At 30.8% G+C, this 115,343-nt stretch carries 100 protein-coding genes, 1 tRNA gene, 1 pseudogene and 1 riboswitch (1 of these 103 running past the window's edge); of the genes and pseudogenes, 56 read left to right on the forward strand and 46 right to left on the reverse strand.

All coding sequences use genetic code 11. The features are described from left to right. Positions 1 to 743: carboxy terminal-processing peptidase (locus KA468_RS00005; RefSeq protein ID WP_291240899.1), on the forward strand; the 743-nt coding region annotated here is incomplete at its 5' end. 65 nt (positions 744 to 808) lie between these two features. Here the strand turns inward: KA468_RS00005 and rodA are convergent. The 6 genes from rodA to purH form a co-directional block, all read right to left on the reverse strand. Further along, a complete protein-coding gene (gene rodA / locus KA468_RS00010; RefSeq protein WP_291240900.1) occupies positions 809 to 2,065 on the reverse strand; it encodes a rod shape-determining protein RodA in 1,257 nt (418 codons plus the stop codon). A gap of 52 nt (positions 2,066 to 2,117) precedes the next feature. Then, positions 2,118 to 4,061 (reverse strand): penicillin-binding protein 2, encoded by a 1,944-nt coding sequence (locus KA468_RS00015; protein WP_291240901.1) that lies wholly within the window; start codon positions 4,059 to 4,061, stop codon positions 2,118 to 2,120. Then, positions 4,058 to 4,564: a rod shape-determining protein MreD gene (locus tag KA468_RS00020; RefSeq protein ID WP_291240902.1), complete on the reverse strand. Its 507-nt coding sequence runs from the start codon at positions 4,562 to 4,564 to the stop codon at positions 4,058 to 4,060. Before KA468_RS00020 ends, KA468_RS00015 begins: the two co-directional genes overlap by 4 nt. Next, positions 4,564 to 5,400, reverse strand: coding sequence for a rod shape-determining protein MreC (gene mreC / locus KA468_RS00025; RefSeq protein ID WP_291240903.1), 837 nt, complete (start codon positions 5,398 to 5,400; stop codon positions 4,564 to 4,566). The genes KA468_RS00020 and mreC overlap by 1 nt, the downstream gene beginning before the upstream one ends. A gap of 11 nt (positions 5,401 to 5,411) precedes the next feature. Next, positions 5,412 to 6,440, reverse strand: a complete 1,029-nt coding sequence (locus KA468_RS00030; RefSeq protein WP_291240904.1) for a rod shape-determining protein — start codon at positions 6,438 to 6,440, stop codon at positions 5,412 to 5,414. A 142-nt stretch (positions 6,441 to 6,582) separates the two neighbouring features. Then, on the reverse strand, positions 6,583 to 8,109 hold the full coding sequence (gene purH, locus KA468_RS00035) for a bifunctional phosphoribosylaminoimidazolecarboxamide formyltransferase/IMP cyclohydrolase (protein WP_291240905.1): 1,527 nt from the start codon (positions 8,107 to 8,109) through the stop codon (positions 6,583 to 6,585). A gap of 155 nt (positions 8,110 to 8,264) precedes the next feature. Here purH and KA468_RS00040 point away from each other — a divergent pair, with 155 nt between their 5' ends. Then, positions 8,265 to 9,515 (forward strand): ABC transporter permease, encoded by a 1,251-nt coding sequence (locus KA468_RS00040; protein WP_291240906.1) that lies wholly within the window; start codon positions 8,265 to 8,267, stop codon positions 9,513 to 9,515. Between the two features lie 73 nt (positions 9,516 to 9,588). Here KA468_RS00040 and KA468_RS00045 read toward each other — a convergent pair whose 3' ends face one another. From KA468_RS00045 to KA468_RS00055, 3 genes are all read right to left on the reverse strand, one after another. Then, positions 9,589 to 12,300 (reverse strand): TonB-dependent receptor, encoded by a 2,712-nt coding sequence (locus KA468_RS00045; RefSeq protein WP_291240907.1) that lies wholly within the window; start codon positions 12,298 to 12,300, stop codon positions 9,589 to 9,591. 13 nt (positions 12,301 to 12,313) lie between these two features. Continuing rightward, positions 12,314 to 13,180 (reverse strand): GLPGLI family protein, encoded by an 867-nt coding sequence (locus tag KA468_RS00050; protein WP_291240908.1) that lies wholly within the window; start codon positions 13,178 to 13,180, stop codon positions 12,314 to 12,316. Positions 13,181 to 13,257: 77 nt separating this feature from the next. Further along, on the reverse strand, positions 13,258 to 14,094 hold the full coding sequence (locus KA468_RS00055) for a GLPGLI family protein (RefSeq protein ID WP_291240909.1): 837 nt from the start codon (positions 14,092 to 14,094) through the stop codon (positions 13,258 to 13,260). A gap of 117 nt (positions 14,095 to 14,211) precedes the next feature. Here KA468_RS00055 and KA468_RS00060 point away from each other — a divergent pair, with 117 nt between their 5' ends. Both KA468_RS00060 and KA468_RS00065 read left to right on the forward strand, forming a co-directional pair. Continuing rightward, positions 14,212 to 15,891, forward strand: coding sequence for a HAMP domain-containing sensor histidine kinase (locus tag KA468_RS00060; protein ID WP_291240910.1), 1,680 nt, complete (start codon positions 14,212 to 14,214; stop codon positions 15,889 to 15,891). Further along, positions 15,884 to 16,561 carry a response regulator transcription factor gene (locus tag KA468_RS00065; protein ID WP_291240911.1) on the forward strand — a complete coding sequence of 226 codons (678 nt, stop codon included), beginning with the start codon at positions 15,884 to 15,886 and terminating at the stop codon, positions 16,559 to 16,561. Before KA468_RS00060 ends, KA468_RS00065 begins: the two co-directional genes overlap by 8 nt. A 4-nt stretch (positions 16,562 to 16,565) precedes the next feature. Here KA468_RS00065 and KA468_RS00070 read toward each other — a convergent pair whose 3' ends face one another. Next, complete coding sequence (locus KA468_RS00070) at positions 16,566 to 17,483, reverse strand: GLPGLI family protein (protein ID WP_291240912.1); 918 nt, start codon at positions 17,481 to 17,483, stop codon at positions 16,566 to 16,568. A gap of 87 nt (positions 17,484 to 17,570) precedes the next feature. Here KA468_RS00070 and KA468_RS00075 point away from each other — a divergent pair, with 87 nt between their 5' ends. After that, positions 17,571 to 18,332, forward strand: coding sequence for a hypothetical protein (locus tag KA468_RS00075; protein WP_291240913.1), 762 nt, complete (start codon positions 17,571 to 17,573; stop codon positions 18,330 to 18,332). A 3-nt stretch (positions 18,333 to 18,335) separates the two neighbouring features. Then, positions 18,336 to 18,950 (forward strand): deoxynucleoside kinase, encoded by a 615-nt coding sequence (locus KA468_RS00080; RefSeq protein WP_291240914.1) that lies wholly within the window; start codon positions 18,336 to 18,338, stop codon positions 18,948 to 18,950. 67 nt (positions 18,951 to 19,017) lie between these two features. On the opposite strand, the gene KA468_RS00085 is transcribed toward KA468_RS00080, so the two are convergent. From KA468_RS00085 to KA468_RS00100, 4 genes are all read right to left on the reverse strand, one after another. Next, a complete protein-coding gene (locus tag KA468_RS00085; protein ID WP_291240915.1) occupies positions 19,018 to 21,597 on the reverse strand; it encodes a sodium-translocating pyrophosphatase in 2,580 nt (859 codons plus the stop codon). A 112-nt stretch (positions 21,598 to 21,709) separates the two neighbouring features. Next, positions 21,710 to 22,240: an inorganic diphosphatase gene (locus KA468_RS00090; protein WP_291240916.1), complete on the reverse strand. Its 531-nt coding sequence runs from the start codon at positions 22,238 to 22,240 to the stop codon at positions 21,710 to 21,712. A gap of 177 nt (positions 22,241 to 22,417) precedes the next feature. Further along, entirely contained in the window at positions 22,418 to 24,898 is a 2,481-nt protein-coding gene (locus tag KA468_RS00095) for a DUF5686 and carboxypeptidase-like regulatory domain-containing protein (RefSeq protein WP_291240917.1), read from the reverse strand. 115 nt (positions 24,899 to 25,013) lie between these two features. Continuing rightward, positions 25,014 to 25,994, reverse strand: a complete 981-nt coding sequence (locus KA468_RS00100) for a pyruvate dehydrogenase complex E1 component subunit beta (RefSeq protein ID WP_291240918.1) — start codon at positions 25,992 to 25,994, stop codon at positions 25,014 to 25,016. A 253-nt stretch (positions 25,995 to 26,247) separates the two neighbouring features. Here KA468_RS00100 and KA468_RS00105 point away from each other — a divergent pair, with 253 nt between their 5' ends. From KA468_RS00105 to KA468_RS00135, 7 genes are all read left to right on the forward strand, one after another. Beyond that, positions 26,248 to 26,994, forward strand: a complete 747-nt coding sequence (locus tag KA468_RS00105; RefSeq protein ID WP_291240919.1) for an electron transfer flavoprotein subunit beta/FixA family protein — start codon at positions 26,248 to 26,250, stop codon at positions 26,992 to 26,994. A 37-nt stretch (positions 26,995 to 27,031) separates the two neighbouring features. After that, the gene (locus KA468_RS00110) at positions 27,032 to 28,000 is read left to right on the forward strand and encodes an electron transfer flavoprotein subunit alpha/FixB family protein (RefSeq protein WP_291240920.1); all 969 of its coding nucleotides are present in this window, start codon (positions 27,032 to 27,034) and stop codon (positions 27,998 to 28,000) included. 123 nt (positions 28,001 to 28,123) lie between these two features. Beyond that, entirely contained in the window at positions 28,124 to 28,738 is a 615-nt protein-coding gene (locus tag KA468_RS00115) for a bifunctional nuclease domain-containing protein (RefSeq protein ID WP_291240921.1), read from the forward strand. Between the two features lie 22 nt (positions 28,739 to 28,760). Beyond that, positions 28,761 to 30,077, forward strand: a complete 1,317-nt coding sequence (locus KA468_RS00120; protein WP_291240922.1) for a nucleoside permease — start codon at positions 28,761 to 28,763, stop codon at positions 30,075 to 30,077. Positions 30,078 to 30,137: 60 nt separating this feature from the next. After that, a complete protein-coding gene (locus tag KA468_RS00125; protein WP_291240923.1) occupies positions 30,138 to 30,545 on the forward strand; it encodes a four helix bundle protein in 408 nt (135 codons plus the stop codon). Continuing rightward, the gene (locus tag KA468_RS00130) at positions 30,542 to 31,366 is read left to right on the forward strand and encodes a thymidylate synthase (RefSeq protein WP_291240924.1); all 825 of its coding nucleotides are present in this window, start codon (positions 30,542 to 30,544) and stop codon (positions 31,364 to 31,366) included. Before KA468_RS00125 ends, KA468_RS00130 begins: the two co-directional genes overlap by 4 nt. Positions 31,367 to 31,522: 156 nt before the next feature. Further along, positions 31,523 to 31,774 (forward strand): hypothetical protein, encoded by a 252-nt coding sequence (locus KA468_RS00135; RefSeq protein ID WP_291240925.1) that lies wholly within the window; start codon positions 31,523 to 31,525, stop codon positions 31,772 to 31,774. On the opposite strand, the gene KA468_RS00140 is transcribed toward KA468_RS00135, so the two are convergent. Together KA468_RS00140 and KA468_RS00145 are read right to left on the reverse strand one after the other, a co-directional pair. Continuing rightward, the gene (locus KA468_RS00140) at positions 31,757 to 31,975 is read right to left on the reverse strand and encodes a hypothetical protein (RefSeq protein WP_291240926.1); all 219 of its coding nucleotides are present in this window, start codon (positions 31,973 to 31,975) and stop codon (positions 31,757 to 31,759) included. The two genes, KA468_RS00135 and KA468_RS00140, sit on opposite strands and share 18 nt — an antisense overlap. Before the next feature lie 2 nt (positions 31,976 to 31,977). After that, positions 31,978 to 32,196 carry a hypothetical protein gene (locus tag KA468_RS00145; RefSeq protein WP_291240927.1) on the reverse strand — a complete coding sequence of 73 codons (219 nt, stop codon included), beginning with the start codon at positions 32,194 to 32,196 and terminating at the stop codon, positions 31,978 to 31,980. A gap of 739 nt (positions 32,197 to 32,935) precedes the next feature. Between KA468_RS00145 and KA468_RS00150 the strand changes: the two genes are divergently transcribed. The 6 genes from KA468_RS00150 (at position 32,936) to KA468_RS00175 (ending at position 36,567) form a co-directional block, all read left to right on the forward strand. Then, entirely contained in the window at positions 32,936 to 33,070 is a 135-nt protein-coding gene (locus KA468_RS00150; protein ID WP_291240928.1) for a hypothetical protein, read from the forward strand. A 167-nt stretch (positions 33,071 to 33,237) separates the two neighbouring features. After that, positions 33,238 to 33,651, forward strand: coding sequence for a hypothetical protein (locus tag KA468_RS00155; RefSeq protein WP_291240929.1), 414 nt, complete (start codon positions 33,238 to 33,240; stop codon positions 33,649 to 33,651). Beyond that, positions 33,648 to 34,424, forward strand: a complete 777-nt coding sequence (locus KA468_RS00160) for an FISUMP domain-containing protein (protein WP_291240930.1) — start codon at positions 33,648 to 33,650, stop codon at positions 34,422 to 34,424. Before KA468_RS00155 ends, KA468_RS00160 begins: the two co-directional genes overlap by 4 nt. A gap of 163 nt (positions 34,425 to 34,587) precedes the next feature. After that, positions 34,588 to 35,085, forward strand: coding sequence for a dihydrofolate reductase (locus tag KA468_RS00165; RefSeq protein WP_291240931.1), 498 nt, complete (start codon positions 34,588 to 34,590; stop codon positions 35,083 to 35,085). A gap of 48 nt (positions 35,086 to 35,133) precedes the next feature. Beyond that, on the forward strand, positions 35,134 to 35,865 hold the full coding sequence (gene ubiE / locus KA468_RS00170) for a bifunctional demethylmenaquinone methyltransferase/2-methoxy-6-polyprenyl-1,4-benzoquinol methylase UbiE (RefSeq protein ID WP_291240932.1): 732 nt from the start codon (positions 35,134 to 35,136) through the stop codon (positions 35,863 to 35,865). Positions 35,866 to 35,868: 3 nt separating this feature from the next. Next, the gene (locus tag KA468_RS00175; RefSeq protein ID WP_291240933.1) at positions 35,869 to 36,567 is read left to right on the forward strand and encodes a porin family protein; all 699 of its coding nucleotides are present in this window, start codon (positions 35,869 to 35,871) and stop codon (positions 36,565 to 36,567) included. Positions 36,568 to 36,606: 39 nt separating this feature from the next. Here the strand turns inward: KA468_RS00175 and KA468_RS00180 are convergent, their stop codons facing one another. After that, positions 36,607 to 37,332, reverse strand: coding sequence for an RNA methyltransferase (locus KA468_RS00180; protein WP_291240934.1), 726 nt, complete (start codon positions 37,330 to 37,332; stop codon positions 36,607 to 36,609). 101 nt (positions 37,333 to 37,433) lie between these two features. Here KA468_RS00180 and KA468_RS00185 point away from each other — a divergent pair, with 101 nt between their 5' ends. From KA468_RS00185 to accD, 3 genes are all read left to right on the forward strand, one after another. Beyond that, positions 37,434 to 39,926: a BamA/TamA family outer membrane protein gene (locus tag KA468_RS00185; protein ID WP_291240935.1), complete on the forward strand. Its 2,493-nt coding sequence runs from the start codon at positions 37,434 to 37,436 to the stop codon at positions 39,924 to 39,926. Between the two features lie 66 nt (positions 39,927 to 39,992). After that, positions 39,993 to 41,060 (forward strand): class II fructose-bisphosphate aldolase, encoded by a 1,068-nt coding sequence (gene fbaA / locus KA468_RS00190; protein ID WP_291240936.1) that lies wholly within the window; start codon positions 39,993 to 39,995, stop codon positions 41,058 to 41,060. An 86-nt stretch (positions 41,061 to 41,146) separates the two neighbouring features. Further along, positions 41,147 to 42,001 (forward strand): acetyl-CoA carboxylase, carboxyltransferase subunit beta, encoded by an 855-nt coding sequence (accD, locus tag KA468_RS00195; RefSeq protein WP_291240937.1) that lies wholly within the window; start codon positions 41,147 to 41,149, stop codon positions 41,999 to 42,001. Positions 42,002 to 42,097: 96 nt separating this feature from the next. Here the strand turns inward: accD and metK are convergent, their stop codons facing one another. Continuing rightward, positions 42,098 to 43,369, reverse strand: a complete 1,272-nt coding sequence (gene metK, locus KA468_RS00200; protein ID WP_291240938.1) for a methionine adenosyltransferase — start codon at positions 43,367 to 43,369, stop codon at positions 42,098 to 42,100. Positions 43,370 to 43,705: 336 nt separating this feature from the next. Then, positions 43,706 to 43,812: riboswitch (SAM riboswitch) on the forward strand. A gap of 101 nt (positions 43,813 to 43,913) precedes the next feature. Here metK and KA468_RS00205 point away from each other — a divergent pair. From KA468_RS00205 to KA468_RS00225, 5 genes are all read left to right on the forward strand, one after another. Then, positions 43,914 to 44,924 (forward strand): homocysteine S-methyltransferase family protein, encoded by a 1,011-nt coding sequence (locus KA468_RS00205; protein ID WP_291240939.1) that lies wholly within the window; start codon positions 43,914 to 43,916, stop codon positions 44,922 to 44,924. Positions 44,925 to 45,103: 179 nt separating this feature from the next. Continuing rightward, positions 45,104 to 48,205, forward strand: coding sequence for a vitamin B12 dependent-methionine synthase activation domain-containing protein (locus tag KA468_RS00210; protein ID WP_291240940.1), 3,102 nt, complete (start codon positions 45,104 to 45,106; stop codon positions 48,203 to 48,205). A gap of 70 nt (positions 48,206 to 48,275) precedes the next feature. Continuing rightward, positions 48,276 to 49,232, forward strand: coding sequence for a methylenetetrahydrofolate reductase [NAD(P)H] (gene metF / locus KA468_RS00215; RefSeq protein WP_291240941.1), 957 nt, complete (start codon positions 48,276 to 48,278; stop codon positions 49,230 to 49,232). 55 nt (positions 49,233 to 49,287) lie between these two features. Then, the gene (locus tag KA468_RS00220; RefSeq protein ID WP_291240942.1) at positions 49,288 to 50,376 is read left to right on the forward strand and encodes an acyloxyacyl hydrolase; all 1,089 of its coding nucleotides are present in this window, start codon (positions 49,288 to 49,290) and stop codon (positions 50,374 to 50,376) included. Further along, entirely contained in the window at positions 50,373 to 51,107 is a 735-nt protein-coding gene (locus tag KA468_RS00225; protein WP_291240943.1) for a head GIN domain-containing protein, read from the forward strand. Before KA468_RS00220 ends, KA468_RS00225 begins: the two co-directional genes overlap by 4 nt. Positions 51,108 to 51,172: 65 nt before the next feature. Here KA468_RS00225 and KA468_RS00230 read toward each other — a convergent pair. Beyond that, a pseudogene (locus tag KA468_RS00230) lies at positions 51,173 to 51,793 on the reverse strand (ATP-binding cassette domain-containing protein); the annotation flags it as partial. 117 nt (positions 51,794 to 51,910) lie between these two features. Between KA468_RS00230 and KA468_RS00235 the strand changes: the two are divergent. The 11 genes from KA468_RS00235 (at position 51,911) to aroA (ending at position 64,751) form a co-directional block, all read left to right on the forward strand. Further along, positions 51,911 to 52,588, forward strand: coding sequence for a TetR family transcriptional regulator C-terminal domain-containing protein (locus KA468_RS00235; RefSeq protein WP_291240944.1), 678 nt, complete (start codon positions 51,911 to 51,913; stop codon positions 52,586 to 52,588). Positions 52,589 to 52,603: 15 nt separating this feature from the next. Next, positions 52,604 to 53,911 carry an AarF/UbiB family protein gene (locus KA468_RS00240; RefSeq protein WP_291240945.1) on the forward strand — a complete coding sequence of 436 codons (1,308 nt, stop codon included), beginning with the start codon at positions 52,604 to 52,606 and terminating at the stop codon, positions 53,909 to 53,911. Positions 53,912 to 53,921: 10 nt separating this feature from the next. Continuing rightward, on the forward strand, positions 53,922 to 54,605 hold the full coding sequence (locus tag KA468_RS00245; protein ID WP_291240946.1) for an SDR family oxidoreductase: 684 nt from the start codon (positions 53,922 to 53,924) through the stop codon (positions 54,603 to 54,605). 117 nt (positions 54,606 to 54,722) lie between these two features. Then, on the forward strand, positions 54,723 to 55,805 hold the full coding sequence (locus KA468_RS00250) for a bifunctional 3-deoxy-7-phosphoheptulonate synthase/chorismate mutase type II (protein ID WP_291240947.1): 1,083 nt from the start codon (positions 54,723 to 54,725) through the stop codon (positions 55,803 to 55,805). 61 nt (positions 55,806 to 55,866) lie between these two features. Beyond that, positions 55,867 to 57,516: a hypothetical protein gene (locus tag KA468_RS00255; protein ID WP_291240948.1), complete on the forward strand. Its 1,650-nt coding sequence runs from the start codon at positions 55,867 to 55,869 to the stop codon at positions 57,514 to 57,516. A gap of 119 nt (positions 57,517 to 57,635) precedes the next feature. After that, positions 57,636 to 58,613, forward strand: a complete 978-nt coding sequence (rsgA, locus tag KA468_RS00260) for a ribosome small subunit-dependent GTPase A (protein WP_291240949.1) — start codon at positions 57,636 to 57,638, stop codon at positions 58,611 to 58,613. A 19-nt stretch (positions 58,614 to 58,632) separates the two neighbouring features. Then, positions 58,633 to 59,085, forward strand: coding sequence for a D-aminoacyl-tRNA deacylase (gene dtd / locus KA468_RS00265; RefSeq protein WP_291240950.1), 453 nt, complete (start codon positions 58,633 to 58,635; stop codon positions 59,083 to 59,085). A gap of 1 nt (position 59,086) precedes the next feature. Further along, a complete protein-coding gene (locus KA468_RS00270; RefSeq protein WP_291240951.1) occupies positions 59,087 to 60,973 on the forward strand; it encodes a DUF3857 domain-containing protein in 1,887 nt (628 codons plus the stop codon). Positions 60,974 to 60,984: 11 nt separating this feature from the next. Beyond that, positions 60,985 to 62,979 (forward strand): DUF3857 domain-containing protein, encoded by a 1,995-nt coding sequence (locus KA468_RS00275; RefSeq protein WP_291240952.1) that lies wholly within the window; start codon positions 60,985 to 60,987, stop codon positions 62,977 to 62,979. 186 nt (positions 62,980 to 63,165) lie between these two features. After that, positions 63,166 to 63,492, forward strand: a complete 327-nt coding sequence (locus KA468_RS00280; RefSeq protein WP_291240953.1) for a nucleotide pyrophosphohydrolase — start codon at positions 63,166 to 63,168, stop codon at positions 63,490 to 63,492. 2 nt (positions 63,493 to 63,494) lie between these two features. Further along, positions 63,495 to 64,751 (forward strand): 3-phosphoshikimate 1-carboxyvinyltransferase, encoded by a 1,257-nt coding sequence (gene aroA / locus KA468_RS00285; RefSeq protein ID WP_291240954.1) that lies wholly within the window; start codon positions 63,495 to 63,497, stop codon positions 64,749 to 64,751. On the opposite strand, the gene KA468_RS00290 is transcribed toward aroA, so the two are convergent. The 7 genes from KA468_RS00290 to gcvP all read right to left on the reverse strand — a co-directional run bounded on the left by KA468_RS00290 (position 64,748) and on the right by gcvP (position 72,467). Further along, positions 64,748 to 65,515, reverse strand: a complete 768-nt coding sequence (locus KA468_RS00290; protein ID WP_291240955.1) for an ATP-binding cassette domain-containing protein — start codon at positions 65,513 to 65,515, stop codon at positions 64,748 to 64,750. The genes aroA and KA468_RS00290 overlap by 4 nt on opposite strands. Then, positions 65,515 to 66,261 (reverse strand): ABC transporter permease, encoded by a 747-nt coding sequence (locus KA468_RS00295; protein WP_291240956.1) that lies wholly within the window; start codon positions 66,259 to 66,261, stop codon positions 65,515 to 65,517. The genes KA468_RS00290 and KA468_RS00295 overlap by 1 nt, the downstream gene beginning before the upstream one ends. Before the next feature lie 67 nt (positions 66,262 to 66,328). Then, complete coding sequence (locus KA468_RS00300; protein WP_291240957.1) at positions 66,329 to 67,177, reverse strand: glycosyltransferase family 2 protein; 849 nt, start codon at positions 67,175 to 67,177, stop codon at positions 66,329 to 66,331. A 68-nt stretch (positions 67,178 to 67,245) separates the two neighbouring features. Next, a complete protein-coding gene (locus KA468_RS00305; RefSeq protein ID WP_291240958.1) occupies positions 67,246 to 67,776 on the reverse strand; it encodes a methyltransferase in 531 nt (176 codons plus the stop codon). A gap of 78 nt (positions 67,777 to 67,854) precedes the next feature. After that, entirely contained in the window at positions 67,855 to 68,913 is a 1,059-nt protein-coding gene (locus KA468_RS00310; protein ID WP_291240959.1) for a 3-oxoacyl-ACP synthase III family protein, read from the reverse strand. 172 nt (positions 68,914 to 69,085) lie between these two features. Next, a complete protein-coding gene (locus KA468_RS00315) occupies positions 69,086 to 69,457 on the reverse strand; it encodes a group III truncated hemoglobin (protein WP_291240960.1) in 372 nt (123 codons plus the stop codon). Positions 69,458 to 69,623: 166 nt separating this feature from the next. Next, positions 69,624 to 72,467 carry an aminomethyl-transferring glycine dehydrogenase gene (gcvP, locus tag KA468_RS00320; RefSeq protein ID WP_291240961.1) on the reverse strand — a complete coding sequence of 948 codons (2,844 nt, stop codon included), beginning with the start codon at positions 72,465 to 72,467 and terminating at the stop codon, positions 69,624 to 69,626. Positions 72,468 to 72,608: 141 nt separating this feature from the next. On the opposite strand from gcvP, the gene KA468_RS00325 reads away from it, so the two are divergent. Then, on the forward strand, positions 72,609 to 73,379 hold the full coding sequence (locus KA468_RS00325) for a hypothetical protein (protein WP_291240962.1): 771 nt from the start codon (positions 72,609 to 72,611) through the stop codon (positions 73,377 to 73,379). 225 nt (positions 73,380 to 73,604) lie between these two features. Continuing rightward, positions 73,605 to 73,922 (forward strand): hypothetical protein, encoded by a 318-nt coding sequence (locus KA468_RS00330; RefSeq protein WP_291240963.1) that lies wholly within the window; start codon positions 73,605 to 73,607, stop codon positions 73,920 to 73,922. A gap of 271 nt (positions 73,923 to 74,193) precedes the next feature. On the opposite strand, the gene KA468_RS00335 is transcribed toward KA468_RS00330, so the two are convergent. From KA468_RS00335 to KA468_RS00355, 5 genes are all read right to left on the reverse strand, one after another. Further along, the gene (locus tag KA468_RS00335) at positions 74,194 to 76,506 is read right to left on the reverse strand and encodes a WG repeat-containing protein (RefSeq protein WP_291240964.1); all 2,313 of its coding nucleotides are present in this window, start codon (positions 76,504 to 76,506) and stop codon (positions 74,194 to 74,196) included. A gap of 16 nt (positions 76,507 to 76,522) precedes the next feature. Continuing rightward, positions 76,523 to 78,547: a M3 family metallopeptidase gene (locus tag KA468_RS00340; protein WP_291240965.1), complete on the reverse strand. Its 2,025-nt coding sequence runs from the start codon at positions 78,545 to 78,547 to the stop codon at positions 76,523 to 76,525. A gap of 106 nt (positions 78,548 to 78,653) precedes the next feature. Beyond that, entirely contained in the window at positions 78,654 to 79,139 is a 486-nt protein-coding gene (purE, locus tag KA468_RS00345) for a 5-(carboxyamino)imidazole ribonucleotide mutase (RefSeq protein ID WP_291240966.1), read from the reverse strand. A gap of 74 nt (positions 79,140 to 79,213) precedes the next feature. After that, entirely contained in the window at positions 79,214 to 80,374 is a 1,161-nt protein-coding gene (locus KA468_RS00350; RefSeq protein ID WP_291240967.1) for a 5-(carboxyamino)imidazole ribonucleotide synthase, read from the reverse strand. Positions 80,375 to 80,449: 75 nt separating this feature from the next. Continuing rightward, positions 80,450 to 81,001 (reverse strand): hypothetical protein, encoded by a 552-nt coding sequence (locus KA468_RS00355; RefSeq protein ID WP_291240968.1) that lies wholly within the window; start codon positions 80,999 to 81,001, stop codon positions 80,450 to 80,452. Positions 81,002 to 81,081: 80 nt separating this feature from the next. On the opposite strand from KA468_RS00355, the gene KA468_RS00360 reads away from it, so the two are divergent. The 4 genes from KA468_RS00360 to KA468_RS00375 all read left to right on the forward strand — a co-directional run bounded on the left by KA468_RS00360 (position 81,082) and on the right by KA468_RS00375 (position 86,396). After that, positions 81,082 to 81,654 (forward strand): adenylate kinase, encoded by a 573-nt coding sequence (locus KA468_RS00360; protein WP_291240969.1) that lies wholly within the window; start codon positions 81,082 to 81,084, stop codon positions 81,652 to 81,654. Between the two features lie 31 nt (positions 81,655 to 81,685). Beyond that, positions 81,686 to 82,960 carry a hemolysin family protein gene (locus KA468_RS00365; protein ID WP_291240970.1) on the forward strand — a complete coding sequence of 425 codons (1,275 nt, stop codon included), beginning with the start codon at positions 81,686 to 81,688 and terminating at the stop codon, positions 82,958 to 82,960. A 99-nt stretch (positions 82,961 to 83,059) separates the two neighbouring features. Next, positions 83,060 to 84,067, forward strand: coding sequence for a GTPase ObgE (gene obgE / locus KA468_RS00370; protein ID WP_291240971.1), 1,008 nt, complete (start codon positions 83,060 to 83,062; stop codon positions 84,065 to 84,067). A 181-nt stretch (positions 84,068 to 84,248) separates the two neighbouring features. After that, positions 84,249 to 86,396 carry a S46 family peptidase gene (locus KA468_RS00375; protein ID WP_291240972.1) on the forward strand — a complete coding sequence of 716 codons (2,148 nt, stop codon included), beginning with the start codon at positions 84,249 to 84,251 and terminating at the stop codon, positions 86,394 to 86,396. Between the two features lie 377 nt (positions 86,397 to 86,773). On the opposite strand, the gene KA468_RS00380 is transcribed toward KA468_RS00375, so the two are convergent. After that, positions 86,774 to 88,687 carry an ATP-binding cassette domain-containing protein gene (locus KA468_RS00380; protein ID WP_291240973.1) on the reverse strand — a complete coding sequence of 638 codons (1,914 nt, stop codon included), beginning with the start codon at positions 88,685 to 88,687 and terminating at the stop codon, positions 86,774 to 86,776. Between the two features lie 63 nt (positions 88,688 to 88,750). On the opposite strand from KA468_RS00380, the gene KA468_RS00385 reads away from it, so the two are divergent. Beyond that, positions 88,751 to 89,143 (forward strand): DUF983 domain-containing protein, encoded by a 393-nt coding sequence (locus KA468_RS00385; RefSeq protein ID WP_291240974.1) that lies wholly within the window; start codon positions 88,751 to 88,753, stop codon positions 89,141 to 89,143. Here the strand turns inward: KA468_RS00385 and KA468_RS00390 are convergent. The 7 genes from KA468_RS00390 to topA form a co-directional block, all read right to left on the reverse strand. Beyond that, positions 89,132 to 90,187, reverse strand: coding sequence for an FAD-dependent oxidoreductase (locus KA468_RS00390; protein WP_291240975.1), 1,056 nt, complete (start codon positions 90,185 to 90,187; stop codon positions 89,132 to 89,134). The genes KA468_RS00385 and KA468_RS00390 overlap by 12 nt on opposite strands. A 114-nt stretch (positions 90,188 to 90,301) precedes the next feature. Next, positions 90,302 to 91,201: a gliding motility protein GldN gene (gene gldN, locus KA468_RS00395; RefSeq protein WP_291240976.1), complete on the reverse strand. Its 900-nt coding sequence runs from the start codon at positions 91,199 to 91,201 to the stop codon at positions 90,302 to 90,304. A gap of 20 nt (positions 91,202 to 91,221) precedes the next feature. Then, positions 91,222 to 92,760 (reverse strand): gliding motility protein GldM, encoded by a 1,539-nt coding sequence (gene gldM / locus KA468_RS00400; protein ID WP_291240977.1) that lies wholly within the window; start codon positions 92,758 to 92,760, stop codon positions 91,222 to 91,224. 52 nt (positions 92,761 to 92,812) lie between these two features. Continuing rightward, positions 92,813 to 93,460, reverse strand: a complete 648-nt coding sequence (gene gldL, locus KA468_RS00405) for a gliding motility protein GldL (RefSeq protein WP_291240978.1) — start codon at positions 93,458 to 93,460, stop codon at positions 92,813 to 92,815. Between the two features lie 58 nt (positions 93,461 to 93,518). Continuing rightward, positions 93,519 to 94,901 (reverse strand): gliding motility lipoprotein GldK, encoded by a 1,383-nt coding sequence (gene gldK, locus KA468_RS00410; RefSeq protein WP_291240979.1) that lies wholly within the window; start codon positions 94,899 to 94,901, stop codon positions 93,519 to 93,521. A gap of 137 nt (positions 94,902 to 95,038) precedes the next feature. Further along, on the reverse strand, positions 95,039 to 96,181 hold the full coding sequence (locus KA468_RS00415) for a formimidoylglutamase (protein ID WP_291240980.1): 1,143 nt from the start codon (positions 96,179 to 96,181) through the stop codon (positions 95,039 to 95,041). 4 nt (positions 96,182 to 96,185) lie between these two features. Continuing rightward, complete coding sequence (gene topA, locus KA468_RS00420; protein WP_291240981.1) at positions 96,186 to 98,687, reverse strand: type I DNA topoisomerase; 2,502 nt, start codon at positions 98,685 to 98,687, stop codon at positions 96,186 to 96,188. A gap of 348 nt (positions 98,688 to 99,035) precedes the next feature. On the opposite strand from topA, the gene KA468_RS00425 reads away from it, so the two are divergent. The 9 genes from KA468_RS00425 (at position 99,036) to KA468_RS00465 (ending at position 108,490) form a co-directional block, all read left to right on the forward strand. Continuing rightward, positions 99,036 to 101,339 (forward strand): T9SS type A sorting domain-containing protein, encoded by a 2,304-nt coding sequence (locus KA468_RS00425; protein ID WP_291240982.1) that lies wholly within the window; start codon positions 99,036 to 99,038, stop codon positions 101,337 to 101,339. Between the two features lie 149 nt (positions 101,340 to 101,488). Beyond that, entirely contained in the window at positions 101,489 to 102,943 is a 1,455-nt protein-coding gene (miaB, locus tag KA468_RS00430) for a tRNA (N6-isopentenyl adenosine(37)-C2)-methylthiotransferase MiaB (protein ID WP_291240983.1), read from the forward strand. Between the two features lie 58 nt (positions 102,944 to 103,001). Beyond that, positions 103,002 to 104,270, forward strand: coding sequence for a sigma-54 dependent transcriptional regulator (locus KA468_RS00435; protein WP_291240984.1), 1,269 nt, complete (start codon positions 103,002 to 103,004; stop codon positions 104,268 to 104,270). A 15-nt stretch (positions 104,271 to 104,285) separates the two neighbouring features. Next, positions 104,286 to 104,789 (forward strand): LptE family protein, encoded by a 504-nt coding sequence (locus KA468_RS00440; RefSeq protein ID WP_291240985.1) that lies wholly within the window; start codon positions 104,286 to 104,288, stop codon positions 104,787 to 104,789. Positions 104,790 to 104,871: 82 nt separating this feature from the next. Continuing rightward, complete coding sequence (locus tag KA468_RS00445; RefSeq protein ID WP_291240986.1) at positions 104,872 to 105,702, forward strand: tetratricopeptide repeat protein; 831 nt, start codon at positions 104,872 to 104,874, stop codon at positions 105,700 to 105,702. A 10-nt stretch (positions 105,703 to 105,712) separates the two neighbouring features. Next, on the forward strand, positions 105,713 to 106,051 hold the full coding sequence (secG, locus tag KA468_RS00450) for a preprotein translocase subunit SecG (RefSeq protein ID WP_291240987.1): 339 nt from the start codon (positions 105,713 to 105,715) through the stop codon (positions 106,049 to 106,051). 137 nt (positions 106,052 to 106,188) lie between these two features. Next, entirely contained in the window at positions 106,189 to 106,464 is a 276-nt protein-coding gene (locus KA468_RS00455) for a co-chaperone GroES (RefSeq protein ID WP_291240988.1), read from the forward strand. Positions 106,465 to 106,562: 98 nt separating this feature from the next. Beyond that, positions 106,563 to 108,188 carry a chaperonin GroEL gene (groL, locus tag KA468_RS00460; protein WP_291240989.1) on the forward strand — a complete coding sequence of 542 codons (1,626 nt, stop codon included), beginning with the start codon at positions 106,563 to 106,565 and terminating at the stop codon, positions 108,186 to 108,188. 229 nt (positions 108,189 to 108,417) lie between these two features. Then, positions 108,418 to 108,490, forward strand: a tRNA-Met gene (locus tag KA468_RS00465). Here KA468_RS00465 and KA468_RS11090 read toward each other — a convergent pair. From KA468_RS11090 to KA468_RS00475, 3 genes are all read right to left on the reverse strand, one after another. Continuing rightward, positions 108,450 to 110,087, reverse strand: a complete 1,638-nt coding sequence (locus KA468_RS11090) for a recombinase family protein (RefSeq protein WP_366933109.1) — start codon at positions 110,085 to 110,087, stop codon at positions 108,450 to 108,452. The two genes, KA468_RS00465 and KA468_RS11090, sit on opposite strands and share 41 nt — an antisense overlap. Next, complete coding sequence (locus tag KA468_RS00470) at positions 110,059 to 110,253, reverse strand: hypothetical protein (protein WP_291240990.1); 195 nt, start codon at positions 110,251 to 110,253, stop codon at positions 110,059 to 110,061. The genes KA468_RS11090 and KA468_RS00470 overlap by 29 nt, the downstream gene beginning before the upstream one ends. A gap of 62 nt (positions 110,254 to 110,315) precedes the next feature. Further along, positions 110,316 to 111,170, reverse strand: coding sequence for a hypothetical protein (locus tag KA468_RS00475; RefSeq protein ID WP_291240991.1), 855 nt, complete (start codon positions 111,168 to 111,170; stop codon positions 110,316 to 110,318). A 180-nt stretch (positions 111,171 to 111,350) separates the two neighbouring features. Here KA468_RS00475 and KA468_RS00480 point away from each other — a divergent pair, with 180 nt between their 5' ends. Continuing rightward, on the forward strand, positions 111,351 to 111,707 hold the full coding sequence (locus tag KA468_RS00480) for a hypothetical protein (protein ID WP_291240992.1): 357 nt from the start codon (positions 111,351 to 111,353) through the stop codon (positions 111,705 to 111,707). Beyond that, positions 111,697 to 112,023, forward strand: a complete 327-nt coding sequence (locus KA468_RS00485) for a hypothetical protein (protein WP_291240993.1) — start codon at positions 111,697 to 111,699, stop codon at positions 112,021 to 112,023. The genes KA468_RS00480 and KA468_RS00485 overlap by 11 nt, the downstream gene beginning before the upstream one ends. Before the next feature lie 102 nt (positions 112,024 to 112,125). Here KA468_RS00485 and KA468_RS00490 read toward each other — a convergent pair whose 3' ends face one another. From KA468_RS00490 to KA468_RS00505, 4 genes are all read right to left on the reverse strand, one after another. After that, the gene (locus KA468_RS00490) at positions 112,126 to 112,692 is read right to left on the reverse strand and encodes a hypothetical protein (RefSeq protein WP_291240994.1); all 567 of its coding nucleotides are present in this window, start codon (positions 112,690 to 112,692) and stop codon (positions 112,126 to 112,128) included. A gap of 22 nt (positions 112,693 to 112,714) precedes the next feature. Next, entirely contained in the window at positions 112,715 to 113,932 is a 1,218-nt protein-coding gene (locus KA468_RS00495; RefSeq protein WP_291240995.1) for a DUF2130 domain-containing protein, read from the reverse strand. 21 nt (positions 113,933 to 113,953) lie between these two features. Beyond that, the gene (locus tag KA468_RS00500; protein ID WP_291240996.1) at positions 113,954 to 114,376 is read right to left on the reverse strand and encodes a hypothetical protein; all 423 of its coding nucleotides are present in this window, start codon (positions 114,374 to 114,376) and stop codon (positions 113,954 to 113,956) included. Positions 114,377 to 114,703: 327 nt separating this feature from the next. After that, on the reverse strand, positions 114,704 to 115,343 hold the 3' portion of the coding sequence (locus tag KA468_RS00505) for an AAA family ATPase (RefSeq protein WP_291240997.1). Its footprint extends 1,013 nt past the window's final position; the window shows 640 of its 1,653 coding nt (coding positions 1,014-1,653); the start codon falls outside the window, past its right edge; it ends in the stop codon at positions 114,704 to 114,706.

Below are 115,343 nucleotides of genomic sequence, written 5' to 3' on the forward strand. Positions count from 1 at the left end.
CAGAAATATTTGCAGCTGCAATTCAGGATTATAATAGAGGAATTATTATTGGAAGTAAACAATCATACGGAAAAGGAACAGTTCAGAATGTATTTGAATTAAACGAATTTGTTCGTGGTAATCAATATGGTGATTTAGGAGCTTTAAAAACTACTACTCAAAAATTTTATAGAGTTAGTGGTGGTTCTACACAATTAGAAGGTGTGAAAAGTGATATTGTAATGCCAGATCGTTTTAGCTATATGCAAACAGGTGAAAAAGATGAAAAAAGTGCATTACCTTGGGATAAAATCGAACCTGCAAATTACACGCCTTTACAGGTAAGTTTTGATAAAGTAATTGCTAACAGTAAAAAAAGAATTGCAACGAATGATAACTTTAATTTAATTTCTGAAAATGCAAAATGGATTAATGATAGAAAAGAAGACAATTCTATAAGTTTAAATTATGCTGCGTATAAAAAAGAAATTGCCGATATTGAATCGCAAACTAAAAAATTTAAGAGTCTTGATAAATTTAAAAACAACCTAAATTTTAATTCGTTACCCTACGAATTAGAATTGATGGCGAGTGACGAATTACTGAAAGAAAAGCGTGAAAGATGGCATGCTGAATTAGTTAAAGATATTTACATGACTGAGACCTTAAATGTACTTACTGATTTAACCGTTTTAGATACTAACAAACCTGTTGTTAAAACTAAAAAGGAGAAAAAAGTAAAAGAAAAATTAGCTTCAAAATAGTTTAAAGATTTATAATAAGAAGCTATTCAATTTGAATGGCTTTTTTATTATGTTATAAACGAATGTTACCACTCATTAACTTTATTCGCATCTAATTTTATAAAAATAAATAGCATAATGGTAAACGCCCATAAACTGGAACCACCATATGAGAAAAAGGGTAGTGGTACTCCAATAGTTGGGAACAATCGTATAAGCATAGCGATATTTACAAAAAAGTGGGTAAATAAATACGTGGCAACACAATAGCCATACACTCTACTAAATCTTGTTTTTTGTCGTTCTGCAAGGAATAATATTCGTAAAAATAAACTTACAAATAATCCAATAACTAATACATTGCCAACAAAACCCCATTCTTCGCCTACAGTTGTAAAAATATAGTCGGTATGTTGCTCGGGTACAAATCCACCTTTTGTTTGTGTGCCTTCTAAATAGCCTTTACCAAAAAATCCACCTGAACCAATGGCAATCATAGATTGATTTAAATTGTATCCTTCGGCTTTCATATTTACATCTTTTCCTAAAAGCACATTAATACGATCTTTTTGGTGGGGTTCTAAAACTTTATCATATACATAACTAACCGAAAAGGAAAAAAGTGAAATTGCAATAAAAATTAATCCGTAAACAATAGGATTTCGAGAAATTAGTCGATTAAAAATAAAATGAATCACCATAAATATTCCAATAAATGAAATTAAATATATGGGTTTAATGATAAGTGCTAAAAGGAAAGTAGCGATTGAAATGGCTCCAGTCCATAAATACCAACCTGGTAATCCTTCTCTAAATAAGACAAAAATTAAGGATAAAAAAATCATTGCACTTCCTGTATCTGGTTGTAATAAGATGAGTATTACGGGAAGCCCAATAATTGCAAACGCTATATATTGAAAGTTCTTTTTAGCTAAATTTACTTGTGCATCACTCAAATATTTAGATAAAAGCAAGGCTACGGCGGTTTTTACAAATTCTGAAGGTTGAAATCCAAATCCTCCGAATTGGTACCAGTTAGTTTGTCCTTTTTTGCTTACTCCAAATACGAATAGACCTAAAAGTAGTGCAATTCCAATTCCATAAAATACAGGAGAAAATCGTTCAAATACTTTAGAATCTATAAATAATATGGAAAATATTATTGGAATTGTAATTAACATGAAAATTAATTGTCGACCATAATGCTGGCTAAAATCGAATGTATATTCTTGATTAGCAGGAACGGTAACAGAATATATAGTCATCCATCCAAAAACTACTAGGATGAAGTATAACAAAATGGTTATCCAATCGATGGAATTACTTATATCTTGGTTTTTCATTTGTGTTTATTTTCCGCTTGTATTGGAATTTTTTAGATATAATATTAAATGATTACTTTTTGTTCTCCGCCACTTTTTTCTTTTCTACTTCTTTCTTAGATTTTAATTTCATTCTAAGTGAATCTGCTTTATCTATCTTTGGTTTGTGAATGGAATCTTTACTTTGATATAATTTTCGATATTGATAATTTAAATTTCCTTCTAACATTCGTTTTTCTAAATCTTTTCGAGTAATTTTCTTATTTAAATACTTTTCAATCATCAAAGTAGCTATAGGTCCAGCCCAAGTGTTTCCAAAATGCCCATTTTCTACAATCACTGCAATGGCAATTTTCGGGCGAATTCTTGGCGCAAAAGCTACAAACTCTGAGTGGTCTTCAAGCTGAACGCGTTTTCCATTTATTTTGGCAAAATTTTCAGCAGTACCTGTTTTTCCACAGATTTCTAAACCGTCAACTCCTAAACCAAACGCAGTTCCTTTATTGTATACATCAAATAAACCATTTACTACAGGGTCAAAATGTCTTCTATCAATAGTTGTAATATGTTTTGTGGTATATTTTGAATCAATTTTTTTTCCTTTGATGTTTTTTATAATATGAGGGGTGTAATAATAGCCTCTATTTGCAATAGTTGCCATCATATTTGCCAATTGAATAGGCGTCATAGAAACTTCCCCTTGACCAATTGAATTTGAAATAATAGTTGTAGAACGCCATCCACCATTTGGATAAAAATGTTCATAGAATTTTGAAGTTGGAATATGTCCTTTTCTACCAGGAGGTAAATCATAACCCATAAAGTTTCCTAAACCAAAACTTTTTAAGTGATTAGCCCAAGCATCAACTCCGTCTTTAGGTCTTTTGTACTTTTCAATGGTACGTTTATATACATTTGCGAAATAGGTGTTACAAGATTTGTAAATACCAAAATTTAATTGCACTACACCACCTGGACAGTGACATCGCATAAATGCACCACGCCCATAAGAAAACCCATGGCTACACGTAAATGACGTTTGGGTGTCAATTACACCTTCTTGTAATCCTACTAAACCTGTAAGAATTTTAAAAGGAGATCCTGGAGGGAATTCACCCAATAATCCTCTGTCAAATAATGGTTTAGCAATGGAATCATTGTATAATTTTGTGTAGTTTTTTGAACGTTGTCTACCAACTAATAAAGCTGGATCGTATGAGGGGGCAGTAACTAAAGCTAAAATTTCACCCGTACTTGGTTCAATTGCTACAATTCCACCGCGCTTATTTATCATTAATTCTTCGCCATATTTTTGTAGTTCTCCATCTATAGATAAAGTTACATCGCTACCTTGTTTGGCAATGGTATCAAATTTACCTTCTTTGTATGAGCCAATTTCTCTATTGTGTTTGTCTTTTAGTATATATTTCACCCCTTTTACCCCACGTAACATTTCTTCGTATGCTTCTTCAACACCTTGTCTACCAATTAAATCGCCACTTTTATAATAGGGATTATCTTTTATAATTGCATCGTTAACTTGCGTGATAAATCCAAAAATATTGGCGCCATGTTTTGTTTGATATTCTCTTAAAGATCGTTTTTGAATATAAAAGCCCGTGTATTTTCTTATTTTTTCTTGAAACCCAGCGAATTCCATTTTATTTAATTGCGGTAGAAAAAGCGAAGGCAATCTTGGACTATAAATTTTAGCTTTTCCTATTTTTTCTAAAAATTCTTCTTTTGTAATTTGAAGGATTCTACAAAATTCAAGTGTGTCAATTTCTTTTACTTCATTTGGAACAACCATAATGTCATATGATGGCTGATTGGCTACTAATAGCTTTCCGTTTCTGTCATAAATATAACCTCTTTCAGGAAAATCGAATTTTATTTTAATGGCATTATTTTCCGATTTTATTTTTAAAGTATCATCAATAATCTGTAAATAAAAAAGACGAACCAATAACAGGATAGCGGATATAATGATAAGGGTTGGTAATAAAGTCTTTCTCATCGTTTATTAGGTTTAATCAAGTAAATACTAATAATACAAATTGCAAATGTGAAAATAGTGCTCAGAATAGTCCGTGTGATAATTTCAAAAAACAAATCGAATCGGTATAATTCTAAACTAAAAAGTATCAAATGATGAAAAACGATTGCAGACATAATAAAGGTAAATCGGTCTACAGATAATTTATCGGCTATTCTGATGGTTTGGTATTCGTAACTTAAACCGAATGCAAACTTTAAGAAGAAAGGTCTAAAGTATGCTAAAAGTAACGAGGCAGTTGCATGTACTCCGCCACTGTCACAAAATAAATCCATAAGTAGACCCAAACAAAAACTTGCGGCAATAAAACCAGATTTGTTGGAGTTAATTGGGTATAAAACAATAAAAAGCACATACAAATAAGGATTAATCCAACCGCCTAATTTTACTTGTTCAAGCACAACAATTTGTATTGTTAGTAAAACAATAAAACGTATGAAATTTAAAATGAAGTTATTATTCATTATTGCTTTGTTGGATCTTTTTCTGTTTCTGCTTCCAGTGTTTCTTTTTCTTTTTTCTTTTTATTTTCAATAACATATACATAACCAAGTGATGTCATATCGTTGAAAAGTCTTACATTGATAACAAATTTGTTACTGGTTTTTTCGGCAAATATTTGTTCAATTTTTCCAATTGGAATGTTTTCAGGAAATATCGCAGATTGTGCACCAGTTACAATAGTATCGCCTTTTTTTAATGTGGCTAATTTTGGTACATCAATAAGTTGCACATAGCCTACATTTTTACCGTCCCAAGTTATTGAACCAAAATGATCAGAATTTTTTATCTTTCCGTTTAATGGGTTTTTGGTATGAAGAATACTGATAACTGTTGCGAAGTTTTTAGATGTTTTTTCAATTATTCCAACTACGCCTTTATCGCTAATTACAGCCATGTCGGTTTTCAGACCTTCAAATGAACCTTTACTTAACGTTAAAAAGTTTTCTTGTTTGGTGTAAGAATTTTTTATCACTTTAGCTTGTCTCACAACAAAATCCGATAAAATATTTGGTACTACAATTTTACTTTCTAAAATTGTGTCTTTTTTGTTGAATAAAATTTCTTTTAATCGTGCATTTTCTCTTGCTAAATCTTCATTTTTTTGTTGCAATCCAAAATATTCTTTCACATTATTTATTTTGCCATAAGTATAACCTGAAAATGCGTTAGAAGAATTAATATACTGACTTCTATGATAAGAATGTGATTTAATTGTAAGCGTTAATGAAATACCCAAAAGCAGCAAAAACAGCAATTTATAGCTGTTTTTTATAAGAAAAATTATAATTTGCTGCATGTATTACGTGCTTATTTAATTAAAATATTTTTGTACTTCGCTAAGTTTTTAAGTGTCATTCCAGTTCCTCTTACAACCGCTCTTAAAGGGTCTTCAGCGATATAAACAGGTAAATCTGTTTTCAATGAAATTCGTTTATCTAAACCTCTTAACATAGAACCTCCACCAGCTAAATAAATACCTGTATTGTAAATATCTGCGGCTAATTCTGGTGGTGTTTGAGATAACGTTTCCATAATAGCATCTTCAATTCTTTGAATAGATTTATCTAATGCTTTAGCAATTTCTCTGTAAGAAACATCAACTTGTTTTGGTTTTCCAGTTAATAAATCACGTCCTTGAACCGACATATCTTCTGGTGGACTTTCTAAGTCTTCGATTGCGGCACCAATTTGTATTTTAATTTTTTCCGCTGTAGTTTCTCCCACAAATAAATTGTGTTGCGTTCTCATGTAGTAAATAATGTCGTTGGTAAACACGTCACCAGCAATTTTTACAGATTTATCACAAACAATTCCTGCTAATGCTATTACTGCAATTTCTGTAGTTCCACCACCTATATCGACAATCATATTTCCTTTCGGTTGCATAATATCAATTCCAATACCAATTGCAGCTGCCATCGGTTCGTGAATTAAATATACTTCTTTTCCGTTAACACGTTCTGCAGATTCTTTTACAGCTCGCATTTCCACTTCTGTAATTCCTGAAGGAATACAAATTACTAAACGAAGTGCTGGCGTAAAAAGTTTTTTCTTTAATGCAGGAATGCTTTTAATTAACATTTGAAGCATTTTTTCAGACGCATCAAAATCGGCAATTACTCCATCTTTTAGTGGACGAATTGTTTTTATATTTTCGTGGGTTTTTCCTTGCATCATGTTGGCTTCTTTACCAACAGCAATTATTTTTCCAGTTATTCTATCTCTCGCAACAATTGAAGGACAGTCTATAACAACTTTATCGTTGTGAATTATTAGTGTATTTGCGGTACCAAGGTCAATTGCAATGTCCTCGGTCATAAAGTCAAAAAATCCCATATTTATTTGAAGGGTTTAGTATTTTGTGTAAATCTATTCAACTAACAAAAGTATAAAAATAAATTGGAATTATTTAAAATAAAAACGCATTAAAAAAATATTTTTTAATGCGTTTTAAAATAGCGGTATTTTTTAGCGTTTTTTAGTGTTTAAAATGACGTATTCCAGTCATCACCATCGCCACATTATTAGCGTTACAATAGTCAATACTTAATTCATCTTTTATAGATCCTCCTGGTTGAATAATTGCAGTAATTCCTGCTTTATTTGCAATTTCTACACAATCAGGAAATGGGAAAAAAGCATCACTTGCCATAACGGCACCAGTTAAATCGAAGTCAAACGTTTTGGCTTTTTCAATAGCTTGATTTAAGGCGTCAACTCTTGAGGTTTGTCCAGTACCAGAAGCACAAAGTTGGCGATTTTTTGCAAAAACAATTGTGTTTGATTTGGTATGCTTACAAATTTTTGAAGCGAATAATAAATCTTCAATTTCTTCTGCTGTAGGAGCTGTTTTTGTAGCTGTTTTTAATATTTCAGCTGAATCGGTAATATTGTCTTTATCTTGAACCAAAACACCATTTAAGCACGTACGAATGTTTTTGGCAGGTAAAGCCACATCGTTAATGACTAAAATGATTCGGTTCTTTTTTTCTTCTAAAATATCAATAGCTTCTTGGTCGTATGATGGTGCGATAACTACTTCGCAAAATAGTTTATTTATTTCTTCAGCTGTTGCTACATCAATATTTCCATTCGCAATAAGTACGCCACCAAATGCTGAAGTAGGATCACCTGCTAAGGCATCTAAATAGGCTTCTTTCATTGTAGCTCTTGTAGCTAAACCACACGCATTATTATGTTTTAAAATAGCAAAAGTTGGATCATTATGTTTAAACTCATTGATTAAATTTACAGAAGCATCAACATCTAATAAATTATTATAAGACAATTCTTTTCCGTGTAGTTTGGTAAACATTTTATCAAAATCTCCAAAGAAAAATCCTTTTTGATGTGGGTTTTCACCATAACGTAAAATTTGCCCTTTTTCTTCGCTAATTTTTAAATACGTATCTTCAGTATTGAAATAATTAAAAATGGCAGTATCGTAATTTGATGAAGTATGAAACGCTTTAGTAGCTAATAATTTTCTTTGTTCAATAGAAGTAGCACCTTGATTTTCAGAGTAAAAATTTAAGAAAGTAGTATATTCATCTACAGATGCCACAATCACAGTATCTTTAAAGTTTTTCGCTGCAGCGCGAATTAATGAAATCCCACCAATATCAATTTTTTCGATACTATCAGCTTCGCTTGCTCCTGAAGCTACTGTTTTTTCAAACGGATATAAATCTACAATTACCAAATCAATTTGAGGAATATCAAATTCTGTCATTTGGGCTACATCACCTTCGTGATCTTGACGGTTTAAAATTCCACCAAAAATCTTTGGATGTAAGGTTTTTACTCTACCGCCTAAAATAGAAGGATAAGAAGTTACATCTTCTACAGCTACAACAGGAACTTGTAAATTTTTAATAAAATCTTCGGTACCACCTGTAGAATAAATTGTTACATTATTTTGATGAAGTGCTTTAATGATTGGTTCTAAACCAGTTTTGTCAAATACAGAAATTAATGCCGATTTGATTTGTTTTGTGTGAGTCATTATGTTGTTGTTTGTTTTGAACTGCAAAAGTAACAATTTGATTAAGAAAATCCAATAGTTATAAACTGTAAATGAGAAACATTTCTAAATAATTTTCCTCTAAAAATTGTAACAAATATTCCTTTTCGACTACAAATATTTAAGATATACATTTTATGATACTATATATTCGTTTACTTAAAGAAAGTTTTGCTTTTGCTTTTAATGCTCTGATAAGTAATAAATTACGAACGTTTCTTTCTTTACTTGGAGTTACTGTTGGTATTTTTTCTATTATTGCGGTTTTAGCAGCAGTGGATTCATTGAAGAAAAATATTGTTGACAGTTTAGACGGAATGGATAAAAACACCATTTATTTATTCAAATATTCTTTTGGACCAACAGAAGTTGAAAAATGGAAGCGGGACCAATTTCCACATGTAAAATATGACGAATTTCAATATTTACAAAAAAGCATGGCGGATATTGATAAAATTTCATTTAATTTTTTTACGAATAATCAAAGTATAAAATATGACGACAATACGGTAAATTCTATTCGAGTGAAACCATCTACAAATGATTTTTTTGAAATTGAACCGTTTAAAGTAGATAAAGGTAGGTTGTTTAATGAAGCTGAATCCAATTCTGGAACTTCCGTAATTGTAATTGGAAGTGAAGTAGCAGAAGGTTTATTTAAAGGTAGTGAACCTATTGGAAAGCAAATCCGGTTATACGGGCAACGATATACTGTTATCGGCGTATTAAAAAAAATGGGTCAAAACGCCTTTGAGGATTCTAATGATGTGGCGGTTTTTTTACCTGTAAATAATATAAGAAAATTGTATGGTGACAACAGTGCAAATTTTACACCAGCCATTTTAATAAAACCAAAATCTGGTGTCGATATTGAAGAATTTAAAGCGGAATTAACCAATAAGATGCGAAGTATTAGAGGTATAAGAGCTGGAGAGATCAATAGTTTTTTTGTTAATATTTTGTCTGGTTTTACCAATTTTATTGATGATATTATTGGAAATATGAATCTTGCAGGATGGGGAATAAGTATTTTTTCTCTTTTAGTTGGAGGTTTTGGAATTGCAAATATTATGTTTGTTTCGGTAAAAGAGCGCACCAATTTAATTGGAATTCAGAAAGCTTTAGGTGCAAAAAACCGATTTATCTTGTTTCAATTTTTATTTGAAGCGGTAATTCTGGCTATGTTTGGTGGATTAATTGGAATCGTTTTGGTTTGGTTAATTGCCATAGTTTTAACTAACGTTTTAGATTTTGAGTTTGTATTGAGTTCTTTTAATATTTTATTAGGCTCAAGTTTGTCAATAATTATCGGATTAATTTCAGGGATTTTACCCGCTATTTCAGCTTCAAGATTAGATCCTGTAGAGGCCATTCGAACAGGAATGTAATTCTTTTATTCAATAAAAAAACCCGATTTGTTTTTGATGCAAATCGGGTTTTTTGGTTTTATACTTGTATTAATTATAACACGTATTTTAAGCTAAACACCACAAAACGAGGTTGAACATAAAAACTTGAAAAGTTTGTAGAACCACCTAAGGCATTAAAACTATTGTCGTTTAATGCAGTTGTATTTAATAAGTTGGTTGCACTAACTTTATATTCAAATTTACTATCCTTCTTTTGATAAGATAATGATGCGGTTAAGAAATCATATTCAGTATCAAAAGTTTTCGCTTTATCTCTATTGTGATAAAAATTGTATTCAGACGTAAAAGAAAAGGCATCTAAAAAGAAATATTCTAATGTAACCGATGGATTATCTACATAATTTATCTGGTTTTGAAAATCGTTAACTGTATAATCGTATGCCAATTCTATATTAGGGATTTTTTTAAAATTTGTTGAAAACCCAATTTTATAATTTTGTGTAAATGATTTGGTGTTCTGAATAAATTCAGAATTATCTGGATTTACACGGATATTGTTATTTGTACTTCTACTTATGCTTGCGCCTCCATTTGCTTTAAAATAACGGGCAAAAGATCGTCCATAATTAAAATTTCCAGAAAGTGATTCATTAGGAAAATTAGAATTGATATTTACCGAACTTGAAACCTGATTAATACCTGTTAATAATGCACGATTGGTAATGATTTCGGTTTGTTTTGTATAGGTTATATTAGCAAAAATATTTTCCATATTAAACATACTGAATTTAAAGAAACGTAAAGAGTGTACTTGTGAAATTGAATTTTCTAAGAATCTATTTCCGCTATATAAACTGTTATAATTTGAAAACACATACCCTTGTGCTAATTTAACTACATCTGTAAAATTGTTAGATAATGTAAAATTATATGTCAAAGTTTGTGATTTTTTCATTTGCCATAAAGCGTAAAAATCAGGTAAAACTCTATTGAAACTCATATTATTTACGCTGTTCAATTGGGTGTCACTGGTGTTAAATTGATGTATCGTAACTCCTGGATTGAAAGTAAATTTTCCCACTAACATTTTATAATGTAAGCCAACAAAAGCATCGTTAAAGGCATAATTTACTTTATTGGTGTTTTGGCTGTCAGATAAATTATTTTGTGTGCCATTATCTAATGTTTGAAACATATTTGAGTTAAAGTTTTGATACGAATACGTGTTTCCAATGGTAACGTTAATGTTACTTTTTGGTGTTACCATATAGTAGTAATCAAATTTTGCATCCGTTTTATTTGTTTTAATAAATCGGTTTTGATTGATGTTGTTTCTTGATTGAGTACTATTGTATCCTGATAAAATAAATGGTTGTATTTGTAAATTGGCATTATAAAACGGATCTTCTTGCTGAAATAAATTTTGCATTTCAAAAGCAAATACATTTTTGTCGTTTAGTGTATAATAGTAGTTTAAGTTTTGATTTAATGAAATGGGTTGTTGGTTTTTTTCGGTTAAAATATTCCCTTGTAAACTTGATACTACATTTTGTCTTTCCAATTGATCAGATGTTTTTAGTAACGCATCATAATCCAAGTGCATTTTAGTAGAAGGCACGTAACTACTACTTAATTTAAACAATCCTAAATTAGTTCTTTGTCTGGAATTATCTTGACGTGTTTCTGTAATATTTACGGTAGACCCATTCGGCAATTTATCGACACGATTGTATACATTGTCGGTTTGTAAATCGGTTTTGTTGTACGAATAAATACCAAATCCACTAATTGTCCATACTTTCGATGGATTGTAAGAGAAGTTCGCTGCGCCAAATTTCGCATCAATATTTTTAGCACGATTGTTTCTCATTCCTACAATTCCCAAATCATTTGAAGAAACATTGAAACTGGAACCTCCTTTTCGCATCATATTTTTAAATCCACCAGTAAATTTAAAATAGTCTTGCGTGGTAAGCGGTAACTCACCAATATTATTTAAATTTCCAATCAAATTGACACTGTATTTTGGATTATAATAAAACAGTTTTGGGTTAACAATTCCTCTGTTTTTTGAGTCGATAATTCCTTCACCAGCTAAAACATCACCAAACCAAAAGTTAGTTTTTCCTTGTTTTAGTTTAATATTAATAGCAATATTGTCTTCATTGTTTTCTAATCCTTTTAAATTAGAAACTTCATTATAATTTCTTAAAACTTGTACTTTGTCAATAGCATCTGCAGGTATATTTTTAACACCTAATTTCGTATCTCCATCAAAAAAATCTTTTCCATTCACCATTAATTTTTGTGCTGTTTTACCTTCAACGGAAATTTCACCGTCTTTATTAACAGATACGCCTGGTAGTTTTTTAAGCACATCTTCTAACTTTTTTTCGGTTCCATTAGTAAACGAATCAGAATTATAAATAATAGTATCACCGCTAATTCTTACAGGCATTTCTCGAACAATTTCAACCGTTTCAATGGTGTTTGAACTTGATAATACAATATTAAAATTTTGATTTTCTTTTGTTGTCGTAATTTTTTGTTCAAAAGGCGCATACCCAATATAACCGGCTTTGATAATATATTCTGTATTGGCTTTTAAGTTTAATGAAAATTCCCCTTTTTCACTGGTAATATTATACGCATCCATCGCTTTTGTAACTTGGTTAATGGCCATTACATTGGCGGTCTCTATAACCAAATTGTCGCTATCTTTTAGTATTCCTGAAACCTTTACCGATTGCGCATAACTTATTCCAGTAAGAAACAAGCTTAGTACTAAAATTATTTTTTTCATTTAGGTGTGTTTGTTAGTTTTTTATTTCACGAATCATAAATTCACCGTCATTATCTTCCATTTGTTTCTGCATTTTTTTTTCGTATTTTTCGTATTCTTTTTTGGAAATGACTTTACCAGAATTCGGAATTTTTATTTTAACTTTTTCGTTGTTTTTTAAGCTTACTTTGGTGCAAAAGTAAATATAGTTTTCATTTTCCAATTGTAATATTAATCCCGGCAGGCCCCAAACGCCATTAGGTCCAAAGCTAACAGGTATTTCACTAGCGTACCATGCTGTAATGGTTTGTGGTTCTGGTTTTTTCATTTGAAATAAAGTAGTTTTCCCGTTCTTTATTTTTTCCTGTTGACGTTCATATGCCTCTAAATCATTTTTAGAGACAGGTTCAATGTAAGTTGCTTTTACGCAATTATAATCACCAATTATTTTTGTTTCGTTGGTTATTTGCCAATCAATTTTTGGTAACGAATCTTTTATCACAAATTCATCACCAAAAATATCTTCTTCTGTATATGAAATTTTTTCTTTTGTATTCATATATTTATCTCCATCACCAGACATACTTATAGAAACCGATACCCCACCTTGTCCTGGTTTTGGCTTTTCCAATTCTACAATTTCCTCAAAAAGCGCTTCGTTTTTATTGAATGTTAAAAGATAGTTTTTTTGAAATGCTTTTTTCATAGCTTCTTCAAACGCTTCTTTATCTATTCCTGCTAAAGCATCTTTCGCCGATTCTTTTTCAGATTCTTTTGAAATAGAAACAGCTTCTTTTTTAGATTTATTTTGAATGGTTTGATATTCTACTTTTCCATAAAAATCTTGCCCAAAAAGGGTTGCAGAGAAAAGTAGTAAACAGAATTTAGATATATTTTTCATAATTTGAATTTTTTATATTATAAATAATTATTAGACTATTTTTTTTTTATTTGTTACAAATTTTAAAAATTTTATTTTTAGAATTTAGATTTAAGTTCTATAAATCCATTTTCATTTGTCATACTTTTTATTTTTTCTTCTTTTAATTCCTCAAATTCTTTCTGAGTTACTTTTTTGCCTGTTTTAGGTTTAATTATTTCCGTTTTTTCTTTTGGGTTTAAAATAATTTTAGAACATAAAATGGTTGTGTTTCCATTATGTAATTCTAGAATTAATCCTGGAAGTCCCCAAAATTTATCTGGTCCATTGGAAATTGGAATATCTAAAGTATACCAGGCTTCAATAATTTTTTCCTTAGGCTCAATTAATGTAATAAAATTTGTTTGTCCACTTTCTATTCTTTTTTTAGATTCTTCGTATTTCTTCCAATCTTTTTCTGTTACTGGAACTATAATTTGTGCTTTATAGCAATTGTAACTTCCTATTTGCTTTTGTTCATCTTTAATGATCCAATTCATTTTTTCAAGTGAATCGCAAACTAAAAATTCTTTCCCAAATATATCTCCTTCGTTTATAAAATTATTTGTTTTTAAATTTTTGTAATACTTTGATCCATTACCTGAAAAATTAGATCGAACTTGAAATTCTCCACCATTTGGTTGTGGCGAATCTAATTTTTTTTCCGTTTGATAAATTGATTCTTGCTCGTTAAATGTTAGGGTATAGTTTTTTTCTATTCCTTTTTTTAAACTTTCTAATATTTTTTCTTGCATTCCAGGATCTAAAGTTGAACTTGAGATTTGAGTATCACTCATATTTCTAATTGAAGTATAATAAGCTATTCCTTGGAAATTTTGTGAGAAGCTATGTGTACAGATTAGTGTAAATAGCGTAATTAAAACATTTTTTTTCATTTTTTCATTTTTTAGTTATTATGCAAAGAAAAGTTGTTTTGTTTTAACCAAGCGTTAATGATTGTTAACGATTGTTAACGTTCATATTTATTATAAAATTGTATATATCTTTGAAGAATGAAGTTAAATACTAAGAAAATAGTCGCTTTTATTACCGGGATAATTTTATTTACAATTTGTTTGCAAGTCTATTGGAATTATAAGAATTATCAATCTAACGAAGTTAGACTTAAAAATGAGATTCAAATTGCTTTCGATAAATCTTTAGAGCTTTATTTTGATGAAGCTTCAAAAGATAAATTCATAACAGTCTTTAGTTCTGATTCTACAATTCAAATTGAAGATTTTATGAATAAAATTAAAACCGACTCAATATTTGGTAAAAAACTTAAAAGAGAAAAGAAAACGCCTAAGGCTAATAACCATTTTACTCATTTATCATTTAATTATAATGACATAAAGAATAAGAAGACTAGAATAGCCTCTGTTGTTTCTCCAAAAATAGATACCCTTTTTTTGTCAAAAAAAACAAGTCCAAAATACAATTTAGATTCATTTAGTATCAATACTCCTAGTATAAAATTAAGTGCTGTACAAATTGAACGTGATTCTTCAAAAAACTATAGTTTTACTAAAAATGCTAAAGCCATAAAACAATCTGATTCTCTTATTGTTTCAGATAAATTTATAATAGCTAAAAAAGACAAAAAGGACAATATTACTGTTTTGAAAGGGAAAAAAGCTATGGATTCCATTCATAAAAACAAAAAGTATCGCAATAAAATTAGTATGACATTTGTTAATGACACCATTAAATATAAAACTTTAGACTCTATTTTTCAATCCGATTTAAAAAGAAAAAGTATTGTTTTAACTTATGAATTTAGTCATTTTAAAAACGACGCTCTTTTTTTTACTTACTTAAAAAGTAAAAATAAATTACCATTTCAAATCAAACCGAATTCCACTTACTTCAAACCTAAAGAGACAGTTTATCTTAATTATAATTACTCAAAAAGCATTATTATTAATCGTATGGGTGTAGAATTGATTTTGTCTTTATTGTTTTCTTTAGCGGTAGTAAGTTGTTTGTTTTTTCTTCTTATTATCATTAAAAAGCAAAAAAAGATTGACGAAATTAAAAATGATTTTATCAATAATATCACACACGAATTTAAAACGCCAATTACAACTATTGGTTCTGCCTTAGAAGGAATGAGTAATTTTAATCCAGATAATGACCTAGTTAAAAACAAAAAATATATTGATATATCATTTATACAGTTGCAAAAACTAGAAAAAATGGTTGAAAAAATATTGGAAACGGCTATATTAAATGTCAAAGAAATTAAATTAAATAAGGAACAAATAAATATGGTTTCTTTTATTAAGTCAATTACAGAAAAACATTTAATGACTTCAAATAAATCGATTTCATTTCATTTTCAAGATAATGTTATGTTATACAATGCAGATCCATTTTACTTAGAAAATGCCATATCAAATTTAATAGATAATGCCATAAAATATGGTGGTGATATTATAGATATTAGTTGTTTTAATTCAGAAAAATTATTGATTATTGAAATTAAAGATAATGGTAATTCCATTACAAAGGCAGATGAAAATCAAATTTTTGAAAAATTTTATAGAATTCCAAAAGGAAATTTACACGATGTTAAAGGATACGGTATTGGATTATATTATACAAAAACGATCCTCGAAATGCATAAAGGTAAAATTGATTTAATTCGAACAAATGAGACTAATTTTAGGATAGCGCTGCCAAATGAATAAAAAAATTAAAATATTGCTTGCCGAAGATGAAGCATCTTTGGGTATTATAATTAAAGAAAGTTTAGAAAGCAGAAATTTTGAGGTAATTTTATGTGAAGATGGTGAGCTTGCTCTGAAGCACTTTAAAAAATCAAATTTTGATGCGCTTGTTTTAGATGTAATGATGCCCAAAAGAGATGGTTTTACTTTAGCACAAGAAATTAGACAAACAAACAAAAACGTTCCAATATTATTTTTAACAGCTAAATCGCAAACAGAAGATGTAGTAAAAGGTTTTAAAATTGGCTGTAATGATTATATAAAAAAACCGTTTAGCATCGAAGAGTTAATTGTACGAATAATTGCACTAACCAATAAAATTCAGAATACTAATTCTACAAAATTTCCTATCGGACTTTATACATTTGAAACAGAATCACAGCAGTTAATATTTAACGATAAAATATATAAACTTACCAACAGAGAATCTGTATTATTAGAGTTTTTTGTAAATAATAAAGGGCAAGTACTTGAAAGAGCTTTAATCCTTAACGCTGTTTGGGGAAATGATGACTTTTTTAGTGGTAGAAGTATGGATGTCTTTATAACTAAATTGAGAAAAAAGTTAAGCCTCGATACTACAATTGAAATTATTAATTGTAGAGGACGAGGCTATAAATTGATATTTTAATATCTTATCTAGAAAATCTCATTTGCATACCACCTCTTGATCCAGGTCCGCCGCCCATTTCACTCATTTCTTTCATTTTTTTAATCATAATATCGTCATATTCTTTTTGAGTGACTTTATCACCACCAGTTGGCGCTTTAATTTCGATTTTTTCTTTTACATTCAGTACTAATTTCGAACACATAATTACGGTTTTTCCGTCGTTTACTTCCATAATTAAACCTGGTAAACCCCAATATTCATCAGGACCTTGATTTACAGGAATTTCTGGACAATACCAAGCAGTTACAGTAACTTCTTTTGGCATATCTATTTCAGCAAAAAAGTTGGTTTTCTTTTCTTCTTTTTTCTCAGAAGTGGCTTTTTCGTCAACTTTTCCTTCCTCTGTTTCTTTTTTAGGTTCTTCTTTTTTTCTTCTAAAATTTCTAAAATCCGTTTTACTCGCTTCTTTAACTGCTGTCGCTTTAAAACAAGTATAATCGCCTATTTTTTTTGATTCGTCACTTAGTACCCATTTTAAATTTGGTAACGAGTCTTTAATTAAAAATTCTTTTCCAAATACTTCTTTATCAACTGTGTATTGTTTTTCTTTAACGTTTTTAAAATACGTTCCGCCACCGCCCATAAAAGACGCCATCATTCTACCGCCACCTCCTTGACCAGGCGCATCAAGTTTTTCTTCTTCTTTGTAAATTGACGAAGATTTATCGAAATTTAGAACGAATGTTTTTTCAAACATTTTTTTCATTCTTTCCATAATTTGAGTTTTCATTTCTGGAGTCATGTCTTTGTTTCCGTCAAAATTTTTAGCAAATTCCGCTGTAGACGTTTTAGATTCGTAAACGGCCATTCCTTGGAAATCTTTCTGTGCAGTGGCCATAAAACTAGATAAACCTAGTACGGCTAAAAATATTTTTTTCATGTTTTAGTTAATTTTAATCAATATTAGACACTAAAAATAACTAATAGTTACACTATAATTTGTTATTTTTGTGTTAATATTCATTATATGCGAATTTTACTATTTTTTTTATTAACTACATTTTATACTTCAGCTCAAAATATTGAGTCTGTTAAGATAACATCTAAACCTTTTCGTTTCGAAGTGTTTTGGGGAAATGACCTGTCAGAAAAACTTTATTTTTCAAATAGGAATACGTTATATAAAGTTAGTAAATCTGATACATTAAACTACGCAAATAATAACTTTGGTAAAATTTCAAGTGTAGAAACGTTTAATATGTTGCAAACGCTTGTTTTTTATAAAGAAAATAATGCTTTTGTATTGTTAGACGCTCAACTTAACGAAATTAAAACTACTATTTTTTCGGAAATTAATTGCGAATTTTTAAAGCCTGCTTCTCAAAACGAATTGTGGTTTTATGATAGTTTAAGTCAGCAAATAGGATTGTACAATTTAAATTCTAAAAAAATAAAATTTCTTTCAAATCCTATAAAAAATATCTCGTATTCGCAATCAGATTATAATTATTTGTATTGGATTGACACTGAAAGAAATTGCTTTTCGATATCAAAATTTGGTAAAATAGCCACATTAGGAAAAGTAAATCCGTGTCTGAAAACAGTATTTTTAAATCAAAACGAATTGTTTTATCTGTTTGACAATAAAATATATTATTATACTTTTGAAAATCAATTATCACAACAGGTAAATATAAATGAAAAATTGATTGAAAATTTTTGTTATACAGATGGATTTTTTTCTATTTTTACAAACTATCAATTAAGTACCTATCAAATAAAAAAATAACATATGCATATAGCTATTGCAGGAAATATTGGGGCTGGAAAAACTACATTAACAAAGCTATTATCCAAACATTTTAAATGGGAAGCACATTTTGAAGATGTAGATGACAATCCGTATTTGGATGATTTTTATCATTCAATGGAGCGTTGGAGTTTTAATCTGCAAATTTATTTTTTAAATAGTCGTTTCAGACAAATTTTAGAGATAAGAAAATCAGGTAAAAAAACCATACAAGATAGAACCATTTATGAAGATGCTTTTATTTTCGCACCAAATTTACATGCAATGGGTTTAATGTCTAATAGAGATTATACCAATTATAAATTACTTTTTGATTTGATGGAAGGTTTGGTTGGAGCGCCAGATTTACTTATTTATTTAAGAAGTTCAATACCAAATTTAGTAGGGCAAATTCATAAACGCGGAAGGGATTATGAAAATTCAATTTCAATCGATTATTTAAGTAGATTGAATGAGCGTTACGAAGCTTGGGTTACTACATACACAAAAGGGAAATTATTAATTATTGATGTGGATGATATAGATTTTGTAAACAATCCAGAAGATTTAGGAAATATTATAAATAGAATAGATGCCGAAATAAACGGTTTATTTTAAAAATTTAAAAGATAAAAAAATGCCTCAACTATTGTTGAGGCATTTTTGTTTTATGGTATAAAGTAAACTATTTCAATCCTTCTACTTTTGCTTTTACTTCTTCTAATGAACCTTCAAAAGTTTGAACATTTACACTCTTGTTTATAGAAGTTGTAACTGTAGCTTTTGCTTTTCCATTATTATTTGTAATTTCTACTTTAACGTTTTTATCAGCGTCTTTAGAACAGCAAGATTTTTCTCCTTCTTTTCCAATGAATTTTCCATTAGCATCATAATGAGACATACACATTTCTTTTTCTTCTGCTGTACAACCTAAAGAATCACACATTTTCGCACATTCATCTTTTGACATGGTTGCGCATTTTGTCATGTCGCATTTACCCATATTTACATCTCCAGTTCCGTGCATTTCAATGATAGTGCATTTCATTTCTTTTTTAGTTCCTTCAGAATGACCTCCTAAAATAGGCGCGATAACCAATCCAATTAAACACGTTAATTTAATTAAGATGTTCATTGAAGGACCAGAAGTATCTTTAAATGGATCTCCAACAGTATCTCCAGTTACAGCTGCTTTGTGCGCATCCGAACCTTTGTATGTCATTTCTCCATTGATTTCAACTCCAGCTTCAAAAGATTTTTTAGCATTATCCCAAGCACCACCAGCGTTATTTTGGAATACTGCCCAAAGTACACCTGAAACGGTAACTCCTGCCATATAACCACCTAACATTTCAGCAATTAATTGATTATCATCTGGGTAAACTAATTTTCCTAAAAGTACAATTGCAATTGGGAAACCTATTGTTAAAATACCTGGTAACATCATTTCGCGTAAAGCCGCTTTTGTTGAAATTTCCACACATTTACCATATTCTGGTTTACCTGTTCCTTCCATAATTCCTGGAATTTCTTTGAACTGACGACGTACTTCGTACACCATATCCATTGCAGCTTTTCCAACAGAATTCATTGCTAATGCAGAGAATACAACAGGAATCATTCCACCAATAAATAACATCGCTAATACTGGCGCTTTGAAAATATTAATACCATCAATCTCTGTAAATTCAACATAAGCTGCAAATAATGCTAATGATGTTAAAGCGGCTGAAGCGATTGCGAATCCTTTTCCTGTTGCAGCAGTTGTATTACCTACTGAATCTAAAATATCGGTACGAGTACGAACTTCTTTTGGTAATTCACTCATTTCTGCAATACCACCAGCGTTATCGGCGATTGGTCCGAAAGCATCAATTGCTAATTGCATAGCTGTTGTAGCCATCATAGCAGAAGCCGCTAACGCCACGCCATAAAAGCCTGCAAAAGCATACGAAGACCAAATTGCTGCAGCAAATAAAATTACAGTCGGGAAAGTTGAAATCATACCTGTAGCTAAACCAGCAATTACATTTGTTCCAGCTCCAGTTGACGATTTTTGTACAATTGCCAAAACGGGCTTTGTACCTAATCCTGTATAATATTCTGTAACTGATGAAATGGCTCCGCCAACTACTAATCCAATTAAAGTTGCGTAAAAAACTCTTATTGATTCTATTGGTAAAATACCTTCACCAAAGAATTTCATTTCTAATGTTTTTGGCAACATAATATCAACAAGAAAATAACATGCAATAGCTGTTAATATAATAGAAACCCAATTTCCGATGTTCAATGCTTTTTGAACTTGAGCTTCTTTAGCATTATCACTTGAAATTTTAACTAACATCGTTCCGATGATAGAAAATAAAATTCCAAAACCAGCAATTGCCATTGGCAATAGAATTGGACCTATTCCACCAAAACTTGGTAAACCATTATAAGCTTCAATAATATTTCCTCCCATATCTCTAATCAAATAGTTACCTAATACCATAGCAGCTAAAACCGTTGCTACATAAGAACCAAATAAATCGGCACCCATCCCTGCAACGTCTCCTACATTATCACCTACGTTATCAGCAATTGTAGCTGGATTACGTGGATCATCTTCTGGAATACCTGCTTCTACTTTTCCAACTAAATCAGCACCTACGTCTGCAGCTTTGGTATAAATACCACCACCCACACGTGCAAATAATGCAATAGATTCAGCTCCTAAAGAGAAACCTGCTAATGTTTCTAAAACTACGGTCATATCTTCCGTATTTGTCCAAACACCACCTGGCATAAAATATCTAAATAATACTATAAAAAAACCTGTTAATCCTAATACGGCTAAACCTGCTACACCTAATCCCATTACCGTTCCTCCACTAAATGAAACTTTTAATGCTTGTGGTAAACTTGTACGAGCAGCTTGAGTTGTTCTTACGTTAGTTTTTGTAGCAATTTTCATACCCATATTTCCTGCTAATGCTGAGAAAAAGGCACCAAAAATAAATGCTACAACAATAAATAAATGTGTTTTAACTCCAGGAATGAAAGTTATTCCAGCTAAAACAATACTTGCAAGAATTACAAATACGGTTAATAATCTGTATTCTGCTTTTAAGAAAGCCAATGCTCCTTCATAAATGTAATCTGAAATTTCTTTCATTTTACCGTCTCCGGCATCTTGTTTTAATACCCATGCGCGTTTCATTGCCATAAAAAGCAATCCAATAATTGCCATAACAATTGGCAAGTAAATCATAAAATTATTCATAGTTTTTTGTAAATAGTTAATGGTTAATTTTAATTCGTTTTAACAAAAATAAACAAAAAAGGCAATTATCGTTAGAATAATTGCCTTTTTTAATAAAAATAATGAAATTTTTTTATTTTATGCTGAATAAACCTTCTGGTTTGTTTTCAATTGCTTCAAAACGTTCAGTGCATTCTTTTATGATGGCACGAGCTTCATTTACATCTCCCCAGCCTTCTACATCAACTATTTTATTTTCCAAATCTTTATATACTTGAAAAAAGTGTTCAATTTCTTTTACCAAGTGTGGATTTACATCACTTAAATCGTTTAAAGAATTCCAAATTGGATCTGAAACTGGAACACAAATTACTTTTTCATCTGGACCTTTGTCATCTGCCATATGGAAAACACCAATTGGTTTTACTTCAATAACACACCCTGGAAATGTTGGTTTGGTTACTAAAACTAATACATCGAGTGGGTCGCCATCTAATGCTAATGTTTCAGGGATAAATCCGTAATCTGCTGGATACATCATTGAAGAAAATAACATTCTGTCAAAACGCATTCTTTTTAAATCAAAATCATATTCATATTTGTTTCGGCTTCCTCTAGGAATTTCTACCAAAACGTCAAATGTAGTTATTTTATCTGCTGTCATTTTTTGTATTTATTTTTCGACGTCAAAGGTAGAAAAAAGATAGAAGTTAGGGTTGAGTGCGTATTCGATTTTTTAAATTATAGATTTTGACGGTAAAAAAATACATTAACTATAAAAATAACTATAAAAATTTATGAAAAATTAATTTTTATTAAAAAATAATCGAAGTTTTGTCTTTTAAAAATAAAAACCAAAACCTACTCGGATTGTGAATTTTCGAGCTTCAGGAATATCAAAATAACTTCCACGCCATGAGGCATCCACTCGCATCACTTTAAATATATTCCCAATTCCTGCAGAATATTCGTAATACCCATCTACTGGTGCTTGATAAATTTGCCCAGAGGCATTAAGCGCTTTGTTTTCGTTTGAAACTGAACCGTAAACGGCTTTTACGCCAATGATTTCTCTCCAGTTTAGTTTTCTAAGCAAAGGCACTCTTGAAAATAATTTTCCATTGAAATTGTGTTCCAAATGAAGTGAGGTATATTGGTCGGCAACAAAATCGTAATAGTTTAATAAATTATAGGTATTATCGATAATAAAAAACGATTGATTACCAGGTATTATTCCCATTAAAGATAAAGGAACTTTTCCGAAAGTTTTTCCTACTTCTAAAGTCGTAAATAATCGTCCAAACCCACCAATTAATAATGGTTGACGATAAAAAAGTTGTAATTTTGAATAGTTGAAATCGCTATTTAAAACCCCTTTTAATCCTTGAGAATAACTTACAAAAATTCTTGGATAATTTAAATCTACTTCCATTCGATCCACGCCATAGCCAATCATTTTTCTATTTGGCGTATAGTTGATTAAGAAATTGACTTCAGATTGAGTTATTTTGTTTGATGTTTGACTAAAAGTGTCATCTATAAAATAGTCCAATTTAAATTCTGGTGAAGCAGAAGATAGCGTTCTGTAAGAGAAACTACTTTCGAAAACCAAATTTTTAACGGGCTCTATTTCGAAACCTAAATTGGTTAAATTTACATTGGTTAATTTATTGTTTGTACCACTTGAGAAAAAAGAAGAAGAAGCAAAACTTCTACCCAATATATCATTTGAAGTAGTTAAGCTTACGCCAATTTGCTCAACATCTCTTCGGTTTCCAAAAGAGGCAATAAAGCGATTTTTCTTATCCAACATTACTCGAGCATTGATTCCGTATTTTATTTTTTGGTCTTTAAAACCATAAGCAGTGTATCCTTGAATGCGCCACGGGTCGTTAGGACCAAAGTACGTTCTTCCTCCTAATCTAATACGTTGCCCTTCTACATCATTGTATCCGAAAGTAGAGAAAATAGGTCCGATGTCAAATTTTCCAACTTGAATGTAACCACTTCCTAAAATAGATACTAAATTGTAAAACCTTTTAATTTTCGGAACTGTTTTTAAGGTGTCGAGCATTTCGTAAATTCCTTTTTCATTAGAATTTAGACTTTCAAATCGATTTTCTTCCCAATATTCCTCAGTTTTGGTAAACGCTTCTTTATTAAAAGTATTGACTTCTTCCCGGTAAAATTTATCGTCTTTTTCGTTATTGAATTGATGATTTTTGAACATAGTTGTTCGTTTTCCGTACATACCATTTGAACCTTCTTTTTTGGTTAGCGCAAAATCCGTCATCATATGATCTCGTTTCAATAAAAAAACCGAATCGTTTAGTACATCAAATTCTTGCTCAATATAAATATCTCGCACCCAGTTGATATTGGCACTTTTACTCGCTTCCATATTGATACTCTTAATGGCATAAGTAGAATCGTTTACCCAAAAATCACCTTTAAAAGTCAATTCGTTTTTTCTTCGTGGATAGTATACAATATTATAACACCATTTTTTATCAATAAATGTACTGTCTGCTAAAACGTAATTATATACTTGAATTCCAGTTCTTGATAAAGGACTTACAAAATCTTTATCGAAAAATTTAAGGTAGTTGTTATAAATATCATAATCGGCATATAAATCTTTTAAAAAGGCATTTACACCATCATTATTTGCATTTCCAAATCCAGAATATTTATTGGCTTCTAAAACGTCTTTTGTTTTGTTTTTTAAATTGTCGCCATATACTTTGCTTTTGGTTTCGTTAATGAAAATAGGCAAGAAATTTTTACCAGTAATGACTGAAGTGTCCACGTGTTGAAAAATAAATTCTACATTTTTGAAGATTTTATTTTTCATAAATGTGCTGTCTATAGAATTGATATCAAATTCGATTTTTTCATACTTATCGTATTCGTATTGATTAAATTGTCGTAATCCATTTTTCTTTTTTCTTTCCCAAATTTTTCTAAGAATGTCTATAGCAGGATTGTTTTTCTTTGAAGTTTTTCCGCCATACACTTTTACTTCGGCAATTTCGTTTGCGTTTTCTAAACTAATTTTTAAATCGTAATTATGTTCACCAGAAAGCGATATTTCTTTGTCTTTATATCCAACAAAGGAAATCACTAATGTAGTATATGTTTTTTTTGATTCTAAGTAAAATTTTCCGTTTTCGTCTGCAATTACGCCTTCTGCGGAATTTTTAAAAGCCACCGTTGCATAAGAAACAGGCTGTTTGGCGTCATCTAAAATGATACCACTAACTTTAGTTTGGGAAAAAGCAAGTGATGAAATTAGAACAATAAGTGTTAGTAGGTTTTTCATTTGGGTAATAGTTATAAAAAAATCCCGATAAAATCGGGATTCAAATATACTTTATTTTAGAGTAGTAGACAAATTGAAAAATTTATTATAATAAATATTTTCTAATTATCTGTTTTTATTTTTTATACATAACTTTTTTAACTGCCTTCACTACATCGTTACTATTTGGCAACCATTCTTTTAATAAAGTTGGTGCGTATGGCGCAGGTGTATCAGCAGTTGTGATACGTTGGATAGGTGCGTCTAAATAATCAAATGCACGTTCTTGAACCATATAAGTAATTTCTGAAGCAACAGAGGCAAACGGCCACGCTTCTTCTAAAACGACTAATCTGTTTGTTTTTTTAACCGAATTAATAATACAGTCGTAATCCATTGGACGAACGGTTCTTAAATCGATAATTTCACAAGAGATTCCTTCTTTGGCTAATTCTTCAGCAGCGATATGCGCTTCTTTAATAATTTTACCAAATGAAACGATAGTCACATCAGTACCTTCGCGTTTGATATCAGCTACTCCAAGTGGAATAATGTAATCACCTTCTGGAACTTCACCTTTATCACCATACATTTGTTCAGATTCCATAAAAATTACAGGGTCGTTATCACGAATGGCAGCTTTTAACAAACCTTTTGCATCATAAACTGTACTTGGAACAACCACTTTTAATCCTGGAGTATTGGCAAACCAGTTTTCAAAAGCTTGCGAGTGTGTGGCTCCTAATTGTCCTGCAGATGCTGTTGGTCCACGAAAAACCATTGGCATTGGAAATTGTCCTGCCGACATTTGACGCATTTTAGCAGCATTATTTATTATTTGGTCAATTCCTACTAAAGAGAAGTTGAACGTCATATATTCTACGATTGGTCGGCATCCATTCATTGCGGAACCTACTGCGATACCTGCAAAACCTAATTCTGCAATTGGTGTATCGATAACACGTTTTGGTCCAAATTCATCAAGCATACCTTTTGAAGCTTTATAGGCTCCATTATATTCTGCAACTTCTTCTCCCATTAAGTACACCGTTTCATCACGACGCATTTCTTCGCTCATTGCTTCACAAATAGCTTCTCTAAACTGTATTGTTCTCATAAAATTAATTCTAAAACTTAGTGAATGGCAAAAATAATAAATTTTAATGAGTACGCTCATTATTATTTAATATTTTTACTCAATCGATTTCTTTAATAATATCTTATCAAATTCTTATTTTTACTTACTTAAATTCAACAATTCATAAAATTTATTTAATTTTTGTGAAAAAACAATATTTTATATGCGTGCATAATATTTTTTTAAAACATTTTTTGTAATTTCGTGGCATCAATATAAAATCAGTATAAAAATGAAAATATTAGTTTGCATCAGTCACGTTCCTGATACTACTTCAAAAATTAATTTTGTTAATAACGATACCGAGTTTGATACAAATGGGGTTCAATATGTTATTAATCCAAATGACGAGTTTGGTTTAACCAAAGCAATTGTGTTAAAAGAGCAAAATGGTGCCCACGTAACTGTTGTTAATGTAGGTGGTGCAGATGCCGAAGCTACTTTAAGAAAAGCATTGGCCATTGGTGCGGATGAAGCCATTCGTATAAATACCAATCCGACAGACGGTTTATTTGTTGCAAAACAATTGGCTAACGTGGTGAAGCAAGGTGGCTACGATTTAATTATTGCAGGTACAGAATCTATTGATTATAATGGAGGAATGGTACCTGGAATGTTAGCGGGATTATTAGGTTTTAATTTTGTAAATGCTTGTATTGGAATTGAAATTTTTGGCACTGAAGCTACAACGATTAGAGAAATTGATGGCGGTAAAGAAACGGCTACATCAAGTTTACCTTTAATTATTGCAGGTAAAAAAGGATTGGTTGAAGAAAAAGATTTAAGAATTCCAAATATGCGTGGTATTATGACCGCCAGAACGAAAGCATTAAATATTGTTGAACCAACTTCAGACGCTAATGCCACTTCTTCAGTGAAATTTGAAAAACCAGCAGCAAAATCAGCAGTAAAATTAATCAGCGCAGATAATATAGATGAATTAATTAATTTATTACACAACGAAGCTAAAGTAATTTAATTGTAAATCGCAAAACGTAAATCGTAAATAAAAAGATATGTCAGTTTTAATATATACAGAATCAAACGAAGGTAAATTCAAAAAAGTAGCTTTTGAGATTGCTTCATACGCTAAAAAAGTAGCCGATATGCTTGGAACAACAGTAACTGCTGTTTCAATTAATGCTACAGAAAATAATGCTTTATCTGCTTATGGAGTGAGTAAAGTGTTAAATGTAACAAATGATAAATTAACGTCATTTAATGCAAAAGCTTACGCAGATGTAATAAAGCAAGCTGCAGAAAAAGAGGGAGCTAAAGTGGTAATTTTAGCATCAACTACAGATAGTTTACACATCGCTCCATTAGTTGCTGTACATTTAAATGCAGGTTTTGCATCAAATGTAATTGAAGCGCCTTTAAGTGTAACTCCATTTCAAGTTAAAAGAAGTGCTTTTTCTAACAAAGCATTTAATTTAACAGAAATTGCTACAGATGTAAAAGTTTTAGGAATTTCTAAAAATTCATTCGGATTGATTGAAAATGCAACTTCATTAACGGAAGAAGATTTTTCACCAGCCTTATCGGATTCAGATTTTGGCGTGAAAGTAACCAATTCAGAAAAAACAACAGGTAAAGTAACCATTGCTGATGCTGAAATCGTAGTTTCTGCAGGTCGTGGATTAAAAGGACCAGAAAATTGGGGAATGATTGAAGAATTAGCCACTGTACTTGGTGCAGCAACCGCTTGTTCGAAACCCGTTTCAGATATTGGATGGCGTCCTCACGGGGAACACGTGGGGCAAACAGGAAAACCCGTTGCAGCTAATTTATACATAGCTATCGGAATTTCTGGAGCTATACAGCATATTGCAGGAATCAACTCTTCTAAAGTAAAAGTGGTAATTAATACCGATGCCGAAGCGCCTTTCTTTAAAGTAGCCGATTATGGTATTGTAGGCGATGCTTTTGATGTTGTTCCTAAATTGATTGAAAAATTAAAAGCTTTTAAAGCGGCAAACGCATAAATTTTTTATATATTGTGCCTCCTAAAAAGGCTATCTAAATACGATAGAAATATCCAATTTAGATAGCCTTTTATTTTATAGAAAATATTTTTATAGTACATTTGAATAAAGTTTAAGTACAAAATGAGTTTAGTTAAATTAACCATTAAAGGAATATCGTATAGTCAAACACAAAATGGAGCCTATGCTTTAATTTTGAATGAAGTAGATGGCGACAGACAATTACCAATAGTTATTGGTGCTTTTGAGGCACAATCTATTGCTATTGCTTTAGAAAAAGAAATTACGCCACCGCGTCCTTTAACACACGATTTATTCAAAACCATCGCAGATAAATATGAAATTGTTATTACTCAAGTGATTATTCATAAATTAGTAGACGGTGTTTTTTATTCAAGTATTGTTTGCGAAAAAGAGGCAAAAGAAGAAGTAATCGATGCGAGAACGTCTGATGCAATTGCGTTAGCCTTACGATTTAATGCACCTATATTTACCTACAAAAACATATTAGATAAAGCTGGAATTTTCTTAAATAAAAACAAACAAGAATTGCATTCAGACGAAGAAATAGATGACGACGATATACTTTCTGAACCTGAAGTTTATGGCGAAGAAGAACCGCAAAACATATATTCAAAATTTTCCATTCAAGAATTACATAATTTATTAGAAGAAGCCATTCAAAATGAAGATTACGAAAAAGCAGCCCTAATAAAAGCAGAAATCGATAGAAAATAATCACCAATCAAAATACTACAAAATGAACATAAAATTAAAATTAACCATTGTGAGTTTTTTACAATTATTTGTATGGGGTGCCTGGTTAACTACTTTGGCAAGTTATGGATTCGGTTTTAAACAATGGTCTGGTGCCGAGTTTGGAATTGTGTTTTCAACTTTAGGTTTAGGTTCCATCATTATGCCACCTATATCTGGAATTATCGCAGATAAATATTTAAATTTAGAAAAATTATACGGAATTCATCATATTTTATATGGAATAATTTTACTTTTTTTACCTGCTATTGATAGCCCTTCTACTTTCTTTTGGGTGTTGCTTGTAGGTATGATTTTTTATATGCCAACGTTATCTTTGTCAAGCTCACTATCTTTTGCAGTTTTGAAAAAATTTAACTTTAATATCATTAAAGATTATCCGCCCATCAGAGTTTGGGGAACTATCGGTTTTATAGCGGCTATGTGGTGTACCAATTTATTTAGTAATGTAAATCCGCCTTTTTCTTTTGGGATTGGAGTAGGAAAAGCGATTGCTTCTATAACCAATATGCCAGTAGAATGTAATCAGTTTTATATGGCGTCTTTTTTCGCAATTCTATTAGGATTTTTTTCTTTCACTTTGCCAAAAATTGAACCAATAAAAGATGAAAGAACAAACAAAACATTTTCTCAAATTTTTGGTTTAGATGCGTTTAAATTGTTTAAAGAATCTAAAATGGCTATGTTTTTTATCTTTAGTATGTTTTTAGGTGCCGCTTTACAATTAACCAATATGTATGGCGAAACCTATATTAAAGATTTTGAAAACGTACCCAAATATGCAGAAACTTTTGTAGTAAAATCGGCAAATATTGTGTTGTCTATTTCTCAAATTTCTGAAACCATATTTATTTTAGCCATTCCGTTTTTCTTACGACGATATGGAATCAAAAAAGTAATGCTTTTCAGTTTAATAGCTTGGGTATTGCGTTTTGGATTTTTCGCTTATGGCGATCCAATTGGAAGTTTATGGATGATTATTATGTCGAATATCGTGTACGGATTGGCATTCGATTTCTTCAATATTTCAGGTTCACTTTTCGTTGAAACCACAACCGATTCTAAAATTCGTTCCTCTGCGCAAGGATTATTTATGATGATGACCAACGGTTTCGGAGCGATTTTAGGAAGTTTAGGAAGTGGATTTTTAATTGACACTTATTTTACAACTGCAAACGGAAAAGACTGGCATAACATTTGGCTAACATTTGCAGTTTATGCTTTAATAATTACTGTTGCATTTGCGGTATTATTTAAGCACGAACACAATCCAAAAGACGTAGAGGCTTTTAATCATTAATTGGGTAAAAGGTTAAGGGTTTTTGGTAAAAGGTTTTAAAAGATTATTTTTTATTTCAGAATGAGAAATTTTAGAGAATTAGATATTTGGAAAGACAGTAGATTGCTTGTGGCTGCTACTTATATGATTATGAAGCAAATGCCAGACGATGAAAAGTTTGGATTGACTTCACAAATAAAACGTTCTGTAATATCTATTCCATCTAATATTGCTGAAGGATGTGCTAAAAGTTCAGATAAAGATTTATGCAGATTTTTAGAAATTAGTTTAGGTTCTTGTTTTGAATTAGAAACCCAATTCATGTTGTGTTCAGATATAAATTATTTAGATGAAAATATAGTTTCAAAACAAATTGAATCCATTCAAATACTTGAAAAAAGAATAGCCTCTTTTTTATCTTATTTAAAAATTAACCGAATACCAAAAACCCTTAACCCAATACCCAACACCTTAAACCCATATAAATGAAACAATATCACGATTTAGTAAAACACGTTTTAGCGAACGGAACTCAAAAAGGCGACCGAACAGGAACAGGAACCATTAGTGTTTTTGGTTACCAAATGCGTTTTGATTTAAGCGAAGGTTTTCCAATGGTAACCACTAAAAAGTTACATTTAAAATCGATTATTCACGAATTGCTTTGGTTTTTAAAAGGCGAAACCAATATTGCCTATTTGCAAGAAAATGGCGTAAAAATTTGGGATGCTTGGGCAGATGAAAATGGTAATTTAGGACCCGTATATGGGCACCAATGGAGAAATTGGAACAGCGAAGAAATCGATCAAATTACCGAATTAATCGAAACCTTAAAAACAAATCCGAATAGCCGTAGAATGTTAATTTCGGCTTGGAATCCTTCTGTTTTACCAGATACTACCGTTTCTTTTTCGGAAAATGTGGCGAATGGAAAAGCCGCTTTACCGCCTTGTCACGCGTTTTTTCAGTTTTATGTATCCGATGGGAAATTATCGTGTCAGTTGTACCAACGTAGTGCCGATATTTTCTTAGGTGTACCGTTTAACATTGCTTCGTATGCCTTATTTACGATGATGGTAGCACAAGTTTGTGGATTAGAGGCTGGTGAGTTTATACACACTTTTGGTGATGCACATATTTACAACAATCATATAGAACAAGTGAATTTACAATTGAGCCGGGAACCAAGAAAATTACCAATAATGAAATTGAATCCAAATGTAACCAACATTTTCGATTTCACTTTTGACGATTTCACGTTGGAAGGCTACGACCCGCACGAGCATATTAAAGGTGCGGTTTCGGTTTAAAAAAAAATATCAAATACATAATAATTGAGCAAAGCTATTTGAAAATAGGAGGATATGCTCAACTAAATAACAAAAAACTGAGCATATATATAAGTTAGTAGCAAGCTTAAAAGACGTACAGCTTACTATTCACGTTTAGAAAAAAACTAAACATAAATGGAATATCACCCAACGGAAAAGGGACTCCAAAAATGGGGTAAAAAAGTAACAGATAGTTTATATGGATTTACTAAAGATGATTTAGAACCATTATTTGAAAAGTTTGTCCTACCTATTTACAGAATGTGTGCAAGAAAACCTGACCAAGAAAGTAAATGGAAAATAGTAAACCGAGAAACTGATGAAGAGTATTCTTTAGAAATCGCCAAAAACGAACTTATTGAACAAGGATTAGTCAACTGGGAATAATTCGCTTTCAGGAATAGCGAATTCAGTTTCGCCGTCAGGATAAGCTTTACATAACCAAGCAATTCTTTGAGAAGGGGTTTTATCCCAACGAGAAATTAAAATAACTGTTGTTTCTGACTTCGTTTTTGAGTTAGAATTTATAGATTTTAAAATATCACCTTCTGTATATTTTGGTGTTTTGGGTTCAGATTTTTTAGCCATAATTATTTAAGTTTTAATTCAGAATGATAAACAAGATATTCTTTTTTAGTTTTAATATTTCTAATCCAATAATTTTCTGTAAAAGGTTTATCTTCATACTTTCCGTCTTTATTAGGTAAAACTTCAATAATTTCATAAATATCAACTGAAGAATCTCCGAAGCGTGATGTGTATAAAACTAAATCGTTAACTGTGAACTCACAAGAGCCAAATTTTTGCATAGTAGAAAATTGAGGAACGAAAGTAAGAAAAACTTTGTAGATTAGCAAATGGAAAATAAAAAGCCAGCTACTAACAGCCGTTTGGCAAAATGCAAAAATAAAGTGGAATTAAAGTTCCGCAAGAAACATAAAATTAATTATTAACCGACTCTTTCCGAAGTTTTGCACTTCGCCAAGCGTCAAAACGTTAGCAAACAGCTTAAACCAAAAACCCGCATAAAACAAAAGTTCTTTGAAATTCCGCACTTACTATTTAGAATGAGTATAAATTGATTTACAAGTATACAACTTATATTTGTTTTTTATACTTTTGACCTGTCTAACTAAAAGTAGAAACCCAACCGAAGTTGGGCTTTTAAAAGTTCTACAATAAGTTTGAAAAGATATATTTTATTAGTTGAGTTCCAGCCTGCAAGCATAATCTCAATAATAAAGTTTCTTTCCACGAAGGCTTTTGGTTTGTCGCCATTTTTGTTTTCGTATTAAGAGGTTAATAAATAAAACATTACGACTTTCGTAATGAGTTTGGTTAAAAATGTCAGTTTTCATAATAAAACATTTTAAATTAGACAAAAAAAAGTATCCAGACTTACCTATCGGAAGTAAGCTGATGAATTGCAACAAGAATTAAGGCTACTGTTTACGAGACAAGTATAGCCAATATTTCTATATAAACCACATAAGTTGCAAAAATACTAAATTTAATTGACAAACGCAAGAAAAATCACAATTATTTTTTATGGTAAGTGCAGAAATCAAACCCGATTTGCTATTTTATTTATTTGATAGTCTTGATTATCTTTTTAATTCAGAAATAATAAAAATGATTGGATTTGTTCATCATCCAACTTTTAAAGCATCAGAAAAACAATAAATTATAGTTTATAATTAAGATTTATATCTATTTGAATGAAAGTAAAATAATAGATTTATTTTGCTGCAAAAAACTACGTTGCAAATAGTAAAATAAAAGTTATTTTAGTAAATTTGTTCACAACTTTATTTTCACTGATTAAAAATCATTTTTTAAACAAAATTATAATGAGTAAAACATTAAAAGTTAAAAAAGAACATTTAAGAAATTTAGTCTTATCATTTATTTTAGGTTTTGGAATTTTATATGGATTAGAACATTTTGGAAAAATAAGTTATACAGCAGATACTTCGAGTCAAAATAATTATGGAAAACTGTCTCTTGTAGAATATGTGCCTGCTACAACTAAAGTTCTAAGTATTTATTTTGATTCCTATTTTGGTAATAGAATACGAACAGACGGAAACGGTTTCAATTTATATGATTTAAATTATTCGGATTCTGACTTTAATAAATATTCAAATAAAAGCTATTATTATACACAAGCAACTATTATAGATTATAAATATGGAATTTATATTTCATTAAGTTTATTTCTAATATCAGTTTTTTTTGCAAATTATAAAATTCAATTAACATGATGAAAAAAATATCAATCTTATCTTTTTGTTTGTTTTTTATTTCTTGCTTTGTTGAACCCAAAAAAACAGAAAAAAAAACAGAAAATATTAAAACAGAAGCCTTAGTTAATTCGAGAATTAAAGTTGATAAAAAAAATGAAAATCTAAGTGAGAGTTCGAAAAGTATTAATAGTAATTCTTATAAAAAATTTAAAGATAACGAAGGAAATTCATATAAAATTGCTATTATTGGCGAACAAAAATGGCTTATTGAAAACCTAAAAGTCAGCTATTTTAGAAATGGAGATATTATCACAGAAGTAAGAGATGATGCCGAATGGATTTATTGTGGTGAAAACAAAATACCTGCATGGTGTTATTATAATAATGATTCAAAAAACGATAAATTATATAACTTGTGGGCAGTAATAGATGAAAGACAAATATCACCATTTGGTTGGACTATACCAACAAAAGAAAATTATAAGGAATTGATAAATAAATATGGAGGACCAAATATTGCTGGTAAGCATCTAAAGTCTGTTAGATTTAAGGGTGGCACAAATAAAAGTGGTTTTAATGCTGAGTTAATTGGTTCAAGGGGGTTAAATGGCAAATTTGAACAAAGTTTACAGACACAAGAATTTTGGACAAAATCTTTAGGTAAAGGTTGGGGAGGCGATAGTCAAAATATATCCGCAAATATATTATCATTATATTCATCAAGAGATTGGGCAAGTTTAGGAGCTTCATTAATGTCTTTTGGTTATCCAATTAGATGTATTAAGGAATAATTTTATATTTTAATGAAATAATAATTTAAAAATGAATAGTAAGTTGAGAAAATATTTTCTTATTAAAAAAAAATATATTAATGTTTTGAATTTATTGTCTTAAAATCAAATAAATTTTGAGCTTAATTTATTTGAATCATTTCTTTATTTTAAATATAAACCTATGCTAACACTAATCGCCGCAACATCTACAAACAATGCTTTGGGAAAAGACAACCAATTGGTTTGGCATTTACCAGACGATTTTAAACGTTTTAAAGCGCTAACTTCCGAGCATTATATTATTATGGGAAGAAAAACCTTTGAGAGTTTCCCCAAACCATTACCCAATAGAACGCACATTATTATTACTCGTCAAAGTGATTATATAGCAACAGAGGGATGTATTGTGGTTTCAAGTTTAGAAGAAGCTATAGAAGCTTGTCCAAAAAATGAAGACGTTTTTATTATTGGCGGTGGCGAAATTTATAAACAATCTATTGATATGGCTGATAAAGTAGAGTTAACTCGCGTACATACGACTGTTGAAGCCGATACTTTTTTTCCAGAAATAAATCCAGAACATTGGGAACTTGTTTTTGAAGAACTACATCCAAAAGATGAAAAACACGCCTTTGATTTTACGTTTCAAACTTTTATTAAGTCAAATCGTAATTCGTAAATTGTAATTCATAATTTTCAATTACTTTTGTACTTCAAAATCAAAACAATGTCTGAAAGCATAAAACCGTATCAAGATTCCGAAAAAGGTAAAAAAGAGCAAGTGGCTCAAATGTTTGATACCATTTCCGAAAATTATGATGGATTAAATAAAATAATTTCTTTAGGAACAGATGCTACCTGGAAAAAGAAGATTTTACAAATGGTAAAACTTCAACAGCCAACGTCGATTCTTGATATTGCCACTGGTACTGGAGATTTAGCTATATTATTTGCCGAAACTACTGCTACAGAAATTATCGGTTTAGATATTTCGCAAGGTATGCTTGATATGGGTAAGAAAAAAATTTCAGATAAAAACTTAGATTCAAAAATTCAAATGGTTTTAGGTGATGGAGAAAAAATTCCCTACACGGATAATTATTTTGATGTAATTACCGTGGCATACGGCGTAAGAAATTTCGAAAATCTTGAAAAAGGACTTTCTGAAATACTTCGTGTATTGAAACCAAATGGCACTTTTATTATTTTAGAAACGTCTGTGCCTACTACATTTCCTTTTAAACAAGGGTATTATGTGTATACCAATTTTATTATGCCAACCATTGGAAAACTGTTTTCAAAAGATAAAGCCGCTTATACCTATTTGTCCAATTCCGCACAAAATTTCCCTTTTGGCGAAGCGTTAAACAATATTTTACGAAAAATTGGGTTTATAGAGGTAAAGCACGAACCTCAAACTATGGGTGTGGCTACAATTTATACAGCATCAAAAAAGTAAAAAATGCAAGTTAGATATCTTATTTTTATTTTATTATTCGCGCTGAAGTCTTTCGCTCAGGGCGGTACCTTTGGTAAAAATCCAATTATAAATGATGAAAATTTTGAGAAGAAAAAAATTCATTTTGGGTATTATTTAGGGTTTAGCAGTTACAATTATCAATTTAATTATAAAACGGTTGGAAAAGATATTGAGTTGAAGCCAGCCACTGGTTTTAATGTGGGTTTAGTAGTAAATTTACGATTAAAAGAATTTTTTGATTTACGATTTGAACCTGGTTTTTATGCCACGCAGCGCAATTTAATTTACCCAAATATTGAAGATCGTGTAGATCGATTAAGAGAAGTAAAAGCAGCCAATTTACATTTTCCATTGCTGATAAAATACTCGGCATTACGAACAGGAAATGTGCGACCATTTTTGGTTGGAGGTGTTTCTTCAACTTTAAATTTAGGAAGTAACGAAAAAGCAACAGACGATAATTCAGCAAATAGATTCCGAGTAAAAACCTGGACTCAAAATTACGAAGTAGGTTTTGGATTGGATTTATATTTGGAATACTTTAAATTTTCTCCTTCCATTCGTGGTGTTTTTGGAACGGGAGATGAATTAATTCGTGATTTAGATCCGAATTCTCCTTGGACAGGGAATATTAAGTCGATGCAAACAAGAGCGGTATTTGTAAACTTTACGTTCCATTAAGTTATAAAGTCAAAAGGCGTAAAGTCAAAAAGTTGATTTTTAGTTACTTCGTTTAAATTCTGACAAAAATATCGCGGTGGCAGTGGCTACGTTTAAACTTTCGGTTTGCTGTAAATTTCCAAATCTTGGTATAGAAATTTTTTGAGTAATTAAATTTTCAATTTCTGAAGATATGCCATTGGCTTCATTTCCCATTACAAGGATGCCATTAGAAGGTAATTCTTTTTTATAAATGTTTTCGCCATCCATAAATGTTCCAAAAATTTCCTTATCAGTAGCCTTTAAATAATCGGCTAAATTGATGTATTCAACTTGTACTCTGGCTAAACTTCCCATAGTAGCTTGTACCACTTTTGGATTATACATATCTACGGTTTCTTCAGAACAAACAATTTTTGAAATACCAAACCAATCACACAATCTTATAATAGTTCCCATATTTCCTGGGTCTTTTATGTTGTCTAAAGCCAATTCTAATCCAGAAGTTGGTTTGAAAGCGGTTTCTTTTATTTCAAAAACAGCCAAACAATCATTTGCGGTAGTTAAAGCAGTTATTTTTTTAAGTTCACTATCTGAAATAAGTGTTGCAGCAGGGTTGGTGTCAAACAAATCAGCTTTGGTTACAAATAAATGTTCCAGAATAAAATTAGCGTCAATAAGTTCTTGAATTACTTTTTTACCTTCTGCTATGAAAAGATTGTGTAACTTACGGTACTTTTTTTGCTGTAAACTATTAATTAGTTTAATTTGGTTTTTGCTAACCATAAAAAATTGTATTTTTGATAAAAATTAAGCGTTTGAAGAATCTCACTCCAAAAATAGCACTATTTTTTCTTTTTGGACTACTTTTTTACTCTTGTTCTGAAGTGAGAAAGCTCCAAAAGAAACAATTGCTTATTGAAGATAACGAAATTATAGTAAATAACAAATCTACTAACTCAGAAGATTTGCACAATCAATTGTACCAAAAACCCAACAGTAAGTTATTGGGTTTTAAACCCCGTTTGCAATTATACAATTTGAGTAAAAAAAATGCCGACTCTTCTTACCAAGCGTGGTTGCTAAAAAAACCAAACCGATTAGAAAGAATGACTAAATTGTATTCTAAAAAGCAAGTAAATCGTTTGGGTAAATCGTTTTTGGTTTCTGGATATAGTGATTTTTTTAAGGAAGTAGGAGAAGCACCTTCTATTTTGGATACAGCAAGAGTTAGAAAATCGGAAATTAGATTGCAATCGTACCAATTTAACAGAGGGTTTTTTGATGTGAAAGTAGCATCTAGAATCGATTCGTTAAAAAATAAAAAAGTAAAAGTTACGTATCAAATAAATACCGGAAAACCGTATGTAATTGATAGTATTTTTAGAAATATTGAAACACCTATTGTAGATTCATTATATCAAAATATTTCTGGAAATTCGTTAATAAAAACAGGCGAAACGTATACCGCAGAAAATATTAGCAACGAGAAAAAACGAATAGCCACAGAATTTCGAAATAGAGGCTTATATCATTTTCAAGAAAATTACATTAAAAGACCAGATGTAGATACGATTGGCAAAAAAAATAAGTTGAATATTACGTTTAATATTGGAAATAGAATTGTTAAAAATACCGATTCTACTTTCACCGAACCATTTAAGTTATATAAAATTAGTAAAGTCAATGTTTTTACGGATAAACAAGTAAAAGAGAAAGCCATCGGAATTGATAGTATTTCGTACAAAAAATTTAATTTCTACAGTTCTGGGAAACTAAAATATAAACCTAAAGCATTAGTAAATGCCATTTTTATTGAAGAAGGAAAACTATTTAGTGATCAAGATAGGACTTTAACTACAAGAGCATTATCTAATTTAAGAGTATTTGCGTATCCTCGAATTCAATATGTAGAAGATGCAACTGGAAATGGATTAATTGCTAATATTGTTTTAACACCATTAAAAAAATATAATTTCAACATTAAAGGCGATTTTACACAATCAAACATTCAGTTGTTTGGTATTTCAGGTTTTACAGGAATTACATTTAGAAATTTATTTAAAGGCGCCGAAATTTTAGATTTTTCGTTGCGAGGCAATTTGGGTTCCTCAAAAGATGCCAGTATAAAAAATAGTACGGATGCTTTTTTTAACATACTTGAATATGGTGCTGATGTAAAATTAAGTTTTCCAAGAATTTTCTTCCCAATTAACACAAAAAGAATTATTAGTAAAGAATCGTTACCTAGCACATATATTACCTTAGGTTTGTCTAAACAGACTAATATTGGTTTGGATAAAGAAAATTATTATGGTAGTTTTTATTATGATTGGGGTTTAAATAAAGATGAAACTAAAAAGTTTAAATTGGATTTATTTAACTTACAATTTGTTAAAAATTTAAATATTGATAATTATTTTAACGTGTATAATTATTCATACAATACGTTAAATAATTTAGCACAAACGTATAATACAAATACTACTTTTGAAGACGCTGCTGGGAATTTGACTTTTTCAGGAGCTGTAGATTTTATTAATGCGGTAAAGAATAACACATATCCTTTAACGCTTCCGCGTGATAATCCAGATTATAAAATCATTAACACCATTGGAGAAAGAAGAAAAAGATTGATTGAAAACAATTTGATTTTATCATCAAGTTTTTCTTATAATTTAAGTACCAAAAGAAGCGTCAATGACGTACAGTTTTATAATATTAAAGCGAAAATTGAAAGTTCGGGAAATATTTTAAGTTTAATTTCTAAACAAAAAAAAGAAGAGCTTAGTAGCAACGGAAACCAAACTGTTTTTGGTGTAGAATATGCGCAATATCTTAAAACTGAATTTGAATACATCAAACATTTACATTTATATAAGAAAAGTTCCTTAGCATTCAGATTTTTTGGAGGCATAGCTGTTCCTTATGGAAATTCAAATTCGGTGCCTTTTTCAAGAAGTTATTTTGCAGGTGGAAGTAATGATAATAGAGGATGGCAAGCGTATTCGTTAGGACCTGGATCGAGTTTAAGTGTTAATGATTTTAATGAAGCCAATTTAAAACTTTCTCTAAATTTAGAATACCGATTTAATATTTTTAATAGCTTAAATGGTGCTTTATTTACGGATGCAGGAAATATTTGGAATGTTTCAGATAACGTAGAAGATGAAAAATTAATTTTTAAAGGGACAAAATCTTTTCAAGAGGTTGCTTTAGGAACTGGTTTTGGACTTAGATATGATTTTGGTTTCTTTGTAATTCGTGGCGATTTAGGTTTCAAAGCCTACAATCCGGCTAAAGAATATTCGCAAAGATGGTTGAAAGATATGAACTTTTCTAAAACTGTTTTTAATATAGGTATCAATTATCCTTTTTAAAATTAATAAAATTCTTACTTTTGTAAATTCAAACAACATAAATAAATTATCAATAAATAAAAACGTATGAGTCATAATATCAAACCTGGAGTAGCTACTGGAAATCAAGTTCAAGAAATTTTTAATTACGCGAAAGAAAAAGGATTTGCTTTACCAGCTGTAAACGTTACAGGAAGTAGTACAATAAATGGAGTTTTAGAAACAGCAGCAAAATTAAATGCACCTGTAATTATTCAGTTTTCAAACGGAGGCGGTCAGTTTAATGCTGGAAAAGGAATGTCAAATGTTGGTGAAAAAGCAGCTATTTTAGGATCTATTGCCGGTGCAAAACACGTACATACTTTAGCTGAAGCTTATGGCGCAACCGTAATTTTACATACAGATCATTGTGCAAAAAAATTATTACCTTGGATTGATGGTTTATTAGATGCTTCTGAAAAACATTTTGCAGAAACAGGAAAACCATTATATTCTTCTCATATGATTGATTTATCTGAAGAACCAATTGAAGAAAACATTGAACTTTGCAAGCAATATTTAGCAAGAATGAGTAAAATGGATATGACTTTAGAAATTGAATTGGGAATTACTGGTGGAGAAGAAGACGGTGTAGATAATTCAGATGTGGATAGTTCTAAATTGTACACACAACCAGAAGAAGTTTCTTATGCATACGAAGAGTTAATGAAAATTAGCCCACGTTTTACAATTGCTGCTTCTTTCGGAAATGTTCACGGCGTGTACAAACCAGGAAATGTAAAATTAACACCTAAAATATTAAAAAATTCGCAAGAATACGTTCAAAATAAATTCAACACAGGCGCTAATCCAGTTGATTTTGTTTTCCACGGAGGTTCAGGTTCTACGATTGAAGAAATAAGAGAAGCCATTTCGTATGGTGTAATCAAAATGAATATCGATACTGATTTACAATTTGCTTTTACAGAAGGAATTAGAGATTATATGACCTCTAAAATCGATTATTTAAAAACACAAATTGGTAGCCCTGAAGGAAGCGACAGTCCAAATAAAAAACATTACGACCCAAGAAAATGGATTCGTGAAGGAGAAGTTACTTTCAATACAAGATTAGAACAGGCTTTCGCCGATTTAAATAACGTAAATACATTATAGTCATTAAGTCAAAAGTCGAATGTCTGAATATTTTCAGATTTGTTTGACTTTTGACTTTTGACTTTTAACTTTTGACTTGAAAAATTATGGCTTGGTTTAAAAGAAAAGAAAAAGGAATTACAACTGCAACTGAGGATAAAAAAGATGTACCGAAAGGATTGTGGTACAAATCGCCAACAGGAAAAATTGTAGACTCAGAAGAATTAGAAAGAAACTTATGGGTAAGCCCAGAAGACGATTATCACGTACGAATTGGTAGTGCTGAATATTTTAGAATTTTATTTGATGATAATGAATTCAAAGAATTAGATGCTAATTTAACTTCAGTAGATTCATTAAAATTTGTGGATACTAAAAAGTACAGTGACCGTTTAAAAGAAGTTACCGAAAAAACCAAACTAAAAGATGCGGTAAGAACTGGAGTAGGAAAATCTAAAGGAAATGACATTGTTATTTGTTGTATGGATTTTGCTTTTATTGGTGGTTCGATGGGCGCTGTAGTTGGTGAAAAAATCTCAAGAGGTGTCAATTATGCTATCAAAAATAAAATACCATTTGTGATGATTTCAAAATCAGGTGGAGCACGTATGATGGAAGCAGCACAATCATTAATGCAATTAGCAAAAACATCTTCTAAATTAGCTCAACTTGCAGAAGCTCAATTACCTTATATTTCTTTATGTACTGATCCTACAACAGGAGGAACTACTGCTTCTTATGCTATGCTTGGAGATATTAATATTGCAGAACCAGGTGCTTTAATTGCCTTTGCGGGACCACGAGTAGTTAGAGACACAACAGGTAAAGATTTGCCAGAAGGTTTTCAAACTTCAGAATTTTTATTAGAACACGGTTTCTTAGATTTTATTTCACATAGAAAAGAATTAAAAGATAAAATCAATTTATATATTGATTTAATCTTAAATCAAGATATTAGATAAAAACAAAAAACCCGATTTTCAAATGAAAATCGGGTTTTTTTATTACTTAAAAGTCAGTAAAGCTTTCGACTTTTAAACTTTCGACATTCGACTTAACTATATGCCAAAGGCAGTTTTAATATCTGCTACACGGTCTAATTTTTCCCAAGTAAATAATTCAACTTCAACTGTTTTTACTACACCATCTGGTGATTTAAACGTTTTTGTTACTACTTCATTTTTACGTCCCATATGTCCGTAAGCAGCAGTTTCACTATAAATTGGCGTTCTTAATTTTAAATTTTGCTCAATAGCATAAGGTCTTAAATCAAACAATTGTGCTACTTTATCAGAAATTTGAGAATCTAATAAACCGTTTTTAGCTGTTCCGTATGTATTTACATATATGTTACAAGGTTTTGCAACACCAATAGCATAAGAAACTTGAACTAAAACCTCGCTTGCCACACCTGCAGCAACTAAATTTTTAGCAATATGACGCGCAGCATAAGCAGCACTTCTGTCAACTTTACTTGGATCTTTACCTGAGAAAGCACCACCACCGTGAGCACCTTTTCCGCCATAAGTATCCACGATAATTTTTCTACCTGTTAATCCAGTATCTCCGTGTGGTCCTCCGATTACGAATTTTCCAGTTGGGTTAATGTGGTATTCAATTTTATCATTAAATAAATGCGCATATTGAGGATATTTAGCCAAAATTCTTGGAATTAAGATGTCAATAATATCTTTCTTAATTTTTGCAAGCATAGAAGTTTCTTCATCAAAATCATCGTGTTGTGTAGAAACTACAATCGAATCAATTCTTACTGGAACATTGTCATCATTGTATTCTAAAGTAACTTGAGATTTTGCATCAGGACGTAAATACGTAATGGCTGAATTTTCTCTTCTTAATTCTGCTAATTCTTGTAATAATTTGTGAGCTAAATCTAATGCTAAAGGCATTAAATCTTCAGTTTCATTAGTAGCATAACCAAACATAATTCCTTGGTCACCCGCACCTTGTGCATTTGCTTTCGATTCAAAATCTGTAGCTGCAGCTCTATCAACTCCTCTGTTAATGTCATCAGATTGATCGTGAATTGCTGATAAAACCCCACAAGAGTTTGCTTCAAACATATATTCGCTTTTTGTGTAACCAATTTTTTTGATTACATCACGTGCAATAGTTTGTACATCTAAATAGGTATTAGATTTTACTTCACCAGCCAAAATAACTTGTCCAGTTGTTACTAAAGTTTCACAAGCTACTTTTGACGATGGGTCAAATGCTAAAAAGTTGTCAATTAATGCATCACTAATTTGATCTGCAATTTTATCTGGATGTCCTTCGCTCACAGATTCCGACGTAAATAAATAAGCCATAATTATAAATTAATATATAATAATTAACGAAAAAATTGCAAGGAAATACTAAAGTAGGGAAGTTTCTGCTTTAGCATTTTTTAACGAGGTTGCAATCAGTTCAAATTTTTCCTCTTTAATTCTGCAGCAAAGTTATAAAATCAATTTGAAATACAAATCATAAAAAACGATTTAAATTAAATTTTCAACAAAATCATTTATTAAATGAAAAATAATCTATGAATATTAATTTTAAATGAAAAATTACCTTAATTTATGTCAATAAAAATTAAATTTTAGAAAATATTTCTTTTTTCATTTTTTTTAGTACCTTTGCCCCGTTCATAAACATACTGATTGTTATCACGAAAGGTGGAGGGATTAGACCCATTGAAACCTTAGCAACCCTACTCTTGTAGAAGGTGCTACATTCTATTCCTACTAATATAGGAAGCAGATAACTTGAAAATTTCACATTTTTCGCTGATTTCAATTTTAAGTTTATTTCGTGTTTTCATTTTTTTTGAAAGCAGTATAATCATTTTAAAATATAATTCCGTTGAAAATGTCAAATTCACCAGAAGTACAACAAATTAAAAGCAACATACAACTAGCCATTAAAGAAAGAATTTTAGTTCTTGACGGCGCTATGGGTACTATGTTGCAACGCAATAAATTTGAAGAAGAAGATTTTCGAGGGGAACGATTTAAAGATTTTCCACATCCATTAAAAGGAAATAACGATTTACTTTCTATTACACAACCAGAAGCGGTAAAGGCAGTGCATCGTTTGTATTTTGAGGCTGGTGCTGATATTGTAGAAACCAATACGTTTTCTGGTACTACAATTGGTATGGCCGATTATCATATGGAAGATTTGGTGTACGAATTAAATTACCAATCCGCTAAAATTGCTAGAGAAGTTGCAGATGAATTTACGGATAAGCCTCGTTTTGTTGCAGGTTCTATAGGGCCAACTAACAGAACGGCTTCTATGTCGCCAGATGTAAATGATCCTGGTTTTCGTGCCGTAACTTTTGACGACTTACGAATTGCATACAAACAACAAGTTGAAGCTTTAATTGATGGTGGTTCGGATGTACTTTTGGTTGAAACTATTTTCGATACATTAAATGCAAAAGCGGCACTTTTCGCTATTGAAGAAGTTAAAGAAGAAAGAAATATTGATATTCCAATTATGGTTTCAGGAACTATTACAGATGCTTCTGGAAGAACTTTATCTGGACAAACGGTAGAAGCTTTTTTAATTTCTATTCAGCATATTCCTTTGTTAAGTGTTGGTTTTAATTGTGCTTTGGGAGCCGATCAGTTAAAACCCTATTTAAAACGCTTGGCACAACATACACAAGTAAATATTTCGGCACATCCAAATGCGGGTTTGCCAAATGCTTTTGGAGAATACGACCAAACACCAATGGAAATGCAGGCTTTAATTCGGGAATATTTACAAGACAATTTGATAAATATAATTGGAGGTTGCTGCGGTACAACTCCAGAACACATTAAATTAATAGCAGAAGTTGCAGCAGAATTTAAGCCAAGAAAATCAGAATAAAACAATCATTTAGCATTTTACTATTCTAAATGAATTTTAAAAAAGCAAAAATGAAAAACAGCATAATCAAAATAAAAAAGTACGTTTCTAAAAGTAAAATCTTTTGGAAAGAAGTAAAAGAAAATTATAAAAAAATAAGCAGTATTCTTTAAGATTAGCCTGCTAGATTATAAAATAAAATGTCAAAAAAAAATAAAATAAATTTACAACTTTCAGGTTTAGAACCACTCTTTATTAATGAAGAATCTGTTTTTGTGAATGTTGGTGAACGAACCAATGTAACAGGTTCTCGTAAATTTCTTCGTTTAATAAAAGAAGAAAAATACGACGAAGCGCTTTCAATAGCACGTGAGCAAGTAGAAGGTGGCGCCCAAATTATCGACATTAATATGGATGAAGGAATGTTAGATGGCGTTTATGCTATGACAAAATTCCTAAATTTAATTGCTGCCGAACCAGATATTGCTCGTGTTCCTGTAATGATTGATAGTTCGAAATGGGAAATTATCGAAGCGGGTTTAAAAGTCGTACAAGGAAAAGCGGTCGTAAATTCAATTTCACTTAAAGAAGGCGAAGCGGTTTTTATACATCACGCCAAGTTAATTAAGCGATATGGTGCAGCAGTAATTGTTATGGCTTTTGATGAAGTCGGACAAGCAGATAACTACCAACGTAGAATTGAAATATGTAAAAGAAGTTATGATATTTTGGTCGACCAAGTCGGTTTTCCTGCTGAAGATATCATTTTCGATCCCAATATTTTTCCAGTTGCAACTGGAATGGACGAGCATAAATTAAACGCTTTAGATTTTTTCCAAGCAACAAAGTGGATTCGTGAAAATTTACCTTTTGCGAATGTTTCAGGTGGTGTTAGTAATGTTTCATTCTCCTTTCGTGGAAATGATAAAGTCCGTGAAGCGATGCATTCCGCTTTTCTATATCACGCCATTCAGAATGGGATGACTATGGGAATCGTAAATCCAGAAATGTTAGAAATTTACGATGAAATAGACGCTGTTTTATTAGAACACGTTGAAGATGTTCTTTTAAACAGAAGAGAAGATGCTACCGAACGTTTATTAGATTTAGCCGAAAGTTTTAAAGGCGATTTCAAGGTAAATGAAAAAGCAATAGCCGAATGGCGAAATGGTTCAGTTCAAGAACGATTAACGTATTCGTTAGTAAAAGGATTTGATGAATTTATTGAAATTGATGTGGAAGAAGCCAGATTAACCGCCAATAAAGCCATTGAAGTGATTGAAATCAGTTTAATGAATGGAATGAACGTGGTTGGTGATTTATTCGGAAGTGGAAAAATGTTTTTACCTCAAGTGGTAAAATCAGCACGAGTTATGAAAAAAGCGGTGGCGTATTTATTACCATTTATTGAAGAAGAAAAAGATTCAACCGCTTCGTCTTCTGCTGGAAAAGTATTGATGGCAACCGTTAAAGGTGATGTTCACGATATCGGAAAAAATATTGTATCAGTAGTTTTGGCGTGTAATAATTTTGAAATTATCGATTTAGGAGTAATGGTTCCGCCAGAAAAAATTATAGATGCTGCCATTAAAGAAAACGTAGATATTATCGGTTTAAGCGGATTAATTACACCTTCTTTAGACGAAATGGTGTATTTGGCCAAAGAAATGGATAAGTTAAACATCAAAATTCCAGTAATGATTGGTGGCGCTACCACTTCACGCGCGCATACAGCTGTTAAAATTGCTCCGGAATATGCTGCAACTGTAGTACACGTTAATGATGCATCAAGAGCTGTAACTGTTGCTTCGAATTTATTGAATACGGAAACAAAAATGTCGTATTCAATTGCGTTACGCGAGGAGTACGATGCATTACGTGAAGGCTATTTAAACAGAGCAAGAGAGAAAAATTTCTTAACGATTGAAGATGCTCGTAAAAATAAATTAAAGATAGATTGGAACAATTACGAAGCTATAAAACCTAATTTTATTGGTACGAAAACAGTTGAGGTAGCATTATCCGATTTAGTCGATTTTATCGATTGGACACCGTTTTTTCAATCTTGGGAATTATATGGAAAATATCCTGCTATATTAACTGATGAAATAGTGGGTGAACAAGCATCAGATTTGTTTAAAGATGCACAAAATATGTTGTCAAAAATTGTCTCTGAAAAATGGTTTACAGCTAAAGGAATTTTAGGAATTTTTCCCGCCAACACCATAAATGATGATGATATTGAAATCAGCCCCCCAACCCCCGAAGGGGGAGCTCCCGACTTTGTGGATAAGTATGGATGGGAAACTGCAGGCTCTGAATTGTATAGCGTTTTAAAAGAAAAAGCAAAAGAAATGCGTAACAAACCCACTGAAGCAGAAAAAATGCTTTGGAATGTTTTGAGCAATAAAGGAATTGAGAATTATAAATTTAGAAGACAGCATATTGTTGGTGAATATATTGTAGATTTTATTTGTTTAGAAAAAAGATTAATTATAGAAGTAGATGGTGCTGTCCACAATGATTTAGCACAAATCGAACACGACAAACAAAGAACCGAATGGTTGGAATCTAAAGGTTTCAAAGTAATAAGATTCACAAATAATCAAGTCCTCTCAGATTTTTTCAATACAATAGAAAAAATTCGTAAAGGATTAAACACAATCTTGGTAGCTCCCCCTTCGGGGGCGGGGGGGGCTTTTCTTACACTAAGACAACAATCTCAAAAAACCGCTGGTGCACCTAACATCGCATTAGCTGATTTTATTGCGCCAAAAGATTCTGGAGTTCAAGATTATATGGGTTGTTTTTGTGTTACTACTGGTTTTGGCGTAGATGAGAAAGCAACAGAATTTGAAAAACAATTAGATGATTATAATGCCATTTTAACCAAAGCTTTAGGTGATAGATTAGCAGAAGCTTTCGCAGAATATTTACATTTAAAAGTTCGAAAAGAAATTTGGGGATACGCTTCTGAGGAACAACTTTCCAATCAAGAATTAATTAAAGAAAATTACAAAGGAATTCGTCCAGCACCAGGTTATCCAGCGTGTCCAGACCATTTAGAAAAGCCAACTATTTGGGATATTTTAAAAGTGGAGGAAAATATTGGTGTGAAATTAACTGAAAGTATGGCAATGTGGCCGGCTTCTTCAGTTTCAGGATATTATTTTGCACATCCAGAAAGCAAGTATTTTGGGTTAGGAAAAATAAAATCAGACCAAGTAGCAGATTACGCAAACAGAAGAAATATATCAATAGAAACAGCAACTAAATGGTTAGCACCTAATATTGCAGATTAAAAATAGTTGTTTCAGGTTTAAAGTTTAAAGTTCAATAACCTGAAACCTGAAACTTGAAACAAACAAAAAAATGAAAGTAACACAACATATCCAAAACGCCAACGGAAAACCTTTGTTTTCTTTTGAAATTTTACCACCTTTAAAAGGTCAAAATATTCAATCTATTTTTGATAGTATTGATCCGTTAATGGAATTTAATCCACCATTTATTGATGTTACGTATCATCGAGAGGAATATGAATTTAAAGAATTACCAAACGGGTTATTGCAAAAGAAAATTGTAAAAAAACGTCCAGGTACGGTAGGAATTTGTGCAGGAATTCAAAATAAATATAATGTAGATGCCATTCCGCATATTTTATGTGGTGGTTTTACGAAAGAAGATACCGAAAATTTATTAATTGATTTAGATTTTTTAGGAATCGATAACGTTGTGGCGCTTCGTGGTGATGCGGTTAAAAGTGAAATTTATTTTAAGCCAGAAAAAGAAGGTCACGTTTTTGCTTCTGAATTGGTTTCGCAAATTAATGATTTAAATAACGGTATTTATTTAGATGCCGATTTGCAAAATTCATCTAAAACTGATTTTTGTATTGGTGTTGCAGGATATCCCGAAAAACATATGGAAGCACCAAGTTTAGATAGTGACATTCATTTCTTAAAACAAAAGATTAAAAACGGTGCGGATTATATTATTACGCAAATGTTTTTTGATAATCAGAAATTTTTCGAATTTGTTGCGAAGTGCAGAGCGGCTGGAATTACTGTTCCGATCATACCAGGTTTGAAGCCCATTTCAACAAAAAAACAACTAAATTTAATTCCACACCGATTTAGCATCGAATTACCAGATGATTTAATTATGTCTGTCGTGAAAGCTAAAGATAATGATGCGGTAAAACAAATTGGTATTGAATGGTGTACGCAACAAAGTAAAGAACTTGTGGCGGCAGGAATACCAGTGCTTCATTATTACTCTATGGGTAAAGCAGAAAATATCAAAGCCATTGCCAGTCAAATATTTTAATTTCAATTTTCTTTGTAATTGAACTTCATAAACTATATTTGTCTGAATTATTTTTATGAAGCAATTTTTACTTTTATTCATTTTTGGAATTTCGTTTTCACAAAATCAATCGGACGCCTATTATATAGATGTTCAAGGATTTCGTGGAAATGTTTTTAAACATACACCTGAGGTAAGTCATTTGGCAACTGGTCATCCAGACGGATTTTTGGTAAGTATAAATAAAAAATCATCAGGTAAAAAGGAATGGCAGCAAGTTTATGGTTATCCAGATTATGGAATTTCTTTCCAAGCTATCGACCTTAAAAATAACTATTTAGGTAAAAATTATGCGATAGGGTTACATTATAATTTTTACTTTTTAAAAAGACATTTGCTGTTCCGAGTTTCCCAAGGAATTGGATTTACAACTAATCCGTACGATAAAGAAACCAACAATAAAAACAACGCTTTTGGCTCGAAATTTTTAGACAACAATTACATTTTATTACAATATCAAAAGCAAAACCTTCTTGGACCAATTGGTTTTCAAACAGGATTTATGCTTACCCATTTTTCTAATGCCCGATTTAAAGCACCAAATAGCGGTATAAACAGTTATTCCTTTAATTTTGGATTGAATTATAATTTTGATAAAGACAAAACGATTATAAAAGATAGTTTGCCAAATTTAAAATCATATGCAGAAAAAATTAAATACAATTTAGCCTTTCGAACAGGAATTTCAGAAGCGCCAGTAGTTGGGATTGGTCAGCGTCAGTTTTATCACATTGGTTTATATGCAGACAAGCGTTTTAACAGAAAAAGTGCCATACAATTAGGAACAGATGTGTTTTTTTCAAGATATTTAAAAGATTATATTCAATTTTCTTCTGTAGCCTTTCCAGATAAAAAACCAGTAGACCCAAATACGGATTATAAAAGAATTGGTGTTTTTGTGGGTCACGAATTATTTATTAATAAACTATCCATTGAAACGCAATTTGGATATTATGTGTACAAACCTTTTAAATATGATATTGATATTTATCAGCGATTGACGCTAAAATATTATATCAATAAAAATATAATTACAGGAATTGGTTTAAAAACGCATAGAGCAAAAGCCGAGGCTGCTGAACTAACTTTAGGAATACGATTATGATAAAAAAATATTTACTTTTAGTTTTTGTATTATTTCTTTCAGGTTGTGGAATTTCTGAAGATTGTATAAAAAATGCAGGAAATCCAGTAACTAAAGAATTTGCTATTTCTGATTTTGATAAAATTCGTGTGCATTCAGGAATTTCTTTAGTGGTAAAAGAAGGTCCAGATTTTAAAGTCATCATTCAATCGGGTTCTAATATTATTGATAATATCGAAGCAACTAAACAAGGCGATTTTTTAGTGGTAAAAGACAAATCAACGTGTAACTGGACGCGCGATTTCAAAGCCGCAACTGTTTTTGTAACAGCACCAAATATTTCCGAAATTCATAGCAAAACCGAACAAGATATTTTTTCAGACGGGACGTTGACTTTTCCAATCCTGAGATTATTTGCTTTAAATGAAGAAGAAGCCGGTACTGGCGATTTCTATTTCAATATAAATAATGCACAAACCGTAATAGAATCGAATCACGTGTCTAATTTTTATATTTCTGGAAATACTTTGGAATTATTGTGTAATTTCTATTTTGGTACGGGTAAATTTTATGGAGAAAATTTCATTTGTCAAAACATAAAAATCTTTCAACGCGGTTCTAACGATATGATTTTAAAACCCATTCAATCCATTTCAGGAAAAATATTAAATACTGGGAATGTGATTCTGAAAAATAATCCACCAATTATAAATGTGGAACAATTGTTTTCAGGACATTTGATACTGAATTAAGCTTTCGTCTTCTCTCTAAAAACCTTTTCTAAATTGCTTCCTAAGTCAGCAATTTGTGCGTCTTCCACAATTTTTCCTTGGTGAATAATGATAATTCTATCGCAAATGGCTTGAACTTCCTGCATAATATGGGTAGATAAAAATACCGTTTTATCTTTACCAATATTTTTAATTAATTCTCTAATTTCAACCAATTGATTCGGATCTAAGCCGGTTGTTGGTTCATCTAAAATCAACACATCGGGATTGTGAAGTAAAGCCGTAGCCAATCCTACACGCTGACGAAATCCTTTAGAAAGTTCGCCAATTTTTTTATGACATTCTGGAGTTAAGCCCGTCAATTCAATCACTTCTTGAATACGAGATTTAGCAGTTTTATGAACTTCAGCACTAAATTCTAAATATTCACGCACATATAAATCCAAATATAACGGATTGTGTTCTGGTAAATATCCAACAGATTGTTGTACGCTTTTTTGAGCAGAAGTCACATCAAAACCATTTACAACGGCTTCGCCTTCATCTGCTGTTAAATAAGTAGTCAGTATTTTCATTAATGTCGATTTTCCAGCACCATTTGGACCTAAAAAACCTACTATTTCGCCTTTTTTCACAGAAAAACTAACGTTATCTAACGCTTTTTGAGTTCCGTACGTTTTGGTAATATTTTCGACTTCTATTGACATATACTTCTTTTCCACAAAAATAATAAATAAAAGCAATACTTTAATAGATAAATTTAAGTTAATATGGTTTTTATTGTTTAATTTTTTTGTAAATTTGTTCAACAAAATATTTATACTATGGCAGCACCTAAAAAAAAGAAAGTAATTACTGAAGATGTAATTGTTTCTGCATACACAGATTTTTGTTTAACAAACGCAAAAAAACCAAATTCGGTTTATGAATTTGCCAAATTAAACAATATGGATGAAACGGATTTTTATCACTATTTTACTTCATTTGAATTGTTAGAAAAACAATATTTTGTAACCATGTTTGCTTACACTTTAGAATTATTAGAAAAAAATGAAGCGTACCAATCCTATGATAGTGCAAATAAATTATCTGCTTTTTATTTTACATTTTTCGAAATGGCTACTGCAAATAGAAGTTTTATCATTCATTTATTGAAAGAAGATAAAAACCCAATGAAAAACTTAGGGAAGTTGTCTAAACTTCGTGAAGTATATTTGGATTATGCGTTAACTATTTTAGAAAAGCCAATTAAAATTGAACAAGAAACAGTAGTAAAAATTCAAGATAAAGTATTACAAGAAGCATCTTGGTTGCAATTTTTATCCATCTTCAATTTTTGGATGAACGACGAATCTTCCAATTTTGAAAAAACCGATGTATTTATTGAAAAATCAGTAAAAGCGAGTTTCGATTTGGCATACAATATTCCTACACAAAACATTATTGATTTTGGAAAATTTTTGTGGAAAGAACAAATGAACGGAATGTTTTCAAAATCATAAACACAACAAAAAATAATGAAAAAAATAGATAGTATTCCAACTGGAAAAATGCAGCGTGTAACAAAATTAGTTACGACTGGAGTGAAAGTTGGGGGAAATTACCTTAAATATTATGGTGAAAAAGTTGTAAATCCATCTTTAACTAAAGATAAATTACACGAAAGCAATGCCACAGATATATACGATGGGTTAAAGGAATTAAAGGGAAGTGCGCTAAAAGTTGCACAAATGCTAAGTATGGAAAAAAACTTGTTGCCACAATCTTATGTAGATAAGTTTTCGTTGTCGCAATTTTCTGTGCCGCCATTATCAGCGCCTTTGGTTCGAAAAACATTTAAAACCTATTTTAAACAATACCCTGAAGAATTATTTGATACTTTTTCACCAGATTCCATTAACGCTGCAAGTATTGGACAAGTTCATAAAGCAACTAAAAACGGAAAAGAATTGGCTGTAAAAATTCAGTATCCAGGTATTCGAGAAAGTATCGGATCCGATATTGCTTTAGTGAAACCAATTGCGATTAGAATGTTCAATTTACAAGGAACTTCTGATGAATATTTTCAAGAAGTTGAAGACAAACTTACCGAAGAAACAGATTATAAATTGGAAATTTCGCAATCGATGGCAGTAATTATTGATTGTGAGAAAATTGATAACTTATTATTTCCGAACTATTACCCAGAATATTCTTCGGATAAAATTATCACAATGGATTGGATGAATGGGATTCATTTATCTGAATTTTGTTCGAGTAATGCCTCTCAAGAACAACGTGATAAAGTTGGACAAACGTTATGGAATTTCTATATGTACCAAATTCATCAGTTGAAAAAATTTCACGCTGATCCGCATCCGGGTAATTTTTTAGTAGATAAAAACGATAACTTAATTGCGATTGACTTTGGTTGTATGAAGGAAATTCCGAATGATTTTTATGTGCCGTATTTTGAAGTGTCTACCCCAGATTCTTTAAAAGATATGGACTATTTCACAAAAAAATTATTCGAATTAGAAATATTAAAAACAACGGATTCTCCAAAAGAGTTATCCTTTTTTACAGATATGTTTCACGAATTATTAAGTGTGTTTACACAACCAATTCAAGCAGAAATATTTGATTTCGCACAACCTGAGTTTCAAGTTCAAATTGCTGCTTTAAGTGAAAAATTCGCAAGTGATAAAACGCTACGTAAAATGAATGGAAACCGAGGTTCAAAACATTTTATTTATGTAAACAGAACCTTTTTTGGTTTATACAGTTTAATGTTTGACATTAAAGCAAAAGTAAAAATTAACGATTTTAAAAAATATTTAAATTAAAACGACTAAGATGAAAAACTACATTATAATTGGAGGAAGTAAAGGTGTTGGCGAACATATTGTAAAAGAATTATCTGAAAATGGAAATTTTTGTCACGTTATTTCTCGTTCTGAGCCTACTTATGAATTTAATGGAAATTGGCATCAATTAGACGCTTTAGCAGACACGTTGCCCACTATCGATACTGTTGATGGTTTGGTATATTGCTTAGGAAGTATCAATTTGAAACCTTTTAATCGTTTAACTTTAGAAGATTTTAATTCCGATTTAAATGTGAATTTTTTTGGTGCTTTAAAAGCGTTTCAACACTATTTGCCTGCGCTTAAAAAATCAGAACAAGCCAGTGTGGTTTTCTTTAGCACGGTTGCCGTTCAATCAGGGATGCCATATCACGCAAGTATCGCCGCTGCAAAAGGTGCTGTTGAAGGTTTAGTAAAAAGTTTGGCTGCCGAATTTGCACCAAAAATAAGAGTTAATGCTATTGCACCATCGCTTATTGATACTCCTTTAGCCGCTGGAATTTTACGTTCAGACCAAATTAGAGAAAATATGATTGCGAAACATCCATTAAAACGAATTTTAAATCCAATTGACGTTTCTAAAACCGCTTGTTTTCTTTTAACAGAGAGCTCGAATGGGATTACGGGTCAAATTATCGTTCAAGATAACGGTTTGGTAAGTTTAAGTTATTAAATATTTTATATATTTGTAATAGTATAAAAATCGCCACTAAATTATATAACCAATACGTTATATTAAAGTATATATATTAATAAATCCCGATTTTTTCGGGATTTTTTATTCAAAAAAATGGAAATCACAAAAGAACACAAACAATGGTTGGTAGATTTAAAATTAAATCATCCCTTAGTTATAGCCGGGCCCTGTAGTGCAGAAACGGAAGAGCAAGTTTTAAAAATTGCACACGAATTAAAAAACACTGATGTTTCAATTTTTCGTGCTGGAATTTGGAAACCAAGAACACGACCTGGAGGATTTGAAGGCGTGGGTGAAATTGGTCTAAAATGGCTACAAAAAGCCAAAGCAGAAACAGGATTGTTGATGGCTATAGAAGTGGCTAATGCTAATCACGTAAAATTAGCTTTACAATATGATATTGATGTACTTTGGATTGGTGCACGAACAACGGTAAATCCGTTTGCGGTGCAAGAAATTGCCGATGCATTAAAAAACACGGATAAAATTGTGTTGATAAAAAACCCAGTGAATCCAGATTTATCTTTATGGATTGGCGGATTGGAACGGTTATATCAAGCTGGGATTAAAAATTTAGGAGTGATTCATAGAGGGTTTTCAACCTATGAAAAAACAAAATATAGAAACAATCCAGAATGGCAAATAGCAATTGATTTACAAAATAGATTCCCGAATTTGCCTTTAATTTGTGATCCATCGCACATTACAGGTAAACGAGATATGATTCAGGAAGTTGCACAACAAGCTTTAGATTTAAATTACGACGGATTAATTATTGAAACTCATTTCGACCCAGATAACGCTTGGAGTGACGCTGCTCAGCAAGTAACACCTGCAACTTTGAAACAAATTTTCATCGATTTGAAAATGAGAAAAGAAACAGATGAAAATGCAGAATGGAATAAAGAAATGGCTTTACAACGCGCCTATATTGACGAATTGGACACAAAATTAATTGAAATTTTAGGAAAACGTATGAAGTTAGCAGAGAAAATCGGACAACTTAAAAAAGAGAAAAACGTAGCTATTTTGCAAAACAAACGTTGGAATGAAATTTTAGGAAGAATGATTTTAGATGGTGAAAATAAAGGATTAAACGAAGAATTTGTATTAAAAATTTATAAAGCCATTCATCAAGAAAGTATTACGCATCAGGAAAAAATAATGAATAAATAAGTTTTTGCATTCAAATAAAATAGTAGTTTTGCTAATAAATCAAAACTAAACGAAAAAATTTATGAAAAAAATTTTATTTACCGCCTTAATGGTATTTTTTGCAGGTATAAATCTGACTGTAGCTCAGTATAATATTGAAAATTTAAAAATAAGTTATGGTGAAGAAATTACCGATGAGAAAGGTAAAATCGTAAAAATTATTGGTGAAGCTAATAACAAAGTTTACGCACTTGGATTAAAAGGAAAAGAATATTTTTTAAAGATATTTACTTCGAAAGAAATGAAGTTAATTTCTAATAGACCAATTGTTTTACCAGAAGTTAAGGATAAAGATGTAGAATTTGAAGAGATGATTTTACTTAACGGTAAATTATATGTTATAGGAAGTGTATATCAAAGAAAAGAAAAAATATTTAAATTAGTTGGTATTGAATTTTCTGAAGATGGAAAATTGAGTTCAACTATGCTTCCAATGTTTGAAGCGATTGTTGAAAAAAGCTCAAGAAGAGGAGATTTTTATTTCAAAACATCAGCTGATGAAACAAAGTTATTAGCTATGCATGCGTCACTTTTTGGAAAAGAAGATGCTTTTAAATATGATTTAAAATTATTTGATGCGAACTTAACGCAATTATTCGCAAATACTGAAAAAGTTTCTTTCGATGACAACAAAAAAGATTTTGAATTTACAATTTCTGACTTTGATGTTAACTATAAAGATGATGCCTTTTTGGTTATTAATGAAAGTTATAGAGATAGCAAAAAGAAAGAGCAAATTGAAAAATTCCAAGTATTAGCATTTAAAAAAGGAAATGGTTATAAAAAAGAAGTAATTGATATTCAATTTAAAGATAAAGAAATTATCAATTGTTCTATGATTTCTACACTTAATGATAAAGTTCAATTAGTTGGTTTTTATTCAAGTGTTAGGTCAAATGGTAAAGCAAATAAAGAGTTAAAAGGAGTTTATAATGCTACAATTAATATCAATACAAATGTTAATGATAATCTTAAATTTAATGAGTTTGATTATGCAACTAAAGTTAAATTATTAGGTGAAAGAAAAGCTAAAAAAGGTAAAGACGTAAAGCCATATTATAAGATTCATACAATTATTGAAAAAAATGATGGTGGTTTAATTGTTTTGTCTGAAGAAAGATTCATTTACGTAGGACAAACACAAGGTATTGGTCCATTAGGTTTAACTCCAATTACCTATTACACAAATGAAATGATTGTTACTTCATTAAAACCAGACGGTTCTTTAGAATGGAGTAATGTAGTAGCTAAAGACCAAAATGCAACAGCTACAGTTGCATCATTAAACATGTTTGCAATGTCAGGTGGAAGTAATTTTAATGTAGCTATTGGTATTTCATTTCAATTAGGTGTTATGGGTAAAGGCCCAGAATATCTAAGTGCAATTCCAATTTATAGTGATGGTCAATTAAATATTCTTTTTAACGATAATAAAAAGAACAAAGGAATTACTGATATGGATGAAATTAAAACGTTAGGTAACTATAATAGTGCAGTTCCAACACTTTTTCAATTTGATAATACTGGAAAAATCACAAGAAAAGATCCAGAAGAAGTAATTAAAAACGAATTGGTAATTAGACCAGGTGTTTTTTACAGAAAAAACAACAAAGAGTTCATTATTTACGCATCAAGAAAATCACAAGACAGAATAGGAAGAATGACTTTGTAATTTTATGAAGACCCAAGAAATTAACTTCTTGGGTTTTTTTATGGCATTTTTATAAGAAATGTTATATTTGTTGTAAGTTACGATTATCCAAAACTAATTATCGTAAATTTAACTTGAAAATGACAGGAACCGTTTATAAATCTACCGGAAGTTGGTATTACGTAAAATCTGAAGAGAACCAATTTTACAATTGTCGTATCAAAGGTAAATTCCGTATGAAAGGTATTAAAAGTACCAATCCTATTGCGGTAGGCGATGTGGTAGACTTTGATTTAGACGAAACTGTAGATGAAGTAAACGGAATTATAACTAATATTCACGATAGAAAAAATTATATCGTACGTAAATCGGTAAATTTATCTAAGCAAACACATATTATTGCCTCAAATATTGATATTGGCTTCTTAATAGTAACCATCAATAATCCTACAACCACTACAAGTTTTATTGATAGATTTTTGGTTACTGCAAAGGCGTATGGCATTGAAGCGATTATAATTTTCAATAAAATAGATACATTTGACGAGGCTACTTTAAACGAGCAATTGTATTTACAACATATTTATACCGAAATTGGGTATAGATGTTTGCGTGTTTCGGCAACCGATAATAAAGGCGTTGCAGAATTAATGGATATTATGAAAGGAAAAGTATCCATGTTTTCAGGTCATTCTGGTGTGGGAAAATCTACTTTAGTAAACGCGATTGAACCTACATTAAAATTAAAAACTAAAGAAATATCCAATTCACACGCCCAAGGGCAACATACTACCACTTTTGCTGAAATGTTTGATTTGTCAGACAATATACGAATCATTGATACGCCTGGAATACGAGGTTTTGGAATGGTAGATATGGAAAAACAAGAAGTTTCGGATTACTTTCCTGAACTTTTTGCTTTAAAAGAAGCGTGTAAATTCAACAATTGTTTGCATAAAGAAGAGCCGCATTGTGCGGTAAAAAAAGCACTTGATGAAGATAAAATTACTTGGAGTAGGTACCAAAGTTATTTAAAAATATTAGAAGGCGACGAAGAGCAATACCGAAATGACATTTACGGCGAAGACCGAATTGCTAGCGATGAAACGAGAAAATAATTTATAATTTACCATTATTTTGAAAGTAGTAATTCAACGTGTTTCAGAAGCTTCGGTTACAATTGATCAAAATATTGTAGCTCAAATAAATAAAGGCCTTTTAATTTTAGTAGGAATTGAATCAGAAGACAATTTTGAAGACATTAATTGGTTGGTTTCTAAAATTGTATATCTTCGTATTTTCGGAGACGAAATGAATGTTATGAACCTTTCAGTAAAAGATGTTAAGGGCGAAATTATTGTTGTAAGTCAATTCACGCTTCACGCGTTAACCAAAAAAGGAAATAGGCCAAGTTATATTAAAGCAGCAAAACCAGAAATTGCTATTCCGATGTATGAAAAATTCGTACAACTTTTAGAATTGGAATTAGGGAAAAAAATCCAAACAGGACAATTTGGAGCCGATATGAAAGTAGCATTAGTTAATGACGGACCCGTAACTATTATTATTGATTCAAAAAACAAAGAATAGTATGAGATTTAATTTTTTTTTCATTTTTTTAGGAATGAATTTTATATTTAGTCAAAATATAAAAATTCCTATTATTACTCCTGAACAAAAGGAAAATGCGAATACCGTTAAAATTTCCGATTTTCAAACGGTAGAATATAAAAGTTATAACAAAGTAACTATTTCCAGTAAATATGTGGTTTTAGTTTTAAATGAATTAGGTTTTAATAATATAGATTTATCTGAAAATTATAATAAATCCAATAAAATTAAGTACCTTAATGTTACTATTTTTAATTTATTTGGTGGAAAAACAAAGCAGTTTGTAAAAGCTGACTTTAAAGATAGAAGCTTGTTAGACGATTCCACCATCTTTTCAGATAACAGAATATTATATTTAGATTATACTCCAACAACTTATCCGTTTGTTTTAGAGTATGAATGTGTAACAGAATCGATAAATACGGCTTTTTTAAAAACTTGGTCGCCCATAACAAATTTGCATGAAACGATTTTGGAAGCTACTTTAGAAATTATAAAAAATCCAGAATGTACAGTTAATGTAAAAACTCAAAAATTAGAGGAGTTTAAAGTTGAAAAAGCAGAAACATCATCAAAGACTACATATTCTGTGAAAAACATTATGGCTATTAAACCAGAGTTAAATGCAGATTATTCTAAAGAATTTCCAATGATTAAAATGTATTTAAATAAAGCTTCATTGGAAGGATATGAGTTAAATATGAGTTCTTGGAGTGAATTTGGTAAAATGTATTATGATTATTTCTTAAAGGAAAACAGTAGCATTTCTGAAAAGACAAAATTGAAATTGAATAATATCATTTCTGTAAACGATTCTAAACTAGATAAAATCAAAAAAATATATAAATACGTTCAAGACAACACCAGATATGTAAGTGTTCAGGTTGGTGTTGGCGGTTGGAAACCTATGGAAGTTTCTGATGTAGAAAAATATGGTTATGGCGATTGCAAAGCACTAAGTAATTTTACACGCTCCATTCTAAAAGCCTATGATATTGACTCGTATTATACCGTTATTTATGGTGGTGATAAAAGAAAATTAGATGAAGAAATTATTTCCATGCAAGGCAATCACGCTATTTTATCAGTTCCTAATGAGGAAAGTTATATATTTTTAGAATGTACGAGTCAAACCAATCCGTTTTCTTATTTGAGTGATTTTACTTCGAATAGAAATGCGTTAATTATAAAACCTACAGGTTCAGAAATAGTAAAAACATCAGAATATAAAACAGAAAAAAATACTCAAGAAACAAAATCCAAAATTACTGTTTTAGAAAATGGATCAATTTCAGGAAATGCAGAAATCATTTCTAAAAACATTCAATACAAAAATGTCTCTCATCTCGAAACTAGTAGCTTTAAAGAGCAATCAGATTATTATAAAAACCATTTCGGACACTTGAATAATTTTGAAATTTCAAATCTTAAACTGAATAATAATAAAGAAGATTTTTCATTTGTAGAAACATTCAGTTTTAAAGCGGAAAATTATTTTGAGAAAAGTTTAAACTCCATTATACTTCCGATAAATGTGTTAAATAAATATTCGAATATTCCATCAAAATACAGAAACAAGAAGTTTTCATTTGAAATTGAATACGGATTTACTGATGCAGATGAAATTGAAATAGCTTTACCAGTAAATTACACAATTACACAATTACCAGAAAAAATTATATTAAAAGAAAAATTTGGCGAGTATTACGCTAGTGTAATATTTGAAAATAATAAGTTAATTTTTAAAAGAGAATTAACAATATTTGATGGTGTTTATTCCAAAGAAGATTACGAATTATATAGAAAGTTTATCTTACAAATTAGCAAATCAGACAACCTAAAAATAATAATTGATATTAAAAAATAATAACATAACCCATGAAAAAAATAATTTTATACTTATTGTTTCCAGTTTTACTTTTTGCCCAAGATTATGAATTGGGTAAAGTAACTATTCAAGAATTAAACCAAAAACAACATCCAACAGATACCTCTGCGGTTGCTGCTGTTTTATTTACCAAAGGTAAAAGCTATTTTGATTTTGTTGAAAACAGTCATTTTATTTTAGTCACTGAAGTTGAAGCAAAAATTAAAATTTATAAAAAAGGTGGTTTTGAATGGGCTAATAAAGAAATAGATTATTATATTGGAGGAGATGAAGACGAAAGTGTAATTATTAATAAGGCTACTACATATAATTTTGTGAATGGAAAAATTGAAAAAACAAGACTAAACGGAGAAGGTGAGTTTAAAGAAAACACTAACAAATTTTGGGCTAATAAAAAATTCACTATGCCAAATGTAAAGGAGGGCTCTGTAATTGAATATAAATATACTATAAAATCTCCTTATTATTCAAATTTACAAGACTGGAAATTTCAACATGTAATCCCTGTCGACTATTCTGAATATAAAACCTTAATACCAGAATATTACACCTATAATTATTTCAACAGAGGAAACATAATATTAAATGTAGTAAAAGAAAAAAAGAATAGAACGATTAATTTGTTAGACAACAGACCTTTAGATAAAAGAATTGGGGGAGCAAGAAATTCTGAAAAAATAGATATTTATGAAAATTACACTTTAATTAATGCTAAAAACATACCTGCATTTAAAGAAGAAGAATATTCTAATAATATCGAAAATTATCTTTCAAGTGTAAAATATCAGTTGGTATCGATACAATTTCCTAATCAAACAGTCAAATCTTTTACTGACTCTTGGGAAGATGTTGCAAAACATATAAACGAAAGTAATAATTTTGGTGAAGAATTAACTAAAGTTAATTATTTTGAAAAAGATTTTGCAATTTTACTTAACCAAAAAGAGCCAAACAATGAAACCCAAATTAATACTATATATAATTTTGTCAAAAATCACTACAAATGGAACGAATCTTTGGGCGTTTATACAGAAATTGGAGTTAGCAAAGCATACAAAGACAAAGTTGGTAATGTAGCAGAAATAAATTTAACTTTAATAGCGATGCTGCGTAAAGCAGGTTTAAATGCCAACCCTATTGTTTTAACAACTCGAAGTCAACCAATAAATTTATACCCATCAACTACAGCTTTTAATTATGTAATTTGTGGTGTAGAGATTGGTGAAGAAATTATATTTTTAGACGCTACTGAAAAAATGTTAAAACCAGGTTTATTGCCCAATAGAGCCTTAAATTATATTGGAAGACTTATTAGACAAAATAGTACTTCAATAGAGGTTGATTTATCTCCAAAATCAATTTCAAAAAAAACAGTTATGATTTTTGCTTCTATCGAAAATAAAACCATAAAAGGAAATATTAAAGAAACTTTAACCGAAAACAAAGCGTATAATTTTAGAATAAAAAATAATTTAATTTTAGAAGATACTTATCTGGAAAATATTGAAAAAAGTATGCCAGGCTTTGAAATTTCAGATTATAAAGTGGAGAATAAAACTACCCCAGAAGAACCCTTAAAAGAAGATTATTATTTTACGGCTGAAAACGAAATTGAAATTATTAATGATAAAATATTTTTTAAACCATTAATGTTTTTTGCTTTAGATGAGAATCCTTTTAAACAAGCAACTCGGGAATATCCAATTGATTTTAAATTCCCAACCAGTGATAATTATACAATTACTTACAATCTACCAGCTGGATATGTTGTAGAATCTCTGCCAGAAAAAATAAACATAACAACTGAAGATAATTTAGCTAGTTTTTCTTTTTTGATTGGAGATATGGGAAATAAAGTTCAAATTATTTCTAGTTTTAAAATTAATGCGTCATTAGTTTCTTCAGATTATTACGAATCAATTAAGGCTTTTTTTAATCAAGTATATCTAAAAATGAATGAAAAAATTGTATTAAAAAAACAATAAATTGAAATTATGAAAAACAAATTAATAGAATTTTTAGCTAAATTTATACTTCATAGTACGATTTTTGGCGTCTTGCTCTTTTTTCTAAACGATTTAACTATCGAAAAAACCGTACTTACAGCATGTAGTTTCGGACTTATGTTGTCTTTGTTTAATATGTATCAAAATCACAAAAAAAAGAAGTAAATGGACATACAAAATGCACAACTTGACGTTGATAATTGGATAAAAAACCACGGTGTTCGTTATTTTAACGAATTGACCAACATGGCTCAGCTTACTGAAGAAGTAGGTGAGGTAGCCCGAATTATAGCAAGAAGATACGGAGAACAATCTGAAAAAGAATCGGATAAAAATAAAGATTTAGGCGAAGAATTAGCAGATGTAGTATTTGTCGTTTTATGTTTAGCCAATCAAACTGGAATTAATTTGCAAGAAGCTTTTGATAAAAAACTCGACTTAAAAACCAATAGAGACCACGATCGCCATCAAAATAATGAAAAACTTAAATAATTGTGAATTTAAAACTTAGTTATAAGCTTCAAACTTCAAACTTCAAACTAAAAATTTCTGGGTCCAAATCAGAAACAAATAGGTTATTAGTTTTACAAGCATTATATCCAAATTTAGTTTTAGAAAACTCATCAACTTCCGATGATTCTGAAGTTATGATAGAAGCTTTGGCTACCCAATACCTAATACCCAAAACCCAATACCCAAAAATAGATGTTCACCACGCTGGAACAGCAATGCGATTTTTAACTGCCTACTTTGCTGCACAAGACGGATTTGAAGTCCAACTTACAGGTTCTTCAAGAATGAAAGAACGTCCAATTAAAATTTTAGTTGATGCACTAAATCAATTGGGAGCTGAAATCACATATTTTGAAAAAGAAGGATTTCCACCATTAAAAATCAAAGGGAAAAAACTTACAGAAAACAAAGTTTCACTTCAATCAAATGTTAGTAGTCAATATATTTCGGCATTATTGTTAATCGCACCAAAATTAGAAAACGGATTGGAATTAACTCTGGAAGGAGAAATCACATCGGTTTCTTACATTAAAATGACATTGGCGATATTAAATGAAATTGGTATAGAAACATTATTTGTAGAAAATAAAATTACAGTAAAACCACAATCTGCAATTCAAAATTCTAAATTTACTATTGAATCCGATTGGTCTTCAGCATCGTATTGGTATTCTATTGTCGCGCTTTCTGAAATTGGTACGCAAATTACCTTATCAAGTTTTAAAGAAAATAGTTTACAAGGCGATTTTGCTTTAGTAGAAATATATAAAATTTTTGGAGTAGAAACGGTTTTTAATACTAATCATATGCTTTTACGTAAAGTTGAGAACTTGAAACCTGAAACCTTAAACCTTAAACTTAACAATAGTCCAGACATTGCACAAACTATTGCAGTAACTTGTTTTGGATTAGGAATTAGTTGTCATTTAACAGGTTTACACACGCTGAAAATTAAAGAAACCGACCGACTTGAAGCTTTAAAAATAGAATTAACCAAATTGGGTGCACCAATTTCTGTTACAAACGATTCATTAACTCTAGAACAATCAGAAAATATAAATCTTAACGTTAGGATTTCTACCTATCAAGATCACAGAATGGCTATGGCTTTTGCTCCTTTAGCTTTAAAAGTGCCAATTATTATTGAAAATGCTGAGGTAGTTTCAAAATCGTATCCTACTTTTTGGGAAGATTTTAAGCAATTCGGTTTTTCAATAGAAGAAAACGCATCTAATTAGATATCATCTTCTAAATACATTTTTCGTACACGTTTAAATAATTCGCTCGAATATACAAAGTCGGTAACAGCGGCGTTATCGGTTTTAAAAATTTCTTTGTTAGAACCTTCCCATTCTAATAAACCGTTTTTTAGAAACACAATTTTTTCTCCAATTTCCATTACAGAATTCATATCGTGCGTGTTTATCACAGTAGTAATGTTATATTCTTTAGTAATTTCTTGAATTAAATTATCAATTACAATTGCCGTTTTTGGGTCTAAACCAGAATTTGGTTCATCACAAAATAAATATTTTGGATTGTTTACAATCGCTCTTGCAATCGCCACACGTTTTTGCATTCCTCCAGAAATTTCTGATGGTTTTTTATGATTGGCATTAACCAAATTCACTCTATCAATAACAAAATTTACTCGTTCTTTAATTTCAGAGGGCGATTTATTAGTGAACATTTTTAATGGAAAACCTATATTTTCTTCCACCGTCATACTATCAAATAAAGCACTTCCTTGAAAAACCATTCCAATTTCGGTACGAATGTCTCGTTTTTCATCTTTATTTAACTCTTTATAAATTCGATTATCGAACGAAATATAACCGCTATCAATTTCGTGAACGCCTAATAATGATTTTATAAAAACTGTTTTCCCAGAACCACTTTGACCAATGACTAAACTGGTTTTGCCAGCTTCAAAACTTGTCGAAATGCCTTTCAGAATCATTTGATCACCAAAACTTTTTTGAATGTTATGTACTTCAATCATTAGCTTAAAAGTAATTGGGTTAAAATATAGTTCATTAAAATAATTACTACAGAGGTCCAAACAAACGAAACGGTGCTGGCTTTACCCACTTCTAATGCACCACCTTTCATGTAAAAGCCGTGAAAGGAAGGAATTGTAGCCAACAAAAAGGCAAATATTAAAGTTTTAATAAACGCATAAACAATATGGAAAGGAATAAATTCTTTTTGAAGTCCAATAATAAAATCTGTACTTGAAGTAAAATCGCCATAAACGCCTGCTAAATAGCCGCCAAAAATACCTAAAAACATAGCAATTCCAATTACGAAAGGATATAATAAAACCGCTATCATTTTTGGAAAAACTAAATAATTTAACGCGTTTACACCCATAACTTCTAAAGCCTCTATTTGTTCCGTAACGCGCATAGATCCAATACTCGACGTTATAAACGAACCCATTTTCCCCGCCATAATTATCGAAATAAACGTAGGTGCAAATTCTAACACGATTGATTGCCGTGTTGCAAAACCAATTAAATATTTTGGTATCAGTGGATTGGTTAAGTTTAATGCCGTTTGAATTGCTACAACACCACCCACAAAAAACGAAATGAAACAAACAATTCCCAAAGAATCAATAATCAAATCGTCAATTTCTTTTAGGATAAGTTGTTTCATCACAGACCATTTTACTGGACGATTAAACACCTCTTTCAACATTATGAAATAACGACCAATTTGCGATAAATATCTTATGAGCATCATTAATTAGGGTACGATTTATTTGTTTTAGTATTCAGTAAAAATACTGTTTTAATTTTATTTTAATAGATTAAAACAACTTTTCTTTCATTTTTTTCCATCTGTATTTTCTTATCCATTTGGCTTGTTCTGGATTAACAAATAAAGGTTTTCCTGAAGATTTAGCTTTCAAAAATCCTAAAATATAATCGATAAATAAAAAAGGTTTTCCTTTTCTTGAAGCTAATTTTAAAGAGGCAACTGCGGTTATAATAAATCCATAACCTAAACTGTAAAAGGCCTCACCTTGCTTATATCTTGCAGCTTTAGTATAACTGGCTCCAGTTGGTTTTAAGTGCTTTACGTGTAAACTTTCATCAGTAAGGACTTTCCAATTGTGAAATTTACATAATAATTCGTCTACAGTGTCCCAACCCATAGCTGGTTTTAATCCGCCAATTTGCTTATACGTTTCTTTTCTATACGCTTTTAAAGCCCCTCTAATATGGTCTTTATCGGTTAAGTTTTCTAAAATCCAATCGCCATTTTTTTCAATATAGCAGAAACCGCCAACCATTCCGATACTACTATCAGATTGAAAATGTTTTATAATGGTTTCGAAATAATTATTTGGAAAAATCAAATCGGCATCCACTTTTACAATAATATCGTATTGGTTATCAATGTGTTTTTCGCCTTCTTGAAACGCTTGAATTACTTTGCTTCCAGGAAGATGAATGGCATCAGATTTTTTATTTACTAAAGAAATAAACGGATATTTTTCAGAAAATTGAGTTACTATTTCAGCGGTACTATCAGTAGAATTATCATTAACCACTACAATTTTCGTTGGCAAAACGGTTTGCGCTATCAAAGATTGTAACGTTAAAGCCATAAAAGCTTCTTCATTGTAAGCAGGAATGATAATGTAGTATTTCATATTGAAAAGTCCAATTTTTATAATTCCAAATTTCAACTTAAATTATAGAGTAATTTGGGATTTGGGATTTATATTTTGGGATTTCTCTCCGCATAAACCAAATAATATCTCGGAGTAAACCATCTCAATAAAGGACGAAAACCAATTTTTTTAACAGGATGTGTAAATTTAACACGATCTATAATTTGAAATCCTGTTTTTTCTAATAACCAGTCCAATTGCCAATCTTCAAATTCGTGATAATGTCTGTCCCATTTGTCTGTTTTACTTCGGTATGCCGATGAAAACCATAAACGTAAGGGAATAGAAATAAGAATTTTATCGCATTTTACATTTTCTAAAATGGTGTACGGATTTAATAAATGTTCGAAAATTTCAAATCCTGTAAATACGTCGTAATTTTCTTCGCGTAAAGCAGTTTGATTGGTATCTAAGTCTTCACCCTTTGTATTAATAACCGTATACATATTTTCTACCATTATTTTCGAAAACGGATTGGGAACACCTAAATCAAAAATAGTTTCAGATGTTGAAATATTTTTTTTTAGAAATTCTAACGTAATATTGAATCGTTTGCTTGGATAAGTTTTTTCGTACATTAATATAAGCTTGATAGTAATTTATAAATGCAAAATTAACGATAAACACGAAACATTTATCAATAAATTTAAAAAATATTATAATTGATATACGATTGCATTAATATTCATTCCGGCTCCAACCGATGCAAATAAAATGATATCCCCTTTGTGAATTTCTTGATTTTCAATTTCTCCTTTTAGTAAAGCATCGTATAAAGTAGGAACCGTGGCTACACTTGAGTTTCCAAGTTTGTGAATGGTCATTGGCATAATGCCTTCTGGTGGAGTTTGATTGTAAAGTTTGTAAAACCTTTGAATAATGGCTTCATCCATTTTTTCATTGGCTTGATGAATTAGTATTTTTTTAATTTGATCAATTTTAATACCACTCGCATCCAAACAGGCAGCCATAGCTTTTGGCACGTTGTTCAAGGCAAATTCATATATTTTTCGACCATGCATTTTTATGTATCTCACATTTGGGTCGTGTTCTTTATTAAAGGAATTTCCAAAAAACAAATAATTTGCTTCTTCGTATGTGAAAGATGCCGATTCATGCGCTAAAACTCCACCGTTTTCATCACTTGCTTCAAGTATTGTAGCGCCTGCGCCATCAGAATAAATCATGGAATCTCTATCATGCGGATCAACTACTCGAGAAAGCGTTTCGGCACCTATGATAAGGCATTTTTTTGCCATGCCAGCTTTAATAAATGCCGTAGCTTGAATCATACCTTCAACCCAGCCAGGACAACCAAAAAGCACATCATAAGCCACACATTTAGGGTTTTTTATGCCTAAATTACGCTTTGTTTTTGAAGCCAAACTAGGCAACATATCTCCTTGAATGGCGCCTTTTTTTACATCTCCAAAATTATGAGCAAATATAATATAGTCTAAAGTTTCAGGATCTATGTTGGCATTTTCTATAGCTCGTTTTGCGGCTATTGTTGCCATGTCGGAAGTTTGAAAACCGGTATGCGCATATTTACGTTCTTCAATTCCTGTAATGCCATAAAATTTTTCAGTGATTACGTCATTTGATAATGGAAACGAAGTGCCGTCTTCATTTAAAAAAATATGAGAAGAAAAATCTTTATTAGTTACTGTTTCTGTAGGAATATAACTTCCAGAGCCTGTTATTTTTATTGTCATTTTTTAAATTTATTATAGTTTTAAAACGTATAAATCTATTTTTTAACTTTCTGATTTCAGAATTTAATACTAAAATAGTAAATTGAAATTCAAAAGCGGTATAACAAATTGTAAATTAAATAATTATTACGAATTTGTTAAAATATTTGCATTTTTTTGTCAATTTCAGAATTTATTGAAATTTTATTTTCATTACAGTTGCCATATTTAATGCCATTGTTTTCATTTGATCAGCTCTATTTCCTTCAAAATTTTCAGTTATAGCAGTGTATAAATGGTCTAACCAAATTTCAAAATGTTCGTGTGTGAAAGGATGCTTATCATGAATGTCTTTATGTATTTGGAACATATTATTGCTATAACCTCCTTTTAAAAATAAACCTTGCTCCCAAAATGTAGCTAAAACATCAAAATGCTCCTCTAAATTTTGGTCAACATGTGTAGCCTTTGTAAAATAGAAATTTATGGATTGATCTTTTAATAAACTATCATAAAAATTTCGTATTATTAAAAGAATGTCTTCACGGGTTTCTATATCTCTCATTGTGATGAATTTTTTGCACTTCAAATTTACAACTTTCCTTTTTGAAGAAATTGATATTTATCATATTTCATAAAAAAATCTCAAATTCACAAAATCGGAATTTGAGATTTTAATGTTATTTGTTTTTAGACTTCGAAAATCGTAAATCTAAAATCGTAATTAAATATTACATATACGCTTCAATTGGCGCACATGAACAAACTAAGTTTCTGTCTCCATACGCTTCGTCAACACGACGTACGGTTGGCCAAAATTTATTTTCAGCAATATATTCTAATGGAAATGCTGCCGCTTCTCTTGTGTATGGGAACACCCATTCGTCTGAAGTAACCATTGACAATGTGTGCGGTGCATTTTTTAAAATATTTTGAGTATCATCTTTTGAAGAAGCGCTAATTTCTTTACGAATAGCAATCATCGCATCACAAAAACGATCTAATTCTGCTAAATCTTCCGATTCTGTTGGTTCAATCATCAAAGTTCCAGCAACTGGGAAAGAAACGGTAGGGGCGTGGAAGCCATAATCCATTAGACGTTTCGCAATATCAGTAACTTTAATACCATTATCTTCAAAAGCACGACAATCTAAAATCATTTCATGAGCGGCTCTTCCCATTTCTCCAGAATATAAAATTGGATAATGCGCTTCTAAACGCGCTTTCATATAATTAGCGTTTAAAATGGCGTGTTTTGTAGCATTTGTTAATCCTTCTGCACCTAACATGCAAATGTATCCATACGAAATTAAGCATACTAAAGCCGAACCGTAAGGAGCTGCAGAAATAGCTGTAATAGCTTGTTCACCACCCACTTTAACAATTGGGTTAGTTGGTAAAAACGGCACTAATTTATCATTAACACAAATTGGTCCAACACCAGGTCCGCCACCACCATGAGGAATAGCAAACGTTTTGTGTAGGTTTAAGTGGCAAACATCTGCGCCAATAGTAGCTGGATTGGTTAATCCAACTTGCGCGTTCATATTCGCGCCATCCATATAAACCAAACCACCATTTTCATGAATTAGGTTTGTAATTTCAATAATTGAACTTTCAAAAACACCGTGAGTAGATGGATAGGTTACCATTAAAGCAGCTAAATTAGCCGAATGTAAAATGGCTTTTTCTCTTAAATCTTCTACATCAATATTTCCTTCTGGAGTAGTTTTTGTCACGATAATATCCATTCCAGCCATAGCTGCTGAAGCTGGATTGGTTCCGTGTGCTGAAGACGGAATTAAACAAACCGTTCTGTGTTTATCGCCACGAGATAAATGGTAGGCACGAATGGTCATTAAACCGGCATATTCGCCTTGTGCACCAGAATTAGGTTGTAATGTAGTTCCTGAAAAACCAGTGACTACATTTAATTGATGCTCTAGTTTTTTAAGCATCGTAAGATATCCTTCCACTTGATCAAGTGGTGCAAATGGATGTAAATTATTCCAATTTGCCATCGATAAAGGTAGCATTTCGGCAGCTGCATTTAATTTCATGGTACATGAGCCAAGTGAAATCATGGAGTGGTTTAACGATAAATCTTTACGTTCTAATTTTTTAATATAACGCATCAACTGACTTTCCGAATGATTGTTATTAAATACATCGTGTTGTAAGAAAGTTGATTTTCTAATTAAATTTTCTGATATTACAGTAGTTTCTACTAATTCAGTAATAGGTTCAAATGTTTTTTCTTTGGCTTCAGCGAAAATAGCTACAATTTGATTAATATCAGAAATTGAAGTAGTTTCATTGAATGAAATTGAAATGGTATCAGCATCAATGTAGAAGAAATTTACTTCATTTTTTTCTGCAATAGCTTTCACTTTTGCAGCATCTGCTTTTACATTTATGGTATCAAAATAGGAAGTATTCGTTTGATAGACTCCAATTTTGTTTAAAGCTTCTACGGCTGTATTAGCTGAATTATGTACTTTATTTGCAATGTATTTTAATCCTTTTGGTCCGTGATAAACCGCATACATTCCGGCCATAACTGCTAATAAAACTTGTGCGGTACAGATATTTGAAGTTGCTTTTTCACGTTTAATATGTTGTTCACGTGTCCCTAATGCCATACGTAAGGCACGGTTTCCGTTTACGTCAATTGAAACTCCAATTATTCTTCCTGGCATCGAGCGTTTGTATTCGTCTTTTGTTGCGAAAAAAGCAGCGTGAGGTCCACCATAACCCATTGGAATTCCGAAACGTTGAGAAGTTCCTACAACTACTGAAGCGCCCATTTCTCCGGGAGGTGTTAATTTTGCTAAAGATAAAATATCTGCGGCTACGGCTACTTTAATTTCGTTTTCAGTTGCTTTTGCAATGAATGCAGTATAGTCGTGAACTTGTCCGAATTTCCCTGGATATTGAAGAATAGCTCCAAAAAAGTCCGATGAAAAATCAAATGTTTCATGATTTCCAACTACTAATTCTATATTAAGTGGTGTAGAACGCGTTTGTAAAACTGATAATGTTTGTGGTAAAATTTCTTCTGAAACAAAGAATTTAGAAACATTATTTTTCTTTTGATCTCTTGTTCTAACATCAAACAATAAAGTCATTGCTTCAGCTGCAGCTGTTCCTTCATCTAATAAAGAAGCATTTGCAATTTCCATTCCAGTCAACTCAATAACGGTAGTTTGGTAATTTAAAATGGCTTCTAAACGACCTTGTGCAATTTCCGCTTGATACGGTGTATACGCAGTGTACCAACCTGGATTTTCAAAAACGTTTCTTTGAATTACTGCAGGAACTATTGCTGGATGATAACCTAATCCAATATATGATTTGAAAACTTTGTTCTTTTTTCCTAATTCTTGAATATGATTTAAATATTCATATTCAGTCATCGGTTTTTCCAGATTTAGTTCGTTTTTTAAACGAATATCTGTAGGAATAGTTTCGTAAATTAATTGATCTACTGAATCTACTCCAATAGTTTTTAACATGTGGTTTAAGTCTTTTTCACCTGTTCCAATGTGTCTTAAAGCAAAAGCATCTGTTTTCATTTATATATAAAAATAGGTTGTGTTTAAATTTGATACAAAAGTAATTATTAATCTGCTAAAATTAATTGCTTTTTAGTTGAATTTTCATGATTTTTATCAACTAAAATAGCTTGTTATTAACACTTTTATTATTTTTGTTGAATGTTAGTTTTAAAACAAATTTTCGATTTATACATCAAAAGCAGTTTACATGTTGCTTTTGCTATTTTTTCTTTAGTAAAAGTAGTGGAGCTATCGTTAAACATTTCTTCTAACGTGTTTTTGGAAAGAGCTATTTTTTCTGGTAGTGTATTTGGCTATTCAGTTTTAAAATATTACGAATTTTGGAAATCCACTAAGTTTTCAGTACACAAAAATAATTCTGTTTTAGGAATTACAACAGTTGCATTTTTGACTTTTGTAATTTGCTTCTTTCAATTAAAATTTTGTTTTCAAATAGCATTTTTACAAATCTTTTTTTTGGTTGTATTGTATCCGTTTTTACGAAAATATTGGTTTTTAAAAATAGCTATTGTGAGTATTTGCGTAACGTACGTGGTGAGTTACATTCCAACGTTAGATACAAAAATGTTGTTTTTTTTCAATACAATTTTACAAGTGAAATTATTTTTCTTGATATGCGCCTTGTTAATTCCTTTTGAAATTTATGATTCGCAGCATGATGCAATTACTTTACAAACGATTCCTCAAAAATTTGGTATAAAAAAAACTAAATATTTAGGTTACTTGTTTTTAATTTGTTTTTGCATTCTGAGTTTAATATTACGGTTTGAACGTTTCGATGTGGTAATAGCAATTGTAATTGGATTTTTTATTCGATTTTCTTCCACAAAAAATAGTAAATATTACACCAGTTTTTGGGTAGAAAGTATTCCTATTTTGTGGTGGTGGTTAGTTTTGATTTTTAAATAGTTAATCAATTAATCTCGACTTTTTTATTATAAATACTTTATGTTTTTTATGGCTATGAACTAGATAAAGTTATATTTTAATTGTTTACTAAACTCTTAAATATGAAAATTACGTTAAATTTCTTTATTTAACTATTCTCTTGCAAAACCAAATATATATGATAATTCTTCCGATTTTTTTGTAAAATTTAAATTTTTACTTTATATTCGAAAAAAATATATTAGTATGCCTCCACTATATCCAATACAAAGTTATAATTATGTTTTGTCAATAAGTTTAGAAATAAATTTAGAAAATCTAATAATGTTTCATAAATATCAATTATTAAAAGCTTATGTTTTTATTAGTCCTCTAACTATTTATGAACACAATAAGTTAATTGATGCAACTAATGAAATTGTAGATAACTTTAAAGATACTATAAATGACCTCAAAGAATTAAATGATATAAATATTAAATGGCAATATATTGACAAAATTAAGAATGAACAAAATAGTGTTTTAGAAAAATCTATTTCTATATTAGATAAACTAAATTCGTAGTCTTATATGCTTTTATAACTTATAAATATGTAATTATTAGGATTTAATAATAAAACATTTGTATGATTATATAAAAACTTTTGGTAAAGAGTCAATTTTGTGAAATTCTAATATTTTAACTACTTTATTTAAATTATTTACTGTAAGTTTAGATTTCCATTATTTATTAAATATGTCTAAAACTCTAATTATTTGTTATTAAAAATTATTTAACATTACCGTTATGATATCACTTACAAATTAAGTTGGTAAATTAAAAAGCTGTTAATATTTATTTCAACTTAGAACTTTCATGACCAAATAGATCAATATAATATCCTCCAATTTCTCTAATTGTAACTAGCGCAGCTCCATTAATAAATATATTAGCATCATCGAATTTACATTTTATGACTTCGTTTAAATCTTTATCTAAATAACCAAATTTATTATTTTTACAAACAACAATTCTATTTTCATTAAAGCGATAATATGTTTTAACAAATTTTCTGTGTTCCTCCAATTTGAATTTATTGATCTCGAAAATATCTTTTACATCTGTAAATATAAAATCTGTTTCTATTCCACTATTAAAATTTTTATATTTGATAAAACCATTTTTATTTATGATAAGAATTAATTCATTACTGTTTAAAATTCTTCGAGTGTAATTTAATTCTTTATATTCATAATTTAAATTCATTAGATTTAATAAATCTATTTTATTTTCTCTTTCTATTTCAATTAGATTTATGTCTCCATATTCATATAAAAATAAATATTTATAATCGCATTCTAATATGCACTTTCCATAATAATCATATAAACCTTGATTTTTATCGCAATCGTGAGTTACTATAAATTTTTTTCCAAATTCAAATTGGTTAAATTTAGAATCTATAAAAGAATTATAGTCTTTAAAATATAAACCTATTTTATTTTTTCTATAAAGTAAATAAAAATCTAATTCTCCATTTAGATCATTACTGAGAGTATAAATAATATTTTCATCGGATAGTTTTGATAAATTTTTACTATCTTCAATCTTATCATACTCAAGAGGTATCAATATATTTTTTTTGAACAGATATACTCCAAATAAATTGGAGGTTATATTTTTTAATAAAATACTATCATCATCAAAACCATCAATATCGAAGTCATAATCAAATTCTAAAATTAATTCCCCTCTGTAATTTAATAAACCGTACTTTTCTTTCTTTTTATATTTGATTAATTTAGTTTCATATCTTATTAAATTACTTTCAAAATCTAAATAAGTTAAGGAATCATATATTGGACTTATAGTTTCTTTCCCATATATATCAATAATTCCTTTTTTGCCATCAACTTCAAAAAGTAAATGTTTGGGTATTTCAAAAAAATTATTAATTAGCTTACCTTTAATGCTGAATCTATTGATAATTGTTTTATCGAAATTCATTACAGTTACAAAATCATTCTGTATTTCAATAAAAAAGTTTAGAGAGAATCCACCATAATTTATATCGTAAAGGATATTTCTATTCTCAAAAATTATTTCACCATTTAGATTATTAATTATAGTAATTGAATCTTTTTTTAACTTAAAAACTATTAATTTTCTGTCCTTGTTGGCTACAATCGAAATTATTTTTTTAGTATTATGTAGAAATAAGCCATTTATATAAAATGTTACATTTATAAATAGTTTTCCATTAATCCAAATTCCTGGTTCATCATTATCTCCATAAAAACCATATGAAATATTTCTATTTAATGTTTTTAGTATTTGAATTCCTCTATAGTCTATGATGTAATATTCAGTTTCTTTATTAGTTAAACTTTTTTTAAATGAATAAAAACCCCATCTTTCGTCAATAATTAGTTCATAAATATTTTCATATAATTTGGTTTTATTTAAATAAATGTCAAATTTATCATTTTCATTAATCTTAATAGTTAGAAATTTTACGGTTGGAAAATTATCTTTTTTAAACGGAATGTCTAATAATTCAAATGAAATATCAGGTTTTAGATTAAGATTTTTAAAAATATTTTTTTTAAATAATATTTCATAACAAGTTTCAATAGCTTTTAAAGAGTTTTTACTGTTATTAACATAAAACTCATTTTTTTTACCAGTTAAGTTCGTGAGTAATTCATTTAATGAAGGATATTTGTAGCCATTTTTATTTATTAATCTACATTCATCAACTCCATATTTCATTAAACATATTTTATTTTTAACATTAAGATTTTCATATCCATTTCTTAATATTTCACTTCTTAACACATTTAAATGGAAGTCTATATTATGACCCACAAAAAAATCAACTTCATTAAATTCAGGTAATATCTTATCAAATAAATCATTAATAATTACTCCTTTGTTAATAGCTATTTCATTACTAATCTTATGAATATTAAAAGCTTCATTTTCAATTAAAAAACCATATGGTCTAATGATATAATCACTAAATTCAGTTTTTTTTTCTAAATATTCATTAGATATGAAATAGCTTAATGAGACCATTCTTGTCCAATTATTGAAATCAAGATAAGGAATATTATAATCTTTTTGTTGGCTGGCTGTTTGAACATATAAAAAGCAAATTTTACTCATAATAAATCATGTTTATTTAAATCAATCCTGCTCTTTTCAGCAAAGCATCTGCATTTGGCTCTTGTCCTCTAAAGTTTTTATATAGCGTCATTGGATGCTCGGTACCACCTTTTGACAAAACATTTTCTTTAAATTTCGTCGCGACTTCTTTATTGAAAATGCCTTTTTCTTGAAAATAGGCAAACGCATCGGCATCCAAAACTTCCGCCCATTTATAACTGTAATATCCGGAAGAATAACCACCTTGAAAGATATGTGAAAACGAAACGCTCATACAATTTTCAGCAACATCTGGAAATAATGACGTGTCGCCCATGGCTTGTTTTTCAAACGATTTTATGTTATCAATAGGTTGGTTTTTCCCATGATATTCCATATCTAACAAACCAAAACTCAATTGGCGTAAGGTGGCCATTCCTTCTAAGAAACTTGCCGATTCTTTAATTTTCTCCACATATTCTTGTGGAATAATTTTACCTGTTTCATAATGTTTCGCAAACAAAGCCAAGGCTTCTGGTTCGTAACACCAGTTTTCCATTACTTGAGAAGGTAATTCTACAAAATCCCAAAATACTGAAGTTCCCGAAAGGCTAGGGTAGGTAGTGTTTGCTAACATACCATGCAAACCGTGACCGAATTCGTGGAATAAAGTCGTCACTTCATTGAACGTTAATAAAGAAGGTTTTGTAGCAGTCGGTGGCGTGAAATTACACACATTAGAAACGTGAGGTCTTTCATTTGTTCCGTCTTTAATATATTGAGGTTTGAAAGAGGTCATCCATGCGCCATTTCTTTTGCCTTTTCTTGGAAAGAAATCGGTGTAAAATATCGCAACTAAATTTTTATTTTCATCTAAAACTTCAAAAGTTTGCACATCAGAATGGTATTTGTCAATGTCAAAAACTTCGTTAAATGTTATTCCAAAAAGTTTTTCTGCAATTGTAAATGCTCCGTTTAAAACATTTTCTAATTTGAAATAAGGTTTTAAAGCTTCATCATCTAAATTGAATAATTTTTGTTTCAATTTTTCTGAATAATAGGCGCTATCCCATTTTTCTAATTGTTCAATTCCGTCTAATTCTTTTGCAAAAGCAGCTAATTGTTCAAATTCTTTTTTAGCAGCGGGTTTGGCTTTTTCTAAAATATCATTTAAAAAAGTAATTACTTTTGTTGGGTTTTGAGCCATTCGTTCTTCTAAAACAAAATGCGCATGCGTTTCGTATCCTAATAAATTAGCACGTTCGTGACGTAGCGCTACAATTTTTATAGTAATTTCTTCGTTGTTGTATTCGTTATTTTGAAAGGCTTTTTTACCAAATGAAATTGCCATTTCTTTTCTTAATTCTCTATTTTCAATATAAGTTACAAATGGCATATAACTTGGAAAATCTAAAGTAAATAGCCAACCTGTTTTTTCTTTTGATTTGGCTAAATCAGCTGCAGCTTCTTTAGCGCCTTCAGGCAACCCATTTAAATCCTGTTCATTTGTAATGTGTAATTCAAAATTATTGGTTTCTGCTAAGGTGTTTTCACCAAAAGTCAATTGCAATTGAGCTAATTCGGTATCAATTTCCCTTAATCGAACTTTTTTATCTTCAGAAAGTAACGCTCCATTTCGAGTAAAACCTTTGTATTTTTTATCAAGTAAAGTCGCTTGTTCTGTTGTTAAATTTATATTGTTTTTATTTTCATAAACGTATTTCACTTTTTTAAATAAATCTTCGTTTAAAGCTATGTCGTTTCCAAATTCTGTTAGTAATGGCGTAACTTCTTGTGCGATTTTTTGCATTTCATCTGAAGTTTCCGCAGAATTTAAGTTGAAAAATATAGACGATAATCTATCTAAATTTTCACCCGAAAAATCTAATGCTTCGATAGTATTTTCAAAAGTAGGTGTTTCAGAATTCGTAATTATGGCATCAATTTCGGCTTTTGCTTTGCTAATATTTTCAATAAATGCGGGTTTGTAATCTTCTAATTTTATTTGCGAAAATGGTGCAGTGTTATGTTTGGTATTGAATTTTGAGGTTAAGATTTTCATTATAACTAATTGTTTTTATGTTTTTTAACCATTAAGAGATTAAGTTTCATTAAGCAAAATGGCTAACCAAAATCTTAATTTTTCTTAATCTCTTAATGGTTTAATTTTATTTTTTCAATTCAGATGCTGCTTTATTTACAGCTTCTTTCAGACTTTCTTTATAGAAAATAATTTTATCTAATACACATTTATCTGAACTACCTATAATTTGTGCGGCTAAAATTCCAGCGTTTTTTGAACCGTTTAAAGCTACGGTTGCTACGGGAACTCCGCCTGGCATTTGTAGAATAGATAAAACAGAATCCCATCCATCAATAGAATTACTTGATTTTACAGGCACTCCAATTACAGGAAGCGGACTCATAGACGCTACCATTCCAGGTAAATGTGCCGCACCACCTGCGCCAGCAATAATTACTGAAATTCCACGAGTGTGCGCATTTTTACTAAAATCGAATAACTTTTCTGGTGTTCTGTGTGCCGAAACAATATCTACTTCGGTTTCAATATCAAATCCTTTTAAAATGTCTATGGCTTCTTGCATCACTGGCATATCCGAAATGCTTCCCATTATAATGGCTACTTTACTCATAATTTTTATTTTTTTGAACACAGATTTCACAGATTTTCACAGATTTAATTTGTGTTAATTTGTGAAATCTGTGTTTATTTTACTTCACTAATTACTCTAATTGAATTCTTTACTTCTTCGGCAATTTTTCTGGCTGCTGCCATATCTTCATTTACAATCGTAACGTGTCCCATTTTTCTGAATGGTCTTGTTTCTTTTTTACCATAAATATGAGGTGTCACGCCATCAATTGCCATTATTTTTTCGATGTTTTCATAAATTACAGGTCCAGAAAAGCCTTCTTCACCCACCAAATTTACCATAATTCCAGCTACTTTACTATCTGTATTTCCTAAAGGTAAGTTTAACACCGAACGCAAATGGTTTTCAAATTGCGAAGTATAACTTGCTTCAATAGTGTGATGTCCTGAATTATGTGGTCTTGGCGCGACTTCGTTTACTAAAATATCGTCGTTTTCTGTTTGAAACATTTCTACAGCTAATAAACCAATATGATTAAAGGCTTTTGAAACTTGAAGTGCTATTTCAATTGCTAATTGTGCTACTTTTTCATCAATTCTGGCTGGACAAATTACATATTCCACCTGATTGGCTTCTGGATGAAATTCCATTTCCACAACAGGATAGGTTTTAATATCACCGTATGCATTTCGGGCAACAATCACGGCTAACTCATTTTTAAACGGTACCATTTCTTCTGCAATGCATTCTACTTCAGGTAAATGTAATAAATCCATTGTAGAACGACAAATTTTCACGCCATTTCCATCATATCCAAATTGGGCGCATTTCCAAACAAAAGGAAATTCTAATTCGTCTTTTTCTAATGCTTTTTTTAAATCATTTAAATCTACAAAACGCTGGTGTTTTGATGTTGGAATATTGTTTTCAACATAAAAATCTTTTTGTTTTCCTTTATTCTGAATTAATCTTAAGGTTTTAGGTGATGGATATACAATATGTCCTTCTTCTTCCAATTTTTCTAATGCGTCTAAATTTACATTTTCAATTTCAATGGTAAGGGCATCACACATTTTACCAAATTGGTAAACGGTTTCGTAATCTAACAAACTTCCAACAAAAAATTTAGTTGCTCCATACTGCGCTGGCGCTTCGTTACTTGGGTCTAAAACGAAAGTAGTGATATCAAATTTTCGGGTTTCTGTCAAAAGCATTTTACCCAATTGACCGCCACCTAAAATACCTAATTTAAAATCTGAAGAAAAATAATTCATTAGTTGTTGTTGTTGTTGTTGTTGTTGTTGTGTTTGTGCAAAGATACTAATTTGAATTTGTTTCGCAATTAGCCGTTATTTTAGTTTTTCTAAAATATCTTTTGCAGCCGCTCGATACGCTGCGGAATGTTTAAAATAGTCTTGTGAAAGTATCGTTTTTAGTGTTTCGTTAATCCATAGATGCTTTTTTCCGAAGTGATACAAAGTTCTCATAGAGTATGCCTTTGCTGCTACTTTTTCATCCCGAATTAACCAGTCTAAACAGGTTTCAATAATTTTTGTTTCTTGGTTTTCTGTTAGTTTTATTGTTTTCGATTTCGATAAAAACAAACATATTTTAGAAACGGGTCTAATAGCAGAATGATTTTTGTATTGCCCTATTTTTTCTATAAATTCATTAATATATGGTAGAATTAGTTCTAATTTAATTTCGAAAATTAATTCTAATGACCAACACGCTTTATTATGAATTTTATCTTTTTCATTAAGACCAATTTCCAATAAATATTGCAATTTTTCTGGATGTTGAAATACATAATCGCGAATAAATTCTCGACTTATTCGATGTGCAGTACTTTCCGATAGCAGTTTATAAAATGCTTGATCCATCGATGTAAAAATAATCAATTTTTAAAAAAACACATAATAATGTTTTTATATGTTTAATAGTTTGTAAATTTGTGGTTTATTTTAACTTTAACAACACAATGATTAATATTGTTTTATTCGGAAAACCAGGCGCTGGTAAAGGAACTCAAGCAGAATTTTTAAAAGAAAAATATTCGTTAACGCATTTATCTACAGGCGATATTTTTAGATTTAACATTAAAAACGAAACAGAATTGGGCTTATTGGCCAAAACCTATATGGATAAAGGTGATTTGGTTCCAGATTCTGTTACCATTCAAATGTTACAAAGTGAAGTAGAAAAAAACAGTCAATCAAGAGGTTTTTTGTTTGATGGTTTTCCAAGAACAATTGCTCAAGCAGAAGCTTTAGATGCTTTTTTAACGTCAAAAAACGAAGAAATTACAGCAACAGTTGCATTAGAAGCAGATGATGAAATTTTAGTAAAACGTTTGTTAGAAAGAGGAAAAACTTCAGGCAGACCAGACGATCAAGACGAAGAAAAAATTAGAAACAGATACCAAGAATATAACGAAAAAACAGCACCTTTAATGTCGTATTACGAGGCACAAGGAAAGTTTTATGCTGTAAATGGAATAGGTTCGATTGAAGAAATTACAGAACGATTAAGTACAATAATCGATAAATTTTAAGTACATTGCATTTAATTCAACTATATAAAAATTGGAAATAGTCATAATATTCTTGTTGATACTGCTCAATGGAATTTTCTCTATGTCAGAGATCGCACTCATATCAGCAAGAAAAAATAGGTTAGAAACCGCCGCCAAAAAAGGCAACACGAGTGCAAAAACAGCTTTAGATTTAGCCAATTCACCTAACAAATTTTTGTCTACGGTACAAATTGGTATTACCTTAATTGGTATTTTAACTGGTATTTATTCTGGCGATAAAATAACAACAGATGTTGAAACTTTTTTTGCAACCTATACATTAACTTTTCCATATGCTCACACTTTAGCAGTTAGTGTTGTTGTTGTGATTTTAACTTTCTTTTCCTTAGTATTTGGCGAATTATTACCAAAAAGAATTGGGCTAAATTATCCTGAAACCATTGCTAAGTCTGTAGCCGTTCCAATGAAAGTAATGTCTATTGTTACAGCACCATTTATATGGTTATTAACTACTTCTACAGATTTTATTTTAAAAATATTTAAGATAAAACCAACCGCAGATGGCAAGGTTACTGAAGAAGAAATAAAAGCCATTATTAAAGAAGGTACTGAAGTAGGAGAAGTTCAAGAAATTGAGCAAGATATTGTGGAACGCGTATTTCATATTGGCGATAGAAAAGTAAATTCTTTAATGACGCACAGAAAAAGCATTGTTTATTTGGCTTTAGATGAAAGTTATGAAGAATTAAAAGCAAAAATTTTAGACGAGTTGCATTCTGTATATCCTGTTTGTAATGAAAATTTGGATGAAGTTATAGGCGTAGTTTTATTAAAAGATTTATTTGCAAATATTGAAAAAGGCGATTTCGATTTACAGAAAATTATGATTGAGCCGGTATATTTTATTGAACATACTTCGGCTTATAAAGCATTAGAAAATTTTAAAAAGTCTAAAATTCATTATGCATTGGTTACAGATGAATATGGCGTTTTTCAAGGAATTATTACATTAAATGACATTTTAGAAGCATTAGTAGGTGACGCAGCCGATTTTTCTGATGAAGAATATCAATTACTGGCAAGAGAAGACGGAACTTGGTTAGTGGATGGACAATATTCATTACACGATTTTATGACGTATTTCGATTTAGATGATATGCTTAATGATTACGAGGTTACTACTGTTAGTGGTTTGATTATTACGGAATTAGGTAGTATTCCAAAACAAGGCGAAAAGCTAATATGGAATAAATTAGAATTTGAAGTGATGGATATGGATGGCGTTAAAATTGATAAAATTTTAATAAAAGCACTTACGGAATAAGTAGTTGCATTCGCAGTTTTTAGTCTGCATAAAAATTAAAAATTAATAATTTAGAATGGTTTCAGTTGGTTTTACAACTGAAAGCTAAAATACAAGAAAATGACTGAAGGAAATTTCGTAGACTACGTAAAAATATATGTTGCATCTGGTAAAGGTGGTAAGGGTTCTTCTCACTTACACAGAGAAAAATTTATTGAAAAAGGTGGTCCAGATGGTGGAGACGGTGGTCGTGGTGGTCATGTGATTATTAAAGGTAGTAAAAATTTATGGACCTTGTTTCATTTGAAATTTTTGCGACATGTGAAATCAGGTCACGGTGGAGATGGAGGGAGCAGTAGAAGTACCGGACATGATGGAGAAGATAAATTTATAGAAGTTCCTTTAGGGACAGTAATAAAAGACAAAGAAACGGGTGAAATATTATTCGAAATTACAGAAGATGGCGAAACAAAAATTTTAGCTCGTGGCGGTAAAGGTGGTTTAGGTAACTGGAATTTCAGAAGTTCTACTAACCAAACGCCTCGTTATGCACAACCTGGAATACCTGGTGAGGAAGTTGATGTTATTTTAGAATTAAAAGTTCTAGCGGATGTAGGATTAGTAGGTTTTCCAAATGCTGGAAAATCGACTTTATTATCTGTTTTAACTTCTGCAAAACCAAAAATTGCAGATTATGCATTTACTACTTTAAAGCCAAATTTAGGAATTGTTGCTTACAGAGATTTTCAATCCTTTGTAATTGCAGATATTCCTGGAATTATTGAAGGTGCAGCCGAAGGTAAAGGGTTAGGGCATTATTTTTTAAGACATATTGAAAGAAATTCTACGTTATTATTTTTAGTTCCTGCGGATGCAGATGACATAAAGAAAGAATACGAAATTCTTCTTGATGAATTAAGACGATATAATCCAGAAATGTTAGATAAAGACAGGTTGTTAGTGATTTCTAAATGCGATATGTTAGACGACGAATTACAAAAAGAAATGAAACAACAATTAGATAAAGAACTTAAAGGTTTAGATTATATGTTTATTTCATCTGTTGCCCAACAAGGATTAACAGAATTGAAAGATAAATTGTGGAAAATGTTAAATGTGGAAAATTAATATTTTAAAAGCGATTTGGTTTTCAAAACGCTTTTTTTATGTAAAAAGTTAAAATTTTCTTAACAACTTTTATTGATTACATAAATTTTAGATTTTATTTTAAAAATAAAGTATATTCGCATCACAAAAAAGAAACTATTTTATAAAATCCGTAAAGATTTTAAATTTAAATTATCAAATTATGAAAAAAATTATTTTATCCTTAGTTGCTGGAATTATGCTGATGCCAATGAGCGTTAAAGCAGATGAAGGTATGTGGTTTTTAATGTTCATTGAACGTTTAAATCACCGCGATATGCAAAAAATGGGATTACAATTAACTCCACAAGAAATTTACAGCATTAACAACCACAGTTTAAAAGATGCTATTGTGCAGTTTAACGGCGGTTGTACCGCAGAATTAATCTCAAAAGATGGTTTGGTATTAACCAATCATCACTGTGGATATGATGCGATTGCAGAATTATCATCAGCAGAAAAAAATTATTTAAAAGACGGATATTGGGCAGCAAATAGAAAAGAAGAATTAAAACCTTCGAGTTTATTTGTGCGTTTCTTTGTTCGTATGGACGATTGTTCAAAAAGAATTTTATCAGTTGTGACACCAGGAATGAGTGAAGCTGAAAGAGAAAAAGCAATCAATCAAGAAATTGCTAAAATTGAAAAAGAAAACAATGAAGGCGGAAAATATACCGTTTCAGTTCGTCCATTTTTTCAAGGAAATGAATATTACTATTTCGTATATCAAGATTATAAAGATGTTCGTTTAGTAGGTACGCCTCCAGAAAGCTTAGGAAAATTTGGTGGAGATACAGACAACTGGGAATGGCCACGTCATACTGCAGATTTTTCTATGTTTAGAATTTATGCAGACGCTAACGGAAATCCAGCAGAATATTCTGTAAACAATGTTCCGTTAAACCCTAAACATCACTTGCCAGTTAATTTAAGCGGTGTTAAAGAAAACGATTTTGCTATGATTTTAGGATATCCAGGTCGTACAAATCGTTGGATGCCAGCTGGTGGAATTGAGCAAAACGTAAAATTTGCATACCCTGCTTGGGTAGAAGGTTCTAAAACTGGAATGGACAATATGAAAAAATATATGGTTCAATCTGATGCTTTAAATTTAGTGTATGCTTCTAAATTTGCAGGAGTTGCGAATTACTGGAAAAACCGTCAAGGTATGATAGATGCCTTAACAAAATTTGGAACAGCAAAATCTAAAGCAGCTCAAGAAGCTAAATTTAATACTTGGGCAAATCAACCAGCCAATCAAGCTAAATACGGTAATGTTGTAGCTACAATCAACAAATATTATGACATGACGAATGAAAAATCGCGTCATGACAATTATTTACAACAGTTATTCAGAACGTCTGCTTTTGGAACAATTAGCAGATCTTTAGGAAGACAATTAGAAATGTATACTAAAGCAGATGCAGCTAAACGCACTGAAATGGCTCCAGCTATTGAAGAGATGGCAAACGAAATGTTTAAGGAATTACATATTCCTGCTGAAAAAGATATATTAGCTGCTCAGTTGGCTTTATACGCTAAAAAAGCAGGTTATGCATTAGCGCCAACAGTAGAAAAATTAGCAAAAGAAAATAATGGTGATTTTACAAATTATGTAGCTTCAGCTTTTGATGCAAGTATTTTTACTTCAATTGAAAAAATTAAAGCTTACTTAGCAAATCCAAACGATGTAACTTTAACAAGCGACCCTTTATATGTTTTATCAAATGATTTAACAGCACATATTGGTAAAAGAAGTGACGAGTTAATGAAAGCGCAAAACGATTTTGGTGCGTCTTTCCGTTTATTAGTTGAAGGTTTAAGAGAATCTAAAATTGGTACTACTTTATATCCAGATGCGAATTCAACGTTACGTTTAACGTATGGAAAAGTTCGTTCATTACCAGCTGATAAAAGAAATGATGCAACTGTAAATAATTACACCACTTTAGCGGGACAAGTAAAAAAATACAAAAAAGGTGATTTAGAATTCGATTTACCTTCAAAAGTATTAGACATGAATGCTAAAAAAGAATTCGGTCGTTATGCAGATAAAGATGGTTCTTTACACGTTTGTTTCTTAACCGACAACGATATTACAGGTGGTAACTCAGGTTCTCCAGTATTAAACGGAAAAGGAGAATTAATCGGTTTGGCTTTTGATGGAAACATTGAAGCGATGGCTGGAGATGTTATTTTTGATCAAAAGTTACAAAGAACAATTAACGTAGATATTCGTTATGTGCTTTGGGTAATTGAAAATTTCTCTGGTGCAAAACACATTGTAGACGAAATGACTTTAGTGAAATAATTTACTTAAAGTTACAAATAAAAAAAGAGTCTCGAGAAATCGGGACTCTTTTTTGTTTTCTATAGTTTTAATTGTTATCCTGAGCTTGTCCAAAGATTGGGCGTTCCCTTTCAGGTCGTGCTGTCCACTATATCTTTTTAATTTTGTTGCCTTTCTTTAGTCGTAAAAGTTATCTTCGAGAACCTCAGATAACGTTTACTTTCATAAATAATAGTTGTTTTGTTGCCTGAGGCACTCGAAGGCAACAAAATAAAAAAGGATGCCGTTCCCATCACTAACGCAAATCCGTTTTCAAAACAAAAGAAAGTCAACACAATCTTGTCATGCTGAAAGCATCTTTTTTTTCATTGAATTGTAAAACGTTTTGGAATTATTTTTTAAACCAAATTATCAATTTCCTCCTGAACCATTTCCCAATCTGAAAGTAGTTTATCTAATTCCGATTTTTTCTTGTTGTACGCTGTGAAAAAAGATGCGTTTTCTATATGTTTGTCGTAATTTGAAGCTAATTCTTTATCATCGCTTTGAATGTCAATTTCTAATTGTTTAATTTGACTTTCAATTTTTGATAATCTATTTTGTAACGATTTGTTTTTCTTTTGGTCTTCGTAAGAAGCTTTAGAATTTTGGTTAGCAGAATCTTCTTTTTTCTCAATATCCTTTTTTTCAACTTCACGCATGTTTTCTAAATTGCGTTGTTCTAAAAAGTAATTGATATCGCCTAAATATTCTTTAATTTTTTGATCTTTAAATTCATACACCAAATTCGACATGTCTTGTAAAAAATCCCTATCGTGAGAAACGAGTAGGAGCGTGCCTTCATATTTTTGAAGTGCGGCTTTTAAAACATTTTTTGATTTAATATCTAAGTGATTAGTTGGCTCATCCATTACCAAAACGTTAATGGGTTGTAATAATAATTTACATAAAGCCAAACGGTTTCTTTCGCCTCCAGAAAGTACTTTTACTTTTTTCTCCACATCATCACCACGAAACAAAAACGACCCCAGCATATCTCTAACTTTTGCTCTATTGGTATCCGTTGCGGCATCTTCCATGGTTTGCAATAACGTAATCTCACCATCTAAATACTCTGCCTGATTTTGTGCAAAATAACCCACTTGAACATTATGACCTAATTTTATGGAACCTTCAAATTCAAATTCGTTCACAATTGCTTTTATAAAAGTCGATTTTCCTTGCCCGTTCTGACCTACAAATGCAATTTTACTACCACGTTCCACTAAAAGTGAAATGTCTTTTAAAATCGTATTGTCTCCATAGGCTTTTGTTACGTGTTCGGCTTCGATAACTACTCTTCCAGGTACTTTTGAAACGGGAAATGAAATATTCATCACGGAATTGTCGTCTTCATCCACTTCAATTCGTTCTACCTTATCTAATTTTTTTATTAAAGATTGTGCCATCGAGGCTTTAGAAGCTTTGGCTCTAAATTTTTCAATTAATTTTTCGGTTTCTTCAATTTTCTTGGCTTGATTTTTTTGAGTCGCCAATTGTTTTTCACGAATTTCATGACGTAATTCTAAATATTGCGAATACGGTTTATTGAAATCATACGCTTTTCCTAATGAAATTTCTATAGTACGATTCGTAACATTGTCTAAAAACATTTTATCGTGCGATACAATAACTACTACTCCAGGATAATTTCGTAAAAAACTTTCCAACCAAATGATACTTTCTATATCCAAGTGATTGGTAGGTTCATCTAATAAGAGAATATCGTTGGCTTGAAGCAATAGTTTTGCCAATTCAATACGCATACGCCATCCTCCAGAAAACGTTTCTGTTTGGTTGTTAAATACGTCTCGCTTAAATCCTAAACCTAATAATATTTTTTCTGTATCACCCACATAATTATAACCTCCTAAAAGTTCAAATCTATGAGTGTAATCTGATAAATCTTCAATAATTTGAGAATACGCTTCACTTTCATAATCGGTTCTAGTTACCAATTGATGATTGATTTCCTCTAATTTTTTCTCAACTTCTTTAATATCTGTAAACGCTTGATACGCTTCTTCTAAAACCGTTCTTCCTGCTTCAAAATCGATATCTTGTCGTAAAAATCCAATTCTTACCTCTTTTTCTGTGGCAATTTGTCCCGAATCTGGTTTAAAATCGCCAGCTAAAATTTTCAACATGGTCGATTTTCCTGCTCCGTTTTTACCTACTAAACCGACTCTGTCGCCAGCGCCCATTCTAAAAGTAACTTCTTCAAATAAATACGTTCCACCAAAGGAAACAGAAAGATTATGTATATTCAGCATGTTTTTTTCTAATAAGGTGCAAAAGTACTATACTTATTTTACCTTTACATCAAAATAGTAAAAATGTTTGGTAAAGGGTCTAAAATTTATGCGATGATAACGGGTTGTTGTCCTAAATGTCATGAAGAAAGTATGTATTTAAACGCAAACCCTTTTAATATTTTGAAGATTTATGCCATGCATGAAAGATGTTCGCATTGTAAACAAGTATATAAAATAGAGCCTTCTTTCTTTTTTGGTGCCATGTTTGTAAGTTATGGACTTGGAGTATTAATTGGAATTATTACTTTTTTAGTTTCGCATTTTGTGTTTCAAGCCAATTTAAAAACGGCTTTTATTTCAATTGTTGTTGCTTTAATTTTAAGCAATACCCTTATTATGCGAATGTCAAGAAATATCTGGATCAATATATTTATTCACTTTGATAAAAATTGGAAAGAAAACTTATCTAAATAGTTTTTTATAACATCTTTCTATTGAAATTTCATTATCTAATGGGATTCCATTTTCAATATATTGATATAACTTATCTGATAAATACGGCGCAAAAAGCACACCACGAGTTCCTAATCCGTTTAAAATATATAAGTGGTTGTGTAGATGGTGTTTTCCTAAAAGTGGTCTTCTGTCTTTTACAGTTGGTCGTACTCCTGCTAAATGATCTATAACTTCAAAGTCGCAAGAAATCACTTCTTTTAAATGGGTAAGTAATTCTGTTTTAGCTTTTTCGGTTTTTTGATTGGTTTTGTCTTCCCAATCATATGTGGCGCCTACTTTGTATAAATGATTTCCTAAAGGTAAAATCCATATACTTGAATTTATTATCTCATTTAAATTTAGATTTTCGGATTTAATAATTAAAAGTTCTCCTTTTGTGCCATCCAAAGGTAAATTATTAAAATAGGGATTGTTATGTAAACCAAAACCTTCTGCGAATACAATTTGTTTGGCTCTTATATCTTTATATTCAATCTGATCATCTTTGATTACTAACTTAGAATAATCTAAAGTTTCTTCTAAATAGCAATTTTCTACTACTAAGTAATTGGTATAGTTTTCTTTTAATTTTTTAGTATCCAAGAAACCTGTTTCATTCACTTTTCCGAATTTATAATTACTTACTATAGCTTCGTTATTTAAAGTATTTAATTCACTACTTAAATAATTGGATAGGTTAGGTTTGTCAGACGCGGTAAACCAATTGTTTTGTTCTTCAATGTTATTTAATTTACGAAATAACGGAATTTCATATAAAAATGTTGTGCCTAATTTTGTTTCCAAATTTTTATAAAATGGAATTGTAATAGCCAATTGGTTTTCAGCTTCCCATATTTTTGTGAATCTTTTTAAAACAATTGGATTGTACAAACCTCCAGCTATAGTTGTTGAATTTTGAGAGGTGTCATTCACTACCATTATTTTTTTATGGTGTAACAAACACGTTTCTGCAAAAGAAATTCCTGCTAAACCTGAACCAATAATAAGATAGTCAACTTCCATTTTGTTTTATATACTGCTACAAATTTACTTAAAATTGTATTGCCGTTTTAGTTATTAGATAAAAAAAAACTCTTGCCAAAGCAAGAGTTTTTTTATGATTGGAGAAATTTTTAATTAGTAATTCCACATATCTAATTCGAAATTACGTATTTTTTCTTTTACTCTTTCTGATTCTAATAATTGCATTTGAGAGTTTTCTTTCATGTAATCTTTTATCTCTCTATCACCGTAAACATTTTCTTCTAAGTAAATTACCGCATGAAAGCGACGTGCATTTAACAAATGGTCAAATGTAAAAGGCATGGCAGAGTTTCTTTCATTAAAAGCTTTAGCGCTATGAAGTATATCTCTTGCTGCTGGAAAATAAATCCAAAAAAGTTCAACAGGTTCATCGTTTTTGTTTTCTTCTTTTCCCATTGTATTTACATCGGGAACCAAAGGACAAATACCTTGTAATCTGTATTTTAATTCACCTTGACGTTTGTCAAAATACCAAAAACCTTTTATTTTGTATCCCTTAATATCATAAGCTGAAATTTCAGTTACATTAATGAATTCAGAATCTGCTTCTAATTTTTCACCAGCATTAATGATTTCTTTACCACCGTCTGTTGTGTCAATTTTTTTCAAAGACTTTTCTATTTCTTCTAAAGTTTTTTTAGTAGTAAAATATCCAGAATCATAAACTTCAGTAATCTTACCATCTCTAATTCCCTGTTTTAAAACATCATAAAGAGGTTTTCTGTCAGGGCTTAGATTTGCTTCAACTGGATAATACATTGGAAAATTTACTCTTTGGTCAACATCAATAATTTCCCAAACGGTTTTACCCATGAATACATCTCTATCTCCTATGTAACCATAAGGCAAAGGTTTATCGTTATCTGCATTTTTTTCTGCTTCGGTTTTCTTACCAATTTCAGCAGGTGTTTTTGCATTTAGTAAATTAGATTGTGCAAACGAAAGCGTGCTCAAACTAAATACTGCTACTAATAAAAAATTTCTCCAATTCATTTTTTTATTTTATTAAAATTTTATTTTATTTCAAAAGAACATGGTGAAATTTGTTTTACAAGCTGTCCTTCAGCTCCTCCAACAAATTTCGCTTTAATGTCAAAAATACTTACAACATCTCCTTTTGAAGCTTTTGCTATTGCAGATTTTGCAGCAGCATCCATTTTACTTCCGCTTACAACTTTTGAAGGTTGTCCAGGAACTTTAATTGTAAATTGTGTAACTTGAGCTTTAACAGGAAAATCAAAATCTATTAAATCTGCAGTAATTGTACAAACTTCTAAATTAGATTTAGATCCTGATGCCGATACTTCTCCTCTGATTTTACCAGTTGGAGCAGGAATTCCTTTAATTCTGAATTCTTTTTTGTCAGTAACAACCTTTCCGTCAGGTAATGTTGCAGAAACTGTTACCATTACGGTATTACCTGCACCTGGTTTTAACACGTATTTACCATCTGACCCAGACATTCCAGGAGCAGAAGCTTTTACTTTATTATTAGCAACACCTGCAAATGAAATTGTCATTGGATTTGCAACTCCACGATAAACAACATTCATTTTGTCTGCTGAAATTGTTGCTGAGTTAGGACGTGGAACAACTACATAGTTTCCTTTAAATGGTAATGGAATTGTTTTTCCATCCTCTAAAAATGAAAAAGATCCATTAATTGTTTGCTCTCCCACAGAACCAGCTGTTAAAGATATTACTGCTTGACCATTTTCTAATCTACCTGGTCCTTGAAATGATGTAGGTTTTGTGTTTTCGTCGTAACGACCTAAAACAACTTTTCCTTTAACATTCTCACCTTGAAAATATGCGTTTTTCTCTAAAACTACTATTGCTTGATAATTACTGTATGAAGCTGCCTGTACCGCTGCTTTTCCTAAAGCTGCACTAATAACATCTGACTCTCCTTTTTTTGCGTCATTTTGCCAAGCACTTAATTTTGCTAAAGATGCTACTGCTGGAAAGCCTTTGAAATGATAATTTAAATATTTATCTTTTAAACCTTCTTTATTTGCAACGTCAGCTAAATCAAATTTCTTAGTTATTTCATTTAATATTGCTGAATATTTTTTCTCATTCCCTAAAGCTGCTTTCATTTCACTTTTGTAAGTTTCAATTGCTGCAATTACTTCGTTACCTCTTTTAGAGTAACCGTCACCATTGAATAAACTGTTATCTAAATTATCAGCTTTATCCATTGCTTCATAATCTAATTTACCTGTTTTTTCATTTACTTCTACACCATTTAACACTTCAGCTTTAATAGTTTCTACAAAAGCATAAAATTTCTTTGTTGCTGCTTCAACTTTATGAGCTGTAGCTGCTGCAACAGCAAATTCTCCTTTTGCTTCAGCTGCTTTTGCGTCTAATGCTGCCAACATTTGCTCGTTGGTTTGTTTAGATGTATTGTTAGCAGACTCGAATTTTTCATTCATTAATCCAAAAGCTGATAATACTTCTTTTGACATATTCATTGCCAACATTGCGATGAAAACCAAATACATTAGGTTAATCATCTTCTGTCTAGGGGTTAATTTTCCTCCTGCCATTTTGTAATAATTAGTTTAGTTAATTAAATTAAATTTATTTTGATAAAACTAATTATCCTTTGTTTTGCATTGCAGTTAACATTCCACCATATACAGCGTTTAATGAAGATATGTTTGATGTCATTGATTGCATTTGCTCTTTTAATTTAGATGCATTTTCTGCAATTTCTGCATTCGCATCTGCATTTTTCTGTGCACCATCAATTTGTGCTTTGTATAAATTGTTTAACGCTTCTAATGAAGTAGCTGCGCTAACCATTTGTTCTGCATATTTTGTTTGTGAAGCAATAGCATCAACTGTTGGAGCGATACCTTTAGCTGCACCTTCAAAGTTTTTAATACTATTTCCTAAGCTTGTCATTAATTCCCCATCAATTTTAGCTTCTTTTAATAAATTATCTAATTTTTGAGATAATAAACCTTGTGCTTCTTCAGGATTTTCTTTTTTACCTGATTTTGGTTTAGCTTCACCACCAGCTAATTCTGGGTAAACTAAAGACCAATCTAATTCATGTTCTACTGGTTCAAAAGCAGATAATGCAAAGATTAATGCTTCAGTTAATAATCCAACAGAAAGCATAACAGTTCCAGTTAACGGACCTAATTCAAAGTGAGTAATTTTGAAAAGTGCTCCAACGATTACTACTGCTGCTCCCATACCGTAAGCGAAATTCATTGCTTTTTTGCTTAAAATTGCCATAATTTAAAATTTTAGTTAGTTAAGTTATAATTATTTAGTTAAGTTAAATTCTTGTTTGTTATTTTGCTTTGCTTCCCGTTGCTTCAGTACCCATATAATCTTGTACTGTTCTGAAACCGATATAGCTTCTTGCTGAATCTGCATATTCGAAATCACGAGTTGAAACTTGTAAGAAAAAAGCTACGTCTTTCCATGATCCACCACGAATTACTTTTCTTTGATTCGCTTTATCTGCAACATTAGGATTCATAGTTGAAACGAATTCATATGCACCTGCATCGTAAGAAGATTCTGTCCATTCTGAAACATTTCCTGCCATGTTGTATAAGTTGAAATCATTTGGTTCATACGATTTTGCTTCAACAGTATATAAAGCACCATCTGCCGCATAATCTCCTCTCATTGGTTTGAAATTCGCTAAGAAACAACCACGGTCATTTTTAGCATATGGTCCACCCCATGGATAAGTACCTGATTCAATTCCACCTCTTGCTGCATATTCCCATTCAGCTTCAGTTGGTAAACGGAAAGAATTTACTTGATCTCTTCCTTTTTGTTTTTTAACATATGAGTTTTTGTACATCGTTCTCCAAGCACAAAATGCTTTAGCTTGTTTCCAAGAAACACCTACTACTGGATATTCTCCATATGCTTGGTGCCAAAAATAATCATTGTGCATTGGCTCATTATACGAATATGCAAAATCTTTAATCCAAGCCGTTGTATCTGGATATATTTCTAAAGGCGGTGCATCTTCATAAAAGTTTTTACGACCTTTTTTCTTAACCGCTTTATTTAAATCTACTTGATTGTATTTGAATTTTAATTTACTTGCATCAATCGTTTTTAACCCATTAAACGATTCTGATTCTGGTAAATACATGGAATCCATTACTTCTACATAATCCGCATCTGGATATTTAGAAGTTTCTTTAATCAATTTTACTTTTTTATTAGTTTTTCTATTTGCATACGGATCAGCTTCTGTTCCTACACTATAATAGTTTTCATACATATATTTGTCGTATGCTGTCATCTTAGCTGGATCTGCATCAGCAAAAGCAAAATCACCAATACTTCCAGTGTTTTTTCCTCCTGCAGCTGGTTTAGCACCTGACTCTTCAGCTTTGATAGCTAAATTTGTTCTTATAGTAGAATCTTTTACCCATTCTACGAATTGACGGTATTCACTATTTGTAATTTCTGTTTCATCCATATAAAATGAACGCACAGTAACAGTTTTAGTTGGCGCATCTTGTACATTGGCAACGTCATCATCTGACTTACCCATAATAAACGCACCTCCAGGGATAAGTGACATACCAAAAGGTTTTTCAGAAAACCATTTTTTGCCTTTAACTCCTACCAGTTCACCTTTATCGCCTTTTCCACAGCTTGTTAATAAAGCTAATGCCGCTGATAATACTAAAAACTTTTTCATATTAATTGGGTTATAAAATTTTATTTTATTTTAGGCTTCAAACCTATCTATTTATTTTGACATATACAATAGCAAATGAAAAATAATCTAAAAAAAAGTGTATTTTATCGATTTTTGCTATGCTTTTACCGATTTTTTTAATAGCTTTTTCTATGTGCTTTCCACCATCTTTCGGGGATTTCAGCATTACAAGCCGCTACATAATCATCGTTTGTACATGGTAATAACGTTTTTTTAACTGTTTTATTATAAATTGTATTGTAATTTATTTCCATCCACCATCTTTCAGATCGGTTACTTTTGTAAAAAACCAACTCTTCGTCTTCTGCTAATACTATATATCTATTATAATCTGTTTTTTCTTCAAATGGGTATTCGTAACTTCTTAAGTGATACCCTTCTATGAAATACCAAACGATTTGCGCTATAAGTAGGTTTTCATTTTTATTATAAAATTGATTGAAAATTCCAAAGGCACTAACTTTATCGCTTATACCCGCATATCTGGCTAAAGTACAAATTTCTCTTCCATCAAATCCGTTTGGATAAAATTCTGTTGTATTTCCCGAATCGGATGATTTTATAGACTTTAAATCAAGACTTATAATATCGGCATCTCTAAAAACAGGCTCTACTATAGCAGGATTTTTACTTATTTCTCCTAATCTATACGTGTCAAAATACAATTTTTCAATTAAATCTATTTCTTCTTGCGACGTGTAATAGGTTTGATATCCAATACTGCAAAAATTATATAAATTATTTGGCTCTTCTACAATTATTCTTGATAAATACGAATCGGATTCTAGTTTTTCGTCTTTTGCAAAATCAAACTTATTATCTATTGCAACTAAATTCACCATTTGGTCCAATTGATCAAAAGCACGATACATAGCGTAAGTTAAATCTTGCGAACCACCAACGACCAAAGGTATAATTTTTTGTTTGATTAAACTGGCACAAATGGTTTTTAATACAAAATAAGAGTCGCTTGGTTCATTTCCAACTAAAGCATCTCCTAAATCGGCAATTCCTTTGTTCCAATTCCCTGGAAATAATTGATAAAATGCTTTTCTAAAATCGTTAAAATTGTAATTTTCATTCTCTAAATTCGCACCTCTATTTTCGTTTACACAAATAAGTGCGATGGATATGTTTTCTAAATTAGGATAATCGGTAGCTGTATGCATTACAATTTTTTTACCTAAAGTTTGATTAGATAATTGAGTTGTAAATTCCTGAATTTCTTCAGATACAGGTTGTAAATATTCGAATATCATAAAATTATTTCTTTTTAGCTACGGCTTTTTTTGCAGGCGCTTTTTTAGTCGCTGTTTTTTTAGCGGGTGTTTTTTTCTCAATCATCTCTTTTACTGTTTCAAGAGTTAATTTTGTAGCATCTATATCTTTACTAAGTTCAATTTTAATTTTTCCTTTTGTAATTACAGATCTTCCCCAACGCGCTTTTTCTACTTTTATGCCTTCTTCTTTCCAAAAATGAAGTACTTTTTCAATTTCTTTTTGTTGTTTATCTTCAATTAATTCATTGATATCAGCTTGCGATAAATTATCAAAATTGTACTTTTTATTTACATTGATAAAAATACCATTCCATTTTAAGAAAGGTCCAAATCGGCCTACGCCTTTTTGAACAGGTAAATTGTCATAGGTAGCAATAGGTGCATCTGCCTTGGTTTTTTCATCAATCAATTCAATGGCTCTTTCCATTGTTACATCTAATGGTTCTTCGCCTTTTGATAGTGAAATAAATTGTGTTCCAAACTTCACATAAGGCCCAAAACGGCCATTGTTTACTTCAATTTCTTCCCCTTCATAAGTTCCTAAAGATTTTGGTAATAAAAATAAATCTAAAACTTCTTCTAATGTTATATTGCTAAGGTTTTGCTCGTTTCTTAAACTTGCAAATTGTTTTACTTCATCGTCAATAGCGCCAATTTGAGCCATTGCGCCGTATTTTCCTAATCGAACACTTACTGGTTTTCCTGTTTTTGGATCGGTTCCTAAAATGCGTTCTCCAGATTCACGTTCTGCGGTGGTTTCTACTTTGGTAACAATTGGATGAAAATGATTGTAAAATGTACTCATCATTTTGTGCCAATCTTCGTTTCCAGCTGCAATTTCATCAAAATCTTGTTCTACTTTAGCTGTAAAATTATAATCTAAAATACTTTCAAAGTTTTTTACTAAAAAGTCAGTCACAATTCCTCCAATATCTGTTGGAACTAATTTTCCTTTATCGGAACCTGAGTTTTCTTTTAACGTTTGCGATTTTATTTCTTTACCAATTAAAGTTAATTGCTCGTATTTTCTTTCTGTACCTTCAAAACTTCCTTTTTCAACATAATTTCTGTTGATAATGGTGGAAATTGTTGGCGCATAAGTCGAAGGACGACCAATGCCTAATTCTTCTAATTTTTTTACTAAAGAAGCTTCTGTATATCTGCTTGCAGGTCTACTAAAACGTTCTGTTGCTGCAATGAATTTATGGTTTAGTTTTTCGTTTACTTTTAAAGCGGGTAACATACCTTCTTGTTCTTCATCATCTTCATCATTACCTTCTAAATATACTTTTAAAAAGCCATCAAATTTGATTACTTCACCAGTTGCAGAAAAATATTCGTTGTGTGTATTCGCTGCAATTTTCACATTGGTTCGTTCCAGTTGCGCATCACTCATTTGCGAGGCTAAAGTACGTTTCCAAATTAAATCGTATAAACGCGCTTGGTCTCTATCGATATCAACCGTATGACGACTCATATCTGTAGGACGAATGGCTTCGTGTGCTTCTTGAGCGCCTTTAGATTTGGTATTGTAATTTCTTGGTTTGCTATATGCTGCTCCGTAATACGAAGTAATTTCCGCTTGTGCTGCAGCCATAGCGTCTTGCGAAAGATTTACACTATCCGTTCTCATATAGGTGATTAAACCGGCTTCGTACAAACGTTGTGCAATTTGCATCGTAATTCCAACAGGTAAATATAATTTACGAGCGGCTTCTTGTTGTAAAGTAGACGTCGTAAACGGTGCTGTTGGCGATTTTTTCGTTGGCTTGGTTTCTAAATCCGCTACATTAAAATTCGCATTTACATTCTTTTCTAAAAATGCTTGAGCTTCTTCTTTTGTATTGAAATTTTTATTTAGTTTGGCTTTTACAGTTTTTCCTGCTTCATTCGTAAATTCAGCACTAATTGAATAACTTCCAACAGCTTTAAAATTCTGAATCTCTCTTTCACGCTCAACAATTAATCGAACAGAAACGGATTGCACACGTCCGGCAGATAATCCGCCTTTTACTTTTTTCCAAAGCACGGGAGACAATTCGTAACCTACCAAACGGTCTAAAACTCTACGAGCTTGTTGAGCATTTACTAAATTATAATTGATATCTCTCGGATTTTCAATTGCTTTTAAAATGGCAGTTTTTGTAATTTCGTGAAATACAATACGTTTTGTTTTGGCAGGATCTAATTTTAATTCTTCGGCTAAATGCCAAGAAATAGCTTCTCCTTCTCGGTCTTCATCGGAAGCCAACCAAACCATATCTGCTTTTTTAGATAAGTCTTTTAGTTTTTTTACTAATGCTTTTTTATCTGTAGACACCTCATATTTAGGTTTAAAGTTATCATTTACATCTACACCAATTTCCTTTGAAGGTAAATCGGCAATATGTCCGTAACTTGATTCCACTTGGAAATCGGTTCCTAAAAATTTTTCAATGGTTTTTGCCTTTGCAGGTGACTCCACGATAACTAAATTCTTCGCCATTTTCATTTATTTGATTTGGCAAAAGTATATTATTTTTTTGATTAATATATATAGGTGTCGTTTTTTTGATTTATTAAATCGGTTTACACAAATTGTAAAAATGAGAATTCATTAATTAAAATGGCTACCATCTTAATAATATATTTGTTTCAATTTATTTTGCCACAGATTTAAAGGATTTCAAAGATTTTCATCATTATATTTATAAAATCGGTGCTAATCTTTATAATCAGTGGCTTAAAAAACAAACATTTAATAAACAGAAGCCACTAAAATTTTAAAAATTATTTATTTAGAAGTGTAGGTAAATAATTTTTTTTATATTTGTAATACACGATCTCAAATATTATGAATAAAATCTACATTTTTTTAGCTGTGTTTATTACTTTTGTTACACAAGCACAAATTGTAAACATACCAGATGCAAATTTTAAAGCTAAATTATTACAAGCTAGTTCAAGTAATCAAATTGCGTCCTCACAAACACCTGTTTATAGTCCTAATGATGATACTTGGTATATTTCTTCTTATAACGCTATCGATACAAACGGGGATGGAGAAATACAGGTTTCAGAAGCTCAAGCTATTAAATGGCTTTCTGTTAGCAGTTCTTCAATTTCAAATCTAACGGGAATTGAAGCTTTTACAAATTTACAAGTTTTGCATTGTCAAAGCAATCAATTATCGAGTTTGAATCTTTCTGGTTTAACAAATTTAAAACAATTGAGTTGTCAACAAAATCAATTATCGAGTTTAAATGTTTCGGGTTGTACAAATTTGCAAACTTTTAGTTGTTACAATAATCTATTAACTAGTTTAAATGTTTCGGGTTTAACAAATTTGAAAAATTTGAATTGTATCTATAATCTGTTAACTAGTTTAAATGTTTCGGGTTTAACAAATTTGATTAAATTGTATTGTAATAATAATCAATTGCCGATTTTAATTGTTTCGGGTTTAACGAATTTGCAGTATTTGTATTGTAATAATAATCAATTGCCAAATTTAAATGTTTCGGGTTGTACAAATTTGAAACATTTGTTTTGTGAATATAATCTATTAACTAGTTTAAATGTTTCGGGTTTAACAAATTTGATAAGCTTGGATTGTTCATATAATCAATTAACGAGTTTGTTTATAAAAAATGTTAATTGGGCAGTTTTAGGTTTTTCTAATAATCCTAATCTACAATATATTTGTGCTGATGAAGAAGATTTAGGTGTGGTGCAAAACAAAATCAATCAATCTGGTATGGGTTCAACTTGCCATGTGAATAGTTATTGTTCTTTTACTCCAGGTGGCACGTTTTATACTGTTAATGGTAATACTCGTTTTGACAGTGATAACAATGGCTGTGAAAGTAGCGATGCTGTGTATTCAAATCTAAAAATTAATATATCAAACGGTACACAAACAGGCAGTTTAATTGCTAATGGGACAGGAAATTATTCTATTCCAGTTCAAGCAGGTACTCATACGCTTACACCTTTACTAGAAAACCCTAGTTATTTTAACGTTAGCCCTGCAACTACAACGTTAGTTTTTCCTTTACAAACAAGTCCTTTTACACAAAATTTTTGTATTACTCCTAATGGAGTGCACCACGATGTAGAAGTTACTTTATTTCCATTAAATCCGGCACGTCCTGGTTTTGATGCCAACTATAAAATAGTATATAAAAACAAAGGCACTTCTATTGCAAGTGGTGCTGTAGTGTTTGATTTTGATGATTGCCACCAAATTACGGATTATGTTATAGCTACCCCAACCCCTAATGCAGTAGCATATAATGGACTTACTTTTAATTATACCAACCTGCAAACTTTTGAAAGTAGAGAAATTTTTGTTACGCTAAACGTAAATAGTCCTATGGAAACTCCAGCAGTTAATGCAGGAGATTATTTATCTATAAATGCTACTATTTCTTGTACAAACACCGATGAAAATTTAACCAATAATGCTTTCAATATTAGGCAAATAGTGGTTAATTCTTACGATCCAAATGATAAAACGTGTTTAGAAGGATCAATAATTAATCCTTCAAAAATAGGCGATTATCTTACTTATCAAATTCGTTTTGAGAATACGGGTACTTTTCCTGCACAAAACATCGTAGTAAAAGATATGATTGATACTGCAAAATTTGATGTTTCTACGTTACAAATAATAAATAGTAGTCATACTTGTTACGCAAAAATCACAGGTAACAAAGTAGAATTTATTTTTGAAAATATCAACCTACCTTTTGCAGATGCTACAAATGATGGCTATGTAGTATTTAAAATTAAATCGTTGCCAACATTAACGGTAAATAGTACGGTTAGTAATTCGGCATCAATTTATTTTGATTATAATTTCCCAATTATAACTAATACGGCTACTTCTACCTATCAACTTTTAAATGCTAGTAGTTTTGTTTTTGAAAATGAATTTGTTTTATATCCTAATCCAGTGAAAGACAATTTTACGATTAAGACTAAAAACAGTTTAGAAATACAATCTTTGGAAATTTATAATACACTAGGTCAAATAGTGCTAGCTATTCCAAGATTTTCAGAAAATGTGGATGTTTCTTCGCTACAAAAAGGAACGTATTTAGTAAAAGTCAATACCGAAAAGGGTAACAGTGGTGTCACGATAATTAAAGAGTAATTAAAGGAAAGCAATTCGAAAGAGTTGCTTTTTTTATTAAATTGTGTTAAACTGATGCTGACAATTTGGCAGATAATGAAATTTAGTACTATCTTTGCTTTCTGAATTTTTGAAAAAACAGTTTTCGAAAATAAAATTATACACCGTTTATGGAAGAAAAGATTATAGAAGAAAGTAAGCAAGGCACTTCAATGGTTTTGGAGACAAAGCAAGGAAACCAAAAGAAGTTATTTATAGAAAGCTATGGTTGCCAAATGAACTTTGCTGACAGCGAAGTTGTGGCTTCTATTTTGGCAAATGAAGGATATAATACGACTCAAGTTTTAGAAGAGGCTGATTTGGTTTTAGTTAATACTTGTTCCATAAGAGATAAAGCAGAAGTAACGGTTCGTAAACGATTACAAATGTATAATGCTGTAAAACGCGATATCAATCCGAAAATGAAGGTTGGTGTTTTAGGTTGTATGGCAGAACGGTTAAAAGAAAAATTTTTAGATGAAGAAAAAATTGTAGATATGGTTGTAGGACCAGATGCTTACAAAGACATTCCGAATTTATTAAAAGAAGTAGAAGACGGTAGAGATGCCATAAATGTGATTCTTTCTCGTGAAGAAACCTATGCAGATATTTCTCCAGTGCGGTTAAGCAGTAACGGAATTACAGCATTTGTATCGATAACTCGTGGTTGCGATAACATGTGTACGTTTTGCGTAGTGCCTTTTACTCGTGGAAGAGAACGTAGTCGAGAACCAGAAAGTATTATTGAAGAAATTGCTGATTTATGGAGTAAAGGGTTCAAAGAAGTAACTTTGTTAGGTCAAAATGTAGACAGTTACCTTTGGTACGGTGGTGGTTTGAAAAAAGATTTCGAAAAAGCAAGCGAAATGCAAAAAGCCACATCGGTAGATTTTGCTCAATTGTTAGATAGATGTGCTACTCAATTTCCAAAAATGCGTTTTCGTTTTTCTACATCAAATCCGCAAGATATGCATATTGAAGTAATTGAGGTTATGGCAAAACACCATAATATTTGCAATTACATTCACTTACCCGTTCAGAGCGGAAGTACCAGAATTTTAAAAGAAATGAACCGTCAACATACTCGTGAAGAATATATTACCTTGGTGGATACTATTTATAAATTAATTCCAGATATTACTTTATCGCAAGATATTATTGCTGGATTTCCAACAGAAACAGAAGCAGATCATCAAGATACGTTAAGTTTGTTAGAATATGTTAGATACGATTTCGGATTTATGTTCTCGTATTCCGAAAGACCAGGAACGTTAGCGGCCAGAAAAATGGAAGATGACGTACCTGAAGAAATAAAGAAACGCAGGTTAAATGAAATTATCGATTTACAGCAACGTATCGCATTAGAACGCACACAGCGTTTTATTGGTCAAACAGTTGAAGTATTAGTAGAAAAAGATTCTAAACGTTCCGACAAACAGTGGAGTGGAAGAAATTCGCAAAGTACGGTTGTAGTTTTTCCAAAAGAAAATTATAAACCAGGTGATTTTGTATTAGTAAAAATATCAGATTGTACCAGCGGAACATTAATAGGTGAAGCAGTAGGTTATTCTGAAATTATGAATTAAAAATTAACAATGAAAATTTAGAATTATCAATTGTCAATTATTAATTATCAATTAAAAAATGGAATCAGTTCAAAACATAAAACAACGCTTTGAGATTATTGGAAACGATCCAAAACTCAATCGTGCGGTAGAAAAAGCCATTCAGGTTTCTCCTACGGATATTTCTGTATTAGTAACTGGAGAAAGTGGCGTGGGTAAAGAAAGTATACCAAAAATTATTCATTCATTATCTCATAGAAAGCACGGAAAATACATTGCCGTAAACTGTGGTGCCATTCCAGAAGGAACAATAGATTCAGAGCTTTTTGGACACGAAAAAGGATCGTTTACGGGAGCTACAGGAACTCGTGAAGGATATTTTGAAGTAGCCAATGGCGGAACCATTTTTTTAGACGAAGTTGGAGAACTACCTTTAACCACGCAAGTACGTTTATTACGTGTGTTGGAAAATGGCGAGTTTATTAAAGTAGGATCGTCTCAAGTACAAAAAACCAATGTTCGTATTGTTGCGGCTACTAACGTGAATATGTTGGAAGCAATTGAAAAGGGAAAATTCAGAGAAGATTTATATTATCGTTTAAGTACTGTTGAAATTAATTTGCCTGCTTTACGCGAAAGAAAAGAAGATATTCATTTGTTGTTTCGCAAATTTGCTGCAGATTTTGCACACAAATATAAAATGCCTCCAATCAAATTATCAGATGATGCTGTAAATTATTTAATGCATTATCGTTGGAGCGGAAATATTAGACAATTGCGAAATTCAGCGGAGCAAATTTCTGTATTAGAAACCAATAGAGATATCTCATTGACGGCTTTAAAATCGTATTTACCTAATATGGAAAGTAATTCGCTTCAAGTTGTTGGAGAGAAAAAAAGCACTTCCGATTTTAGTAATGAGCGCGAAATTTTGTACAAAGTACTTTTTGATATGAAAAGCGACTTAAATGATTTAAAAAAACTTACACAAGAGCTAATGCAAAATGGAAATGCTAAAGTGCAAGAAAATAACAAATCGCTTATTCAAAAAATTTATGGAAATTCTGAAGAAAAAAACACTATTTTTGAACAAGAAATAAAAAGAAATGTTTTACCTGTTGAAGAAGAAGTAGAACAAGAAGAGTTTGACGACGAAGACGATTTTAATAATAATTATCTCTATGCAGAAGCTATTGATGAAGTGGAAACCCTTAGTTTAGAAGCGAAAGAAATAGAATTAATTAAAAAATCGTTAGAAAAAAATAAAGGAAAAAGAAAAGCAGCTGCAGATGAATTAGGCATTTCTGAAAGAACCTTATATAGAAAAATAAAACAATTTGATTTGTAGTTTTAGAACAAAAAGATGAAATTAAAAATTAAAATAATCGCAATTTTAACCTTGTTTTTACTCGTAAGTTGTAACGTGAAATACAATTTTACAGGAACAGGAAAAATTAATGCCAAAACGTTTCAGGTAAATTATTTTCAAAATAATGCCGAAATTGTTGAAGTTGGTATAGAACGAACGTTTACGCAAAAATTACAGAATACCATACAAAATCAAACCAATTTAGATTTGGTAACTTCTGGAGGCGATTTACTATATGAGGGTGAAATTGTGGAATATCGTATTACGCCAATGGCATCAAATGCGAGTCAGCAATCTTCTCAAAACAGAATGACAATTTCTATAAATGTTAGGTATTCAAGCAAAAATTCAGAAGATGATAATTTTGAAAAGCGTTTTTCATTTTATCATGATTATGATGCCAATTTATTACCTTCTGTGGTTTTAAATGAAGCGTTAGAAATTATTTATGAAAGAATCACGCAAGATATTTTTAATGAATCTTTAGCAAAATGGTAGTTTAAAATATTGTTTTTCGAGAACCCGAAGCATTGTTGGCTGAGGCACTCGAAGTCAACATTGAATATTATTAAAATAAAAAATGAACACAAACGATTATATAAATCTACTTAATAATTCTAAAGCAATTAACGACAAACAAACGTTAATACTTGAAACTATTGTAAATGAATTTCCATTTTACCAAAGTGCTCGTGCTTTATATTTAAAAGGATTATATAATCAAGAAAGTTTTAGATATAATTACGAATTAAAGAAAACAGCTGCTCATACAACAGATAGAAGTGTGTTGTTCGATTTTATTACTTCTGATGATTTTAAAATTTTTCAACAAGAAGTGTATGATAAATATCAAGCTGAAATCCAGAGTATAATCGTTTCAGATTTTGAATATGTTGAAGAAGAAAAAAAGCCTTTTACTTTAGATACTAAACAAGAATCAAGCAATGTAACAGAAACAATTTCTATTTCCGAACAAAAAGAATCAAATAAAGAAGTAGAAGCAGCATTGGAAATTGGTAAACCTTTGCAATTTGAAAAAAATGAAACCCATTCCTTTTCAGAATGGCTTCAGTTGGCTAAAATCGTACCAATTGTTCGTGAAGAAGCTGAAAAACAAATCAGTGTGTCTTCAGAATTAGAAAAAAAATTCGATTTAATTGAAAAATTTATCGAATTAAATCCTAAAATTCCACAGGCAAAAGATACTACGTCAATACCAATAAACATTGCTAAAAGCAACGAAACGCCTTCTTCAATAATGACCGAAACGTTGGCGCAAATTTATCTCGAACAAAAAAAATATACCAAAGCCATACAAGCTTATGAAATATTAATTTTGAAATATCCAGAAAAAAGTAGTTTCTTTGCAGACCGAATTAAAAATATAAAAATTTTACAACAAAATAATTAATACAGAAGTTATGTCATTTACAATTTTTTTAGCATTAATCATCATCGTATGTTTTTTATTAATCTTAACTATTATGGTTCAGAATCCTAAGAGTGGAGGTTTATCTTCATCTTTTGGAGGTGGAGGTCAAATGGGAGGTGTAAAAAACACAACCGACTTTTTAGAAAAAACGACTTGGGTTTTAGGAGGTTCATTAATTGTTCTAATTTTATTATCAACTTTAAGTTTTAATAATGGTACAGGTGGATCTAAATTAGTAGACGAAAATGCTGCTCCAGCTATTGTTAAAGATGCTCCAGCTAAGCAAGCAACTACACCAGCTACAAAACCAGCAGATTCAGCAAAATAATTCTTGCTACATATATAATATAATGCCAGCCTGTCAGTGCTGGCATTTTTATTTTAAGTAAATTTGTCAGAAATTGGGTTTGGCACAATTTCTGAAATTAAATTAAGCGTTCACTAACAAACATATTCAATATAATTATGGCATTAAATATTAAACCAATTGCAGACCGAGTAGTAATTGAACCATCTGCTGCAGAAACGACAACTGCTTCAGGAATTATTATTCCAGATACAGCAAAAGAAAAACCTCAAAAAGGAACTGTTGTTGCCGTTGGAACAGGTAAAACCGATTATACAATGACTGTAAAAATTGGTGATACCGTTTTGTATGGTAAATACGCTGGAACAGAATTAAAATATGAAGGTAAAGATTACCTAATTATGCGTGAAGACGAAATTTATGCGATATTGTAGCAATAGGCTTTAAGCAATTAGCTTCAACTAAATAATATAAAATTAACAGCAGTTGGTTTGCGTAAAGCATTAAGCCTTCTGCCTAAAGCAATAAAAAAATGGCAAAAGATATAAAATTTGATATTGAAGCACGTGACGGTTTAAAACGTGGTGTAGATGCATTAGCAAATGCAGTAAAAGTAACATTAGGACCAAAAGGAAGAAATGTAATTATTTCTAAATCATTTGGAGGACCAACGGTTACTAAAGATGGTGTTTCGGTTGCAAAAGAAATTGAATTAGCTGACCCGTTAGAAAATATGGGTGCGCAAATGGTAAAAGAAGTCGCTTCAAAAACTAATGATTTAGCTGGAGACGGAACTACTACGGCAACTGTTTTGGCTCAAGCCATCGTAAAAGAAGGTTTGAAAAACGTAGCTGCTGGTGCCAATCCAATGGATTTAAAAAGAGGAATTGATAAAGCAGTAGAAGCCATCGTTGCCGATTTAGCAAAACAAACACAATCTGTAGGCGATTCTTCAGAAAAAATAAAACAAGTAGCTTCTATTTCAGCAAATAATGATGAAACTATTGGCGATTTAATTGCAAAAGCTTTTACTAAAGTAGGAAAAGAAGGTGTAATTACTGTTGAAGAAGCAAAAGGAACAGATACTTATGTAGATGTTGTGGAAGGAATGCAATTTGATAGAGGTTATTTATCACCTTATTTTGTTACTGATGCTGATAAAATGGTAGCAGAATTAAGCAATCCGTATGTGTTATTGTACGATAAAAAAATCTCTAACCTACAAGAGTTATTGCCAATTTTAGAACCTGTAGCACAATCAAGTCGTCCGTTATTAATTATTGCGGAAGACGTTGATGGTCAAGCATTAGCTACTTTAGTTGTGAATAAATTACGTGGTGGATTAAAAATTGCTGCAGTAAAAGCACCAGGTTTTGGAGATAGAAGAAAAGCGATGTTAGAAGACATTGCTATTTTAACTGGCGGAACTGTAATTGCTGAAGAAAGTGGCTATTCATTAGAAAACACTACTTTAGAAATGTTGGGTACAGCTGAAACGATTTCTATTGATAAAGACAATACAACTATAGTAAACGGTGCAGGTGAAGCGGAATTGATAAAAGGTCGTGTAAACCAAATTAAAGCACAAATGGAAACTTCAACTTCTGATTACGATAAAGAAAAGTTACAAGAACGTTTGGCTAAATTAGCTGGTGGAGTAGCGGTACTTTATGTTGGAGCAGCTTCTGAAGTTGAAATGAAAGAGAAGAAAGACAGAGTTGATGATGCATTACACGCCACTCGTGCGGCTGTAGAAGAAGGAATTGTTGCTGGTGGTGGTGTTGCTTTAGTGCGCGCTAAAACAGTTTTGGCAACTTTAAAATCGGAAAATGCAGACGAAGCAACGGGAATACAAATTATTTCTCGTGCCGTTGAAGCACCTTTACGTACTATTGTTGAAAACGCTGGAGGAGAAGGTTCTGTAGTAATTGCAAAAGTAACGGAAGGTTCAGGTGATTTTGGATTTAATGCAAAAACAGGAGAATACGTTCAAATGTTAGCTGCTGGAATTATCGATCCGAAAAAAGTAACTCGTGTGGCTTTAGAAAATGCAGCTTCTGTAGCGGGTATGATTTTAACCACAGAATGTGCCTTAATTGAAATTAAAGAAGAGTCAAACCCAAGCCCAATGGGTGGTGGTATGCCAGGAATGATGTAAGTCGAGAGTTTCGACACCCAATTATTCCATCTTTGTTAATAAATTAATATAAAAAATCCGTCAAGAAAACTTTTTTGACGGATTTTTTCATTGTAAATGAAACAGTTACAAACAAATCAATAAAATACACTTGTTTCTTTGGTAGTTAAGAATAAATATGTATATTTGCAGTCGAATTAAGTAATACATATTCTGGTTTCTAATGATAGAAATAGAATTAAACATACATCGCGGGATAGAGCAGTAGGCAGCTCGTCGGGCTCATAACCCGAAGGTCACAGGTTCGAGTCCTGTTCCCGCTACTAAAGAGGACCCATCCCATTTTTGAGGATGGGTTTTTTGTTTTTCAGAATTATAACTCTCTGAAATACATTTAGTTAACTCGAACAAAGCATTGGTTTTTGATGTTCGATATTTTCTATTTTGGATCGAATAATGAAACCCTTCTGGAAACACCAAATATTGGAACTTTCTTTTTTTATTATAATCCAAAGAATCATAGAATTTACTAGGGTTTTGGACGATTTTTAGAAAATATTTCGTAGCATTTTCATTGTTCGATATTTTTGTTGGTAAAAAATCAAGTTCTTTTGTTTTTTCAATAATTGCGTCATTGATTTTTTTACTTTGTCTGTCAAAAATATCTTTTGAAATTTCATTAATTGCATATCGATATTCCATTTTATCATAACTTTCTTTCAGGTTATTTAATTCCATAGAAGCAAGTCTTTTTTTCTCAGAAAAATCAGACAATTCATTGTCGATTATTTTTTTTAATTGAGCCGAAAACAAACCTTTTAAATTATCCGAAAATTTAAATTCGTCTAGAACCTGTTTAAATTCGTTATTTAGACCAACATTTTGAGAGCTTTTAGTGCTTTCAGCATTCACGGTTTTGTGGCAAGAATTACATTTATAATAATGTATATTTCTGCTTTTATTTAAATAGGCGGTCATAGTATCGTCACAATCGGAACACATAGCAAATTTTGGAACAAGAGGAGTTTCTTCTTTACCTGTAATTTTTACAACACCAAACTGCTTTGAACCTTCGAGAATTCGTTGCAATTGATTATATTCTTTAACAGTTATCATTGGTTCCCAAGACCCCTTAATTATTCTACCTTCCAATAACGAATTGAATATTCTTCCAGTATAAAACGGATTGCGCCAAATCTCAGAAATCCTTTGTTTTCTCATTTGAACTCCTTTTGAATTTAACCAATGTATAATTTCAGAATCGGTGTAAGATTTATAAATTTTTAATTTGAAGGCTTCTTTTAAGAATTGACCTTCAGTACTTATCTTAATCTCTTGAAATGCTTGAACTTTAATTGGGTCTTTTACTCGTGGACCATAATGGTCGTATCCTCTTGGAGTTTTTCCAAATACTTTGCCATTTTCCAATGCGTTTATTAAACCAGGAATGACTGTGTCCTGACGATTGAAATTTTCCTTTTGAGCATAAAGTAGCTGAGTTGAAAATTCATTTTCTGCTCTTTCGTTAAACGTATGATTATCTGTACTTACAGAATACAGAAAAACATTATATTCTTTTCTAAGTTTCACAAAAAGTTGAATATGTTCCGCTCCAGCTCTACCAAATCTACTTGGGGACCATATTAGTATCATTTTTGGGCGTTTAGAGATAGAAGTTTTCTTTATCCTATCCATAAGCTCTTTTAGCGTACTTTGCGTGTTTATTCGCTTAGAACTTTCATACTCAGCATCAAACTCTTGGGTTATGATTAATTGATTTTCCTTTGCAAAATCTTTAATTTTGTTTACTTGTGTTTCAATACTTCCATTATTTACAAATTGGTCTTTAGTGGATACCCTGGTGTAAGACCAAACAATTGCATTTTTAAAATCACTTAGTTTTAAGTTGTTGTTCTTCATTTTTGTATTGTTCGTAAATTATTCTTGTAAATTCGTATAATTGTTTTGAAAATTCAAATGAATTTTCCTGTGTTAGTTTGTCTTTTAATGTTGGAACTATTTTTATGAGTTCTTCATAATTTAAGAAGTAGTCCGCTTCATTTGATATTAAATGTTTTTGGCCCATACCGTATTTGTATGTTCACGGGCTGTAATTTCAGGGACCGATTCGGTTTTACATTTTGCATATTACTTTGATTTTATCGTTATTTTATAGTTGCCTTGTGGTCTTGGTTCAATCATAATTTTAGAACCTAGTGGTAATTTGTTGGTTAAAAAAAACTTGGCTAACTCTTCGGTTTTTTTATGTTCTTCGGTGATTTTGATAATTTTTGGTGATTCACCTTGTTGAACTTCAATTTCTAAGAGTTTAGGTTTGTCAAAAAACAACACTCTTCGGATTTGGTTTTCTATAGAAGATAAATACTCCAAATCTGTATTGCTCTTTCCAATTTCAATTCCAACTAATTTTGAAATTAAAGGAAGGAATGGAATAACTATTAAGGTTTCCCCAAAATACAAGTTATTCAAATCAGCTGTCAAACCAACATTGCTAAAATTAAAAGAATGTTCACCTGTCTTAGGGCAATAAATTAATGACACAACACTTCTATTTGAAATTAAACAACTTTTGAATGCATCAGTAAAAGGATTTATTTCTTTTCTAAAAATTGTATTCATTATGGGGTCGGACTTTATTAACTCTTCTATTGATTTTTTCTCAGATAAATCTAAATCTACAGAATTAAGAGCTTCTTTAAAAACACCATCTGCATATTTTTTTTCAAATGGAACTACCCAAATGTTATTAGAAAGACTTTGTAATTTTTTTGTGTTTACACCAATATTTGATAATTCATTAATTATTAATATCCAAAGTGCCTCCGACATATTCATATATCCTTTTTTTTCCTTTAAGAAAAAAGGCAAGACATTACAATTTCTCCAATAATTAAATTGTCTTGCGGTTATGTTTAAGTTTTCGGGCAAAAAGCAATCGTTTGATATCAATCGCCCTATTTTTATTCTCTCATTTTTGTTCATAAATCAAATTATTTTTGTAATTTAAGTAAATAGAAGATAACCAATTGGTAAATATATAAATTATTTTTTATATTTGAAAAAAATTTAAAGGATATTTTTATGATAAAGAAAAATTCAAACAGGCAAAGGTTTTCTAATAGAACCTATCCACAAAAGTTATGTAAAAAACCCGACTGCAACATGGAATTTGTACCAACAGATGGTCGACAAGTTTATTGTTCTTCTCAACATCGCATCGATAGCAACAATGATAAAAGAAAAGTAATAGATGCAATTGAACGTAATTTCACATCAAGAGTTAAAAACAACGAAAAAATACTAATTAAAATTATTGGTAGTCCTTTTTATATTAAAAATGGTTTTACACACACTTTTTTTCTGGAGCACGAGTATTACGATTTTGAGACTTACCACACTATAGAGTATGATGAAGCGACAAATAGAGAAATACATTTTTGTTACAATCACGGTATCTTTATAATTGACGCAGAAAAAAAATATTTAAAAATAATAATAAAAGAAAAAAATGAAGACTAGAAAACCAACATTCGAAGAATTATTTCCTGTTGCCCACCAACAGGATTTGCTAAAAAAACAATCGGCACATTTTACAAACCAGTCCATTTCAAAAATGAGTATTGAAAGTGGCTATGAAAATTTGCCAACTAAATTATTTAATGAACAAGTAAACCATGATATTCCAACTCATCCAAATTCTCCAACAAAATTATTTGACAATTATGTAAAAAACAATTGGAAGCCACTTTTATTAATGATATTATTAGGAGGTGTTTTGACATATGCACTGATTCATACAAGCAACAACAAAAAACAAAAGAAGAAACTAGATTGAAAATCAATATAAATCAATACGAATAGTTACAAATAGTTACGAATCGATTCAAATCAACACGTAACTATTTGTAATTTTTAATATAACATAAATCATTTAAAACTACATCCATTCTAAATCAATTTCATTTAAATCAACATCAGGAAAATTGTAACTATCAATTAACTTTGACTTATTGTACTTAATTTTTTTTGGGTTAATACAAAATTGCAATATTTTCTCAATTTTCTTTAAATCTTTAATCAATAGTTTATTCGGATTATTTAACAATTTAGAGAATAAGTTAAATTCGGCAGATGTAGCATAGATATTGTCATTACATGTTACTAATTTTTGAGCCAACAATCTATAATGCAATAAGCAATAAAAAATAGTAATAATTTCCGATGACTTTATTGTTACTATATTACTTTTAGATTTTATTTTACTCAAAAATTTGTTTGATTCTTTAAAATTGTCCCATCTTTCCGCTTGAATGTCAGAAATAAAGCACCCGTTTTTAAAATTAATATAACTACAATGAATTTCTAATGCATTCATAAGCGCATTTATGATTTGTAGTCTATATAAACGTGGTGGATTTTCTTTAAATTTTTCTAATGACCAAGTTTCAATTTCACTATCGTAGTTATATAAATCAATAAAGGTTTTTAATAATTTTTTTTCCATGCCTTAAAATTAAAAAATGCTTTTAGTTTTCATCATTATTTGTGTTTAACTCATCAAATTTAGCTTTCATTGTTGGATTATTATGCGTTAATTTTTTAATTGTTAAATCTTCTGTTTTTTCATTTGCTAGGCGTAGATTGTTTTCAGAGGATAATAATGCGGCTTTAGTTTTTTCTAACTCTTTAATTGTTTTATCAATGCCGTCAATAGCTTCATTAAACTTTCGACTGGCTAAATCATAGTTTCTTGCAAAACCTTCTTTGAATTTATTCATTTTATCTTCAAAATGGGTAATATCGATGTTTTGACTTCGCACTAGTGCCAATTCAGATTTGTATTGCATCGAACTCATAGCTGCATTGCGTAATAACGTTATGATTGGAATAAAAAACTGAGGACGCACCACATACATTTTAGGATATTTATAAGACACATCAACTATACCCGTATTATATAATTCGCTTTCCGATTCTAACATAGATACTAAAACAGCATATTCGCATTTTTTTTCAGTACGATCTTTGTCTAATTCTTTTATGAAATCATCGTTACGTTTTTTTGAAGCAGTTGTATCTGCTTCATTTTTCATTTCAAACATTATAGAGATGATTTCATTGCCTTGTTCATCAAATTCTTTATAAATATAATCTCCTTTACTTCCGGACCTAGCGTCGTTATCTTTTTCAAAATAGGCTTTTGGAAAAGCTGTTGGTCGCAATTTGTTAAACTCATTCTCGCAATGTAATTCTAAAGTTTCACCAATCATTTTGGTAGAAAGTTTCGCTTTCATATCTTTAACACGCGCAATTTCTTCTTCTTTGTATTTGATGATGGCTTCTTTATTTTGTAATTCAGTAGTGAATTGCTGTTTTAATGTACTCTCTAAATTTTGTTTCTCGAGTTCTTTGGTTTTAACTTCATTGGCTAATGTATCTCGTTCTTTTTCAATTTTTTGAACGGCTTCAGTAACAGAAAGTTTTTTTTGAATTTCTGCATTATCCAATTGTGCTTTAAATTGAGCAATCTCATTTTCTTTCTTTTGAATAGTATCTTGAAATGAATTTTTTATTGTAGCTTCTGCTAATTTAACGGCACTTTCTTTTTCTCTTTCAGCTATCGAAAGGCGTTTCTGAATTTCTTCTTCAAACAAATGGTCCTTAATTTGTTTAGCAATATCAGCGTAACCACTCTCGTCAATTGTAAATGGCGTTTTACAATTTGGACAGATTATTTCTTTCATAAGTTTATTTCTTTATATTAATTATAATTTACTTATTAATTCTTCTTTTTCAATAACAGAAATGATATCTGTATTTTCAATTTCTAAATTAAAATTAAAAATATGAAATCCATCCATTTCATATTTTATTTCAAGTATAAAATCACCGTTCAATATGACTTTATTTTCATTGATATTGCATCCTTTTAAATGAATACCCAAATACAATAAATCAGAACCATTTAAAACTATATTCTTTAAATCACTGCTCACAAAGTCTTTATGTTTTCCATCAGGTGTTTCAAACTCCATTTCAATTACATATTTTCCTTCATGATTTGGTAGTAATAATTCACAATCAATACTTCTTGTTTTAGCATCGTAAACTTTCTTAAAATCTTGTTCATTATACCCTGTTTCTTTATAAGTATAATTAAATTTGCCTTTAAAATTATTTGTTTCCATTTTTGATTGTTTTTTTAGAAGTTAAGTTGGAACTACTGATTATATCATATATTAATCCCACGACAATATACAAAAATGCTAGCAATAAATAAATTTTGTAAAAAAAACGAACCATTTCCGTTTTGCCATCAACCAAATGGTAGGTTATTACAATATAGAAAAAGGAGCCTATAAATAAGCATGTGAACAATATAAATGTCCGAGCTTTAACAACCTCTCTGTTGTTATGATTCCAAAATAATTTTACGATTCCTCGAGTGGCGAAGTAAAAGATAAAAATTATGATTAGTGAGTTCAAATAGGAACGGATAGTTTTTTCCATTGTTTCTAGTTATTAATGTTAAATCCGATTTTTTGACTGGTCTTTGTTTCTGATTCTTCTTTACAAAGTTTGATGAAAAGTTCATCTAAATTAACATCCTCAATGATGCATTGCATGATATATTTTTTACGGATATTATAAATTTGGCCGCCTGTAAAGGAATAGTCTTCTAAAATAGTGTTGATTGTATCCTTTGAGATGTTTTGAAAAGCATTGGATAGCAAACTAAATTGCGTTTCTTTTGTAGGTTTTTCAAATTCGACTTTATAAAGAAAACGTCTTTCGAATGCTTTGTCCAATTTTTCTGCATGGTTACTGGTAACAATTGAAATTCCTGAAAATTGCTCCATTTGTTCTAACAAAATATTCTGCATGCTGTTGTGCGTTCGATCGGAGGAATGCCCCACATCAACGCGCTTTGAAAAGATACTATCTTCGTTGAAGAATAGGATAGGAGTTAGTTCACATTGATTGGAAAACTCGTAATATTCATCGAAGATTTTCTTGGTATTTTTTTCTGAATCGCCAATCCATTTGTTAGCAATTTTTTCTACATCCACACAAAATAGAGGGCGATTTGTAATTTTAGCTAAGCGTTTAGCAGTAGCCGTTTTTCCAGTACCAGAAGAGCCATTAAAAATTATA

The sequence above is a fragment of the Flavobacterium sp. genome (assembly GCF_017985075.1).
Classification (GTDB): domain Bacteria; phylum Bacteroidota; class Bacteroidia; order Flavobacteriales; family Flavobacteriaceae; genus Flavobacterium.

Excerpts from the sequence above, each read along its gene's own strand:
- KA468_RS00065 (WP_291240911.1), top strand. The coding sequence starts at position 15,884 with ATGAATAAAAAAATTAAAATATTGCTTGCCGAAGATGAAGCATCTTTG.
- KA468_RS00205 (WP_291240939.1), top strand. The coding sequence starts at position 43,914 with ATGTCAAATTCACCAGAAGTACAACAAATTAAAAGCAACATACAACTA.
- mreC (WP_291240903.1), bottom strand. The coding sequence starts at position 5,400 with ATGCAGCAAATTATAATTTTTCTTATAAAAAACAGCTATAAATTGCTG.
- KA468_RS00045 (WP_291240907.1), bottom strand. The coding sequence starts at position 12,300 with ATGAAAAAAATAATTTTAGTACTAAGCTTGTTTCTTACTGGAATAAGT.
- ubiE (WP_291240932.1), top strand. The coding sequence starts at position 35,134 with ATGTCTGAAAGCATAAAACCGTATCAAGATTCCGAAAAAGGTAAAAAA.
- KA468_RS00155 (WP_291240929.1), top strand. The coding sequence starts at position 33,238 with ATGAGTAAAACATTAAAAGTTAAAAAAGAACATTTAAGAAATTTAGTC.
- gldK (WP_291240979.1), bottom strand. The coding sequence starts at position 94,901 with ATGAAAAAGTTTTTAGTATTATCAGCGGCATTAGCTTTATTAACAAGC.
- KA468_RS00050 (WP_291240908.1), bottom strand. The coding sequence starts at position 13,180 with ATGAAAAATATATCTAAATTCTGTTTACTACTTTTCTCTGCAACCCTT.
- KA468_RS00150 (WP_291240928.1), top strand. The coding sequence starts at position 32,936 with ATGGTAAGTGCAGAAATCAAACCCGATTTGCTATTTTATTTATTTGAT.
- KA468_RS00275 (WP_291240952.1), top strand. The coding sequence starts at position 60,985 with ATGAAAAAAATAATTTTATACTTATTGTTTCCAGTTTTACTTTTTGCC.
- KA468_RS00385 (WP_291240974.1), top strand. The coding sequence starts at position 88,751 with ATGTTTGGTAAAGGGTCTAAAATTTATGCGATGATAACGGGTTGTTGT.
- KA468_RS00080 (WP_291240914.1), top strand. The coding sequence starts at position 18,336 with ATGCATATAGCTATTGCAGGAAATATTGGGGCTGGAAAAACTACATTA.
- KA468_RS00085 (WP_291240915.1), bottom strand. The coding sequence starts at position 21,597 with ATGAATAATTTTATGATTTACTTGCCAATTGTTATGGCAATTATTGGA.
- fbaA (WP_291240936.1), top strand. The coding sequence starts at position 39,993 with ATGAGTCATAATATCAAACCTGGAGTAGCTACTGGAAATCAAGTTCAA.
- KA468_RS00480 (WP_291240992.1), top strand. The coding sequence starts at position 111,351 with ATGGAATTTGTACCAACAGATGGTCGACAAGTTTATTGTTCTTCTCAA.
- KA468_RS00110 (WP_291240920.1), top strand. The coding sequence starts at position 27,032 with ATGTCAGTTTTAATATATACAGAATCAAACGAAGGTAAATTCAAAAAA.
- KA468_RS00125 (WP_291240923.1), top strand. The coding sequence starts at position 30,138 with ATGAGAAATTTTAGAGAATTAGATATTTGGAAAGACAGTAGATTGCTT.
- KA468_RS00175 (WP_291240933.1), top strand. The coding sequence starts at position 35,869 with ATGCAAGTTAGATATCTTATTTTTATTTTATTATTCGCGCTGAAGTCT.
- KA468_RS00305 (WP_291240958.1), bottom strand. The coding sequence starts at position 67,776 with ATGTACGAAAAAACTTATCCAAGCAAACGATTCAATATTACGTTAGAA.
- KA468_RS00315 (WP_291240960.1), bottom strand. The coding sequence starts at position 69,457 with ATGAGAGATATAGAAACCCGTGAAGACATTCTTTTAATAATACGAAAT.
- gldL (WP_291240978.1), bottom strand. The coding sequence starts at position 93,460 with ATGGCAATTTTAAGCAAAAAAGCAATGAATTTCGCTTACGGTATGGGA.
- KA468_RS00245 (WP_291240946.1), top strand. The coding sequence starts at position 53,922 with ATGAAAAACTACATTATAATTGGAGGAAGTAAAGGTGTTGGCGAACAT.
- obgE (WP_291240971.1), top strand. The coding sequence starts at position 83,060 with ATGACTGAAGGAAATTTCGTAGACTACGTAAAAATATATGTTGCATCT.
- KA468_RS00300 (WP_291240957.1), bottom strand. The coding sequence starts at position 67,177 with ATGAAATACTACATTATCATTCCTGCTTACAATGAAGAAGCTTTTATG.
- KA468_RS00210 (WP_291240940.1), top strand. The coding sequence starts at position 45,104 with ATGTCAAAAAAAAATAAAATAAATTTACAACTTTCAGGTTTAGAACCA.
- rodA (WP_291240900.1), bottom strand. The coding sequence starts at position 2,065 with ATGAAAAACCAAGATATAAGTAATTCCATCGATTGGATAACCATTTTG.
- KA468_RS00140 (WP_291240926.1), bottom strand. The coding sequence starts at position 31,975 with ATGGCTAAAAAATCTGAACCCAAAACACCAAAATATACAGAAGGTGAT.
- KA468_RS00040 (WP_291240906.1), top strand. The coding sequence starts at position 8,265 with ATGATACTATATATTCGTTTACTTAAAGAAAGTTTTGCTTTTGCTTTT.
- KA468_RS00360 (WP_291240969.1), top strand. The coding sequence starts at position 81,082 with ATGATTAATATTGTTTTATTCGGAAAACCAGGCGCTGGTAAAGGAACT.
- KA468_RS00435 (WP_291240984.1), top strand. The coding sequence starts at position 103,002 with ATGGAATCAGTTCAAAACATAAAACAACGCTTTGAGATTATTGGAAAC.
- KA468_RS00350 (WP_291240967.1), bottom strand. The coding sequence starts at position 80,374 with ATGAATTATTTTTCTTCAGATTTTAAATTAGGTATTTTAGGTGGCGGT.
- KA468_RS00105 (WP_291240919.1), top strand. The coding sequence starts at position 26,248 with ATGAAAATATTAGTTTGCATCAGTCACGTTCCTGATACTACTTCAAAA.
- KA468_RS00135 (WP_291240925.1), top strand. The coding sequence starts at position 31,523 with ATGGAATATCACCCAACGGAAAAGGGACTCCAAAAATGGGGTAAAAAA.
- KA468_RS00500 (WP_291240996.1), bottom strand. The coding sequence starts at position 114,376 with ATGGAAACAAATAATTTTAAAGGCAAATTTAATTATACTTATAAAGAA.
- KA468_RS00270 (WP_291240951.1), top strand. The coding sequence starts at position 59,087 with ATGAGATTTAATTTTTTTTTCATTTTTTTAGGAATGAATTTTATATTT.
- secG (WP_291240987.1), top strand. The coding sequence starts at position 105,713 with ATGTCATTTACAATTTTTTTAGCATTAATCATCATCGTATGTTTTTTA.
- groL (WP_291240989.1), top strand. The coding sequence starts at position 106,563 with ATGGCAAAAGATATAAAATTTGATATTGAAGCACGTGACGGTTTAAAA.
- gldM (WP_291240977.1), bottom strand. The coding sequence starts at position 92,760 with ATGGCAGGAGGAAAATTAACCCCTAGACAGAAGATGATTAACCTAATG.
- miaB (WP_291240983.1), top strand. The coding sequence starts at position 101,489 with ATGGAAGAAAAGATTATAGAAGAAAGTAAGCAAGGCACTTCAATGGTT.
- purE (WP_291240966.1), bottom strand. The coding sequence starts at position 79,139 with ATGAGTAAAGTAGCCATTATAATGGGAAGCATTTCGGATATGCCAGTG.
- KA468_RS00445 (WP_291240986.1), top strand. The coding sequence starts at position 104,872 with ATGAACACAAACGATTATATAAATCTACTTAATAATTCTAAAGCAATT.
- KA468_RS00455 (WP_291240988.1), top strand. The coding sequence starts at position 106,189 with ATGGCATTAAATATTAAACCAATTGCAGACCGAGTAGTAATTGAACCA.
- gcvP (WP_291240961.1), bottom strand. The coding sequence starts at position 72,467 with ATGAAAACAGATGCTTTTGCTTTAAGACACATTGGAACAGGTGAAAAA.
- KA468_RS00115 (WP_291240921.1), top strand. The coding sequence starts at position 28,124 with ATGAGTTTAGTTAAATTAACCATTAAAGGAATATCGTATAGTCAAACA.
- KA468_RS00070 (WP_291240912.1), bottom strand. The coding sequence starts at position 17,483 with ATGAAAAAAATATTTTTAGCCGTACTAGGTTTATCTAGTTTTATGGCC.
- KA468_RS00090 (WP_291240916.1), bottom strand. The coding sequence starts at position 22,240 with ATGACAGCAGATAAAATAACTACATTTGACGTTTTGGTAGAAATTCCT.
- KA468_RS00250 (WP_291240947.1), top strand. The coding sequence starts at position 54,723 with ATGGAAATCACAAAAGAACACAAACAATGGTTGGTAGATTTAAAATTA.
- KA468_RS00225 (WP_291240943.1), top strand. The coding sequence starts at position 50,373 with ATGATAAAAAAATATTTACTTTTAGTTTTTGTATTATTTCTTTCAGGT.
- KA468_RS00020 (WP_291240902.1), bottom strand. The coding sequence starts at position 4,564 with ATGAATAATAACTTCATTTTAAATTTCATACGTTTTATTGTTTTACTA.
- KA468_RS00015 (WP_291240901.1), bottom strand. The coding sequence starts at position 4,061 with ATGAGAAAGACTTTATTACCAACCCTTATCATTATATCCGCTATCCTG.
- KA468_RS00145 (WP_291240927.1), bottom strand. The coding sequence starts at position 32,196 with ATGCAAAAATTTGGCTCTTGTGAGTTCACAGTTAACGATTTAGTTTTA.
- KA468_RS00380 (WP_291240973.1), bottom strand. The coding sequence starts at position 88,687 with ATGCTGAATATACATAATCTTTCTGTTTCCTTTGGTGGAACGTATTTA.
- KA468_RS00060 (WP_291240910.1), top strand. The coding sequence starts at position 14,212 with ATGAAGTTAAATACTAAGAAAATAGTCGCTTTTATTACCGGGATAATT.
- KA468_RS00440 (WP_291240985.1), top strand. The coding sequence starts at position 104,286 with ATGAAATTAAAAATTAAAATAATCGCAATTTTAACCTTGTTTTTACTC.
- KA468_RS00485 (WP_291240993.1), top strand. The coding sequence starts at position 111,697 with ATGAAGACTAGAAAACCAACATTCGAAGAATTATTTCCTGTTGCCCAC.
- gldN (WP_291240976.1), bottom strand. The coding sequence starts at position 91,201 with ATGAATTGGAGAAATTTTTTATTAGTAGCAGTATTTAGTTTGAGCACG.
- KA468_RS00165 (WP_291240931.1), top strand. The coding sequence starts at position 34,588 with ATGCTAACACTAATCGCCGCAACATCTACAAACAATGCTTTGGGAAAA.
- rsgA (WP_291240949.1), top strand. The coding sequence starts at position 57,636 with ATGACAGGAACCGTTTATAAATCTACCGGAAGTTGGTATTACGTAAAA.
- KA468_RS00290 (WP_291240955.1), bottom strand. The coding sequence starts at position 65,515 with ATGATTGAAGTACATAACATTCAAAAAAGTTTTGGTGATCAAATGATT.
- KA468_RS00375 (WP_291240972.1), top strand. The coding sequence starts at position 84,249 with ATGAAAAAAATTATTTTATCCTTAGTTGCTGGAATTATGCTGATGCCA.
- KA468_RS00310 (WP_291240959.1), bottom strand. The coding sequence starts at position 68,913 with ATGACAATAAAAATAACAGGCTCTGGAAGTTATATTCCTACAGAAACA.
- KA468_RS00495 (WP_291240995.1), bottom strand. The coding sequence starts at position 113,932 with ATGAAAGAAATAATCTGTCCAAATTGTAAAACGCCATTTACAATTGAC.
- KA468_RS00390 (WP_291240975.1), bottom strand. The coding sequence starts at position 90,187 with ATGGAAGTTGACTATCTTATTATTGGTTCAGGTTTAGCAGGAATTTCT.
- KA468_RS00180 (WP_291240934.1), bottom strand. The coding sequence starts at position 37,332 with ATGGTTAGCAAAAACCAAATTAAACTAATTAATAGTTTACAGCAAAAA.
- KA468_RS00030 (WP_291240904.1), bottom strand. The coding sequence starts at position 6,440 with ATGGGATTTTTTGACTTTATGACCGAGGACATTGCAATTGACCTTGGT.
- KA468_RS00100 (WP_291240918.1), bottom strand. The coding sequence starts at position 25,994 with ATGAGAACAATACAGTTTAGAGAAGCTATTTGTGAAGCAATGAGCGAA.
- topA (WP_291240981.1), bottom strand. The coding sequence starts at position 98,687 with ATGGCGAAGAATTTAGTTATCGTGGAGTCACCTGCAAAGGCAAAAACC.
- KA468_RS00280 (WP_291240953.1), top strand. The coding sequence starts at position 63,166 with ATGGACATACAAAATGCACAACTTGACGTTGATAATTGGATAAAAAAC.
- KA468_RS00120 (WP_291240922.1), top strand. The coding sequence starts at position 28,761 with ATGAACATAAAATTAAAATTAACCATTGTGAGTTTTTTACAATTATTT.
- KA468_RS00235 (WP_291240944.1), top strand. The coding sequence starts at position 51,911 with ATGGCAGCACCTAAAAAAAAGAAAGTAATTACTGAAGATGTAATTGTT.
- KA468_RS00075 (WP_291240913.1), top strand. The coding sequence starts at position 17,571 with ATGCGAATTTTACTATTTTTTTTATTAACTACATTTTATACTTCAGCT.
- KA468_RS00295 (WP_291240956.1), bottom strand. The coding sequence starts at position 66,261 with ATGATGCTCATAAGATATTTATCGCAAATTGGTCGTTATTTCATAATG.
- KA468_RS00325 (WP_291240962.1), top strand. The coding sequence starts at position 72,609 with ATGTTAGTTTTAAAACAAATTTTCGATTTATACATCAAAAGCAGTTTA.
- KA468_RS00255 (WP_291240948.1), top strand. The coding sequence starts at position 55,867 with ATGAAAAAAATTTTATTTACCGCCTTAATGGTATTTTTTGCAGGTATA.
- KA468_RS00470 (WP_291240990.1), bottom strand. The coding sequence starts at position 110,253 with ATGGGCCAAAAACATTTAATATCAAATGAAGCGGACTACTTCTTAAAT.
- KA468_RS00160 (WP_291240930.1), top strand. The coding sequence starts at position 33,648 with ATGATGAAAAAAATATCAATCTTATCTTTTTGTTTGTTTTTTATTTCT.
- KA468_RS00055 (WP_291240909.1), bottom strand. The coding sequence starts at position 14,094 with ATGAAAAAAAATGTTTTAATTACGCTATTTACACTAATCTGTACACAT.
- KA468_RS00490 (WP_291240994.1), bottom strand. The coding sequence starts at position 112,692 with ATGGAAAAAAAATTATTAAAAACCTTTATTGATTTATATAACTACGAT.
- accD (WP_291240937.1), top strand. The coding sequence starts at position 41,147 with ATGGCTTGGTTTAAAAGAAAAGAAAAAGGAATTACAACTGCAACTGAG.
- KA468_RS00425 (WP_291240982.1), top strand. The coding sequence starts at position 99,036 with ATGAATAAAATCTACATTTTTTTAGCTGTGTTTATTACTTTTGTTACA.
- KA468_RS00335 (WP_291240964.1), bottom strand. The coding sequence starts at position 76,506 with ATGAGTAAAATTTGCTTTTTATATGTTCAAACAGCCAGCCAACAAAAA.
- KA468_RS00415 (WP_291240980.1), bottom strand. The coding sequence starts at position 96,181 with ATGATATTCGAATATTTACAACCTGTATCTGAAGAAATTCAGGAATTT.
- KA468_RS00340 (WP_291240965.1), bottom strand. The coding sequence starts at position 78,547 with ATGAAAATCTTAACCTCAAAATTCAATACCAAACATAACACTGCACCA.
- KA468_RS00220 (WP_291240942.1), top strand. The coding sequence starts at position 49,288 with ATGAAGCAATTTTTACTTTTATTCATTTTTGGAATTTCGTTTTCACAA.
- KA468_RS00095 (WP_291240917.1), bottom strand. The coding sequence starts at position 24,898 with ATGAAAAACCTACTAACACTTATTGTTCTAATTTCATCACTTGCTTTT.
- KA468_RS00240 (WP_291240945.1), top strand. The coding sequence starts at position 52,604 with ATGAAAAAAATAGATAGTATTCCAACTGGAAAAATGCAGCGTGTAACA.
- metK (WP_291240938.1), bottom strand. The coding sequence starts at position 43,369 with ATGGCTTATTTATTTACGTCGGAATCTGTGAGCGAAGGACATCCAGAT.
- KA468_RS11090 (WP_366933109.1), bottom strand. The coding sequence starts at position 110,087 with ATGAAGAACAACAACTTAAAACTAAGTGATTTTAAAAATGCAATTGTT.
- KA468_RS00330 (WP_291240963.1), top strand. The coding sequence starts at position 73,605 with ATGCCTCCACTATATCCAATACAAAGTTATAATTATGTTTTGTCAATA.
- purH (WP_291240905.1), bottom strand. The coding sequence starts at position 8,109 with ATGACTCACACAAAACAAATCAAATCGGCATTAATTTCTGTATTTGAC.
- KA468_RS00475 (WP_291240991.1), bottom strand. The coding sequence starts at position 111,170 with ATGAACAAAAATGAGAGAATAAAAATAGGGCGATTGATATCAAACGAT.
- KA468_RS00130 (WP_291240924.1), top strand. The coding sequence starts at position 30,542 with ATGAAACAATATCACGATTTAGTAAAACACGTTTTAGCGAACGGAACT.
- metF (WP_291240941.1), top strand. The coding sequence starts at position 48,276 with ATGAAAGTAACACAACATATCCAAAACGCCAACGGAAAACCTTTGTTT.